Annotated in this window: 109 protein-coding genes and 3 pseudogenes (1 of these 112 running past the window's edge); 74 read left to right on the top strand and 38 right to left on the bottom strand. The window is 63.6% G+C overall.

Annotated features, from left to right (window positions below):
* The 4 genes from fusA to AWB83_RS22245 form a co-directional block, all read right to left on the bottom strand.
* Positions 1-1,727, bottom strand: the 5' portion of a protein-coding gene (fusA, locus tag AWB83_RS22260) for an elongation factor G (protein WP_087047782.1). The gene continues 379 nt to the left of window position 1, outside the view; only the first 1,727 of its 2,106 coding nucleotides appear in the window; the start codon lies at positions 1,725-1,727; the stop codon falls past the left edge of the window.
* Positions 1,728-1,953: 226 nt separating this feature from the next.
* On the bottom strand, positions 1,954-2,496 hold the full coding sequence (locus AWB83_RS22255) for a DUF192 domain-containing protein (RefSeq protein WP_087047826.1): 543 nt from the start codon (positions 2,494-2,496) through the stop codon (positions 1,954-1,956).
* Positions 2,497-2,685: 189 nt separating this feature from the next.
* Positions 2,686-2,895 (bottom strand): hypothetical protein, encoded by a 210-nt coding sequence (locus AWB83_RS22250; RefSeq protein ID WP_087047781.1) that lies wholly within the window; start codon positions 2,893-2,895, stop codon positions 2,686-2,688.
* Positions 2,896-3,277: 382 nt separating this feature from the next.
* The gene (locus tag AWB83_RS22245) at positions 3,278-3,853 is read right to left on the bottom strand and encodes a pseudouridine synthase (RefSeq protein WP_087047780.1); all 576 of its coding nucleotides are present in this window, start codon (positions 3,851-3,853) and stop codon (positions 3,278-3,280) included.
* Positions 3,854-4,067: 214 nt separating this feature from the next.
* On the opposite strand from AWB83_RS22245, the gene icd reads away from it, so the two are divergent.
* Positions 4,068-5,324, top strand: a complete 1,257-nt coding sequence (icd, locus tag AWB83_RS22240; protein WP_087047779.1) for an NADP-dependent isocitrate dehydrogenase — start codon at positions 4,068-4,070, stop codon at positions 5,322-5,324.
* Positions 5,325-5,489: 165 nt separating this feature from the next.
* On the opposite strand, the gene cspD is transcribed toward icd, so the two are convergent.
* Complete coding sequence (cspD, locus tag AWB83_RS22235; protein WP_008351201.1) at positions 5,490-5,696, bottom strand: cold shock domain-containing protein CspD; 207 nt, start codon at positions 5,694-5,696, stop codon at positions 5,490-5,492.
* Between the two features lie 522 nt (positions 5,697-6,218).
* Between cspD and clpS the strand changes: the two genes are divergently transcribed.
* Positions 6,219-6,533, top strand: coding sequence for an ATP-dependent Clp protease adapter ClpS (gene clpS / locus AWB83_RS22230; RefSeq protein WP_040051721.1), 315 nt, complete (start codon positions 6,219-6,221; stop codon positions 6,531-6,533).
* A complete protein-coding gene (gene clpA, locus AWB83_RS22225; RefSeq protein ID WP_087047778.1) occupies positions 6,530-8,833 on the top strand; it encodes an ATP-dependent Clp protease ATP-binding subunit ClpA in 2,304 nt (767 codons plus the stop codon). The genes clpS and clpA overlap by 4 nt, the downstream gene beginning before the upstream one ends.
* A 73-nt stretch (positions 8,834-8,906) precedes the next feature.
* On the opposite strand, the gene dut is transcribed toward clpA, so the two are convergent.
* The 6 genes from dut to AWB83_RS22195 form a co-directional block, all read right to left on the bottom strand.
* Positions 8,907-9,353 (bottom strand): dUTP diphosphatase, encoded by a 447-nt coding sequence (gene dut / locus AWB83_RS22220; protein ID WP_087047777.1) that lies wholly within the window; start codon positions 9,351-9,353, stop codon positions 8,907-8,909.
* A gap of 11 nt (positions 9,354-9,364) precedes the next feature.
* Positions 9,365-10,366 carry an LLM class flavin-dependent oxidoreductase gene (locus tag AWB83_RS22215; RefSeq protein WP_087047776.1) on the bottom strand — a complete coding sequence of 334 codons (1,002 nt, stop codon included), beginning with the start codon at positions 10,364-10,366 and terminating at the stop codon, positions 9,365-9,367.
* A complete protein-coding gene (gene coaBC / locus AWB83_RS22210) occupies positions 10,363-11,583 on the bottom strand; it encodes a bifunctional phosphopantothenoylcysteine decarboxylase/phosphopantothenate--cysteine ligase CoaBC (RefSeq protein WP_087047775.1) in 1,221 nt (406 codons plus the stop codon). Before coaBC ends, AWB83_RS22215 begins: the two co-directional genes overlap by 4 nt.
* A 57-nt stretch (positions 11,584-11,640) precedes the next feature.
* Positions 11,641-12,144: a signal peptidase II gene (gene lspA, locus AWB83_RS22205; protein ID WP_087047774.1), complete on the bottom strand. Its 504-nt coding sequence runs from the start codon at positions 12,142-12,144 to the stop codon at positions 11,641-11,643.
* Positions 12,144-14,975, bottom strand: coding sequence for an isoleucine--tRNA ligase (ileS, locus tag AWB83_RS22200; protein WP_087047773.1), 2,832 nt, complete (start codon positions 14,973-14,975; stop codon positions 12,144-12,146). Before ileS ends, lspA begins: the two co-directional genes overlap by 1 nt.
* Before the next feature lie 91 nt (positions 14,976-15,066).
* The gene (locus AWB83_RS22195) at positions 15,067-16,062 is read right to left on the bottom strand and encodes a bifunctional riboflavin kinase/FAD synthetase (RefSeq protein ID WP_087047772.1); all 996 of its coding nucleotides are present in this window, start codon (positions 16,060-16,062) and stop codon (positions 15,067-15,069) included.
* Between the two features lie 161 nt (positions 16,063-16,223).
* Between AWB83_RS22195 and purN the strand changes: the two genes are divergently transcribed.
* The 6 genes from purN (at position 16,224) to nadC (ending at position 23,117) form a co-directional block, all read left to right on the top strand.
* On the top strand, positions 16,224-16,874 hold the full coding sequence (gene purN, locus AWB83_RS22185; RefSeq protein ID WP_087047771.1) for a phosphoribosylglycinamide formyltransferase: 651 nt from the start codon (positions 16,224-16,226) through the stop codon (positions 16,872-16,874).
* A complete protein-coding gene (locus tag AWB83_RS22180) occupies positions 16,871-18,169 on the top strand; it encodes an RsmB/NOP family class I SAM-dependent RNA methyltransferase (RefSeq protein WP_087047770.1) in 1,299 nt (432 codons plus the stop codon). Before purN ends, AWB83_RS22180 begins: the two co-directional genes overlap by 4 nt.
* Before the next feature lie 12 nt (positions 18,170-18,181).
* Positions 18,182-19,546: a mechanosensitive ion channel family protein gene (locus tag AWB83_RS22175; RefSeq protein WP_087047769.1), complete on the top strand. Its 1,365-nt coding sequence runs from the start codon at positions 18,182-18,184 to the stop codon at positions 19,544-19,546.
* 243 nt (positions 19,547-19,789) lie between these two features.
* Complete coding sequence (locus AWB83_RS22170) at positions 19,790-20,986, top strand: DesA family fatty acid desaturase (RefSeq protein WP_087047768.1); 1,197 nt, start codon at positions 19,790-19,792, stop codon at positions 20,984-20,986.
* Positions 20,987-21,105: 119 nt separating this feature from the next.
* Positions 21,106-22,233, top strand: coding sequence for a quinolinate synthase NadA (gene nadA, locus AWB83_RS22165; RefSeq protein WP_087047767.1), 1,128 nt, complete (start codon positions 21,106-21,108; stop codon positions 22,231-22,233).
* Entirely contained in the window at positions 22,230-23,117 is an 888-nt protein-coding gene (nadC, locus tag AWB83_RS22160; protein ID WP_374729128.1) for a carboxylating nicotinate-nucleotide diphosphorylase, read from the top strand. The genes nadA and nadC overlap by 4 nt, the downstream gene beginning before the upstream one ends.
* A 3-nt stretch (positions 23,118-23,120) precedes the next feature.
* Here nadC and nadB read toward each other — a convergent pair whose 3' ends face one another.
* The 4 genes from nadB to radC form a co-directional block, all read right to left on the bottom strand.
* Positions 23,121-24,719 (bottom strand): L-aspartate oxidase, encoded by a 1,599-nt coding sequence (gene nadB / locus AWB83_RS22155; RefSeq protein WP_087047765.1) that lies wholly within the window; start codon positions 24,717-24,719, stop codon positions 23,121-23,123.
* A gap of 198 nt (positions 24,720-24,917) precedes the next feature.
* On the bottom strand, positions 24,918-25,085 hold the full coding sequence (gene rpmG / locus AWB83_RS22150; protein ID WP_006478046.1) for a 50S ribosomal protein L33: 168 nt from the start codon (positions 25,083-25,085) through the stop codon (positions 24,918-24,920).
* A gap of 11 nt (positions 25,086-25,096) precedes the next feature.
* Positions 25,097-25,330, bottom strand: a complete 234-nt coding sequence (gene rpmB, locus AWB83_RS22145) for a 50S ribosomal protein L28 (protein ID WP_008351171.1) — start codon at positions 25,328-25,330, stop codon at positions 25,097-25,099.
* A 261-nt stretch (positions 25,331-25,591) separates the two neighbouring features.
* A complete protein-coding gene (radC, locus tag AWB83_RS22140) occupies positions 25,592-26,356 on the bottom strand; it encodes a RadC family protein (RefSeq protein ID WP_374729127.1) in 765 nt (254 codons plus the stop codon).
* Between the two features lie 186 nt (positions 26,357-26,542).
* Here radC and AWB83_RS22135 point away from each other — a divergent pair, with 186 nt between their 5' ends.
* The 7 genes from AWB83_RS22135 to AWB83_RS22105 all read left to right on the top strand — a co-directional run bounded on the left by AWB83_RS22135 (position 26,543) and on the right by AWB83_RS22105 (position 33,505).
* On the top strand, positions 26,543-26,998 hold the full coding sequence (locus AWB83_RS22135) for an FKBP-type peptidyl-prolyl cis-trans isomerase (RefSeq protein WP_087047763.1): 456 nt from the start codon (positions 26,543-26,545) through the stop codon (positions 26,996-26,998).
* Between the two features lie 2 nt (positions 26,999-27,000).
* Positions 27,001-27,969, top strand: coding sequence for a 4-hydroxy-3-methylbut-2-enyl diphosphate reductase (gene ispH, locus AWB83_RS22130; RefSeq protein ID WP_087047762.1), 969 nt, complete (start codon positions 27,001-27,003; stop codon positions 27,967-27,969).
* Between the two features lie 431 nt (positions 27,970-28,400).
* Positions 28,401-29,621, top strand: coding sequence for a branched-chain amino acid ABC transporter substrate-binding protein (locus AWB83_RS22125; RefSeq protein ID WP_087047761.1), 1,221 nt, complete (start codon positions 28,401-28,403; stop codon positions 29,619-29,621).
* A gap of 223 nt (positions 29,622-29,844) precedes the next feature.
* A complete protein-coding gene (locus tag AWB83_RS22120) occupies positions 29,845-30,795 on the top strand; it encodes a branched-chain amino acid ABC transporter permease (RefSeq protein WP_087047760.1) in 951 nt (316 codons plus the stop codon).
* Between the two features lie 22 nt (positions 30,796-30,817).
* A complete protein-coding gene (locus AWB83_RS22115; RefSeq protein WP_087047759.1) occupies positions 30,818-31,987 on the top strand; it encodes an ABC transporter permease subunit in 1,170 nt (389 codons plus the stop codon).
* 18 nt (positions 31,988-32,005) lie between these two features.
* Entirely contained in the window at positions 32,006-32,782 is a 777-nt protein-coding gene (locus AWB83_RS22110) for an ABC transporter ATP-binding protein (protein ID WP_087047758.1), read from the top strand.
* On the top strand, positions 32,783-33,505 hold the full coding sequence (locus tag AWB83_RS22105; RefSeq protein WP_167389145.1) for an ABC transporter ATP-binding protein: 723 nt from the start codon (positions 32,783-32,785) through the stop codon (positions 33,503-33,505).
* Between the two features lie 71 nt (positions 33,506-33,576).
* On the opposite strand, the gene AWB83_RS22100 is transcribed toward AWB83_RS22105, so the two are convergent.
* The 3 genes from AWB83_RS22100 to AWB83_RS22090 all read right to left on the bottom strand — a co-directional run bounded on the left by AWB83_RS22100 (position 33,577) and on the right by AWB83_RS22090 (position 36,487).
* Complete coding sequence (locus tag AWB83_RS22100) at positions 33,577-33,999, bottom strand: GNAT family acetyltransferase (protein WP_087047757.1); 423 nt, start codon at positions 33,997-33,999, stop codon at positions 33,577-33,579.
* On the bottom strand, positions 33,996-35,180 hold the full coding sequence (locus tag AWB83_RS22095; protein ID WP_087047756.1) for an acetylornithine transaminase: 1,185 nt from the start codon (positions 35,178-35,180) through the stop codon (positions 33,996-33,998). The genes AWB83_RS22100 and AWB83_RS22095 overlap by 4 nt, the downstream gene beginning before the upstream one ends.
* A 275-nt stretch (positions 35,181-35,455) precedes the next feature.
* Positions 35,456-36,487 (bottom strand): CDP-6-deoxy-delta-3,4-glucoseen reductase, encoded by a 1,032-nt coding sequence (locus AWB83_RS22090; protein WP_087047755.1) that lies wholly within the window; start codon positions 36,485-36,487, stop codon positions 35,456-35,458.
* 87 nt (positions 36,488-36,574) lie between these two features.
* On the opposite strand from AWB83_RS22090, the gene AWB83_RS22085 reads away from it, so the two are divergent.
* Positions 36,575-37,594 carry an NAD-dependent epimerase/dehydratase family protein gene (locus AWB83_RS22085; RefSeq protein ID WP_087047754.1) on the top strand — a complete coding sequence of 340 codons (1,020 nt, stop codon included), beginning with the start codon at positions 36,575-36,577 and terminating at the stop codon, positions 37,592-37,594.
* Here AWB83_RS22085 and AWB83_RS36835 read toward each other — a convergent pair.
* From AWB83_RS36835 to AWB83_RS22070, 4 genes are all read right to left on the bottom strand, one after another.
* Complete coding sequence (locus AWB83_RS36835; protein ID WP_167389144.1) at positions 37,591-37,767, bottom strand: hypothetical protein; 177 nt, start codon at positions 37,765-37,767, stop codon at positions 37,591-37,593. The genes AWB83_RS22085 and AWB83_RS36835 overlap by 4 nt on opposite strands.
* 224 nt (positions 37,768-37,991) lie before the next feature.
* Positions 37,992-38,714, bottom strand: a complete 723-nt coding sequence (locus tag AWB83_RS22080) for a pseudouridine synthase (RefSeq protein WP_087047753.1) — start codon at positions 38,712-38,714, stop codon at positions 37,992-37,994.
* Positions 38,715-38,883: 169 nt separating this feature from the next.
* Positions 38,884-39,978 (bottom strand): TIGR03118 family protein, encoded by a 1,095-nt coding sequence (locus AWB83_RS22075; RefSeq protein ID WP_087047752.1) that lies wholly within the window; start codon positions 39,976-39,978, stop codon positions 38,884-38,886.
* Positions 39,979-40,097: 119 nt separating this feature from the next.
* The gene (locus tag AWB83_RS22070; protein WP_087047751.1) at positions 40,098-41,996 is read right to left on the bottom strand and encodes a hypothetical protein; all 1,899 of its coding nucleotides are present in this window, start codon (positions 41,994-41,996) and stop codon (positions 40,098-40,100) included.
* A 342-nt stretch (positions 41,997-42,338) separates the two neighbouring features.
* On the opposite strand from AWB83_RS22070, the gene AWB83_RS22065 reads away from it, so the two are divergent.
* The 5 genes from AWB83_RS22065 (at position 42,339) to AWB83_RS22045 (ending at position 47,264) form a co-directional block, all read left to right on the top strand.
* Positions 42,339-42,746 carry a hypothetical protein gene (locus AWB83_RS22065; protein WP_087047750.1) on the top strand — a complete coding sequence of 136 codons (408 nt, stop codon included), beginning with the start codon at positions 42,339-42,341 and terminating at the stop codon, positions 42,744-42,746.
* 439 nt (positions 42,747-43,185) lie between these two features.
* Positions 43,186-44,532: a tyrosine-type recombinase/integrase gene (locus AWB83_RS22060; RefSeq protein ID WP_087047749.1), complete on the top strand. Its 1,347-nt coding sequence runs from the start codon at positions 43,186-43,188 to the stop codon at positions 44,530-44,532.
* The gene (locus AWB83_RS22055) at positions 44,529-45,866 is read left to right on the top strand and encodes a PDDEXK nuclease domain-containing protein (protein WP_087047748.1); all 1,338 of its coding nucleotides are present in this window, start codon (positions 44,529-44,531) and stop codon (positions 45,864-45,866) included. The genes AWB83_RS22060 and AWB83_RS22055 overlap by 4 nt, the downstream gene beginning before the upstream one ends.
* A complete protein-coding gene (locus AWB83_RS22050) occupies positions 45,863-46,681 on the top strand; it encodes a TIGR02391 family protein (RefSeq protein WP_087047747.1) in 819 nt (272 codons plus the stop codon). Before AWB83_RS22055 ends, AWB83_RS22050 begins: the two co-directional genes overlap by 4 nt.
* A 16-nt stretch (positions 46,682-46,697) precedes the next feature.
* Entirely contained in the window at positions 46,698-47,264 is a 567-nt protein-coding gene (locus tag AWB83_RS22045) for a hypothetical protein (protein ID WP_208636795.1), read from the top strand.
* A gap of 122 nt (positions 47,265-47,386) precedes the next feature.
* Here the strand turns inward: AWB83_RS22045 and AWB83_RS22040 are convergent, their stop codons facing one another.
* The 5 genes from AWB83_RS22040 to AWB83_RS22020 all read right to left on the bottom strand — a co-directional run bounded on the left by AWB83_RS22040 (position 47,387) and on the right by AWB83_RS22020 (position 53,466).
* Entirely contained in the window at positions 47,387-49,351 is a 1,965-nt protein-coding gene (locus tag AWB83_RS22040) for a DUF3732 domain-containing protein (RefSeq protein WP_087047745.1), read from the bottom strand.
* Entirely contained in the window at positions 49,348-49,836 is a 489-nt protein-coding gene (locus AWB83_RS22035; protein ID WP_087047744.1) for a three component ABC system middle component, read from the bottom strand. The genes AWB83_RS22040 and AWB83_RS22035 overlap by 4 nt, the downstream gene beginning before the upstream one ends.
* Positions 49,833-51,056, bottom strand: a complete 1,224-nt coding sequence (locus tag AWB83_RS22030; RefSeq protein WP_087047743.1) for an ABC-three component system protein — start codon at positions 51,054-51,056, stop codon at positions 49,833-49,835. The genes AWB83_RS22035 and AWB83_RS22030 overlap by 4 nt, the downstream gene beginning before the upstream one ends.
* Positions 51,057-51,148: 92 nt before the next feature.
* Complete coding sequence (locus tag AWB83_RS22025) at positions 51,149-52,207, bottom strand: hypothetical protein (RefSeq protein WP_087047742.1); 1,059 nt, start codon at positions 52,205-52,207, stop codon at positions 51,149-51,151.
* On the bottom strand, positions 52,204-53,466 hold the full coding sequence (locus AWB83_RS22020) for a hypothetical protein (protein ID WP_087047824.1): 1,263 nt from the start codon (positions 53,464-53,466) through the stop codon (positions 52,204-52,206). Before AWB83_RS22020 ends, AWB83_RS22025 begins: the two co-directional genes overlap by 4 nt.
* A 662-nt stretch (positions 53,467-54,128) precedes the next feature.
* Between AWB83_RS22020 and AWB83_RS22015 the strand changes: the two genes are divergently transcribed.
* The 3 genes and pseudogenes from AWB83_RS22015 (at position 54,129) to AWB83_RS22005 (ending at position 58,182) form a co-directional block, all read left to right on the top strand.
* Positions 54,129-54,953: a DUF932 domain-containing protein gene (locus AWB83_RS22015; RefSeq protein WP_087047741.1), complete on the top strand. Its 825-nt coding sequence runs from the start codon at positions 54,129-54,131 to the stop codon at positions 54,951-54,953.
* 80 nt (positions 54,954-55,033) lie between these two features.
* A pseudogene (locus AWB83_RS22010) lies at positions 55,034-57,095 on the top strand (ParB N-terminal domain-containing protein).
* A 769-nt stretch (positions 57,096-57,864) separates the two neighbouring features.
* Entirely contained in the window at positions 57,865-58,182 is a 318-nt protein-coding gene (locus AWB83_RS22005) for a DUF736 domain-containing protein (protein ID WP_087047740.1), read from the top strand.
* 65 nt (positions 58,183-58,247) lie between these two features.
* On the opposite strand, the gene AWB83_RS22000 is transcribed toward AWB83_RS22005, so the two are convergent.
* Positions 58,248-58,538: a helix-turn-helix domain-containing protein gene (locus AWB83_RS22000; RefSeq protein WP_087047739.1), complete on the bottom strand. Its 291-nt coding sequence runs from the start codon at positions 58,536-58,538 to the stop codon at positions 58,248-58,250.
* A 296-nt stretch (positions 58,539-58,834) separates the two neighbouring features.
* Between AWB83_RS22000 and AWB83_RS21995 the strand changes: the two genes are divergently transcribed.
* The 24 genes from AWB83_RS21995 to AWB83_RS21870 all read left to right on the top strand — a co-directional run bounded on the left by AWB83_RS21995 (position 58,835) and on the right by AWB83_RS21870 (position 80,024).
* Positions 58,835-59,185, top strand: coding sequence for a DUF2958 domain-containing protein (locus AWB83_RS21995; protein WP_087047823.1), 351 nt, complete (start codon positions 58,835-58,837; stop codon positions 59,183-59,185).
* 320 nt (positions 59,186-59,505) lie between these two features.
* Positions 59,506-60,261 carry a DUF7011 domain-containing protein gene (locus AWB83_RS21990; RefSeq protein ID WP_087047738.1) on the top strand — a complete coding sequence of 252 codons (756 nt, stop codon included), beginning with the start codon at positions 59,506-59,508 and terminating at the stop codon, positions 60,259-60,261.
* 125 nt (positions 60,262-60,386) lie between these two features.
* Positions 60,387-60,668 carry a helix-turn-helix transcriptional regulator gene (locus tag AWB83_RS21985; protein WP_087047737.1) on the top strand — a complete coding sequence of 94 codons (282 nt, stop codon included), beginning with the start codon at positions 60,387-60,389 and terminating at the stop codon, positions 60,666-60,668.
* Between the two features lie 26 nt (positions 60,669-60,694).
* On the top strand, positions 60,695-61,531 hold the full coding sequence (locus AWB83_RS21980; RefSeq protein WP_374729129.1) for a replication initiator protein A: 837 nt from the start codon (positions 60,695-60,697) through the stop codon (positions 61,529-61,531).
* 253 nt (positions 61,532-61,784) lie between these two features.
* Positions 61,785-62,423: a ParA family partition ATPase gene (parA, locus tag AWB83_RS21970; RefSeq protein WP_087047734.1), complete on the top strand. Its 639-nt coding sequence runs from the start codon at positions 61,785-61,787 to the stop codon at positions 62,421-62,423.
* A complete protein-coding gene (locus AWB83_RS21965; protein ID WP_096059383.1) occupies positions 62,420-62,671 on the top strand; it encodes a chromosome partitioning protein ParB in 252 nt (83 codons plus the stop codon). The genes parA and AWB83_RS21965 overlap by 4 nt, the downstream gene beginning before the upstream one ends.
* The gene (locus tag AWB83_RS21960) at positions 62,668-63,201 is read left to right on the top strand and encodes a DUF2840 domain-containing protein (protein ID WP_087047732.1); all 534 of its coding nucleotides are present in this window, start codon (positions 62,668-62,670) and stop codon (positions 63,199-63,201) included. Before AWB83_RS21965 ends, AWB83_RS21960 begins: the two co-directional genes overlap by 4 nt.
* Positions 63,198-63,785 carry a S26 family signal peptidase gene (locus AWB83_RS21955; protein WP_087047731.1) on the top strand — a complete coding sequence of 196 codons (588 nt, stop codon included), beginning with the start codon at positions 63,198-63,200 and terminating at the stop codon, positions 63,783-63,785. Before AWB83_RS21960 ends, AWB83_RS21955 begins: the two co-directional genes overlap by 4 nt.
* Positions 63,786-64,233: 448 nt before the next feature.
* Entirely contained in the window at positions 64,234-66,186 is a 1,953-nt protein-coding gene (locus AWB83_RS21945; protein WP_087047729.1) for a relaxase/mobilization nuclease and DUF3363 domain-containing protein, read from the top strand.
* 187 nt (positions 66,187-66,373) lie between these two features.
* Complete coding sequence (locus tag AWB83_RS21940) at positions 66,374-67,300, top strand: LysR family transcriptional regulator (RefSeq protein WP_087047822.1); 927 nt, start codon at positions 66,374-66,376, stop codon at positions 67,298-67,300.
* On the top strand, positions 67,297-67,545 hold the full coding sequence (locus AWB83_RS21935; RefSeq protein ID WP_087047728.1) for an EexN family lipoprotein: 249 nt from the start codon (positions 67,297-67,299) through the stop codon (positions 67,543-67,545). The genes AWB83_RS21940 and AWB83_RS21935 overlap by 4 nt, the downstream gene beginning before the upstream one ends.
* Positions 67,546-67,766: 221 nt before the next feature.
* Positions 67,767-69,767 carry a conjugal transfer protein TraG gene (locus tag AWB83_RS21930; RefSeq protein WP_087047727.1) on the top strand — a complete coding sequence of 667 codons (2,001 nt, stop codon included), beginning with the start codon at positions 67,767-67,769 and terminating at the stop codon, positions 69,765-69,767.
* Positions 69,764-70,222: a ribbon-helix-helix protein, CopG family gene (locus AWB83_RS21925; RefSeq protein WP_087047726.1), complete on the top strand. Its 459-nt coding sequence runs from the start codon at positions 69,764-69,766 to the stop codon at positions 70,220-70,222. The genes AWB83_RS21930 and AWB83_RS21925 overlap by 4 nt, the downstream gene beginning before the upstream one ends.
* Entirely contained in the window at positions 70,219-71,235 is a 1,017-nt protein-coding gene (trbB, locus tag AWB83_RS21920; RefSeq protein ID WP_087047725.1) for a P-type conjugative transfer ATPase TrbB, read from the top strand. The genes AWB83_RS21925 and trbB overlap by 4 nt, the downstream gene beginning before the upstream one ends.
* Complete coding sequence (locus tag AWB83_RS21915) at positions 71,232-71,612, top strand: TrbC/VirB2 family type IV secretion system protein (RefSeq protein WP_087047724.1); 381 nt, start codon at positions 71,232-71,234, stop codon at positions 71,610-71,612. Before trbB ends, AWB83_RS21915 begins: the two co-directional genes overlap by 4 nt.
* Positions 71,609-71,878: a VirB3 family type IV secretion system protein gene (locus tag AWB83_RS21910; RefSeq protein ID WP_087047723.1), complete on the top strand. Its 270-nt coding sequence runs from the start codon at positions 71,609-71,611 to the stop codon at positions 71,876-71,878. Before AWB83_RS21915 ends, AWB83_RS21910 begins: the two co-directional genes overlap by 4 nt.
* A 10-nt stretch (positions 71,879-71,888) precedes the next feature.
* Positions 71,889-74,339 (top strand): conjugal transfer protein TrbE, encoded by a 2,451-nt coding sequence (gene trbE / locus AWB83_RS21905; RefSeq protein ID WP_087047722.1) that lies wholly within the window; start codon positions 71,889-71,891, stop codon positions 74,337-74,339.
* Positions 74,336-75,064, top strand: a complete 729-nt coding sequence (gene trbJ, locus AWB83_RS21900; protein ID WP_087047721.1) for a P-type conjugative transfer protein TrbJ — start codon at positions 74,336-74,338, stop codon at positions 75,062-75,064. Before trbE ends, trbJ begins: the two co-directional genes overlap by 4 nt.
* Positions 75,065-75,075: 11 nt before the next feature.
* Positions 75,076-75,402, top strand: coding sequence for a hypothetical protein (locus tag AWB83_RS21895; RefSeq protein ID WP_087047720.1), 327 nt, complete (start codon positions 75,076-75,078; stop codon positions 75,400-75,402).
* Positions 75,399-76,751, top strand: a complete 1,353-nt coding sequence (gene trbL / locus AWB83_RS21890; RefSeq protein ID WP_087047719.1) for a P-type conjugative transfer protein TrbL — start codon at positions 75,399-75,401, stop codon at positions 76,749-76,751. Before AWB83_RS21895 ends, trbL begins: the two co-directional genes overlap by 4 nt.
* A 12-nt stretch (positions 76,752-76,763) precedes the next feature.
* Positions 76,764-77,468, top strand: coding sequence for a conjugal transfer protein TrbF (gene trbF / locus AWB83_RS21885; RefSeq protein WP_087047718.1), 705 nt, complete (start codon positions 76,764-76,766; stop codon positions 77,466-77,468).
* Positions 77,465-78,454 carry a P-type conjugative transfer protein TrbG gene (gene trbG / locus AWB83_RS21880; RefSeq protein ID WP_087047717.1) on the top strand — a complete coding sequence of 330 codons (990 nt, stop codon included), beginning with the start codon at positions 77,465-77,467 and terminating at the stop codon, positions 78,452-78,454. The genes trbF and trbG overlap by 4 nt, the downstream gene beginning before the upstream one ends.
* Before the next feature lie 2 nt (positions 78,455-78,456).
* Positions 78,457-79,779, top strand: coding sequence for a TraB/TrbI/VirB10 family type IV secretion system protein (locus AWB83_RS21875; RefSeq protein ID WP_087047716.1), 1,323 nt, complete (start codon positions 78,457-78,459; stop codon positions 79,777-79,779).
* Complete coding sequence (locus tag AWB83_RS21870) at positions 79,776-80,024, top strand: DUF2274 domain-containing protein (protein WP_087047715.1); 249 nt, start codon at positions 79,776-79,778, stop codon at positions 80,022-80,024. Before AWB83_RS21875 ends, AWB83_RS21870 begins: the two co-directional genes overlap by 4 nt.
* A gap of 305 nt (positions 80,025-80,329) precedes the next feature.
* On the opposite strand, the gene AWB83_RS36995 is transcribed toward AWB83_RS21870, so the two are convergent.
* Together AWB83_RS36995 and AWB83_RS36185 are read right to left on the bottom strand one after the other, a co-directional pair.
* Positions 80,330-81,145, bottom strand: coding sequence for a hypothetical protein (locus AWB83_RS36995; RefSeq protein WP_208636793.1), 816 nt, complete (start codon positions 81,143-81,145; stop codon positions 80,330-80,332).
* Positions 81,146-81,404: 259 nt separating this feature from the next.
* Complete coding sequence (locus AWB83_RS36185) at positions 81,405-81,929, bottom strand: hypothetical protein (protein WP_143750089.1); 525 nt, start codon at positions 81,927-81,929, stop codon at positions 81,405-81,407.
* A 272-nt stretch (positions 81,930-82,201) separates the two neighbouring features.
* Between AWB83_RS36185 and AWB83_RS21855 the strand changes: the two genes are divergently transcribed.
* The 15 genes and pseudogenes from AWB83_RS21855 to AWB83_RS21780 all read left to right on the top strand — a co-directional run bounded on the left by AWB83_RS21855 (position 82,202) and on the right by AWB83_RS21780 (position 91,651).
* Entirely contained in the window at positions 82,202-82,975 is a 774-nt protein-coding gene (locus AWB83_RS21855; RefSeq protein WP_244197844.1) for a gamma-glutamylcyclotransferase, read from the top strand.
* Positions 82,976-83,044: 69 nt separating this feature from the next.
* Positions 83,045-83,212 (top strand): annotated as a pseudogene (locus tag AWB83_RS21850) (DUF2274 domain-containing protein); the annotation flags it as partial.
* Between the two features lie 111 nt (positions 83,213-83,323).
* The gene (locus AWB83_RS21845; protein WP_087047712.1) at positions 83,324-83,791 is read left to right on the top strand and encodes an ester cyclase; all 468 of its coding nucleotides are present in this window, start codon (positions 83,324-83,326) and stop codon (positions 83,789-83,791) included.
* A 226-nt stretch (positions 83,792-84,017) separates the two neighbouring features.
* Complete coding sequence (locus AWB83_RS21840) at positions 84,018-84,491, top strand: FAD synthase family protein (protein WP_087047711.1); 474 nt, start codon at positions 84,018-84,020, stop codon at positions 84,489-84,491.
* An 80-nt stretch (positions 84,492-84,571) separates the two neighbouring features.
* A complete protein-coding gene (locus AWB83_RS36990; protein ID WP_208636792.1) occupies positions 84,572-85,144 on the top strand; it encodes a hypothetical protein in 573 nt (190 codons plus the stop codon).
* A gap of 101 nt (positions 85,145-85,245) precedes the next feature.
* Positions 85,246-85,806 carry a methylated-DNA--[protein]-cysteine S-methyltransferase gene (locus AWB83_RS21830; RefSeq protein ID WP_087047710.1) on the top strand — a complete coding sequence of 187 codons (561 nt, stop codon included), beginning with the start codon at positions 85,246-85,248 and terminating at the stop codon, positions 85,804-85,806.
* Positions 85,807-85,832: 26 nt separating this feature from the next.
* Positions 85,833-86,525: a 2OG-Fe(II) oxygenase gene (locus AWB83_RS21825; protein WP_087047709.1), complete on the top strand. Its 693-nt coding sequence runs from the start codon at positions 85,833-85,835 to the stop codon at positions 86,523-86,525.
* Positions 86,522-87,172, top strand: a complete 651-nt coding sequence (gene alkB, locus AWB83_RS21820; RefSeq protein ID WP_167389142.1) for a DNA oxidative demethylase AlkB — start codon at positions 86,522-86,524, stop codon at positions 87,170-87,172. The genes AWB83_RS21825 and alkB overlap by 4 nt, the downstream gene beginning before the upstream one ends.
* 81 nt (positions 87,173-87,253) lie before the next feature.
* Positions 87,254-87,445: a hypothetical protein gene (locus tag AWB83_RS21815; RefSeq protein ID WP_087047707.1), complete on the top strand. Its 192-nt coding sequence runs from the start codon at positions 87,254-87,256 to the stop codon at positions 87,443-87,445.
* 53 nt (positions 87,446-87,498) lie between these two features.
* Entirely contained in the window at positions 87,499-88,050 is a 552-nt protein-coding gene (locus AWB83_RS21810) for a methylated-DNA--[protein]-cysteine S-methyltransferase (RefSeq protein ID WP_087047706.1), read from the top strand.
* A gap of 2 nt (positions 88,051-88,052) precedes the next feature.
* Positions 88,053-88,697 carry a DNA-3-methyladenine glycosylase family protein gene (locus tag AWB83_RS21805; protein WP_244197842.1) on the top strand — a complete coding sequence of 215 codons (645 nt, stop codon included), beginning with the start codon at positions 88,053-88,055 and terminating at the stop codon, positions 88,695-88,697.
* Positions 88,698-88,781: 84 nt separating this feature from the next.
* A pseudogene (ada, locus tag AWB83_RS21795) lies at positions 88,782-89,845 on the top strand (bifunctional DNA-binding transcriptional regulator/O6-methylguanine-DNA methyltransferase Ada).
* 14 nt (positions 89,846-89,859) lie between these two features.
* The gene (locus AWB83_RS21790; protein ID WP_087047820.1) at positions 89,860-90,567 is read left to right on the top strand and encodes a 2OG-Fe(II) oxygenase; all 708 of its coding nucleotides are present in this window, start codon (positions 89,860-89,862) and stop codon (positions 90,565-90,567) included.
* 20 nt (positions 90,568-90,587) lie between these two features.
* Complete coding sequence (locus AWB83_RS21785) at positions 90,588-90,896, top strand: metal-binding protein (protein ID WP_087047704.1); 309 nt, start codon at positions 90,588-90,590, stop codon at positions 90,894-90,896.
* Positions 90,893-91,651, top strand: coding sequence for a 2OG-Fe(II) oxygenase (locus tag AWB83_RS21780; protein ID WP_087047703.1), 759 nt, complete (start codon positions 90,893-90,895; stop codon positions 91,649-91,651). The genes AWB83_RS21785 and AWB83_RS21780 overlap by 4 nt, the downstream gene beginning before the upstream one ends.
* 1,046 nt (positions 91,652-92,697) lie before the next feature.
* On the opposite strand, the gene AWB83_RS21770 is transcribed toward AWB83_RS21780, so the two are convergent.
* Complete coding sequence (locus AWB83_RS21770) at positions 92,698-93,858, bottom strand: ABC transporter substrate-binding protein (protein ID WP_087047701.1); 1,161 nt, start codon at positions 93,856-93,858, stop codon at positions 92,698-92,700.
* Between the two features lie 67 nt (positions 93,859-93,925).
* Positions 93,926-94,867 carry a CysB family HTH-type transcriptional regulator gene (locus AWB83_RS21765; RefSeq protein ID WP_087047700.1) on the bottom strand — a complete coding sequence of 314 codons (942 nt, stop codon included), beginning with the start codon at positions 94,865-94,867 and terminating at the stop codon, positions 93,926-93,928.
* A 226-nt stretch (positions 94,868-95,093) separates the two neighbouring features.
* On the opposite strand from AWB83_RS21765, the gene AWB83_RS21760 reads away from it, so the two are divergent.
* From AWB83_RS21760 to cobA, 6 genes are all read left to right on the top strand, one after another.
* The gene (locus tag AWB83_RS21760; RefSeq protein WP_087047699.1) at positions 95,094-96,770 is read left to right on the top strand and encodes a nitrite/sulfite reductase; all 1,677 of its coding nucleotides are present in this window, start codon (positions 95,094-95,096) and stop codon (positions 96,768-96,770) included.
* 10 nt (positions 96,771-96,780) lie between these two features.
* The gene (locus tag AWB83_RS21755) at positions 96,781-97,320 is read left to right on the top strand and encodes a DUF934 domain-containing protein (RefSeq protein WP_087047698.1); all 540 of its coding nucleotides are present in this window, start codon (positions 96,781-96,783) and stop codon (positions 97,318-97,320) included.
* Positions 97,321-97,333: 13 nt separating this feature from the next.
* On the top strand, positions 97,334-98,056 hold the full coding sequence (locus AWB83_RS21750) for a phosphoadenylyl-sulfate reductase (protein ID WP_087047697.1): 723 nt from the start codon (positions 97,334-97,336) through the stop codon (positions 98,054-98,056).
* 80 nt (positions 98,057-98,136) lie between these two features.
* Complete coding sequence (gene cysD / locus AWB83_RS21745) at positions 98,137-99,099, top strand: sulfate adenylyltransferase subunit CysD (protein WP_087047696.1); 963 nt, start codon at positions 98,137-98,139, stop codon at positions 99,097-99,099.
* 25 nt (positions 99,100-99,124) lie between these two features.
* Positions 99,125-100,438: a sulfate adenylyltransferase subunit 1 gene (locus AWB83_RS21740; protein ID WP_087047695.1), complete on the top strand. Its 1,314-nt coding sequence runs from the start codon at positions 99,125-99,127 to the stop codon at positions 100,436-100,438.
* A 34-nt stretch (positions 100,439-100,472) separates the two neighbouring features.
* Positions 100,473-101,228 carry a uroporphyrinogen-III C-methyltransferase gene (gene cobA / locus AWB83_RS21735; RefSeq protein WP_087047694.1) on the top strand — a complete coding sequence of 252 codons (756 nt, stop codon included), beginning with the start codon at positions 100,473-100,475 and terminating at the stop codon, positions 101,226-101,228.
* 68 nt (positions 101,229-101,296) lie between these two features.
* Here cobA and AWB83_RS21730 read toward each other — a convergent pair whose 3' ends face one another.
* From AWB83_RS21730 to lptF, 5 genes are all read right to left on the bottom strand, one after another.
* Positions 101,297-101,719 carry a type II toxin-antitoxin system VapC family toxin gene (locus AWB83_RS21730; RefSeq protein ID WP_279629094.1) on the bottom strand — a complete coding sequence of 141 codons (423 nt, stop codon included), beginning with the start codon at positions 101,717-101,719 and terminating at the stop codon, positions 101,297-101,299.
* A complete protein-coding gene (locus AWB83_RS21725) occupies positions 101,719-101,964 on the bottom strand; it encodes an AbrB/MazE/SpoVT family DNA-binding domain-containing protein (RefSeq protein WP_087047693.1) in 246 nt (81 codons plus the stop codon). The genes AWB83_RS21730 and AWB83_RS21725 overlap by 1 nt, the downstream gene beginning before the upstream one ends.
* An 87-nt stretch (positions 101,965-102,051) precedes the next feature.
* Positions 102,052-102,423 (bottom strand): sirohydrochlorin chelatase, encoded by a 372-nt coding sequence (locus AWB83_RS21720; protein WP_087047692.1) that lies wholly within the window; start codon positions 102,421-102,423, stop codon positions 102,052-102,054.
* A gap of 21 nt (positions 102,424-102,444) precedes the next feature.
* The gene (lptG, locus tag AWB83_RS21715; RefSeq protein ID WP_087047691.1) at positions 102,445-103,593 is read right to left on the bottom strand and encodes an LPS export ABC transporter permease LptG; all 1,149 of its coding nucleotides are present in this window, start codon (positions 103,591-103,593) and stop codon (positions 102,445-102,447) included.
* 4 nt (positions 103,594-103,597) lie between these two features.
* Positions 103,598-104,695: an LPS export ABC transporter permease LptF gene (lptF, locus tag AWB83_RS21710; RefSeq protein ID WP_087047690.1), complete on the bottom strand. Its 1,098-nt coding sequence runs from the start codon at positions 104,693-104,695 to the stop codon at positions 103,598-103,600.
* 192 nt (positions 104,696-104,887) lie between these two features.
* Between lptF and AWB83_RS21705 the strand changes: the two genes are divergently transcribed.
* From AWB83_RS21705 to AWB83_RS21695, 3 genes are all read left to right on the top strand, one after another.
* Positions 104,888-106,411 (top strand): leucyl aminopeptidase, encoded by a 1,524-nt coding sequence (locus AWB83_RS21705; RefSeq protein ID WP_087047689.1) that lies wholly within the window; start codon positions 104,888-104,890, stop codon positions 106,409-106,411.
* 7 nt (positions 106,412-106,418) lie between these two features.
* Positions 106,419-106,835, top strand: a complete 417-nt coding sequence (locus tag AWB83_RS21700) for a DNA polymerase III subunit chi (RefSeq protein WP_087047688.1) — start codon at positions 106,419-106,421, stop codon at positions 106,833-106,835.
* A gap of 128 nt (positions 106,836-106,963) precedes the next feature.
* Positions 106,964-107,305, top strand: coding sequence for a DUF2486 family protein (locus AWB83_RS21695; protein WP_087047687.1), 342 nt, complete (start codon positions 106,964-106,966; stop codon positions 107,303-107,305).
* A 7-nt stretch (positions 107,306-107,312) separates the two neighbouring features.
* Here AWB83_RS21695 and AWB83_RS21690 read toward each other — a convergent pair whose 3' ends face one another.
* Positions 107,313-107,636 carry a c-type cytochrome gene (locus tag AWB83_RS21690; RefSeq protein WP_087047818.1) on the bottom strand — a complete coding sequence of 108 codons (324 nt, stop codon included), beginning with the start codon at positions 107,634-107,636 and terminating at the stop codon, positions 107,313-107,315.
* A gap of 292 nt (positions 107,637-107,928) precedes the next feature.
* On the opposite strand from AWB83_RS21690, the gene AWB83_RS21685 reads away from it, so the two are divergent.
* Positions 107,929-113,010, top strand: a complete 5,082-nt coding sequence (locus AWB83_RS21685) for an autotransporter outer membrane beta-barrel domain-containing protein (protein ID WP_244197840.1) — start codon at positions 107,929-107,931, stop codon at positions 113,008-113,010.
* The last annotated feature ends 38 nt before the right edge of the window (positions 113,011-113,048 follow it).

Here is a 113,048-nt window from a genome sequence, read left to right as displayed (position 1 = left end):
CCGAAGGTCAGCGTCACCTTCACGTCGACCACCGGATAGCCCGCGAGCACGCCGGCCTTCAGCGTTTCCTGAATTCCCTTGTCGACGGCCGGGATGAATTCGCGCGGAATCACGCCGCCCTTGATCTGGTCGACGAACTCGTAGCCCTTGCCCGGATCGGGTTCCAGCGAGATCACCGCGTGGCCGTACTGGCCGCGTCCGCCCGACTGCTTGACGAACTTGCCTTCGACATCCGTGACCTTGTTGCGCACGGTCTCGCGATAGGCGACCTGCGGCTTGCCGACCGTCGCGTCGACGCCGAACTCGCGCTTCATCCGGTCGACGAGAATTTCGAGATGCAGCTCGCCCATGCCGGAGATGATGGTCTGGCCGGATTCCTCGTCGGTCGCGACGCGGAACGACGGATCTTCCTGCGCGAGACGGTTGAGCGCGATGCCCATCTTCTCCTGGTCGGCCTTGGTCTTCGGCTCGACGGCCTGCGAGATCACCGGATCAGGAAAGATCATCCGCTCGAGGATGATGATGTGATTCGGATCGCACAGCGTGTCGCCGGTCGTCGCTTCCTTGAGACCCACGGCCGCCGCGATGTCGCCCGCGCGCACTTCCTTGATTTCCTTGCGCTCGTTGGCGTGCATCTGCAGGATCCGGCCGAGGCGCTCCTTCTTTTCCTTCACCGGGTTGTAGACCGTATCGCCCGAATTGACCACGCCCGAATACGTGCGGAAGAAGATCAGCTGGCCGACGAACGGGTCGGTCATGATCTTGAAGGCGAGCGCGGAGAACGGCTCGTCGTCGCTCGGATGGCGTTCCGCTTCCTCGTCGTCCTCCGTGTGGCCGAGAATCGCGGGAACATCGACGGGCGAGGGGAGGTAGTCGATCACCGCGTCCAGCATCGCCTGCACGCCCTTGTTCTTGAACGCGCTGCCGCAGAGCATCGGCACGATCTCGTTGGCGATGGTGCGCTTGCGCAGCGCGCTCTTGATCTCTTCCTCGGTCAGGCTCTCGTGGTCTTCCAGGTACTTTTCGAGCAGCTCCTCGCTCGCTTCCGCTGCGGCCTCGACCATCTTTCCGCGCCACTCGTGCGCGAGTTCCTTGAGGTTGTCGGGAATCTCCTCGTAGGTGAACTTGATGCCCTGGCTTTCGTCGTCCCAGACGATCGCCTTCATCTTCACGAGATCGACGACGCCCTGGAAGTGCTCTTCCGCGCCGATGGGAATCTGGATCGGCACCGCGACGCCCTTCAGACGCTCGCCGATCTGCCGCTGCACGCGGAAGAAGTCCGCGCCGACGCGGTCCATCTTGTTGACGAACGCAATGCGCGGCACCTTGTACTTGTTCGCCTGGCGCCAGACGGTTTCGGACTGCGGCTGCACGCCGCCCACCGAGTCATAGACCATGCATGCGCCGTCGAGCACGCGCATCGAGCGTTCGACTTCGATGGTGAAGTCGACGTGCCCCGGCGTGTCGATGATGTTGATGCGATGCTCCGGATAATTGCCGGCCATGCCTTTCCAGAAGGCCGTCGTGGCCGCGGACGTGATCGTGATGCCGCGCTCCTGCTCCTGCTCCATCCAGTCCATCGTGGCCGCGCCGTCGTGAACCTCGCCGATCTTGTGCGTCACGCCGGTGTAAAAAAGGATGCGCTCGGTAGTCGTGGTCTTGCCGGCATCGATGTGAGCGCTGATCCCGATGTTCCGATAGCGCTCGATGGGAGTCTTGCGGGGCACGTGAACCTCCTGTTGATATGTCGACCCGTGGTCTGCCAGGCGGCGACCATCGGCGCGGCGAGCGGCTCGCCGGCGTCGCGCCGAATCTTTTTAGGATAGCGCGTCGGCAGGCTCTTTGCAGGAATCCTGCCAGCCCGCTGGAAGGCGCTCGGCGCGCGGCGCGGGCGAAAAAAAACCGGCGCGGCCGCCGGTTTTCCTCATCGAAGCGCGCGGCTCGCGGAAGCCCTCACTGTTGTGCCCGCGGCAGGCCCTTGAGCTGCATCCCGGGCTTGATGCCCTTCGCCGCGAACCAGCCCTTGCTCATTTCGAGCGCGTACACGCCATTGTTGCGCGGGCAGTGATTGTTCTCGGTTTCGGCCTGCATCTCGTCGATGTCGGTGATCGTGCCGTCCGCGCGGATGAATGCGATCGACAGGGGGATCAGCGTGTTCTTCATCCAGAAGCAATGCACGGCGTTCTCGTTGAACACGAAGAGCATGCCTTCGTTGGCTCCAAGCTGCGTGCGATACATGAGACCCTGCTCGCGGTCGGCATCGGTCGCGGCGACGGCGGCGTCGATCACGTACATGCCCGCCGTGAGCTTCGCGCGCGGAAAGTCGGACGGCTGCTTGGCGCCCGGCGGCATGGTCTGCGCCTGCGCGAGCGGGAGTGCCGCGAACGGCAGCGTCGATGCGATCACGCACGCGCGGACGACGGCGGCGAAGCGCGAACGCCTGAGCGAAACGCCCGACCCGAATGTAGACACCAAGGCACGCAACAACAGACTCACGACGATGCTCCTCCAGGACGATGGTTGCGCCGGAACACCGGCGGCCCCGCGCATGTTACTCGATGCGCAGATTCAAGACAAAGGCGCAAGACAAAAGGGCAGACGCCTTGCGGCCGTCTGCCCTTCAACGCCGTAAAGACGGCGGTAACGCTCGTTCTTGACTTCGCTATACCGCGTCTTACAACGAACTTACTGAGCTGCCGAAGCGGCTTCCGGTGCCGAAGCAGCGGCTGCCTTCTTGTGCGACTTCTTCGACGACTTGTGCGACTTCTTGTGAGCCGACTTGTGAGCCGACGAAGCAGCAGCTGCCGGAGCAGCAGCAGCCGGTGCCGAAGCTTCTTGTGCGAAAGCGGCGGTTGCGAACAGGCCAGCGACGAGAGCAGCAATCAGTTTGTTCATCTGTGAATCCTCAGCTTGAGTTAATTAACCAAACGACCCGGTCATTGAGTCATCTCGGTAAACGAGCCACCTACCTTTCGGTTGACAGTCATATCGATAAATTGAATTCGATTCGACCGTGAACGTTGAACCTTTCAAACTCCCTGGAGCACACAGGTTGTTGTAATCGGCTATTCGCTCATGCCGGATAGCTTTGCGCGGCATCTGAGGCCCTTAACGCATCGTGCGAGGAGTCGGTTGACGCGGATTTATCGAGAATTGCGCAGCAGCCCAAAAAAATTTGTCAAAGCGTGAAAGGCGCTAACCGATCTTCATGACACGGCGTTTAAGCGCGATGACCCAATGGCAAAGGCCGCCTATTTTCGAGATAGTTGAATGCAATTCAACCAATGCGTTGCCACGGCGCGCGCGGAGGCACTTCGATGGACTCGCCGGGCGCGAGTCCGAGCGCGAAGAGGTCGAGCGCGCCGACGGCCACGCGCACGAGCCTCAACGTCGGATAACCGACGGCCGCCGTCATGCGCCTGACTTGCCGGTTCTTGCCTTCCGTGATGGCGAGCTCGATCCACGTCGTCGGAATCGCGGCGCGATAGCGGACCGGTGGATTGCGCGGCCAGAGCGCGTCGATGTTCTCGTCCGCGACGAACGCCGCGCGACATGGGCGCGTCACATAGTCGCCGAGATCGACGCCTCGCTCGAGACGCGCGAGCGCGGCGTCGTCGGGCGCGCCCTCGACTTGCGCCCAATAGCGCTTGACGAGCTTGTGACGCGGCTCGGCGATGCGGGCCTGAAGCGCGCCGTCATCGGTGAGCAGCAGCAGACCTTCGCTATCGGCATCGAGCCTGCCCGCGGGATACACGCCCGGCGTCTTCACCCAGTCGCCGAGCGACGCGCGCGTTTCATGCGCGGAGAATTGGCAGATGGTGCCGAACGGCTTGTTCAGGGCGATGAGTGACATCGAAAACGGGAAAGTGTGAAGGCGCGTGGCGTGATCGAATCCGGCATCTTAATGCATGAGCATGAGGCATCTTGCGCCGCGCGCCCGCGCGCCAGCATGGTTAGAATGATGTTCTGGCTATCCTCGCGTGCGGCGACGCCCGCGTTTGCCGCATCGCGTTGCGCGCTCTGTCCAGTTTGCTTCCATTCAAGTCCGGCCTCATTTGGAGTCGACCATGCCGTATCAGCACATCAAGGTTCCGGCGGACGGTGACAAGATCACCGCCAACGCGGATTTCTCGCTCAACGTTTCCGATCAGCCGATCATCCCGTACATCGAGGGCGACGGCACGGGCGTCGACATCACGCCGGTGATGATCAAGGTCGTCGATGCGGCGGTGGAAAAGGCCTACGGCGGCAAGCGCAAGATTCAGTGGATGGAAATCTACGCGGGCGAGAAGGCGACCAAGGTCTACGGTCCGGACGTGTGGCTGCCGGACGAGACGCTCGACGTGGTGAAGGACTACCTCGTGTCGATCAAGGGGCCGCTCACGACGCCGGTCGGCGGCGGCATTCGGTCGCTGAACGTGGCGCTCCGCCAGCAACTCGATCTGTATGTATGCCTGCGCCCGGTGCGCTACTTCAAGGGGGTGCCGTCGCCGGTGCGCGAGCCCGAGAAAATCGACATGGTGATCTTCCGCGAGAACTCGGAGGACATCTACGCGGGCGTCGAATGGCCGGCGGAATCGCCCGAGGCGAAGAAGATCATCAAATTCCTGCGCGAAGAGATGGGCGTGAAGAAGATCCGCTTCCCGGATTCATCGGGAATCGGCATCAAGCCCGTGTCGCGCGAAGGCACGGAGCGGCTCGTGCGCAAGGCGATCCAGTATGCGATCGACAACGACCGCCGCTCCGTCACGCTCGTGCACAAGGGCAACATCATGAAGTTCACCGAGGGCGCGTTCCGTGACTACGGCTACGCGCTCGCGCAGAAGGAATTCAACGCGGAGCTAATCGACGGCGGCCCGTGGATGAAGGTCAAGAATCCGAAGTCGGGCAGCGACATTGTCGTCAAGGACGTGATCGCCGATGCGTTCCTCCAGCAGATCCTGCTGCGCCCGGCCGAATACGACGTGATCGCCACGCTCAATCTGAACGGTGATTACATCTCGGACGCGCTCGCGGCGCAGGTGGGCGGCATCGGCATCGCGCCGGGCGCCAACATGTCGGATTCGGTCGCGATGTTCGAGGCGACGCACGGCACGGCGCCGAAGTACGCTGGCAAGGATTACGTGAATCCGGGGTCGGAAATTCTCTCCGCCGAAATGATGCTGCGCCACCTTGGCTGGTTCGAGGCGGCGGACCGGATCATCTCGTCGATGGAGCAGTCGATTCTGTCCAAGCGCGTCACGTACGATTTCGCACGACTGATGGAAGGCGCGACCCAGGTTTCATGCTCCGGATTCGGTGAGGTGATGATCGAGCATATGTGAGGACTCACCTCAGTTCGGCATGGTAAATAAAAACCCCGGAAGGCCTACGCTTTCCGGGGTTTTTATCGTGCGCCGCTGCATCATATATGTGCAAAGGCGAAACGGCGGGCGCAAAAAAACCCGACGCGAAGGCCGGGTTTCACGAGGCTAAGTTCGATCGAACGGTCAGGCAGCGTCCTGGATGTTCGAAGCTTGCTTGCCCTTCGGTCCTTGGACGATCTCGAAGCTGACCTTCTGGCCTTCTTTGAGCGTCTTGAAACCGTTCATTTGAATCGCCGAGAAATGTGCAAACAGATCCTCGCCGCCTTCATCGGGCGTGATGAATCCGTAGCCTTTCGCGTCGTTGAACCATTTGACCGTACCAGTAGACATTCGTACTTCCCCTCTAACTCTCGTCCAACCCAGAGCACGCTCGAAAAGATCGACGGCCACCCCACAAGTGAACCCGTCCCCTCCTCACTAGCTCACCTCGGCCATTTTTCGTCCGTGGAATGGCCCCCGGAAAAAAGTGCCAGTTTGATTGTTAAATCTCTTAAATCGAGTGTCAAGGAATTTTTGGGATAGCCGTTAAGCTCGTTGCAAAGACCGCATTTGTAGGGTAATTCCTGCTTTGCGTGTGCGGCGCCGTCCAAGCAAGTCATCTTGAAAAGTCGCATAATCGACTCACTTGTGTGATATCGCCGGCACCCGGCGTCTGGTGGTCGGTTTGTTTTTTTTGAAGCTGTGCGATACTGGGTTCGACGAGGTGCAAGCGGGCCGCGCCGAGCCGTTGGGCCGCGGCAGGATTCGATGGATCGTACTGGGCGAGCGCGCTTTTTCAGCGTTTCATTCCGGCCGTGCGGCCGGTGCTGGAGCGGCGATTGCGAGGACGTCCTTGTTGTTTAGAATGGGTGTATGGCGATCAATCCCAACAAGCAGGATGGCACGGTACTGGAGCGGCAGGAGCAGAAGCTCAAGAAGCCGTCGATGTACAAGGTGGTGCTGCTGAATGACGACTTCACGCCGATGGAATTCGTCGTGATGATCGTGCAGGAATACTTCAATAAGGATCGTGAGACTGCGACGCAGATCATGCTGAAGGTTCATCGCGAAGGCAGGGGAGTTTGTGGGGTCTACACGCGAGATATTGCGTCGACCAAAGTTGAGCAAGTCGTTAGCCATGCACGGCAAGCGGGGCACCCGCTGCAGTGCGTGATGGAGGAAGCATGATTGCCCAGGAACTGGAAGTCAGTCTGCACATGGCGTTTATGGAAGCACGTCAGGCGCGGCATGAGTTCATAACGGTCGAGCACCTTCTGCTCGCCCTGTTGGACAATCCGACCGCGGCTGAAGTGTTGCGCGCCTGCGCAGCCAACATTGAAGATTTGCGTCAGAACCTGCGCAATTTCATTCACGACAACACGCCGACCGTGCCGGGCACGGACGACGTCGATACACAGCCGACGCTGGGTTTCCAACGCGTGATCCAGCGCGCGATCATGCATGTGCAATCGACCTCGAACGGCAAGAAGGAAGTGACCGGCGCGAACGTGCTGGTGGCGATCTTCGGCGAGAAGGACTCGCACGCGGTGTACTACCTGCAGCAGCAGGGCGTGACGCGTCTGGACGTCGTGAATTTCATTTCGCATGGCATCGCCAAGACGAACAGTGGCGATGCGGCCAAGGCCAATAGCGAAACGAATCCGGAATCGGAAGACGCCTCCGCGCAGAAGGAAACGCCGCTTGCACAATTTACCCAGAACCTGAACCAGCTCGCCAAGGACGGCAAGATCGATCCGCTGATCGGCCGCGAGGTGGAAGTCGAGCGCGTCGTGCAGGTGCTGTGCCGCCGCCGCAAGAACAATCCGCTGCTCGTCGGCGAAGCCGGCGTGGGCAAGACCGCGATCGCCGAAGGCCTCGCGTGGCGCATCACGCGCGGTGAAGTGCCGGACATCCTGGCCGACGCGCAGGTGTACTCGCTCGACATGGGCGCGCTGCTCGCGGGCACGAAGTATCGCGGCGATTTCGAGCAGCGTCTCAAGACGGTGCTCAAGGAACTGAAGGAGCGTCCGCACGCCATTCTGTTCATCGACGAGATTCACACGCTGATCGGCGCGGGCGCCGCGTCGGGCGGCACGCTCGACGCATCGAACCTGCTCAAGCCCGCGTTGTCGTCGGGGCAGCTGAAGTGCATCGGCGCGACGACATTTACCGAGTATCGCGGCATCTTCGAGAAAGACGCGGCCTTGTCGCGGCGCTTCCAGAAGATCGACGTCACCGAGCCGTCCGTCGAGCAGACGGTCGCGATCCTGCGCGGTCTCAAGACGCGCTTCGAAGAGCATCACGGCGTGAAGTATTCGTCGGGTGCGCTGTCGGCGGCGGCCGAACTGTCGGCGCGCTTCATCACCGACCGTCATCTGCCGGACAAGGCGATCGACGTGATCGACGAAGCGGGCGCGGCGCAACGCATCCTGCCGAAGTCGAAGCAGAAGAAGACCATCGGCAAGAGCGAGATCGAGGAGATCATCTCGAAGATCGCGCGCGTGCCCCCGCAGAGCGTGTCGCAGGACGACCGCAGCAAGCTCCAGACGCTCGACCGCGATCTGAAGGCCGTCGTGTTCGGTCAGGATCCGGCGATCGACGCGCTGTCGGCATCGATCAAGATGGCGCGCGCGGGTCTCGGCAAGACGGACAAGCCGATCGGCGCGTTCCTATTCTCCGGCCCGACCGGCGTCGGCAAGACCGAAGTCGCGAAGCAGTTGGCGTTCACGCTCGGCATCGAACTGCTGCGCTTCGACATGTCGGAATACATGGAGCGCCATGCGGTGAGCCGTCTGATCGGCGCGCCGCCGGGCTATGTCGGGTTCGACCAGGGCGGCTTGCTGACCGAGGCCGTCACGAAGAAGCCGCACTGCGTGCTGCTGCTCGACGAAATCGAGAAGGCGCACCCGGACATCTACAACGTGCTGCTGCAGGTGATGGACCACGGCACGCTGACGGACAACAACGGCCGCAAGGCGGATTTCCGCAACGTCATCATCATCATGACGACGAACGCGGGCGCCGAGGCGATGGGCAAGGCAGTGATCGGCTTCACGTCGCGCCGCGAGTCGGGCGACGAAATGGCCGACATCAAGCGCATGTTCACGCCTGAGTTCCGCAACCGTCTGGATGCGATCATCAGCTTCCGCTCGCTGGACGAGGAAATCATCCTGCGCGTGGTCGACAAGTTCCTCATGCAGCTGGAAGATCAACTGCACGAGAAGAAGGTCGATGCGATCTTCACCGATGCGCTGCGCAAGCACTTGGCGAAGCACGGTTTCGATCCGCTGATGGGCGCGCGTCCGATGCAGCGTCTGATCCAGGACACGATCCGTCGTGCGCTGGCCGACGAGCTACTGTTCGGCAAGCTGGTCAACGGTGGCCGTGTGACCGTAGACGCCGATGCGGACGACAAGGTGCAGATCACCTTCGACGAGAATTCGACTCCGCCGCGCAATCCGAATCCGGAAGCAATCGAGGTCGACTGATTTTTCGAGCCTCAAAAGCAAAACGGCGCGATATCGATCGCGCCGTTTTTTTTCGCCCGCGTGGCAACGGGACTCAGTGCTTGCCCGTGCTGCCGAACCCGCCCGCGCCGCGCTCGCTCGCTTCGAAGTCGTCGACGATATTGAACTCGGCCTGCACGACCGGCACGATCACCATCTGCGCGAGACGCTCCATCGGATTGAGCGTGAAGGCCGTGTCGCCGCGATTCCACGTCGAGACCATCAGCTGGCCCTGGTAATCCGAATCGATCAGGCCGACGAGATTGCCGAGCACGATGCCGTGCTTGTGGCCAAGGCCCGAGCGCGGGAGGATCAGCGCGGCATAGCCTGGATCGGCGAGATGAATGGCGAGGCCGGTCGGCACGAGCACCGTTTGATGCGGCTCGATGACGAGCGGCTCATCCAGGCAGGCGCGCAGGTCGAGGCCCGCGCTGCCGGGCGTGGCGTAGGCGGGTATGAAGTCGCGCATGCGCGCGTCGAGGATCTTGACGTCGAGTTTCATGAAATCAGGCTTCAGCGGCCGAGCTCGAATGCTTCGGCCAGGAGTTGATAGGACCGCGTGCGCGCGGCGTAGCTGCCGGCGACCGTCAGCACGATCAGTTCGTCGGCGTTGAATCGTTCCTGGAGCGCGTGCAGCTTCTCGGTGACGCGTTCCGGCGTGCCGATGATGCTGCGCGCCTTCTCGTGCCCGATCACCGCGAGTTCGCGCTCGCCGTATTGCTGCGCGGCGCCTTGTGCGATCGACGGAATCGGCTGGTTGAGGCCGTAGGCCATCTGCACGCGGCGCAAGTCGACGGCTTTTTCGAGCGCTTGCGCTTCTTCATCCGTGTCGGCGCAGATGACGAACACCGCCGCCGCGAGATATGGGTTCGCTTCGTGACCCGCGACGAATCGCTCGCGATACGCCTCCGCCACGCGATGCCCGTATTGCGCGTTGATGAAATGCGCGAACGCAAAGCGGATGCCGAGTTGCGCGGCGAGCAGGCCGCCGAAATCGCTGGAGCCGAGCATCCACAGTTCGGGGCGCGTGTCGATCTGCGGCTGCAGCAGCACCCCTTTGGCGAGCGAATCGTCGGGGATCTCGCCGTCGAAGAGCGCGATGAGCTCCGCGACCTGCTGCGGGAAGATGTCGCCGCGATTGTACGAACCTGCCGCGACCGCCTGCGCCGTGCGCATGTCGCCGCCGGGCGCGCGTCCGACGCCCAGATCGACGCGGTTCGGAAACAGCGCTTCGAGCATCAGGAACTGCTCGGCGACCTTGAACGCGCTGTAGTACGGCAGCATCACGCCGCCGGAGCCGATGCGAATGCGCTTCGTGAGACTGCCGATGCGCGCGAGCATCACTTCCGGACACGGATTCGACACGCCGTACAGCCCGTGATGCTCGGCGCACCAGTAGCGCGTGTAGTCGAGATCGTCGGCGAGTTGCGCGAGATCGAGCGTCGCGGCGATCGCGTCGGCGGCCGTGTGACCCTGGATGACGGGCGTCTGGTCGAGAACGGAGAGCCGGGTCATGAGAGCAGCGGGCCACCGGTCTTCGGCGCGCGCTTCGCGATTTCGGCGATCAGCGTGCGGGCGAGCTGCTGCTTGTCGGCGCGCGGCAGCGGCGTCGTGCCGCTTTCTTCGAACAGCACGACTTCGTTGTCGTCGCGGCCGAACGTGAGCGGGCCGAGATTGCCGATGAGAAGCGGCACGTTCTTGCGCTTGCGCTTCTCTTCGCCGTGCACGTCGAGATCGCCGCTTTCGGCCGCGAACCCGACGCAGAAGGGCGGATTCGGCAGCTTGGCCACCGTGGCGAGAATGTCCGGGTTTTCGACGAAGCTGAACGTGGGCAGCGCGCCGCCGCTCACCTTCTTGATCTTCTGCTCGCTGACGTGATCGACGCGCCAGTCGGCGACCGCCGCCACCGCGATGAAGATGTCCGCATCGGGCGTCCCCTGCATGACCGCGTCGTGCATCTGCTGTGCGGTCTGCACGTCTTCGCGAAAGACGCCCCACGGCGTCGGCAACGAGACGGGGCCCGCGACGAGATGCACGTCCGCGCCAGCCTGTGCCGCCGCGCGCGCGAGTGCGAAACCCATCTTGCCCGACGAGCGGTTGGTGATGCCGCGCACCGGATCGAGCGGCTCGAAGGTCGGACCCGCCGTGATCAGCACGCGCTGGCCGCGCAAAATCTTCGGCTGGAAGAAGGCGCAGATCGCCTCGAAGGCCGCTTCCGGCTCGATCATGCGCCCGTCGCCGACTTCGCCGCATGCCTGCGATCCCGAATCCGGCCCGAGCACTTCGACGCCGTCCGCGCGAATCTGCGCGACGTTGCGCTGGGTCGCCGGGTTCTGCCACATCTGGCGATTCATCGCGGGCACGACGAGCAGCGGACAATCGCGCGCGATGCAGAGCGTCGAGAGCAGGTCGTCGCACGTGCCGTGCGCGAGCTTGGCGAGGAAGTCGGTGGAGGCGGGCGCGATGACGATCGCATCGGCTTCGCGCGAGAGGTCGATGTGCGGCATGTTGTTCGGCATGCGCGCATCCCATTGCGACGTGTAGACGGGGCGGCCCGAGAGCGCCTGCATCGTGACGGGCGTGATGAACTGCGTGGCCGCTTCGGTCATCACGATCTGCACGGTTGCGCCGGCCTTGATCAGAAGACGCGTGAGCTCGGCGATCTTGTAGCAGGCGATGCCGCCCGTCAGCCCCAAAACCAGGTGCTTGCCTGCGAGTTCCGAAGATTCCAACTTGCCTCCGTCCGGAGTGTGATGCGCGGCTTCGTGAATGAAGCCGCGCCGGGAACGTCACCGCGAACCGCGCACGCGCCGCAATTCGTCGAACACCAGCAGCACCGCGCCGACGGTGATCGCGCTATCGGCGAGATTGAACGCCGGCCAATGCCACGCGTTCACGTGAAAGTCCAGGAAGTCGATGACGTGTCCATACGCGAGCCGGTCGATCACATTGCCGATCGCGCCGCCCATGATGAGCGCGAGCGCCGTGCAGAACAGCCGTTGCGCCGAATGCTTCTTGAGCAGATAGCAGATCACCACTGCCGCGACGACGCCCAGCGCCGTGAACGCCCAGCGCTGCCAGCCGCCTGCCGCGGCAAGGAAGCTGAACGCCGCGCCGCGGTTGTAGACGAGCAGCAGGTTGAAGAAGGGCGTGAGCACGTGCGGCTCGCCGTAGGCGAATACCTTCTGCACCGCGATCTTCGTCAACTGGTCGAACAGGATCACGATCAGCGCGACGCCGAGCCACGGCGCGAGCGATCCACTCGAAGTTTGTTTCGCCATCGTCCTTGCCATTATGCTGCGCCTCGCGTTTCACCGGCGCCGAACAGGTTGGAGAAGCAGCGGCCGCACAGACCCGGATGATCCGCGTGCGAGCCGACGTCGGCGCAGTAGTGCCAGCAGCGCTCGCACTTCATGTAGCCGGATGCCGTGACGTCGACGCCTTCTTCCGCCTCGCTCGCCACTTTCTCGACCTTCGCGGATGACGTGATCAGCACGAAGCGCAACGCATCGCCGAGGCTCGACAACGCGTCGTAACGCGCGCCGCTCGCGCGAACCACCACTTCGGCTTGCAGCGACGAGCCGATCTGGTTCGCCGTGCGCGCTTCTTCCAGAGCCTTCGTGACGTCGCCGCGCGCGTTGCGGATCAAAGTCCACTTGTCGAGCAACTCGCCGCCGTTTGCGATCTCCGGATACGTCGCGAAGACTTCCGTGAAGATCGTGTCCTGACCGGGCTTGAGCACCTTGTAGGCTTCTTCCGCCGTGAACGACAGATACGGCGCGACGAGACGCAGCAGGCCGTGCGCGATATGGAACAGCGCGGTCTGTGCGCTGCGGCGTTCGCGCGAATCGGCCTTGGTCGTGTAGAGACGGTCCTTCAGCACGTCGAGATAGAAGCCGCCGAGGTCTTCCGAGCAGAATGTCGCGATCTTCGCGACGACCGGATGGAACTCGTACTTGTGGTAGTGCGCGAGCGCATCGTCCTGCAGATTGCGCGTGAGCGCGACGGCGTAGCGATCGATCTCGAGCCAGTCTTCAACCGGCAGCGCATTCTTCTGGAAGTCGAAGTCCGACAGGTTGGCGAGCAGGAAGCGCAGCGTATTGCGGATCCGGCGATACGTCTCCGTCACGCGCTTGAGAATTTCTTCCGAGATGGCGAGCTCGCCGGAATAATCGGTCGACGCGATCCACAAGCGGATGATTTCCGCGCCGAGCCGGTTCGACACCTCATGCGGATCGATGCCGTTGCCGAGCGACTTCGACATCTTGCGGCCTTCGCCATCAACGGTGAAGCCGTGCGTGAGCAGCGCGTCGTAGGGCGGACGGCCGTCGAGCATCGAAGCCGTGAGCAGCGACGAATGGAACCAGCCGCGATGCTGGTCCGAGCCTTCGAGATACAGATCGGCCGGGAACTGCAGCGAATCCTTGTGCGAGCCGCGCAGCACGTGCCAGTGCGTCGTGCCGGAGTCGAACCAGACGTCGAGCGTGTCGCGGTTCTTTTCGTACATGTTGGCGTCGTCGCCGATCAGCTCGCGCGGATCGAGCGATTGCCACGTCTCGATGCCGCCTTTCTCGACGCGCTGCGCCACTTCCTCCAGCAGCTCCAGCGTGCGCGGATGCAGCTCGCCGGTTTCCTTGTGCACGAAAAACGCCATCGGCACGCCCCACTGGCGCTGACGCGAGAGCGTCCAGTCCGGGCGATTCGCGATCATGCTGTAAAGACGCTGCTTGCCCCACGACGGATAGAACGCCGTGTTCTCGACGCCTTCGAGCGCGATCTCGCGCAGCGTGCGGCCGCCGTCCGCAGGCTGAACGTCCATGCCCGCGAACCATTGCGACGTCGCGCGATAGATGATCGGCGTCTTGTGGCGCCAGCAGTGCATGTAGCTGTGCGTGTACTTTTCGCTCTTCAGGAGCGAGCCTGTGCCCTCGAGCGCCTCGACGATCTGCGGATTCGCCTTCCAGATCGAGAGCCCGCCGAAGAGCGGCAGCGATTCGATGTAACGGCCGTCGCCCATCACCGGATTGATGATGTCCGAATCCACCATGCCGTGCGCCTTGCACGACACGAAGTCTTCCACGCCGTATGCCGGCGACGAGTGCACGATGCCCGTGCCGCTCTCGGTCGTCACATAGTCGCCGAGATAGACGGGTGCCGTGCGCTTGTAGCCCGGGTGCGCCGCGGCCAGCGGATGATGGAAGCGCAGGTTGGCGAGCTTCTCGCCGGTCGCGGTCGCGATGACTTCGCCTGGGAGGCCGTAGCTCTGCAGGCACGCCTCGACGCGCTCCTGCGCGAGGATCAGCAAACCGCGCGTCGTATCGACGAGCGCGTAGACGATCTCCGGATGCACGTTCAGCGCCTGGTTGGCGGGAATGGTCCAGGGCGTCGTGGTCCAGATGACGATGCCGCCTTCCGTCCTCGGCAGCGCGTGCAGGCCGAACGCCTGCGCGGTCTTCTCCGGCTCGGCGAAGCCGAACATCACGTCGATGGTCGGGTCGGTCTTGTCCTTGTACTCGACTTCCGCTTCCGCGAGCGCCGAGCCGCAGTCGAAGCACCAGTTCACCGGCTTGAGGCCGCGGAACACGAAGCCCTTCTCCATGATCTTCGCCAGCGCGCGGATTTCGCCCGCCTCGTTGGCGAAGTTCATCGTCTTGTACGGGTTGTCCCAGTCGCCGAGCACGCCGAGACGCCGGAAACCGGCCTTCTGTTTCTCGATCTGCTCGCCGGCATACGCGCGCGCCTTCTGCATCACTTCCGCGGCGGGCAGCGACTTGCCGAACTGCTTTTCGATCTGGATCTCGATCGGCATGCCGTGGCAGTCCCAGCCCGGCACGTACACGGCGTCGAAGCCCGCGAGATTGCGCGCCTTGACGATCATGTCCTTCAGGATCTTGTTGACGGCGTGACCGAGGTGGATGTCGCCGTTCGCGTACGGCGGGCCGTCGTGCAGGATGAATTTCTTGCGGCCTTTCGATGCGGCGCGGATCTTCTCGTAGACCTTGTTGTCCTGCCATTCCTTGACCCACGCGGGCTCGCGCTTGGGCAAGTCGCCGCGCATCGGGAAGGGCGTGTCGAGCAGGTTGACGGGATATTTCGAGGAGGCTTTCTCTTTCTTGTCGCTCATGGGTGACTCAGTGAATTCGGTGAGACGGCGCTTGGCTTGGCGCGCGGTGATTCGAGGGCGGGGCAGCGGGCGATGCAGATGCACCGCGCGCTCACCTAATTCGATCGGTAGCCGAAATGGCGAAGCCCGTGGCGCGGCTGCCGGCGTTGCTCGCGGGCGGCAGGCCGAAATACGCGCGTGCGTTGTCGACGTCCTTCGCGATGGCGGCAGTCAGCGTTTCGAGGTCGACGAATTTCTCCTCGTCGCGCAGCTTCTTCAGGAATTCGACGCGCACGAGCTTGCCGTAGGCGTCGCCATGCCAGTCGAGCACGAAGACCTCGAGCAGCACGCGGCCGGAATCGTCGACGGTCGGGCGCAGCCCAACGCTCGCGACGGCGGGCAGCGGCTCGTCCGCGAGACCGTGCACGCGCACGACGAAGATGCCCGCGAGCGCCGGCCGCTTGTGCGCGATCGGCAGATTCAATGTGGGAAAGCCCAGATCACGGCCGAGCTTCGCGCCGTGCACGACGTGCCCGCTGATGATGTACGGCCGTCCGAGCGCGACTTGCGCGGCTTCGAGGTCGCCCGCGACGAGCGACGCCCGCACCGACGACGACGAAATGCGCGCGCCGTTTGGATGCGCGACGGTCGCCATCTGCTCGACTTCGAAGCCGTATTGCTCGCCCGCCGCCTTGAGCGATTCGAAATCGCCCGCGCGCTTGGCGCCGTAGCGGAAGTCGTCGCCGATCATGACCCAGCGCGCGTGCAGCCCGTTCACGATGATGTTCTTCACGAACGTGTCCGGCGACTGGCTCGCGAACGTCTGGTTGAAATGCTCGACCACCACGCGGTCGACGCCGTTCGTGCGCAGCGCTTCGAGCTTGTCGCGCAGCATCGCGATGCGCGGCGGCGCGCCGGCCGGATTGAAGAACTCGCGCGGATGCGGCTCGAAGGTCATCACGCAGACCGGCAGGCCGCGCGCGTCCGCGGCTGCCCGCACGTGCGCGAGCAGCGCCTGGTGGCCGCGATGGACACCGTCGAAGTTGCCGATGGTCAGTGCGCAGGGCGCCCGGCTTTCGGCATTGGGGAGGCCGCGAAAGACTCTCACAATAGGCGTTGGTCGGTGGGAGAGGGCTGATGCTGCAAAGCGTTAGATTATAAACGCTCGCACGGATCGACGGGCGCGCGCGGCCGGGCGACGTCCGCCGTGACGCCCGACTGATCCCTTTTGGCACGATTTTCGCACTCGCCGAATGATAAAATCCGCGGATGAAAAAAATCGTCATTCTGATCTCCGGACGCGGGAGCAACATGGAGGCCGTCGTGCGCGCGTGCGCGCGCGACGGCTGGCCAGCCCGAGTCCGGGCCGTCATTGCAAACCGGCCGGATGCCGCCGGGCTTGGCTTCGCGGCCGCGAACGGCATCGAAACCGTGGTGGTGGATCATCGCCGGTTCGAGAGCCGCGAGTCGTTCGACGCGGCGCTCGCGAGCGAAATCGACCGCTTCTCGCCCGATCTCGTCGTACTGGCGGGCTTCATGCGCGTGTTGACCGACGCCTTCGTCGGGAAATACGCGGGGCGCATGCTCAACGTCCATCCGTCGCTCCTGCCGTGTTTTCCGGGCCTGCGCACGCATCAGCAGGCGCTCGACGCCGGCGTGCGCGTGCACGGCGCGAGCGTGCATTTCGTCACGCCGACGCTCGATCACGGGCCGATCGTCGTGCAGGGCGCGGTACCGGTCATCGCCGGCGACGATGCCGCCGCGCTCGCCGCGCGCGTGCTGAAGGTCGAGCACGTCATTTATCCGCGCGCGGTGCGCTGGTTCGTGGAAGGGCGTCTTTCTATCGAGGGCGAACGCGTCGCTCTCACGCCGTCTGAGCCGCAATGGCTCTTTGCCGACATTGCCGGGGAGGGCGCATGAGGCTGCATGGATTTCTGATCGGACAGACCGAAACGCTGCTCGCTGACGTGCTGCGCTTCTCCGGCCCCGCGGATGCCGCGACGAGCCGCTTCTTCCGCGCGCATCCGAAGCTCGGCCACGGCGAGCGCGGCGTGATCGCGGAAGCGGTGTTCGCCGTGCTGCGCCGGAAAATGGAGTTTTCGCACCTTGCGGAGAGCGGCAGCGGCAGCCAGGCGCGGCGTCTGGCGCTGCTCGGACTGATGCAGACCGCGGGTCTGAGCGCCTTGAAGCCCTTCGTTTCGGCTGATGAGCATCAATGGCTTGCGCAGGTTTCGAAAATCGATCCCGCGAGCCTGCCGGTGCGCGTGCGCACGAACCTGCCGCAATGGATCTACGACGCACTCGGCAAGCGCTTCGCGCCCGAGGAGCTCGCGCAGCTCGCCGCCGCGCTGAACTACCCGGCCCCGCTCGATCTGCGCTCGAATCCGCTGAAGGCGAGCCGCGAGGTCGTACTGAAGGCGCTGACCGACGCCGGCATCGACGCGGGCGAGATGCCTTACGCGCCGTTCGGCGTCCGCGTCGACGGCAAGCCCGCGCTGACGCGCCTCGCTCCGTTCCAGGAAGGCTGGATCGAAGTGCAGGACGAAGGCAGCCAGTTGCTCTGCTCGCTGATGGCGCCGCGCCGCGGCGAGATGATCGTCGACTTTTGCGCCGGCGCGGGCGGCAAGACACTCGCCCTCGGCGCGATGATGCGCTCGACCGGCCGTCTCTACGCGTTCGACGTGTCCGACCGGCGTCTCGCGAAGCTGAAGCCGCGGCTCGCGAGAAGCGGCCTGTCGAACGTGAATCCGGTGCTGATCGACAGCGAGCACGACGCCAAGATCAAGCGTCTCGCGGGCAAGATCGACCGCGTGCTCGTCGATGCGCCGTGCTCCGGCCTCGGCACGCTGCGCCGCAATCCGGATCTCAAGTGGCGTCAGTCGCCCGCGACGGTCGCGGAACTGACGCCCAAGCAACTGTCGATCCTCACGAGCGCGGCGCGGCTGGTGAAGACCGGCGGGCGGCTCGTCTACGCGACGTGCTCCATGCTCGAAGCGGAAAACGAAGGCGTCGTCACGCAGTTCCTGGAGACGCATCCGAACTTCCGCGTCGTGCCCGCGCGCGACGTGCTGGCGGAACAGCGCATCGACCTGGACACGGGCGAGTATCTGTCGCTGTGGCCGCACAAGCACGGCACCGACGGCTTCTTCGCGGCGGTGCTCGAGCGCGTGCCCGAGGCTTCGAAAGCGCCGAAGCCGGCCGACGAAACCGCGTAAGCCAGCGCGAGCATGCAGAACCGCTTCCTGAGCGAACTCTCCGCGCGGCTCTTCCGCGACTTCGGCGAGCCGGAAGTGATCTGGCAGGTCGCGGTGCTGCTCGGCCTGCTCACGGTGGCCTGGTGGTGCGCGCGCCTGCTGCGCAAGAGGCTCGATGCGCGCCGCCAGTCGCGCTTCGAAGCGGTGCGCTTCGGCGCGGAAAGTCTCAACAAGGCGCTCTTTCCGCTGCTCGGCACCGTGTTCGTGTCGATCGCGCAGGTGGTGCTCGCGCCGTTCATCCACACCGCGTTCCTGCGCCTCGCGCTCGTGCCGCTGTGCGGCATCACGGTCATCTACACGATGTTCTACGTCGCGCGGCGCGTGTTCAGCCGCGGCGAGGCGGAGCACGAGGCGAACGCGCTGCTTTATCTCTTCGAGAAGCTGGTGACGGTGATCGTCTGGATCGCCATGGTGCTCACGGTCATGGGCATCCAGGACGACGTCGTGCACTGGATGGCGAGCGTGCGCTTCAACTTCGCCAACGCGCACATGACGCTGCTCTCGCTCGCCTCGGGCGTGCTGTGGGTGTGCATCACGCTGATCGTCGCGATGTGGGCGGGCGCGCTGCTCGACGACCGCCTGACGCGCGCCCGCTCGCTGGACGCGAATCTCAAGGTCGTGCTCGCGCGCGTCGGGCGCGCGTCGATGATTCTTGCCGCGCTTCTGGTGAGCCTGTCGATCGTCGGCATCGACATCACGGTGCTCGGCGTGTTCGGCGGCGCGCTCGGCGTTGGGCTCGGTTTCGGCTTGCAGAAGATCGCGAGCAACTATGTGTCGGGCTTCATCATCCTGCTGGACCGTTCCTTGCGGCTAGGAGACATGATCAGCGTGAGCGGCAGCCAGGGCACCGTCACGCAGATCCGCACGCGCTACACCGTCGTGCGCGGACTCGACGGCATCGAAACACTGATTCCGAACGAGAAGCTGATCACCGATGTGGTGCAGAACCATTCGTCATACCTGACGCGCGGCAACGCGAAGATCGCGGTGCAGGTGAGCTACCGCTGCGACATCGAGCGCGCGATGCAACTGCTCGTCGACGCGACGCAGGGCATCGAGCGCGTGTTGCAGGACCCCGCGCCCGCCGCGCTGCTTGCCAGTTTTGGCGCGGACGGCATCAATCTGGAGTTGAGCTTCTGGATCGACGAGGCCGCGAAGGGCACGGGCGGCGTACGGTCGCAGGTGAACCGCGCGGTCTGGCGGTTATTCTCCGAGAACGGTATCGAAATCCCGTACGCCCAGCGCGAGATCAGAATTATCGATGGCGTAACGCGCGCGGGCGGCGATTCGGCATCAAATGCCGAAAATCGCGCAGAAGGCGCCGCGCCGGCAGCCTGAAGGCTGGCTGGCCGACAGGCTCCATCTTACGATTTGGGTCGGAATCAACACCAATTCGGGGCGTGAGTTTTTTCTCGTTTTGGTAAGAATCAAAAAATTTCACCTTTAGGACAAAGACTTGGAACGCATGCAGTAGAATGCGATCGAACCTGCGCACGTTCCTTTCACGTGCCCAACAGGCTGCCTGAAGTCAGTTTGACCGGCCATTTTTTCCGAATTTCACAGCTACATAGGTAACCCGCCTTGCTGAATTCTTCCCTCGAATTTCTCGCCAACGGATTGCTGGACTTTTCCTGGTGGCAGATTCTGCTGTTCACGCTCGCGATGACGCACGTCACCATCGCCGGCGTCACGATTTACCTGCACCGGTGCCAAGCGCACCGCGCGCTGGACCTGCATCCGGTCGCAAGTCACTTCTTCCGTTTCTGGCTCTGGATGACCACCGGCATGCTGACGGGCCAGTGGGCGGCGATCCACCGCAAGCACCACGCCAAGTGCGAGACCGAAGAAGATCCGCACAGCCCGCAGACGCGCGGCATCTGGAAGGTGCTGCTCGAAGGCGCCGAACTCTATCGCGCCGAAGCGAAGAACGAAGAAACGATGCGCAAGTTCAGCCACGGCACGCCAAACGACTGGATCGAGCGCAATGTCTACACGCGTTATCCGATCCTCGGCATCAGCGTGATGATGGTGATCGACGTCGCGCTGTTCGGCATCGTCGGTCTGTCGGTGTGGGCCGTGCAGATGATCTGGATTCCGTTCTGGGCGGCGGGCGTCGTCAACGGCCTCGCGCATTTCTGGGGTTATCGCAACTTCAACTCGTCGGATGCGTCCACGAACATCTTCCCGCTCGGCATCCTGATCGGCGGCGAGGAACTGCACAACAACCATCACACGTTCGCGACTTCCGCGAAGCTGTCGAGCAAGTGGTACGAGTTCGACATCGGCTGGATGTACATCCGGATCATGTCGGCGTTCCGTCTCGCGAAGGTGAAGAAGGTCGCGCCGACGCCGAAGCTCGCCGCAAGCAAGGCGGTCGTCGATCAGGACACGCTGCAGGCGGTGTTGTCCAACCGCTACGAAGTGATGGCGCGCTACGGCAAGGCGCTCAAGCGCGCCTACGCGCAGGAGCTGGCGAAGCTGAAGGAAGCCGGCGCGCGCGAGAAGTATCAGCTGATGCGCGGCGCGCGCAAGTGGTTCCACAAGGAAGAGGACGGCCTGAACGAGCCGCAGCTCAAGCAACTGCCGGAACTGACCTCCGACAACCAGCGGCTGCGCACCTTCATCGAACTGCGCAAGGATCTCTCGGCGATCTGGGACCGCTCCAATGCGTCGCGCGAGCAACTGGTCACGCAATTGCAGGACTGGTGCCGTCGGGCGGAGGAAAGCGGCATCAAGGCTCTGCAGGATTTCGCGTTGCGCCTGCGCCGCTACGCCTGACGCGCGATATCCGTTAAAATTTAAGAACGTCACAAGACCCCGCTCTGGCGGGGTCTTTGTTTTTGGCGGCCGATTTTTCGCGTTTGTTTTGGCTGAAGCTGGCAGCAGGGGACAGAAACATGGAAGCGATCAGGAGCGTCGAGTACGACCGGCCGCAAGGCCTGACGTGTGGAGTGGGCGAGGCATGGGCACGGGTGCCGGAGGCGCCGTCGCCGGAAGAGAAGCGCGAGTTGAAGGAGCGCATTCGGGCGCTGCTGCGGCGGGAGGAGGCGGTGCTGGTCGCTCATTATTATGTTGACGCCGAACTCCAGGAGCTCGCCGATGAAACCGGCGGCTGCGTCGCCGATTCGCTGGAAATGGCGCGCTTCGGGCGCGACCACGCCGCGAAGACGCTGGTCGTGGCCGGCGTGCGCTTCATGGGTGAGACGGCCAAGATCCTGAGCCCGGACAAGCGCGTGCTGATGCCCGATCTCGACGCGACCTGTTCGCTCGACCTGGGCTGCCCCGCCGACGAGTTTTCTGCGTTCTGCGACGCGCATCCGGACCGCACGGTCGTGGTCTACGCGAACACCAGCGCGGCTGTGAAGGCGCGCGCGGACTGGATGGTCACTTCGTCGATCGGACTGGAGATCGTCGCCGACCTGCACGCGCGCGGCGAGAAGATTCTCTGGGCGCCTGACCGGCATCTGGGCGGCTACATCCAGAAGAAGACCGGCGCGGACATGCTGCTCTGGCAAGGTTCATGTCTCGTCCACGACGAATTCAAGGGAATCGAACTGGACCTGTTGCGCAACGAATACCCCGACGCGAAGATCCTCGTGCATCCCGAATCGCCGGAGGCGGTCGTCGCGCTCGCGGATGTCGTCGGCTCGACCACCCAATTGATCGACGCCGCCGTGCGCATGGACGCGAAGCGCTTCATCGTCGCGACGGACCTCGGCATCCTGCACAAGATGCGTCTGGCCGCGCCCGGCAAGACCTTCATCGAAGCGCCGACCGCCGGCAACAGCGCCACCTGCAAGAGCTGCGCGCATTGCCCGTGGATGGCGATGAACGGTCTCGCGAATCTCGCCGCGGTGCTCGAACGCGGCCACAACGAGATTCACGTCGATCCGGCCATCGGCGTGCGTGCGCGCGTGCCGATCGACCGCATGCTCGACTTCGCCGCGCGTCACAAGAAGCGCGTTCAGGCGAGTGGCGATCTTGCCAAGGATGCGTCGTTGTTCACGAACGTGGGGGCGGCATGATGGCGGCTTCTGCGTTCCATGCGCCGATCTTCGAGGAAGTCCGCGCTCAATACGGCGAGGTGTTCGACGCGGCGCTCGCGCGCAATGTCGTCGATGCGCTCGATGAAGACGTCGGCACGGGCGACCAGACCGGCCGTCTCGTGCCGGCCGACGCGCGGCGCACGGCGCGCATCATCGTGCGCGAGGATGCCGTGCTGTGCGGCGTGCCCTGGTTCAACGAGGTGATGCGCCGCGTCGATCCGTCGATCGAGATCGAATGGCAATACCGCGAAGGGGAGCGCATGGCGGCGAAGTCCGCAGTCGTGCTGCTGCACGGCCCTGCGCGCTCGCTGCTGACGGCGGAACGCAACGGCCTGAACTTCCTGCAATTGCTCTCGGGCATTGCGAGCGCGACGCGCCGCTACGTGGATGCCATCGAAGGCACGCGGGCGCGCATCCTCGATACGCGCAAGACGCTGCCGGGCCTGCGGCTCGCGCAGAAGTACGCAGTGCGCGTGGGCGGCGGCGCGAACCAGCGGCTCGCGCTCTACGACGGCATTCTGATCAAGGAGAATCACATCGCGGCGGCGGGCAGCGTGGGCGCGGCGATGGACGCGGCGCTCGCGCTGAACGCGGGCGTGCCGATCCAGATCGAAGTGGAAACGCTGGAGCAGCTCGAAACGGCGCTGGCGCATCGCGCGGAATCGATCCTGCTCGACAACTTCACGCTCGACATGATGCGCGACGCCGTGCGCATCACCGCCGGGCGCGCGCTGCTGGAAGTCTCCGGCGGCGTGAACTTCGACACGGTGCGTGCCATTGCCGAAACGGGCGTGGACCGCATCTCGATCGGCGCGCTCACGAAGGACGTGCGCGCGACCGACTTTTCGATGCGCCTGATCTGAAGGCTAAACCGCGCGCCGCCGCACCGCCGGCGGCATCAGCACGGTCGGCAACGCCTTCGGCAAGGTCTCGGGCCAGTCGCGGCTGTAGTGCAGGCCGCGGCTCTCGCGCCGCGAGCACGCGCTCTCCACGATCAGCGACGCCACATCGACGAGATTGCGCAGTTCCAGCAGATCGCGGCTCACCTTGAAGTTCGCGTAGTACTCGTGGATCTCGTCGCGCAGCAGCGCGAGCCGATGCTGCGCGCGCGCCAGGCGCTTGTCGGTGCGCACGATGCCGACGTAATTCCACATCAGGCGCCGGAGCTCGTCCCAGTTGTGAGCGACGACCACTTCCTCGTCCGGATCGGACACGCGGCTCTCGTCCCAGCTCGGCAACGGTGCATGACAGCCGGCGGAGAAGCCCTCCGCCTCGATCGCATGCGCCGCCGCGCGGCCGATCACGAGGCATTCGAGCAGCGAATTGCTTGCGAGCCGGTTCGCGCCGTGCAAGCCCGTGTACGACGTCTCGCCGACCGCGTACAGCCCCGGCCGATCCGTGCGCCCCGCGAGATCGGTGACGACGCCGCCGCACGTGTAATGCGCGGCGGGCACGACCGGAATCGGCTCTTTCGCGATATCGATGCCGAACTCGCGGCAGCGCGCGAGGATCGTCGGGAAATGCTCTTCGAGAAACGCGCGCGGCTGATGGCTGATGTCGAGATACACGCAATCGATGCCGCGCTTCTTGATCTCGAAGTCGATCGCCCGCGCGACGATATCGCGCGGCGCGAGCTCGGCGCGCTCGTCGTGCGCGGGCATGAAGCGCGTGCCGTCCGGCAGGCGCAGGATGCCGCCTTCGCCCCGCACCGCTTCGGAGATGAGGAAAGATTTCGCGTAAGGGTGAAAGAGGCAGGTCGGATGGAACTGGATGAATTCCATGTTCGCGACGCGGCAGCCCGCGCGCCACGCCATCGCGATGCCGTCGCCAGTCGCGGTGTCGGGATTCGTCGTGTAGAGATAGACCTTGCCCGCGCCGCCCGTCGCGAGCACGGTGTGCGGCGCCTGAATGGTCACCGTGCGCCCGGAGTTGACGTCCAGCGCGTAAAGTCCGTGGCAGCGATGGCCCGGCAGTCCGAGACGGTCGGACGTGATCAGGTCGATCGCGTAGTGATCTTCGAGAACGGTGATGTTCGGATGCCTGCGCACGCGCTCGCTGAGCGTCGTGACGACCGCGTGGCCGGTGGCGTCGGCGGCGTGGATGATGCGGCGATGACTGTGGCCGCCTTCGCGCGTCAGATGAAAGCCCAGCTCGGCGGAGACATCGCGCGTGAAGGGCACGCCTTCGTCGATGAGCCATTCGATCGCGGCCCGTCCGTTTTCGACGATGAAACGTGTCGCCGCTTCGTCGCACAGGCCACCGCCCGCGACGAGCGTATCGCCGACGTGATTGTCTATGCTGTCCGACGAGTCCAGCACGGCCGCGATGCCGCCCTGCGCCCAATCGCTCGCGCCGACGCTCGCCGCGCGCTTGGCGAGGATCGCGACGCGCCGCGTTTCCGCCAGATTCAGCGCGACGCTCAAGCCCGCGAGCCCGCTTCCTACGATTGCCACATCGAAATTCATGCTGCCGCTTCTCCGTCCGTGTTCTCGTCGATAGCCGGCAAGCATAACTCGCGAGAACCATGAGGGACAGCGAAAACCCCCGTACGGTCGTGTGAAAAGCGTGTGAAAAGCGTGTGAAAAAGCGGCGCAAAAAACAAAAAGCCCCGCGAATTGCGGGGCTTTCTGCTGTCTTCATTCTCAGGCTCTCAACATCAAGATTTACTTGATCTTGGTTTCCTTGTACTCAACGTGCTTGCGGACGACGGGATCGAACTTCTTGATCGCCATCTTTTCCGGCATGTTGCGCTTGTTCTTGGTCGTCGTGTAGAAGTGACCCGTGCCTGCGGTCGATTCCAGCTTGATCTTGTCGCGTGCGCCCTTGGCCATGTGCGTGCTCCTTAGATTTCACCGCGTGCGCGCAGGTCTGCGAGCACGGCGTCGATACCGTTCTTGTCGATCAGGCGCAGACCGGCGTTCGAAACGCGCAGACGCACCCAGCGGTTTTCGCTTTCAACGAAGAAACGGCGATTCTGCAGGTTCGGCAGGAAACGGCGCTTGGTCTTGTTGTTTGCGTGGGAAACGTTGTTGCCCGACATCGGGCCTTTCCCAGTTACTTGGCATACGCGTGCCATGAGGACACTCCTAATACACGTTAAGTCTGAGTCGGACGCTCGCATGAAAGCACTCGCTTTCATTTCGATGCCTCTTATCGCCCGATTTGCCGATCGGGGACTTGGCAGCACGGTTATGCCAATGAGGGCTGCGCCCAGCGCACCGTTTCCGGTTCACCTTACTCAGAGCAGGCTGGTTGAGAAAAGCAAACGCGGATTGTAGCAGGAAAAACGCTGCAATATCAAACCTTTTTGAGATGCGTCGCCGTGTTCGCGCAGCCATCAGAGCCAGCCGTGGCGCGCGAACGAGAAAATTTCATTCGCCGCCACGACGATGTGATCGAGCAGCCGCACGTCGATCAGCGTGAGCGCGTCCTGCAGCGTCTTGGTGAGGCGCCGGTCGTTGGTGCTCGGCGCGACGCCGCCGGACGGGTGATTATGCGCGACGATGAGCCCCGCCGCATTGAGCGTGAGCGCGCGCCGCACGATTTCGCGCGGATAGACCGCCACGCGCGTGAGCGAGCCGCGCGCCGACTCCTCGGCGTGGAGCAGTTGATGACGCGCGTCCAGATAAAGGCAGACGAAGACCTCGTAGGGCCGCGTGCCGATCAGGAGCCGCAGATAATCCTCGACGGCCCCCGGCGCGTTCAGCAGTTCGCGATCGCGCGCTTTTTCCACGAGCGCACGCCGGCACAGTTCGGAGACGGCGAGCAGGGTGGCGGCGCGGGCCGGCCCGATGCCGCGTTCCTCGCGCAGCTCGGCGGCGGATGCATCCAGCACGCCGCGCAGCGAGCCGAAGCGCCGCAGAAGCTGACGCGCGACGTCGACCGCGGTGGCGCCCGAGACGCCGGTGCGCAGGAACAACGCGAACAATTCCGCATCCGACAGGGACGCCGGGCCCGTATCCAGCAGTCGCTCGCGCGGTCGGTCGGCGCGCGCCCATTGGCGGATGGGCATGACCGGCGCGATCGCGGACCGGTCCGCTTCGGACGAGGCAGGCGGCTTCACGAGCCGCAGATCGGCGCTCATCGCGGGCCGCCGGGACATCTTGTCGCGCGGGACAGCGCACGCAGGACGCAGCCACGTGACGCGTCCGGACACAACTCTGTCTTACAATAGCGGTTTTGGCGCCCGGTTCGCACCGGCGCCGCACGGTTCGCCGCCTCGCGCCGAAGAGCCGCCACGCGCGGGGTCCGCGCCCCGCATCCGACTGTACGGCCACATCCAATACTCATGAGCATCATCGATATCTCCGAGGTGAAACCCGGTTCGCACGTCACGCTTCATTACCGGCTTGCACTTGCCGATGGTGCGGACATCGTCAACACGTTCACCGACAAGCCCGCCACGCTCCTGCTCGGCGCAGGCCAGCTCGCGGAACCGTTGGAAGAGATTCTGCTGGGCCTGAAGGTCGGCCACCATTCCACCTTTCAGCTAACGCCCGAGCAGGCGTTCGGGCCGCGCAATCCGGAGCTCGTCCAGTGGGTGTCGCTCGCGACGCTGCGCGAGAACAGCATGATCGGCGAGAATTTTTCGCCGGGCGACCTCGTCGAATTCAACGCGCCGAACGGCGGGCGCTACGCGGGCGTGCTGAAGGAAGTCGGCGAGACGGCGGCGCTGTTCGATTTCAATCACCCGCTGGCCGGCCAGGCGCTCGTCTTCGAAGTGAAAATCATCGGAATTCTGTAGCCATGAGCCTGACTGAAAGCCTCAACGAAGTTCAGACCGACGTCGAAATCCTGCTTGCGCAGCCGCGCGGGTTCTGCGCGGGCGTCGATCGCGCGATCGAAATCGTCGAGCGCGCGATCAAGCTCTTCGGCGCGCCCATCTACGTGCGTCACGAGATCGTCCATAACGCGTATGTCGTCGAGGATCTGCGCAAAAAAGGCGCGATCTTCATCGAGGACCTGGCCGACGTGCCCGAAGGCAGCACGCTGATCTTCAGCGCGCACGGCGTCTCGAAGGCGGTGCGCGGCGAAGCCGAGGCGCGCGGCCTGCGCGTGTTCGACGCGACGTGCCCGCTCGTGACCAAGGTGCACATGGAAGTCGCGAAGATGCGCCAGGAGGGCTTCGACATCGTGATGATCGGCCACAAGGGCCACCCCGAGGTCGAAGGCACGATGGGCCAGTCGGGCGAGTGCATGCATCTCGTCGAGGATATCGAGGACGTGCTGAAGCTCGACCTCCCCGATCCGCAGCGCATCGCGTACGTCACGCAGACGACGCTCTCGGTCGACGACGCCTCGGCGATCATCGACGCGCTGAAGACCAAGTATCCCGACATCAGGGAGCCGAAGAAGCAGGACATCTGCTACGCGACGCAGAACCGCCAGGACGCCGTGAAATTCCTCGCGCCGCAGTGCGATGTCGTGATCGTCGTCGGCAGCCCGAACAGCTCCAATTCGAGCCGTCTGCGCGAAGTGGCCGAGAAGCGCGGCATTCCCGCCTATATGGTGGATTCGCCGACGCAGATCGATCCGAAATGGGTCGAGGGCAAGAAGCGCATCGGCGTGACCGCGGGCGCCTCGGCGCCGGAAGTGCTGGCGCAGGCGGTCATCGCGCGGTTGCGCGAGCTCGGCGTGCGCAGCGTGCGGTCGCTGGAAGGCATCGAGGAAACCATCGCGTTTCCGCTGCCGCGCGGGTTGTCGCTGCCGCAGTGAGTCAGGCAAAGCGTCAAAAAAAGCGCCTCCGGGCGCTTTTTTTTTTTCGCCCGTGCGCCGGATCTCGCGGCGCGCACGGAACCCTCGCAGCCGATACGAAACCAAGCGTGAGCACCGTATTGGCGCGCGCTTCGAAATCGACATTTTCTTCTAAATGACTTCAGGGTTTCCCCGTAGATCCGATAAGCAAACGTAACCGCCAGAACCCGGCCGATTGAACCTGTTGCCGTTATGGTGCAACTACTGCACAAAAGCGGATCGCAACCCGGTTGCGCTTTGCGCTGAAAATTGCCGAAAAAATGCGGTTGCAATGCTGGAAAACCCCGCCACGCAAGAATATTGCTCGTCTCATATTTAGCGTTACAATGCGCGCGTCTTGAGGCCAGAAGGGTTCACGACGACAGTTTTTAGAGGCGCAGGAGACCTTATTGATGCGATTCAAGTTTGCTCACGCCGTGTCCATCGCGGCTGCGGTTGCAATGGCAACCGCATGCGGCAAGAAGGACGAGGGCGGGGCGGGCACGGCAGCGTCGGCGGCGAGCTCCGCGGCGGCGCCGGCTGCGTCCGCGCCCGCTCCGGCGAGTGCGGCGACTGTCGTGAAGATCGGTCATGCCGCGCCTCTGACGGGGCTGCAGGCGCATCTCGGCAAGGATAACGAGAACGGCGCGCGTCTCGCGCTGGAAGAGATCAGCGCGCAGGGACTGACGATCGACGGGCGTTCCATCCGCCTCGAGCTCGACAGCCAGGACGATGCGGCCGATCCGCGCACGGGAGAAGAGGCCGCGCAGCGTCTCGTCGACGACCACGTGGTCGCGGTGATCGGCCATATGAACTCGGGCGTGTCGATTCCGGCCTCGAAGATCTATAGCGATGCGGGCATCGCGCAGATTTCGCCATCGACGACGAACCCGGAATACACGAAGCAAGGTTACAAGACGACGTTTCGCGTCGTGGCGACCGACGCGCTGCAGGGCCCCGTGCTGGCCGGCTATGCGATGAAGACGCTGCACGCGAAGAAGGTGGTCGTGGTGGACGACGCGACCGCCTACGGCCGGGGACTGGCCGACGAATTCGCGAAGACCGTGCAGGCCGGCGGCGTGAAGATCGCCGCGCGCGAGCAGACCACCGAAAAGACCCGCAATTTCAAGGCGATCCTGACCAAGATCAAGCGCATCCAGCCGGACGTCGTGATGTACGGCGGCATGGACGTGACGGGCGGTCCGTTCGCGAAGGAAGCGGCGGCGCTCGGCATCAAGGCGAAGATTCTGGCGGGCGACGGCGTCTGCACCGATAAGGTGGCCGAGCTCGCGGGCGACGCCGTGCAGAACCTCGTCTGTTCGGAAGCGGGACTCGCGCTCTCGAAGATGGACAAGGGAGCGGACTTCGCGCAGAAGTATGAAGCCCGCTTTCACACCCCGGTGCAGATTTACGCGCCGTTCACGTATGACGCGATGTACGTGATCGTCGACGCAATGAAGCGCGCCAATTCCATCGAAGCGCCCAAGGTGCTCGCTGCGATCGCCACGACGGACTACAACGGTCTGACGGGGCATATCGCATTCGACGACAAGGGCGATCTGAAGGCGGGGACGATTACGCTTTACGACTTCAAGGACAAGAAGAAGGACGTACTCGACGTCGTCAAGCAGTAGCAGCGGGCGTTTGCAGTTCCGGCGGCGCTTCACCGACAGCGCCGTTTTCGCATCCGTTTGGGGACGGCTGCAGCCTTATCCGGCCGCGGCCGGACCACCGAACGACCAACCTTTACCGGTTTTTTCAAAAGTACGCGCAGTGCCGCTTCAGATTTCGCTTCACACCGGTTTATCGGCCGGTGATAAAGGCGTAACCGAATCGCACGGGGCTAAGGAGCTTTAAATGGATATTTTCATCCAGCAGATCCTCAACGGTCTGGTGCTTGGCAGCGTCTACGCCATCATCGCACTAGGCTACACGATGGTGTACGGCATTCTGGGCATCATCAACTTCGCGCACGGCGACGTGCTGATGGTCGGCGCGATGGTTGCCTTGTCAGCCATCGGCGTCATGCAGAACCACTTCCCCGCGCTGCCCGGTCCGATCATGCTGACGATCGCGCTCATCATCGCCGCGTGCATCTGCGCCGTCGTCGGGTACACGATCGAGAGAGTCGCGTATCGGCCGCTGCGCCGCGCGCCGCGCCTCGCTCCGCTGATCACCGCGATCGGCGTGTCGATTCTCCTGCAGACCATCGCGATGATGATCTGGGGCCGCAACCCGCTGGCGTTCCCGCAGCTCCTGCCGACCGATCCGATCAACGTCATCGCCGCCGACGAAACCCGTCCGGGCGCGGTGATCTCGATGACCGAAATCGTCATCATCGTGGTCGCGTTCCTCGTGATGGGCGGACTGCTGCTGCTGGTGCACAAGACCAAGCTCGGCCGCGCGATGCGCGCGATCGCCGAGAACCCGGGCGTCGCCTCGCTGATGGGCGTGAACCCGAACTTCGTGATTTCCGCGACCTTCATGATCGGCTCGGCGCTTGCTGCGCTGGCGGGCGTCATGATCGCGTCGGAATACGGCAACGCGCACTTCTACATGGGCTTCATTCCAGGCCTCAAGGCGTTCACGGCGGCGGTGCTGGGCGGTATCGGCAACCTCGGCGGCGCGATGGTCGGCGGCGTGCTGCTCGGTCTGATCGAGCAGCTGGGGGCGGGCTACATCGGCAATCTGACGGGCGGCGTCTTCGGCAGTAACTACCAGGACGTGTTCGCCTTCATCGTGCTGATCATCGTGCTCGTGTTCCGTCCGTCGGGTCTGCTCGGCGAACGTGTCGCGGACCGCGCTTAAAGACCGTGTGAGGATCTCAAAAATGACTTCGATTCAACCGATTGAGCCGTCCACCACGCTCATCCCCGAAAAAAACATGGCGAAGACGCTCGTCGTCGGCATTCTCACCGCCGTGTTCGTCATTGCCGCGCCGATGGTCATCGGCGCCGCGGGCGGCAACTACTGGGTCCGCGTGCTCGACTTCGCGATGCTTTACGTGATGCTCGCGCTGGGCCTGAACGTCGTGGTCGGCTTCGCCGGCCTGCTCGACCTGGGCTATATCGCGTTCTATGCGGTCGGCGCCTATACCGCCGCGCTGCTCTCGTCGCCGCAGCTGACGACGCAGTTCGAATGGATTGCGCACCTCGCGCCCGGCGGCCTGCACGTGCCGTTCTTCATCATCGTGCCGATCGCGATGGCGGTTGCCGCGACCTTCGGCGTGCTGCTCGGCGCACCGACGCTGCGTCTGCGCGGCGACTATCTCGCGATCGTGACCCTGGGCTTCGGGGAAATCGTCCGGATCTTCATGAACAACCTCGATCGTCCGGTGAACATCACCAACGGTCCGAAGGGGATCACGGGCATCGATCCGGTGACGGTGGCAGGCTTCAACCTGTCGCAGACGCACGAGCTCTTCGGCTTCAAATTTCCGTCTGTGTACATGTATTACTACCTGTTCGTGCTGTGCGCGCTCTTCGTGATCTGGGTGTGTACGCGCCTGCAGCACTCGCGCATCGGCCGCGCATGGGCCGCGATCCGCGAGGACGAAATCGCCGCGAAGGCGATGGGCATCAACACCCGTAACGTGAAGCTGCTCGCGTTCGCGATGGGCGCGTCGTTCGGCGGCCTGTCCGGTGCGATGTTCGGCGCGTTCCAGGGCTTCGTGTCGCCGGAATCGTTCACGTTCTGGGAATCGATCGTCGTGCTGGCGTGTGTGGTGCTGGGCGGCATGGGCCATATTCCGGGCGTGATTCTCGGCGCGGTGCTGCTCGCCGTGTTCCCCGAGTTTCTGCGCTCGACGATGGGCCCGCTGCAGAACGCCATCTTCGGCCATCAGATCGTGGATACCGAAGTCATCCGCCAGCTGCTGTACGGCCTGGCGATGGTGCTGATCATGCTGTATCGCTCGGAAGGCCTGTGGCCCGCCCCGAAACACGAAGACAAGATCGCGAAGATCGCGAAGCGCAACGGCAAGAAGCCGGCGCGTGCTTGAAGAGCGGAGATTCAGAACATGAGCGAAAAGCAAACGCGACTTTCCGTCAAGGGCGTCAACAAGCGCTTCGGCGGCCTGCAGGCGCTGTCGGACGTCGGCCTCGAAATCAAGGAAGGCGAGATCTACGGCCTGATCGGCCCGAACGGCGCCGGCAAGACGACGTTCTTCAACGTGATCACCGGCCTCTACACGCCGGATTCGGGCGAGTTCAGGCTCGACAACCAGGCGTACACGCCGACCGCCGTGTATCAGGTGGCGAAGGCGGGCATTGCGCGCACGTTCCAGAACATTCGTCTGTTCGGCGGCATGACTGCGCTCGAGAACGTGATGGTCGGCCGTCACGTGCGCACGAAGCACGGTCTGCTGGGCGCGGTGTTCCAGACGCCGGCGGAACGGCGTGAAGAGCGCGAGATCAAGGAACGCGCGCTCGAACTGCTCGAGTACGTCGGCGTGCTGCAATACGCGGACTACACGTCGCGCAATCTGTCGTACGGTCACCAGCGCCGTCTGGAAATCGCCCGCGCGCTCGCGACCGATCCGAAGCTGCTCGCGCTCGATGAACCCGCCGCCGGCATGAACGCGACGGAGAAGGTCGAACTCACGCGCCTGCTCGACAAGATCCGCTCGGACGGCAAGACGATTCTGTTGATCGAACACGACGTGAAACTCGTGATGGGATTGTGCAACCGCATGACGGTGCTCGATTACGGCAAGGTGATCGCCGAGGGTCTGCCGCAGGACGTGCAGAAAAACCCGAAGGTGATCGAGGCATATCTGGGTGCGGGGGTGCACTAAATGGCGACCACGAATGCAATGTTGAAGGTCAAGGGTCTGCAGGTGAATTACGGCGGCATCCAGGCAGTGAAGGGTGTCGATCTGGAAGTAGGTCAAGGCGAACTGGTCACGCTGATCGGCGCGAACGGCGCGGGCAAGACCACGACGATGAAGGCCATCACCGGTCTCAAGCCGTTTTCGGGCGGCGATATCCAGTACATGGGCCAGTCGATCAAGGGCGTGCCGACGCACGAGCTGCTCAAGCGCGGCCTGGCGATGGTGCCGGAAGGCCGCGGCATCTTCGCGCGCATGTCGATTCTCGAGAACATGCAGATGGGCGCGTATCTGCGCAACGATGCCGCTGAAATCCAGAAGGACACCGAGCGCATGTTCGGCTTCTTCCCGCGTCTGAAAGAGCGCGCTTCACAGTATGCGGGCACGCTCTCGGGCGGCGAGCAGCAGATGCTCGCGATGGCGCGCGCGCTGCTCTCGCGTCCGAAGCTGCTGTTGCTCGACGAGCCGTCGATGGGTCTCTCGCCGATCATGGTCGAGAAGATCTTCGAAGTGGTGCGCGAGATTTCGTCGGAAGGGCTGACGGTGCTGCTGGTGGAGCAGAACGCGCGTCTCGCGTTGCAGGCGGCCAATCGCGGCTACGTGATGGATTCGGGCATGGTCACCATGTCCGGCGACGCGAAGGTCATGCTCGACGACCCGAAGGTTCGCGCGGCTTATCTGGGCGAATGATTTCGCTTGCCGTTCGAAGAAGCCGACTGCCGCAGCAAGCCGACTGCGGCAGCAGTCGGCTTTTTTATTGTTCAGAGCCGCTTGCCGAGGCTCACGACTTCATCCATGCGATAGCCGAGCTTTTCGTAGAAACCGCGAAGCTCGGTCTTGACCGCGAGGATTTGCAGATTCACCTTCGGACATCCGAGCCGCGTCAGGGCAGCTTCGGCGTGCCGCATCAGCGCGCTGCCATAGCCGCGTCCGCGCAGCGAAGGCGTCACGGCGAGCGAATACACCCAGCCGCGATGCCCGTCATATCCGCACATCACGGTGCCGATCACTTCGTCACCGAGCGTGCCGATGAAAAACAACTCCGGCTGCGTCTTCATCTTGTTGGCGATCGACAGCGCCGGATCGCGCTGCGGCCGCGATGCGTCCGCGTACTCCGGAAACACATCGCGCCACAGGGCGATCACCGCATCGTGATCGCCTGCATCGAACGTACGGATGATCACAGCGAATCGAGCACCGAGCGCAGCATCTTCATCATCAGGTCGATCTCGTCGCGGGTCACGTTGAGTGCGGGCATGAAGCGCAGCAGGTTCGGGCGCGCCGCATTGACCAGAAGGCCGTCCGGCTGCATCAGGCGCGCCTTCTCGACGATCTGCGGACCCTTGTCGCTGTCGAGCAGCAACGCGCGCAGCAGGCCTTCGCCGCGCTCGCCCTGGAAGCCGCGCTCCGCCGACAGCTTGAGCAACTCCTGCTTCAGATACTCGCCGTTCGCGCGCACGCCTTCGAGGAAGCCCGGCGCCGTCAGCTGCGAAATCACCGAATAGCCGACCGCCGTCATCAGCGGATTGCCGTTGTACGTGCCGCCCTGATCGCCCGCGTCGAAGCACGCGACCTCCGCCTTCGAGAGCAGCGCCGCGAGCGGCACGCCGCCGCCGATGCCCTTGCCGAGCGTCATGATGTCCGGCTCGATGCCCGAGAGCTCATAGGCGAAGAGCGTTCCCGCGCGGCCGCAGCCGCTCTGCACTTCATCGACGATCAAAAGCAGGTTGTGCTTCTTCGTGAGCTCGCGCAACTGCTGCATGAACTCGCGCGTCGCGGGGATCACGCCGCCTTCGCCCTGGATCGGCTCGAGCATCACGCCGACGGTCTTCTCGTTGATGAGCTTCTCGACCGACGCGATGTCGTTCAGATCGGCCTTCGGGAAGCCCGGCACCTGCGGCGCGTAGATCGTGTCCCAGCCGGCCTTGCCGCTCGCGGACATCGTCGCGAGCGTGCGGCCGTGGAAGCTGTGATCGAAGGTGATGATCTCGTACGCGCCGTTCCTGAACTTCCTGCCCCACTTGCGCGCGAGCTTGATCGCGCCTTCGTTCGCTTCCGCGCCGCTGTTGGCGAAGAACACCTTGTCGAAGCAGCTGTTCGCGGTGAGAAGGCCGGCGAGCTGCGCCATCGGCGCGTTGTAGAACGCCGGCGAGGGGTTGATCAGCGTGCGCGCCTGCTTGTTGAGCGCTTCGATCATGCCGTCGTTGCAGTGGCCGAGCGAGTTGACGGCCCAGCCCTGGATGAAGTCGAGGTAGCGCTTGCCCGTGTTGTCGTAGAGCCACGAACCCTTGCCGTGCGTGAACACGATGTCGGGGCGGTTCGTGATGTACATCAGCGAATCAACGGGGTACTCATTGAAATTCATGACAGCGGGCTCCACGAAGGCTAGTGCAGGAGAAAGGGAAAACGGCGCGGAAAAAACAAAAGCCACGGAATTCCGTGGCTTCATTTCGTACGCTCCGAGCAAACCGAACCGAAGGCGCAAATGCGTGACGAGCCAGCGGCATCCCTAGGGAAGCGGCAAGCGGCGACGTCGAAGTGCATTCAGGATTTTGATCATTCGCGAAGGATACGTTATGACGTTCCTGCCTGTAAACCGTGCACGCGGATTTTTTGTCCGCGTGCAGGTTACGAGCGACATCAGACCGGATGCGCGAGATCCGCCGCGCTCGTGAACGAATCCGCGTAGAACTCGTCCTCCGGCAGGCGATGATGCTGCGTGAAATCGCGCTGCGCGGATTCCACCATGACCGGCGCGCCGCATGCGTACACCTGAAAGCCGCTCAAGTCTGGCAGATCTTCGATGACAGCGCGATGAACGAAGCCCGTGCGGCCGGTCCAGTCGTCGGTGGCGTCGGGTTCGGAGAGCACCGGCACGAACCTGAAGTTCGGCACTTCCTTCGCCCATTGCTCGGCGAGCTCCATCATGTACAGGTCTTTCTTGCGGCGGCCGCCCCAGTAGAGCGTCATCGGGCGGTTCAGGTTCTTGAACACCGCATGCTCGATGATCGCCTTGATCGGCGCGAAACCCGTGCCCGATGCGAGCAGCACGATGGGCTTTTCCGACTCGTCGCGCAGGAAGAACGTGCCGAGCGGGCCTTCGAAGCGCAGGATGTCGCGCTCCTTCATCGTGCCGAACACGTGATCCGTGAACGTGCCACCCGGCATGTGGCGGATGTGCAGCTCGAGCGGGCCTTCGTGATGCGGCGGGCTCGCCATCGAATAGCTGCGGCGCTTGCCGTCCTTCAGGATGAACTCGATGTACTGTCCCGCGAGATATTGCAGGCGCTCGTTGGCGGGCAACTGCAGCTTCAGTTCGATGACGTCGTCGGCACGGCGCTCCAGCGCATTTACGCGGCACGGCAGCTTCTTCACCTGCACGTCGCCGACGCCCGCGACCTCGCGCACGTCGATTTCCAGATCCGTCTGCGCGGTCGCGCAGCAGAAGAGGGCCATGCCGCGCGTCTTTTCGTCGTTCGACAAAGCCGACGACGAATGCGGCGCCTGCTCGACTTCACCGCTCACGACCGCGCCCTTGCAGGAACCGCACGCGCCGTTCTTGCAGCCGTACGGCAGGCCGATGCCCTGTCGCAGCGCCGCGGTCAGCACCGGTTCGTCGGGTTCTACTTGAAACTGCCGGCCGCTTTGCCGGAGCGTTACGTTGAAAGCCATAGATCGATTTCTGCGATGTGTGGAGTTGTCTCGTGTTGTCTCTTGCGACGCCGCACGCCGGTTTCAGGCGCCGGATAGAATGCCCGGATGATCGCCACTCGAAGCCTTCGCCGCGCGCGCGTCCTGATCGTCGGATGCGGCGATGTCGGCATGCGCGCGCTGCCGCTCTTCCAGGCGCGTACTGCCGCGCCTCGCGTCATCGCGCTCACGCATCATCCGGAGCGCGCGGGCGAATTGCGTGCGGCCGGCGCGACGCCCATTCCCGGCGATCTCGATTTGCGCCGCAGCCTGAGAAGGCTCGCGGGCATCGCGCGCAGCGTGCTGCATCTCGCGCCTCCGCAGCGCGACGGCGATACCGACCGCCGCACGCGCGCGCTGATCGCCGCATTGCGCCGCTCGCGCCGCTCGGCGGCGCGCGGCGCGCAAAGCCGTTGGCGGCGTCCGGATCGGTCCGGCAAAACGTCTTTCATTGTACCCGACGCCCCCGGCGCGGCGACGAAGCGCCGAGGGCCTTCCGGCTCGCCCTTGCGCTTCGTCTATGCGAGCACGACGGGCGTCTACGGCGACTGCGGCGGCGCGTGGATCGACGAGACGCGGCCCGCCCGCCCGGAAAACGAGCGCGCGCGGCGGCGTGTATCGGCGGAGAGGCAATTGCGCGCGGCGGGGCGGCAGAGCGGCTGGCGCGTGTCGATCGTGCGCATTCCCGGGATTTACGCGGACAATCGCCTGCCGATCGCGCGCATCGAAAAGGGCACGCCCGCGCTCGTCGAAAAGGACGACGTCTACACGAACCACATCCACGCGGACGATCTCGCGGCAATCCTCGTGCGCGCGCTTGCGCGCGGACGGCCGCAGCGCGTGTTCAACGCCTCCGACGACACGGATTTGCGCATGGCGGATTACTTCGACCGCGTAGCCGATGCGTACGGCCTGGCGCGCGTGCCGCGCATTTCGCGGCAGGAGGCGCAAACGCGTCTCGAGCCGATCACGCTTTCGTTTATGCGCGAATCGCGACGGCTTGCCAACGCGCGCCTGAAGCGCGAGCTGCGCTACGTGCTGCGACATCCGACCGTCGGCGATTTCCTGCGCATGAGCGCGCGGCGCTAGATCAGCGCCGGGATCGTCTCCAGAAGGACGAAGCACATCAGCGCGCCGATCAATGCGCCGATGAGGTTCGCCGAATACTTGTGGCGCATGCGCATGACGACTGCCAGTGCCCCGATGAGGACAGCGCTCAGAGCGACGAACGCGATCAGCGCGACGGTCATGTGGGAGACCATGATGCCCTCCTGCTTTTTTGATAGTCATTTTGGTATCCGTAAGCTCAGTATATGAGTGCGGATCGAGGAAGGCATGCTGCGCCGCAGCGCAGGGATTTAAGGGCTTACACCAATTTGCATGGTCAATGCGCATCGATTAACACGTCCGCAGGCCGGGTGCGCCGCGCCGCCGGCATCGCGTCGACGAACTCGCGGTAGCAGCAGCGCGGCCGCTTCTCCGCGAATCACGGCGTCTTGCCCGGCTCCCCGCGCAGCGCGGCCAGATCGGACTCGTCGAGCCAGCGCCAAGCGCCTTGCGCGAGCGACTCCGGCAAGGCGTAGCCGCCGACGCGTTCGCGATGCAGTTTTTCCACCCGATTGCCCGAGGCCGCGACCATGCGCTTCACCTGACGGTACTTGCCCTCGAGCACGGTGAGCTCGAGGAGCCGCTCGTCGCGCCGCGCGGCCGCGAGCGCGGCGCTCGGCTTCGTTTCGCCGTGCAGCAGCACGCCTTCGCGCAGCTTGGTGAGTTGCTCGTCGTCGAGCGGATGGCGCACGGTCGCCAGATAGACTTTCGGCACCTTGCGCCTGGGCGAGGTGAACGCGTGGACGAACGCGCCGTCGTCGGAGAGCAGGAGCAGGCCGGTCGTGTCCTGATCGAGACGGCCGACGGCCTGCATGCCGCGCTCGGCGAACTGCGGCGGCAGCAGATGGAAGATGCTCAGATGATGCTGTGGATCGCGCGAGCACTCATAGCCCGCGGGCTTGTTGAGCGCGACGTAAGCCTTCTCGCGATACGTCCAGAGATGATCGTCGACTTCGAATTCGAGCTCGGGCATGACCGGGAAATCGTCGCGCGGATCGTCGCGCACGACGCCTGCGATGCGCACGCGGCCTTCGGCTATGATCCCGCGGCACTGGCGGCGCGACCCGAAGCCTTGGGAGAAGAGGAGGGTTTCGAGGTCCATCGGATGAGCGAAGTTGAAGCGCGCATTCTAGCAAGCCGCGCTTTCAGCCAGCGCCTGTCGAGCCGCCTCGCATCAGCAGAAAAAGAGCGCCGTCCGGGTAAAGGACGGCGCGCAAGGTGGCGATGCGCATTCGGAATGCGTCATCGCCCAGGGGAGAACGCTGGCCGCGTCATTGCATGTCGATGCGGCCGTACACGCCGTCGGCTTCGGAGTTCGGCCCGGCGGCGAAGAAGAGCGTGTTGGACGGCTGCGCGTTCAGGTCGTTGCCGAACGCGATGCCCCACAGGCCGTGCTGCACGAGCGGCGTGCCGTCCGTGCTCATGAGCTGGCCGACGACCGCGCCGCTGTTCGGATCGTAGGCGTTGATCGTGCCGTCGCCGAAATTGCCGACGAGGATATCGTTGCTGAACGTGCCGAAGTTGCCCGGCGCCTGCGCCACGCCCCACGGCGCGTTGAGCGGGCCGTTCGGTGCGAAGCGCTGCATGAGATTGCCGTCGATGTCGAACACGTCGACGAAACCCTGGCCCGCGCCGGGCACGTCGTCCTCGGCGTCGCTGTCCTGCTTCGCGTACGTGACGTAGATCTTCGCGCCGATCGTCTGGATGCCGAACGGCGCGAAGCCCGCGGGAATCCGCGAATCCGAGAAGCCGCCGGGCACGGCGATCTTCGTGAAGGTGCCGTCGAAGACGTCGATCTTGTCGTTGTGGAAGTCGGTTGCGTAGAGGCGGTGGCCGCCCGATGCGGTGGTCGCGATCGCGAGGCCCTTGTAGATGGCGCCCGACGCGCTCGAATCGACGACCGTGAACGCGTGCGTCATGTCGACTGCGGGCGCCCACGCGCTGAGCGAGCCGCCTTCGCCCGCGAAGACGAACGCCGCGACGCCGGACTTGCCGCCGCGCGTGAGCATGAGATCCGGTCCCTTGTTGAAGACGATGCCGGTCGGGTTGGCGGGGCCGTTCGCCGTCGGCGGAATCGATACGACGAGCGACTGGACGACGCCGTTGCCGTCGTAGAGCGTGGCCCTCTGCGTGCCGTTATTGGCGACCCAGACGAAGCCGGTGGGGTTGAATGCGATGCCCCAGCCGTTCTTGAGATTCGGGTCGGTGTGCGGCGCGGCGATCGCGCCGTCGGATACGACGACCGACAGCCTGAAGCGCGTCGCCGCCGTCATGTGGTTGTCCGAACCGCCGCACGAGGCGAGGCCGGTCAATGCCGCGAGCGCCGCGGCACAGGCAATGAAGCGGCTCCACAATCCGTTTTGCATGATGGTGACTCCCCGGCGCGGCGCGCCGTCAGTTCGTCACCTCTAAACGAATGAGTGCGCAGGCTTATTCCGCTGGCGATCGTTGCAGTCGTGGCGGTGGTCGCTTCCTCCGATGAAGGTCAATGGGCATCGCCCCGTCCCTTCGATACGGTTGGCACGCCCCAGCCGAAGAGCGTGAAGCGCGGTTGCTCGTCATGATCGCCTTGCGCCGCGCCGTGTCTTCCGCTCGCGCTCCAGCGGCCGTCGAAGGTCATCGCGGGAACGGCGGGCCGCGGAATCGCGCTGGCTTGCCGGAAGTACTCGGTGTTGGTCTCGTTCTGCACGGCGAGCGCGTGACGCAGCGTCGTCTGCGCCTGTGCGTTGCGCGGGTCGAGCGCCACCGCACGGCGCGCGCTGCGCAGTGCGCAGGTCGGCTCCTTGTTGGCGGCGCACGAGCGGGCATTCGCGATGGCGCTGTCGCGTGCGCGTTCCTGGCGGGACAAATCGGCCGCAAGCTGCTGGATTTCCGGACTGCGCGGCTGGCTCGCATAGAGGCCGCGCATGTGACGGCGCGCGGACGTGAGGTCGCGATTGGCGAGCGCCTGCTGGACTGCGGCGATGTTGCGCGCGACCGAAGGCGAGGGCGGTTCCTGCACCGGCTGGATCGGCGGCGCGGTGGTTTTTTCGATCGATGCGATCGTCGGCGCGGCGTTCGGCTTGTCTCTGGTGGCGGCGCGTTGAGGCGCAGCGGCGGGTGTGTTCGATGCGATTGCGCCCGGCGCGGCGCGCGTCGGCTCGGCCGGCCGCGTCGCCGGTTTCGCGACGGTGGGCGCGGGTGGCGTCGCCGCCGCGAGCGTCGTCACGCGAGGAGCGGATGGGGTTGCGCTGACGCTGGGCGCCGTCGGCTTGATGGCGCTGGCGGCGGCCAAGGTCGGGTTCTCTCGCGATTCGGGCTTCTGTGCCGGCGCGGCGCCGGTCGCGGCTGGCGTCGCCGGGGCCTTGATCGAAGGCGCAGCGGGCGTGACCGAGCCACCCGTCGATGCGACAGCGCCGGTTGCGACGCCTGGCGCGACGGGCCTCGTCGAAGCCGACGCGACCGACGCGACCGACGCGACCGACGCGACCGACGCGACCGACGCGGCCGGCGGCGCGATGATGCGCGAAGCCGGACTCGCCGCGATCGTCGTGGCCGGAGCCGCGTGCATCGGCGGTTTCGCCGGGGCAGTCGCAGCGAGGGTGCTCGCCGGCGTCGTCGAAGTCGATACGGGGCTGCTTGCCGCGGCCATGCGAGGCGGCGTAGAGGCAGCCTGCTCCGCACGCGGTGCAGGCGACGCCGTCTCGTTTGCCGGGCGCGACGCGACTGGAATGCCGGAGGCTGCGGGTCTGGCGGCGATCGCGGCTTGCGCGGTGGCGTTCTTCGCGCCGGCAGCCTGAGCGAGCGCCTGCGGTGCTTCAGGCTTCTGCTCTTCTTGCGGACGGCTCGCCTTCGCCATTTCCGACGACGCGGGCGCGGCCGCCTGCGTGCTCGTCGAATCCGCCGTGGAGCGCGTCGGCGCGGCGTGCCTGGCGTTCCTGGCATCGCCTGGATCGGACGCGCCGTCGTGGATCGCGCCTGCCGCGCTGATGGTCGGGCGTGCCTTCGCCGCATCGGCATCGTCATCGGAATGAACATACCAATACCCGCCTGCCGCGAGCCCCGCGACCACGCCGCCGACCAGCATCGCGATCCCCGTGCGCGCGGGCTTGCGCGGCGGCGGTTGCGGTTCGTCGCCCGGTTCGGCGAGGCTCGGATACGACGTCACCATCTTGCGGCGCACGACGCGCTTGAGCCAGCCGGTGTCGCGCAGGTCCACGATGTCGAGTTGCTCGGACGCGGGCGCCGCCGCCGCGCTCGCTGCAACTTCGGCTGCCGAGGTGAAGATCGCCCCCTGGCGATCGGCTCCGCAGAATGGGCAGGTCGCTTCCTCGGCCCGGGACAGGGTGTTGCAGCGGTGGCAAATCACGGAGTCGAGCGACAGCGAGTATTCGGTTCGATTCATGTCGCACCCATCTTCGAGTTATGGCTCGACGCGTCGCGCGAGCGAGTCACGACATCGGGAAGTCCTAAGCAACCCGAAATGCGGGTGCCGCGCGGGCGAGCATCCTCGCGATGCTCCGCGCGCCGGGGTCCTGAATGCCGATCGGAGGCCCATTCTTGCGGAGCGCGTCGAAACGCGTCTACGCGATTGCGCACATTCGCGAAATGAACGGGTTAGGGGAAACGCCTAAGTGGCGGCGCTATGCGAGTGCGAGCGGGGGCACCGTTTGGCCATCCGGACGACTTCCCGTGATGGGCCGCGCGGGGCGAAATTGGATGTCTTCGAGTACGACAGAGTTTGACGATGAGATCCAGCTTCGAAACAACGACACGACATGTGGTCCTCTGGCTGCCCGTTTTCCTGGGCGTGATCGAATACATCCTGCGCGTGGGTTTCAGGCAGCCGGGTAAAGAGGAGTTCTTCCCGATCTCGCTTGTGGCCTCGGGCATCTCGCTGAATGTAGCCGTGACCGCGTTTCCAGGTGAAATCGGTGCGGATTGCAGGAGGCGATTCGAACAGGCGATATTTATCGCGAATCTGGGAATTTTCGCCTCGCTTGGCGGCGTGATCCTATGGATATACTTGCTCGTCGCCGCGTTCAACGAAGAGGTCAAAGGCATCCTGCCCTTGCATCCTCTGCTTGAATCTTTGGTGTACTACTTATGTTCGGTTTTCCTGACCGTGCGCAGAGCCAAGGTGGCCAAATGTTGAACTTCGTTGTGGGATTTTTCAGAGATTACTGGCTGGTTGTGCTGATGTGTGCCGTCGGGCACTTCAGCATACCCCGTCTGGTCGACTGGCTGGATCGACGGGACGCTGCGCAAGTGCATCGTGGCGGAGGGGAGCCGTAGGAGCGTTGCGCTTTCGCCCGCCCAAACGCAAAAAGCCGCTCCCGAAGGAGCGGCTTTTCGAAGAATCCGTGGTGCCCAGGGCCGGAATCGAACCGGCACGCCTTGCGGCGGGGGATTTTGAGTCCGGCAGCCTCCTATAGCATCGGGCTACGCTGGAACCCGCTAAGCCTTGCTGGGCTTGGTTTTCCAAGAGGTTAGTACCGTCTAACCTTACGCCTAGACCAGACTGATTGCGGCACACTTTCCGATGCCGTGGCTCCTGGCTGGTTCCTGCGTTCGATCCCGAACTAGGAGGCGTCATGGCCAAGATCAAGCTCACAAAATCCGCTGTCGATGCGGCCGAAGTCACCGGCAAAGATTACGAATTGCGGGACACCATTGTCCCCGGATTTCTCTGCAAAGTCACCGCCCGCGGGCGCAAGGTCTTCATGCTCCAGTACCGCACGAACTGGGGCGAGCGGCGCAAGCCGAAAATCGGCCAGTTTGGCGAGTTGACCATCGAGCAGGCTCGCTCGATCGCGCAGGACTGGCTGGCTGATGTGCGGAAAGGCAACGATCCGAGTGCCGCGAAACTGGCTGCGCGTCTGTCGCCTACCGTCAAAGAGTTGTGTGCCCAGTTCATGGAGGAATACTCCAGACCTCGCAACAAGCCGAGCACCGTTGATACCTATCAAGACCAGATTGACCGTTTCATCGTGCCGATGCTGGGCCGGCTCAAAGTGCCTGACGTAACCCGGCAACATATAACGACTCTGATGCGCGATCTGGCGAGAATCCCGGTCACGGCCAATCGGGTTCTGTCCTGCATCCGCAAGATGCTCAACATGGCCGAGGTGTGGGGCTACCGGCCCGATGGCTCCAATCCCTGTCGGCATGTGCCGAAATACCCCGAGAATGGTGAAACGCGATATATCGTAAACGACGAACTGGTGCGTCTCTATGCCTATCTTGACCGCGCGGATGCCGAAGGGCTGGAACATCCGACGTTGACGCTTGCGGTTCGCCTGCAATTCGAGTTTTCTGCGCGCATGTCGGAAATCCGATTGCTCGAATGGTCCTGGATTGATTTTGAGAACCGCCGCATCGCCTGGCCTGATAGCAAGACCGGCGATATTTCCAAGCCGATGAGCGAGGTGGCTTACCAATTGTTGTCCAACGCCTACCGCATCGACGATTCGCCATATGTGTGTCCGGCCATCTTCGACAGCTCGATTCCGCTGCCCGAAAGCACCTATTACAATGGCTGGAAGCGAGTCTTGAAACGTGCAAATGTGATTCATGTCGGTACGCACGGGATCCGTCATCGCGCTGCGACCGACATTGCCAACTCCGGAATTCCGGTCAAGGTCGGTATGGCACTTACGGCACACAAAACCGTGTCCATGTTCATGCGGTACGTGCATGCCGAGGATGATCCGATCCGCGCGGCTGCTGAGAAGGTGGCCAACCTGCGGCGGGATACGATCGACAGCCGCGCGCCGATGGTGCCGGTTGCGTCGCCGGCGGCGAATACTGGCGGCACGGACTGCAACAAGACGCTCACGAGCCGAGGGAACTACCGCCCGTATCGGCACCGCAAGGAAAACAGCCGCGCCGTTCCGCCGGGAAGCAAGCGGGACCTGATTTCAGAGGAGGAAGCGGCATGAGCCCCCCGTCGTCCAAGCCACCGTCCCGTCGCGCCAAGGTCGCCAACCCTGCCGCGGAGATCGACGCGCAGAGCTATTCTGCCTTTGTCGGCGACCTCAAGCGGAAGATCGCTGAGGCGCGTCACCGTGCGAGCCTGTCGGTCAATCGCGAGCTGATCCTGCTCTATTGGAGTATCGGCCGCGACATTCTGGCCCGGCAGGAGCACGAAGGTTGGGGGACCAAGGTCATTGACCGGTTGGCGGACGATCTCCGCCGAGCCTTCCCCGAAATGACCGGGCTTTCAGCTCGAAACCTCAAATATATGCGTGCTTTTGCCGAGGCGTGGCCCGACGCCGAAATTGTGCAACGGGTCGTTGCACAATTGCCCTGGGGGCATAACGTCAGCTTGCTCGATATGATCAAGGTGTCCGAAGAGCGCGCCTGGTACGCTCGCCAGACGATCGAGCATGGCTGGAGTCGTGCTGTCCTCGTCCACCAGATCGAAAGCCAGTTGTTCGCCCGTCAGGGGAGCGCGCTGACCAACTTCTCGCGAACCTTGCCCGCTGAGCAGTCCGAGCTTGCGCAGCAGCTCCTCAAAGACCCTTATACCTTCGATTTCCTCGCGCTTGGCCCCGACATGCTGGAGCGTGACCTAGAGCGCGGCCTTATCGAGCATCTGCGCTCGCTCATTCTCGAACTCGGCAAGGGCTTCGCGTTCGTCGGCAGCCAGTACCATCTCGAAGTCGGTGGTCAGGACTACTACCTCGATCTTCTTTTCTATCACCTGCGGTTGCGCTGCTTCGTCGTGATCGAGTTGAAGATCGAAGACTTCAAGCCCGAGTTTGCGGGCAAGATGAACTTCTACCTCTCCGCCGTCGATGACCAGCTTCGACATAAGGACGATCAGCCGACCATCGGCATCATCTTGTGCAAGGGCCGTAATGAGGTGATCGTCGAATATGCCTTGCGCGACTCCAGTAAGCCGATGGGCGTCACCCAATATCGACTCTCGCCGGCGCTGCCGCCGCAGTTTCAACAGGCGCTACCAACTGCCGAGGAGTTTGCGCGCGAGTTCCCGCTGATGTCTGTCATCAAGTTGCGAATCGAGATCGAGCGAGCCCTACGGGACATCCTATCTGGCAATGGCGTTGCTCTGAAGGTACCGGTCGGCATTGGGAATATGCTGCGTGAAATGAATCAACGTGGTCTCGCGCCAGCCAGCACGGAACGATTTCTGGAATCCCTACGGGTCCTCAATGAGGCCGCGCATGGCGTCGATGTAGACCCGATGGGGGCGGAGTTGGCTGTGGAAATCGGCACGGCATTTCTGGCGGAACTTAGAGGCATGCGGTGACGACGCAAATTGCCCCCTTTGACTCCCAGCATCTTCAAGCCGCCTGCCAGGTGTTGGCCGACACAGTGCATGGACTTACGGGCACGCAAATCGAGCGCTTGCTTCAGGAGATCAATGTCGCCGACGTGTCCCCGGGCATCACCAAATGGAAGCGCTTATTCAACGCCTTAGCGGCGGCACAGAACCAGCACCAGGTGGGAAACCACCTCATCATGTTTATCAATCGAGCGATGAATCCTGTGAGCTATGCCCGTGATACGGGGACGTTCGCCTGGCGGCGCGATGAACTCAATGTCGTGCTGGCCTTCTCGGGCTTCTACGTGCGCGAGGATGGCAAGGTTGGCCATGCCGACAAGGCAACGACATTGGATGCGGCCCGCGCGCGTGCCGGACGACTCAAGGCTGCCTTGGAAAGCCGGACCGTGCATGAGGAAGTGTTGAGCTACTGCCGTGCCGAATTGCTCGACGAAAACTACTTCCACGCGGTCTTCGAGGCGACAAAAGGTGTCGCTGAGCGGATTCGTACGCTGTCAGGTCTGAACGGCGATGGCGCCGACCTCGTGAACAAGGCATTTGCTGGTCAGCAGCCCGTCTTGGTGTTAGGGCCGCTCATCACGGAATCCGAGAAAAGCGAACAGAAAGGCTTTGCGAATCTCCTGATCGGTCTGTTCGGTGCCGTGCGCAATCCGTTGGCCCATGCGCCCAAGATGAACTGGCCCATGTCCGAGCAAGATGCGCTCGACATTCTGACGTTGGTGTCACTGATTCATCGCAAGCTTGATCGCGCACAGAAAGTGGCCGTCTCATCACCGTAATGAGGAAATCCCATCCGTGGGCCTGTCACATATTGATTTGCCGCCGCGGCTAGAACCGCTCCTGATGCCGTGGCCAGTTCAAGGGAACCCGGGTGGCTTCATTCAATTCGACCACCCTGATCAATGGCGCGCCTTCATCGCTAAACTCGACATGGATGCTCGCATCCCAGATGTTGTGCGACTGAAATACGCCCGCGCGCAGAAGCTCTATCTGCTTGGTTGGATAGACGCCGATCTAATCAAGGCCGGTGAACTGGTCGCTTTGACCACGCTGGAACTCGCGCTAATGGACCGCTATGGGACCAAACTTAAAACACGTGAGCGGACGTTCGCCGCAGTGCTCAGGCATCTGGTGGAAGTCGACGGTCTGACCGACGCGCAGATACCGATGGTCGCACGCTGTGGCGGTAGCGCCATCGGCCAACTAGTCGGCACGCATAGACCGACCTTGGCACAACGCCGAAATGCGATGGCCCACGGCGATCCATTCGATGGGTTTCCGGTCGGCGGCCTTCTGGAATTGGTGCGCGATTTGATCACGTTTGCCTTTCGCAACTTCAGCGCGGAACACCGCCAGGAGTGATCGACCAGGACGCCTAGTTGAACGCTTGCCTACGCTGCGCGGCGGGCATCGTACCCGGTGCCCACGTTTTATGGGGCACCCCGTCATGGACGGCTCAGCGAGCTTCACGCAATGACAAGTTCTCATATCGGGCTGCTTGATCGTTCGGGCCAGTCTTCCGGCACCAGTGCCGGCGGCTTGGTCCATGGTTGTTCCACCAATGCGTCCTGGAACCACTGTTCGCGAAGATTGGCGTGCTCCGTGACGATCAATTGGAAACCAGGCGCGTCTTCCTGTGTGAACTTGAGCAATAACTCGAACAATCGCCGAACCGCCTTGATGTCGGCATCGGCCTCTTCCGTCTTTGTGACTGAGCCATCAGCGTCCTTGTAGACCTGCTCGGACGGGAAATAGACTTGTGTTGGCTGGTCAATCAGCAGGAATCGCGGGATTGGGCGGTTGTTCTTGACGGCAAACAGATGCAGTGCGAGCAACGCCGATAGATGGTAGGCCAGATGGTTTTCGCCGCCCCCCGTTCGGCTCATGGGAACCGGACGTTCGGGACGGTCGAAGACGATCGTGATGTTGGCCAAGTCGAATCGTGCTGGATATGCACCAAACTCGGCTTCAAATTTCCGGATGTATTGCGATACCTGTGTCGAGATGATGTTCAGTATCGAGTTCAGCCGCTCGTTGCTGTCGTCCGCGCCGATCCGACTCTCCAGATCCTCGACCTTCAGCTTCAGACGACGGTGTTCCCTCTCAAGTCTTGCGAGTTCTTCGTTCGGAGCGAGGTTTTCCAGGAACAGGCTGATGCGGCCGACGACACGTGCGGCAGCATTGTTGCGTGTGCCCATCTGCGCGATTGCTTCATTGGCCGCCATCGCTGCGGCAATCTCGGTTTCCTTGTCCTTGATGGCGCCCGCAATCTGCTGTGTCTTTTCATTCAGATCGGACAGGTAGGCATCCAGCTTGGGACGCTGACCGATGGCAATGCGCAATTCGGTGTCAAGCGATTGCAGCTCATTGAGAAGGACTGTAGCGAGAGGGGATTCCAACGCCAGGTTCGACTCGCTGAATGGCCACTGCCATTCGCCGGTATCCGGATTCTTCGGTAGCGCCTTAATTGAAGCGAGCCGATCCAACTGTTCTGTGGCCTCGCTCTGGTAGCCGCCGGCGCGTTTGGAAAATTGACGAGCGGCGTCGATTCTTGCCTGTACTTCCCGCCGATCCTTGCGCAATTGGCCCATTTCTTCCTCAAGGCGAGAAATCCTGCTCCCGTCGTCTTCGGGAATCTTCTCTGGTTTCCAAGAAAGGGCAGATCGCAAGGCTTCGATGATTCCGTCGCCCGTCGTGCCGAGGTCCGCGCCGCCGACCACGCCAACAACCTTGGCCTCAGAGTACAGGCCAATCGCTTTCTCGTGAGACGTGTCGATGGCATCCCGTGCTTGCTCAAGCAATTTCGCATTGAGCCGGAGATCTCGCTGCGCCGCGCGCAGCTTGGATTCGAGGTCGTAGCGATCATGGGAGGAGACCCCGAGCAGGATCGGTAAGGTGTCACGGATCGCTTGAGGCTGAAACTGCTCGTTCTGGCGGTAGAGGAGCTGGTCTTTGTTTGCGACCAGCCCCTGTTTCTGAAATAGGTAATAAAACGTGTGCTTGACGTTGGCGTCGTAGCTGTCCCTGCTGTGCTCCACAGCGACGTCGGTGCGGTTCTCGGGAATCCCGAGCAAGCGAGAAAGTAAAGTGACAACGGCATCGTCGTCTGAGTTGACTGCCAATTCGTCGAACGTGGGGGCCTTCAGTTCTGCTCCCCGACGCAACATCGCCGTGCTGCAGCTCGCACCACCCTCGGGCGGCGTGGGCTTGGCGATCAACACCTGTTCGTGATCGAATTGATAGATGACTGCAAACCAGGCAACCTTGTCGCGAATAATGCCTTCCGGGACATTAAACGACGATCGCCCCATGCAGTATTCGACGATTTCGGAGAGCGCGGACTTGCCGGTGGAAGAACGTCCGGTGATGACGTTGAGGCCGTCCACGTGGAACTGCAGATCCCGGCGCTGCCCATCGTGGCTGTAGATATGGATGGATTTAATCTTCATGGACGAATCCCGAAGGTCGTATATATAGTCACTCGGTCTGCGATACGGGCGAACTCTTTCCCGACGATGCGTGCAACTCGCTGGCAGGATTTGGTTTCGTCAGTTCCGGTTACCGATTTTCGAACCTTGTCGGGAACTGTCTGGAGGCGTCCCTCTGGCGCAACGGAGATGCAGCCCTTCTCCATCAATAGGCCGAAGCCTTCAAACGCATAAGGCAGCATGGCTGTGACCCTTTCGGCGAAGCCTACCTGCACCTGGGGATTCTTTTCGGTAGCCTTTAGGAGATAGCTTCGGGAATGGTTGGCGATCACTTCGCGCGAGTCCTTGTGCAGGCACAGCGGCAGGATGAGCAAGGAAAGCGAGAACGGGATGCCTCTGTCGTCTTCTTCTTCATATCCCTGTATGGCGCGGAACAGAACCAGGCCACAGAAAGCAGGGTTGAACAGGTTCCGTATTTCTATGGGGCGATGGTCCCAACGTTTCACTTGGTGACCTCCAGCAACTGACCAAGATGGTCAAGGAATCGGGGATGCCAATAGACCCTAGGTGCAGGTGCGGCATCGGCCAGAATGTGAAAAGAGCCGCGTGTGACGTAGGGCTCCGTCACGCGCGCGCGGATACGCAATGATTCATAGTTCCCGGTCTGTTGGTCCGCCCATGTGTAAAGCTCTCTGCCGGCTCGCAGCAGCACATCCTCAGCGCTGTTCTCATCGAGTTCCTCAAAGACAACGTCTTTGTACCGGCTCCACTCGTCAACGAGACGGTCTTCATAGTCCTCAATCTCCCCAGAAACCAGCAGGTTTTCGCGCGCCCACTCCGATCGCTGTTCAAATGCTCTGTAGTAGTCCAAAATCGCGTTGCGAATGCGGTTGGAAGAAACTCCGATCTTCCTGAGCTGCGCCACGAAGGTTCGAGGGTCGTTCTCCGTGTCGATCTCGCCAGTGGGCTCCTTTCCGCGAAACGTGATGGGAAGATTGTCCAACTTGTATTCCTCGGACAGCGCGGAAAGCTTGTCCGACACCTCGTATCCGAAAATCCCTTCGTCTCTGCTGCGAATCAGCTGCTTGATAACAGCATCGTTCCACCATCCCTCCAGTCGCTCAAACACGGCATTTCTGTGTTCACGCCGGACACTTCGCATGTGCATGTCTTTGATGGTGTCCGGGATATCCTGGATTCGGGGACTACCATCAAAAATCAGAATGCGTGTCAGGAAATCCTCTTTCTCGGTGCCAGTGAGTTCGTTAAACGCTTGAGCGATTTCCCCGATGAGATCCGATTTCGATCTGCGCAGCGCTTCTTCGGCCTGTTCGGCTAAGGTTGTCGCTTCGTCGTCAGTGCCAACTCGAACAGGCAAGAACCTCTTCAGGAACGAGGACTCCGAAACCGTGCCGGTTGTGAATAGAAAGAAGCGTAGGTTCGATGCGCTGCGGCCATCGCGTTTATATCGAGCCAACCAGATGCGGACGGATTTCCAGAAGTCGGTCGACAGATCGGTTAGGCGGTCGCCGACGGCTTTGTGCTTTAACGATGCGAGCGACTTGCTTCCGTCACTGTCCACGAAATCTAGGTCGTCATCCTTCTCCAGGAAGACTGCCGTGTCTTCTGGCAATTGCAATAACTGAAGCAGCGCAAGGCGTGCTTGGTAGATATACCCCAGTCCCTGTTCACCAGCCGAGAACTTGTCCGTGGTTGCCGCAGCCATACCCAAGTCCCTTTTTGCAATGTTGTAGGAAGGCAGGCTTCCCGAGTGGCCTCTCGCGGGAAAAGCGCGGCAACCGCGGCGCCCCCGATCGATTACTTCGCTTCTATTGCCTCTGAAAACAGCACTCGGTCGATACCCCAGTAGTCAAGCAAACAGAAGAGCATGCTACGAAGCTCAACGCTTGCCGCGCCATGAAAGGTAAATTCCCGCGACATAGCCATCTGCTCGAACTCTTTGGCAACGGCAAACAGGGTTCTGGCTACCTCATTCTTTGAGAAAAACTCGCCCAAGATAGCAGTGTTCAACTGAGCCAACTGTTTTTCGACGCTTAGCCTTACTTGCCGGGAGATCGCAGGGCCGTCACTTGCATGTTGTTCGACCAGCCCCATGGCGACATTTAAGACTTTCTTTAGACCTGCGCTGCCTCTGGCGCCATAAGTGAAGCCATCTTTGATGAGTACGTTTCGCTCGGACTGTTCGTGGAATGAGAGTTCCTTCATGCAGTAGTCGATCGCGATGGCAATAAACGAGCACACCAAGTACAGACAACGTAGCGCCGTCTCGCGTTGGTTGCCTTTGACAATGGACTGTTCGGCGAAGAACTTACCCTGGCCAAGCCATTCATTGCAGCTATCAAAAGAGAGCGACTTTGCAAGAAGGCTCTTCGAAAGCGCTATTCGTCCCCTCCAGTCGCCGTCCAGCTTGCTCAGCGAGTAGTCGTTGATCTTTGCGAAAAACTCCTCATCCCCAAGTCGAGTTTCGTTAGGATCATCCGAATTGGCAAGTTTGCCCAGGAAAGTTCCATCCAGAACAAGTACGCCAAGTTCACGTCCGAAATCTTTGACCTCTTGACGCTTCTCCGTCGTGGCCACAATCGCATTCGTCGCTTTCGTTGCGATACGCAGGCCCTGTACCCAGAAAATGCGCTCTATGGCCTGCGGCGTTTTTTTGTTTTTCGCGTCCACCAAAGTGACTTCGCGTGATACGGACGAAGTCCGGCTGTAAAGCCATAGGTCAATATCCGTCACGTCAAAGCCTTCATACACAAACGGAACGCCACGGACTACGTAGTAACCAGCTTTGAGAAAATAGCTGCGCAACAACTCTTCCATCAAGGGGCCTTTGGGCAAGCTGCTTTGGCTCTTGCTCACAGTCCACCTCCGGTTCGCAGGATGGACAGCATATCGTTTGTTGCCTTCGGGCTCATCTTGGTTTGCGTTCTCCGTACCTTCTCGCGATTGTGCTCGGGGCCATTGAACGTGGTAACGGCCGCGGTTGGCAACGCGTTGAGGGAGTGCTCGCTGACATCGCCCTGCCGAATCGCCTGAAGGGCAAGTTCGCCCACTTCCGTTTTCAGCAGGCGGAGCATAGGGCCCGTGCGCCCCTTCTTGGTTCCCTGCTTCACTTCGACCACACCTTTCAGTTCAAGCACCTTATAGTCTTCCGCAATCGCTCGCACCGGTCCCACGCTCTCACCGCGCACGAGTGCACTCAACAGAGCATCGACCATTTGAATCTGTCCGCGAACGTAGTTGCTCTTGGTCATGCCGTAGGTGACCGAGCTCACGAAGGCTTTGGCGAGATCGAAGGCGTCATCGACCATCGAGTTGCTATATTTGGAGAACGCGGACGGCAACGTGAGGAAGCCGACATCCTCGGTGGAGTTGCTAACCACGCTGATGTCGAACAGTCCGATGGCAGTCACCTTCTGAAAGAGTGCGTCACCCAGGAACTGTTTTGCATAATCGGCAGTGACGCATGCCCGCTTACGTAGCATCTCGGTAAGTTCATTGAGCCTGGTTTGCTCCGCTGGTTTAAGCGAATCGAGAACGGCCTTGATTTTCTGGGTGGTATCCCGGCGGAACAGATTGCCGTTGAATAGCAATGTATCGTTGCTGCTAAGTTTTTCGGTATCGACAAAGCCGATTTGCTCTGCATCAGACAGCAATTGGCTAAGGTTCGCCGAAGCAAGCTTATACGTGTCAGCTAGCTCTTGAGTCACTTCGTTAGCAAGCACGGGGGCGATAGAGGCACGCTCCGCGAGCGTGATCGAAGCAACTTCATTCGAGTTGGGCGAGAGGGCATCGAAAATATCGGAGGTGCGCTCCAGCGCAGTAGCCGTTGTGACGCCAAGCACGGCGATCCCGCCGGAGGATTTGTCAACGAGCTTCTGCTGCTCCAAAACCTCGACGAGCTTCGGCAGTTCAAACGTCGTGTTGATGTTTGCGGCTTGCGCCAATACGATCAACCTGTCGTTGTTGACAGTGATTAGCTTATTGGCAGATATCGCCGAAAGCAGTATCCCGGCTTTTCCCGCTAGATAGGTCTTCTCGTAGCCGACCTGATTGGTTACGCCTTGAAGCTTGTTGGTATGGTGGATCAGCCACGATCCCTTGGTCTTTTTGTCCATTTTCCCCGTTCCGTCCATCAGCGGTTTTTTCGAGTACCCCTCGATCTTCAATCTGGCAACGAGATCGTGTGCATCACATAGGTGTCGTGGGTGGAGAATACCTATATGCCAAACAGCTAAAAGCTACCGAATCGGTTCATCCCCTCTATGTAAATTGTGCCACGAAATATCCGTGTCCTCGTGGTTTTGATCTGGCGTCCCTGGCTGAGCCGGGTCGCGCTGTCGTGCTTCGCAACGAACCTCGCTGCGCGAGTTTCGTCCCCTTCGGCCTTCCATCGCTGACGCCTACGGCCCGGATTCTCCGATCCGGGCCTGCGCGCTTCGCTTGCTTGCGGTCGGCGCATCGAAGCGGCCGTTGCCTGCCCAGCCATCTTCCCTGATTTCATCCCCTTGTCCGCGACTGTAGCCCACGGCCGTATGCCGTCAAGGCGCGCCGGGCCGTGTCCTCGGCTGCGCCTGCGGGCCGCACCAACCCTGCGCTTTTCACCTTGACGGCTCCCGTCCGCGCGCTCCTGACCGTCGCGGGCGATGAACTCAGGAAAGACGGTGGCGACGAGGCTAACCGGGTTCTTCGTGCCGACCGCACCGGAAGTCCAAGGCGGGCTCCGAATCTTGGAATCCGGTTGCGGTGAGTAGCCAACCCTTTTGTCAGGAGAAGTGCCATGCAACTCGCATCCCGTTTCGCTTCCCGTTCCCCAGTGCTGCGCTCTGATTATCCGCTGTCGGATGACCAAATCCGTGCCGTGGCACCGTCCATCTTCGCGGATGCCCCGCACGAAAGCCGCTCGGAACGCTACAGCTATATCCCGACCGCCACCGTGTTGCAGGAACTGCGCGGCGAAGGCTTCGAGCCTTTCATGGTGTGCCAAACGCGCGTGCGCCACGACGACCGCCGCGAGTACACCAAGCACATGATCCGGCTGCGCCACGCCAGCCAGATCAACGGCCGCGAAGCCAACGAAATCATCCTGCTGAACTCGCACGATGGCACGAGCAGCTATCAGATGTTGGCCGGCATGTTCCGCTTCGTGTGCCAGAACGGCCTTGTTTGTGGCGACACGGTGGCGGACGTGCGCGTACCTCACAAGGGCGACGTAGCCGGGCAGGTGATCGAAGGCGCTTACGAAGTCCTGCACGGTTTCGAGCGGGCGCAGGCATCCCGCGATGCCATGCAGGCCATCGCGCTGGACGCCGGGGAATCGGAAGTGTTCGCCCGCGCCGCGCTGGCGTTGAAGTACGACGAGGCCACGCCCGCGCCCATCACGGAATCGCAAATCCTGATGCCACGCCGTCACGACGACAGCCGCCGCGACTTGTGGAGCGTGTTCAACCGCACGCAAGAAAACCTTATCAAAGGTGGCCTGTCCGCCCGCGCCGCGAACGGTCGCCGCCAGACCACGCGCCCGGTGCAGGGCATCGACAACGGCATCCGCCTCAACCGCGCCTTGTGGCTGCTGGCCGATGGCCTGCGCCAGTTGAAAGCCTGAATCCCCACGCGGCAGGGGCAGGCAGCAGCCCTTGCCGCGTTTCTCGCTGCTGCATCCCTCAACTGATTGGAGTCGTCACCATGAACGCCGTTACCAAAACCGAAATCATCGCCCTCGAAACCGCCGCACCGCTGGAAGTGGCCGACCCGACCAAAAACCTGATCTTGGTTCCGCTGTCGCAATTGCTGCCGCGCCGTTCCAAGCGCAATGTGCGCACGACCCCGCGCCAGTCCATCCCAGAACTGGCCGCGAGCATTGCCCGCGAGCATTGCCCGCGTCGGCCTGCTGCAAAACCTTATTGTCATCCTCGCCGCCGATGGCGAGCAGTACGAAGTCGTCGCGGGCGACCGCCGCCTGACCGCGTTGAAGTTGTTGGCGAAGAAGAAGCGCATTGCCGCCGATTTTGAGGTGCCGTGCCTGTGGGTGGCCGATGCTTCCGCCCGTACCGTCAGCCTTGCCGAGAACGTGCAACGCGAGGCCATGCACCCCGCCGACCAGTTCACGGCCTTCGCCGCGCTGGTCAAGGAAGGCCGTCCCATCGAGGACATTGCCGCCGACTTCGGCGTGTCCCCGCTGGTAGTGCAGCGCCGCTTGAAACTCGCCAACGTCTCGCCGCGCCTGATAGCCGACTACCGCGCCGGGGTCGTGACGTTGGAACAGTTGATGGCCCTCACCATCACCGATGACCACGCCGCGCAGGAGGCCGCGTTCTACGGTGCGCCGGAATGGCAGCGCAGCCCGTCCGCGCTGCGCGACCGCCTGACCGAGCGCGAAATCGACGCCACGCATCCGCTGGTGTGCTTCGTCGGGCTGGATGCCTATACGGTGGCAGGTGGCGGCATCCGCCGCGACCTGTTCGCCGAAGGCGATGCCGGAACCTACCTGACCGATGTCGCGCTGCTGGAAACGCTGGTGCGCGGCAAGCTGGACGCGCTGGCCGAAGAAGTACGCGCCGAGGGTTGGGCGTGGGTCGAAGCCGTGCCGCACATGAGCCACGCCGACGGCCAGACGTTCCAGAACGCCCCACGCCAGCGCCGCGAGCCGACCGCCCGCGAAGCCCGCCGCATCGCTTCGCTGCAAACCCGACTTGACAAGATCGACGCCGAACTGGAAGAAGCCTACGACGCCGAGGACGAGGACAAGGTCGCCACGCTGGAAGAACGGCGCGAGCAGGTGGATGGGGAACTGCAAGCCATTGAAGATGCCTTGCAGGACTATGCCCCGGACGTGCGCGCCGTGGCCGGTGCTATCGTCACGCTCGACCGCGAAGGCGAAGCCGTGATTCATCGCGGCCTGCTGCGCGAGGCCGAGGCGAAGGCGCTGCGCACGCTGGAAAAGCTGCGGCAGGGCTTCACCACAGGCGAAGGCGCGAACGACGACGAAGGCAACGACACCGACGAAGCGCCCAAGGCCGCGAGCCTGTCCGACCGGCTGGCGCAGCGGTTGAGCGCGCACCGTACCGCCGCGCTGCAAATCGAAGTCGCACGGCATCCGCACGTCGCGCTGACTGCGCTGGTGCATGGCATGGTGCGGGCTGCCTTGCAGGATGGATACCACCGCGATGGCTTGCCGCTTGGCGTGAGTCTGGACGTGCAAGACCGGCTGGAAAGCATGGCCCCAGACGTGCCGGAATCGCCCGCCGCCGTGGCGCTTCGTGAATTGCAGCAGATCGCAGGCGAAGCGTTGCCGCAGGACATCGCGGAACTGTTCGCCGTGTTGTTGGCGAAGTCGCAAGACGAACTGGTGCGGTTGCTGGCCGTGTGCGTGGCGTCCACGGTGGACGTGGTGACACCTCGCGCTGCGCAACGCCAACCCGGCGCGGAACTGGCGCAGGCCGTGGGGCTGGACATGGCCGCATGGTGGAAGCCGACCGCCGAGGGCTATTTCCGCCACATTGCCAAGGCCGCGATTCTGGAAGCCGTGGGGCAGTTCGCCCCCGCGCACGTCACCCGTCTGTCGAAGTTGAAGAAGGGCGACATTGCCAGCGAAGCCGAACGGCTGGCCGAGGGCACCGGCTGGATGCCTGCCGTGTTCCAGACCGAACATCACACGGAGCCGGAAGGCGTGCCGGAAGCGGCGGACGAAGCTGCTGCATCGGAAGATGCCGCCGCCGAGGTGGAAGTGCACGTACTGGCCGCATGAGGGAGTCCCTAGCCCCGGCGCACTGCGCCGGGGTTTCCTTTCATCCAGAACCGGGTGCGGCAGGTCTGCCGCGCCCGGTTTCAACGTCCACGGCAAAAACTGCCCCGTCGCCGCCTTCGGCCAGGCGGTGACGGGGCGAGCGCGCAATGACCTTGCGCGCGGTACGGCAGTCGGTGCCCGCCGCTGGCGCGGGCAAGGTTTCGATGGCGCCCCGCCGTCATGGGCAGGGCGTGGGGCTACGCCCCGGCTTGCTGCGACAAGTTGTGCAAAAGCGTGCCGTCCTCGACGCTGGCGTTTCGCCGCCTTTACGTCACGAAGGACGGTTCACGGACACACTCGCCCGGCCTTGCTTTATGGAGCTTCCACACCATGCCTCGCGCACGGGGCCGCAGGTTGCGGCAGGGCATTCTCGCTGTCGCCCTTGCCGTTGCGATTGGCCTTGCCCGCGTCAGGGTACAAGCCGATGAAGCCGTCATGCGGAGATGCCGAATCGGCCCTGTCGCCTTTCGGGAGCGGTCGGCCTGTACGTCCTTGGTCTGTTGTGAATCCTGGCGAGAGCGCGGCTGCGCCTTGGGCTTCATGGCCGCAACCTTTCAGCGCAAACAATTTCCCCGCCGCTGCGCGGCTTCCTCGCGGGACAAATTGTTTTCGCTTCCAGGTGCTCCACGGTGTTGCGCCCGCTGCGCGGTGCGGCCAGCCCATCCCCCGCCGGCCGGATCACAACAAGGACGCACTGGCGCGACCTTGGTTCACCGAAAGGAGAAACATCATGGCTAACATCGGCACCTTCACCGCAGAGAAAGACGGCTTCACCGGCACGCTGCGCACCCTGACGCTCAACGTCAAGGTCAAGCTGGTTCCCAACGACAAGGGCGACAGCGAGAATGCCCCCGACTTCCGCGTGCAGGTGGCGAGCCACGACATCGGCGCGGCGTGGAAGAAAGTCAGCAAGGCCGAACGGCCCTATGTGTCCGTGACCCTCGACGATCCTTCGTTCCCGGCGACGATCTATGCCCGCCTGATCGAGAGTGAGGACGGCACGCACGACCTGATCTGGTCGCGCAGCAAGCCACAGCAGGCGGACTAACCGCCGCCACTGCGCCCCGCCCATGGCGGCGGGGCGTCGTGCTGCCAGAGACAGCACAGCAACAGCTACGCGCCGGACGCCGCAAGCTGGCTTTCCGTCGCGCTCATTAGTGCAGCCGTGCTGCACTCCAACGCACTGGCGATCTTGAAGATGATCGCCAACGTGGGCATGTGCTCGCCGCGCTCGATCTTTCCCAAGTGGGAACGCTCGATCCCGGCCTGATTCGCCAGCAGTTCCTGGGCGATACCGCGCTCCGTCCGCAATGCACGCACCGCTGCGCCGAACGCCTGGGCCAGTTCGGCATCGAAGGTGGTAGCGCCGGCCGGTCGGCCGGGCTGGACGGGACGCTTCTGCATGGACAGAAGCGTCCGGTCGCGGGACAATTAAAACCACGTTATCTTTAACTCATTGGCGGCAATTTAGCTTGCTGCCGTGTTACTGAAATCCGCTTTGGCGGATTTCGACAAAACCGGAGAGCCGCTTTCGTGTCTTTCCTGATATGCACCATTGCGCATCGGCGTTTCCGAGCATGGCCGGATTCATCGGTTTGCGCTTTCGTGCTTTCCCACGAAGGCACGCATCCGCTTCGCCGGCTTCGTGCTTCGGTGGCAAAACGGCTCCGTGTATTACTGGATATGTGGGAATGACCGTTATGACCCAGCCGCTCGTTACGGACGAACAACGCGCGCAACTGCTCGCCGTCGGCGAAGCACGCGCTACCGGCCAACCCATCGACCCGATGCCGGTGGTACGGCTGTTCACGCCGGATGCGCACGCGACCTGGCTACTGGCCGCACTTGATCCCACTGACGGCAATACAGCCTGGGGGTTGATCGACCTTGGCATCGGTATCCCCGCGCTGGGCGTGGTGAAACTCTCAGATTTGGCCGCGATCGTCGGGCCGCTCGGACGGCCCGTCCTGCGCGACCTGTATTTCCATCCAGTACGGCCGCTGTCCGGGTATGTGCGGCTGGCACAGCTCGACGGTTCGATCCCCGACTGACCGCGCCTTGCTTCCTTGCTTTCTTGGTCTGGTTCGATACCCAGCGTGTATGAAACACCACGCTTGCGTGGCGCAGTGGTCTGCCTGACCAAAAAAGTAACGATGCGGGACGCGGTTTGCGGCAGGGTGTTCCGTGCTGCACGCGATTCGCGCATGCAGCATCGTCACGATTCGGACTGCACGTGCAAGATGCCGGAGCCTATCGGACTGGAAACCGCTGGTTACTTTACCCGTGCCTGATGACGCCTTGAAGTGATGCCGTAGTCCCTGCACAGCGACGACCGTGGCGATGTTCCTGCTCAATGAGGGGAGCGTGCATCATGGCCGATCGAAGCGCCGAACCCTGGTATCCCACTGCCGCGTATCTCTACGTGCTGCACCTCGACGGCCCCGCGCTGGCCTGGGAGTACCTGCGCAGGAACCCCGACTATCGGCGCGGCTGGCTGCGCCATCGTCGCCGACCTGAAGCGGCGCACGCGTGGGGGCTGCGCCTGCTCGAAGACCCGGCGCGGGATGCGCGCGACGCGCATCCGGCTTGGTTTCCCGATCACGACAACGTGCTCCAGCTCTACCCGGATGCCGACCCGCCGCCGGGTGCCGTCGTCTTCGCGTTCTGGCACATCCCCGGCCACAAATGCCTGATCCACGACGGCAAGCGCCTCGTGCTGCTGGCCCGCTGGCCCGGCGGCTGCCTGCGGCTGGCGCTGGCACCGGGCCTCGCGGACGGCATGGCCTACGTCCATGTCCTGCGCGCCTGCGCCTCGGCCGGCACGCTCCAGCGCGTGCTGGCGGCCTCGCTGGAACAAAGGGCCGCCATCGGCGAGACCGCGCCTGCGGCGCTGGCCCGCAGCCGCCCCACGCCTGCCGCGCTACTGGAACTGCACACCCTGCAGGCGCTCGACGCGGCCCTGGCCGGTGCGTCCTTGCGCGAAACGGCGGCGGGACTCTTCGGTGCCGATAGGGTCGCCGAAAGCTGGCACGCCGACGGTGGCCTGCGCTCGCGCGTGCGCCGCCTGGTACGCCGGGGCCAGACGCTGATGCACGGCGGCTATCGCCGCTTGGCACAGCTCGACTGATCGGGGGAGGGTCGTTTTGCCTGCGCTGCAAAACGACCCTCTTCGCAACGCGCCGCTTTTCCGAGACTGCCTCCATCCGGTCGCGTTGTGTGGCCGCGCGTTCCTGACCGATGGAGGTTCACCCGATGCGTCCCGCTCCCTTGCGGCCTGCTGCCGCTGCTGTCGCTACGACACCGCAACCCCAACGCTACCTCACCAACGACGAAGCCGCCGACTACCTGCGGCTGTCGCCGCGCACGCTCGAAAAGCAGCGCGTGATCGGCAACGGGCCAAAGTTCCGCAAGTTCGGCCGGCGCGTCATGTACGCCGTGGCTGACCTCGATGCCTGGGCCGACCAGCGCAGCTACGAAACCACGTCCGATCCCGAGTATGCCGAGCATCACTCGGCCGACAACCGTGTGCGCTGATCGGTGGCTCGCCGGTGGCCATCGCCATGCCCAGCCCATCGCGGGAGCGGGAACAGCTCGACCTGTTCCGCGCCTTGCCGGGCGATGGCATGGTGCCGCGCGACAGCCAGGACTTGATGGCCTTTCCGTTTTTCTCGCTGGCGAAGTCGCGGCGCACGGCGCCGATCGACTTCCGCAGTGGGAACGTCACGATCCGCGTGGAAGGCACGCAGGAGCACGGCATCGCCACGATCTGGGATGCGGACATCCTGATCTGGGCGGCCAGCCAGATCGTGGAAGCGCGCGACGCGGGCCTGCGCCCGTCGCGTCTGATGCATGCCACGCCCTACGAAATCCTGCGCTTCATCGGGCGCGGGGTGTCACTGCGCGACTACCAGCGTTTGAAAGCCGCGCTCGACCGGCTGCAATCGACCACGGTGGCGACGTCCATCCGCGAGACGACCGGGCGGCGCCTGCATCGCTTCTCGTGGATCAACGAGTGGAAGGAGCTGGCCGACGCCTGCGGCACGCCGCTGGGCATCGAACTGATCCTGCCGGACTGGTTCTATGCCGGCGTGCTCGACGCCGCCCTGGTGCTGACCATCGACCCGGCGTACTTCCGGCTGACTGGCGGCATCGAACGGTGGCTGTACCGCCTAGTGCGCAAGCACGGCGGCAGGCAGCCACACGGCTGGCAGTTCGACTTCCGGCACCTGCACCGCAAGTCGGGCAGCACGGCGAAGCCCTACGACTTCGCCTGCGATCTGCGCGCGCTGGTCGCGCGGCAGTCGCTGCCCGGTTATGTGCTCGGTATCGAGCGGATGCCGGAGTCCGGCGTGGAACTGCTGACCTTCCGGCCCGTGCCACTCACGGCACGGGGATAACTCGGGGACAACGTGTGGACGGGCTCGTGCTATCAGGCGTGCCGGGACTCGTGCTATCAGGCGTGTCCCTATCGTGCTATCAGGCGTGCGAATTCGCCCGAAAGCCAATAACGGCGCGGGTTTCAGCGCCCTCTAACTTATCTAACTTAAAACCTCTAACTGGTAGTAGAAGCGCCGCGCCTCGGTGGACAACCGCCAGACGGCACCACGCGCAACCGCGAAAGCCCGGCTTTCCCACACGGAGGGCCGCGCCATGATCGTTGCGCTGCTTAACCAGAAAGGCGGCGTCGGCAAGACCACGCTCGCCACGCACGTCGCAGGTGAACTGGCGATGCGCGGGCAATCGGTCATCCTGCTCGATGCCGATCCGCAAGGCTCGGCACTGGACTGGACGCAGCGGCGCGCCCAGCAGGGCTTGCCGCGCCTGTTCAGCGCCGTGGGCCTGGCCCGCGAAACGCTGCATCAGGAAGCGCCGGAACTGGCGCGCCGTGCCGATCACGTCGTCATCGACGGGCCGCCTCGTATCGCCGCCTTGGTGCGCTCCGCGCTGCTGGCGGCCGAGCGCGTGCTGATCCCGGTGCAGCCCAGTCCCTATGACTTGTGGGCCTCTGCCGAGATGGTCGCGCTGATCCGCGAGGCGCAGGTATTCCGGCCAGCGTTGCGCGCGGCCTTTGTCATTAACCGGCGCGTCAGTACCACGATCATCGGTCGTGAAGCACGCGGCGCGCTGGCCGAACAGCCGATGCCGGCGCTGCGCTCGGAAGTGCATCAACGCATCGTGTTCGCCGACAGCGTGGCCGCTGGCCGGCTCGCCCGCGAGACAGCGCCCGATAGCGCCGCAGCGCGCGAGATCGCGGCGCTGACCGACGAGCTGCTGCGGTGGCCAGCATGACGACCGCGCGCGGCAAACGCATCGGCATCGGTGCGCGCCCGCCGGCCAACCCCCACGCCGAGGCGTGGGTTCGCCAGGGCGACGCCGAGACCTTGCACAAAGGCGACCTCTACACCGCACGCCTGACGCTCGACATCACGCCCGCGATGCGCGCCCGCATCAAGGTGGCGGCGTTCACGCAAGGCGTGACCGTCGCCGAACTGCTGCGCGCGCTGCTCGAACGTGAGTTTCCGGAGACGACTCCATGAACGCATCCATTTCGGCGGCCACGGCTGCGCTGCCATCACCATGCTCGACATGCGCCGGTCAGGACGCTAGCGCGTCACTGACTCGCGTATCCCTCGCCTACGTTGAGCAACGCATCGACCTCTATCTGCGCTTCGGCGAGCCGGCGCGCACCGTCCGGCTCGACCGCTGGCGGCGCGTCGCGGTGTTCCTGCCGGGCGCCGTGTTCTGCCGCATCCGCTGGCACGCCAACGACTACGGCACGGTGCGCTGGCAGCTCATGGTGATGCAGGCGTGCACGCCGCTGGAGGCGGCGCAGTGCATCACCGGCGTGCTGCCCGGCGCGCGCCTGTTGCTGCACGCCGAGGGCGAACCCGCCGTGCGCGCCGTGCTGCAGCAGATCGACGCCATCGAGGCGCTGGGCATCGCGCCGGCTGCCGTATCGCTCGCGTACTGGCGCACGCTCGCCAACCGGCTCGCCGCACGCCTGCCGTTGCCGGCGTACACCGCCGAGCGACATGCAGCCTGGCTCGCCGGGAGGGCGCTGTCATGACGAGCGTTTCCACTTCCGCCGCCTCGCCGTGTCCTCGCTCGCACTGGCGCGCTCGCCTCGTACTGGCGAGCCTGTCCGCCTGCGGCCTCGCTGCGCTGGCCTGGGCATCCTTTGTATCGCCACTGCCGCGTGTGATCTACAACCCGACCGACAGCGTGCCGGTCGGCTGGTATCGCATCGATCCGTTCGATTGGCTGGCCGATCCGCTGCGCAACCCCGTGCACGTGGACGGCATCGTGCTGGCCCACCTGCCGGCGCAGGCCGCGTTACTGGCTGCGCAGCGCGATTACCTGCCGTTGGGTATTCCGTTGCTCAAGCGAGTGGGCGCCATCGCGCCGCAGCAGGTGTGCGTCGTCGGCCGCAGCGTGCGCATCGACGGCGTGCCGGTAGCCGCCACGCTGCCCGCCGATCATCTGGGCCGGCCGCTGCCTGCTTGGCAGCAGTGCCGGCGGCTGCGGCCGGGCGAGCTGTTCCTGTTGAGCACCGTCAATCCGGCGTCGTTCGACAGCCGGTATTTCGGGCCGGTGGCTGCCTCCGCCGTGATTGGCGTGGCGCATCCGCTCTGGCTGGAGGCACGCCCATGATGGCCGCCGACTCGCTGCATATCGTTGTGCATTCTGTCGTGCCATCAGGCGTGTCGTTTCGTTGCGCATCGCCGTGTCGTCGTGCTTGCCGTACAAGCGCATTCGCGCTGCACGTCGCGCAACCTTCGGCGTCGCTTTCCCACGTGCAGGCGTCTTGCCGCGAACGCGCCCGGCCTGCGGCCGTGGATGCGTTCGCCGGCGCGCTGGCTGCATGCAGTGCAGCGCCGCCGGGCCGCCGACGCCTGGAGCGACAGCGACAGGCAAAGGCGGAAGGCAAGATAAAAGGTCGCGGCACATCGCCGCTTGAAAACCCTGTCTGCACGTGGGGGCGGCGCGGCACGCGCCAAGGGCTAGCAGCGTGCCGTGAAGGTGCGCAATGTCGCGCCGGCATTGGCGAACGCGCGTGCTTCGCGCGCCGGACTGCGACGGCCTTGGATGGGGCCACGCCATGAGCCAGCGTGACGACGACCGTTTCCGCGTTCGACCTGGTGCGCCCAAGCAGCGCGGCGATGCCTTCGTCAACAAGGTGCTGCGGCAGACCAACAAGGCCGGCGCCAAGCTCGGCAAGGCGGCAGGTAAGGTCGGCCAGCGACCCGGTTCCCGACTGGGCCGTGGCCACGTCGCCGCACGCTTCGCGGGCCGAGGACTTGGCGCCAATGCCCGGCGCGTCACGATCAAGGTAAGGCTGGTCAATCTGGCGCAGACCGGGCCGCGCTCGACCGCCGCGCACCTGCGCTACATCGAGCGCGAAGGCGTCGATCGCCAGGGTGGGCCAGGGCACGCTTATGGGCCAATGAACGATGCTGCAGACCTCGAAGCGTTCAAGGAGCGCAGCACCGACGACCGGCATCAGTTCCGCTTCATCGTCTCGCCGGAGGACGCCGAACAACTCGACGACATGCGCACCTACACCCGGCACCTGATGGCGCGCATGGAGGCCGACTTGGGCACCCGACTGGAATGGGTGGCCGTCGATCACTGGAACACTGACAACCCGCACACGCACGTCGTCCTTCGTGGCAAGGACGACACCGGCAAAGACCTCATCATCTCCCGCGACTACATCGCCGAGGGAATACGTCGGCGGGCGGCAGAGCTGGCGACCGAGTGGCTGGGGCCGCGCACCGAGCTGGAGATCAAGCGCACCATGCTGCGCGAGGTCGATCAAGAGCGGTGGACGGGATTGGATCGCGTCCTGCAGCGCGAGGCCGGCGACGATGGCTTGGTGCGAACCGAACGCTTTGCCGAACCCAAACTGCAACGCCAGCGGCAGATGCTGATCGGCCGCCTGCAACGCTTACAGCGCATGGGTTTGGCGAACGAGCAGCAACCGCATGTGTGGGCCGTTCAAGCCGAAGCCGAACCGACCCTGCGCGCAATGGGCGAGCGTGGCGACATCATCCGTACCATGCAGCGCGCCATGAGCGACCGACAGCGCGAGCTGTCCGTGTTCGAGCCAAGCAAAGAGGGCCGCCCCCTTATTGGTCGCGTGATCGGCAAGGGGCTGGTCGACGAGCTGTACGACAAGGGCTACCTGATCGTCGATGGCACCGACGGCAAGGCGCATTACATTGCGCTGCCGCCACGGGTGGAACTGGAGCAGTACCCGACCGGCGCTGTAGTGGAAGTGAAAAGCTCGGCTGACGCGCGCACTGCTGACCGCAACGTCGCCGCTCTGGTGGTCGATGGCATCTACCGCACCGACCACCATTTTGCCGTCGCCAAAGGCCAGGCCACGCCCGACCGCGACCCGGGCGAGGTGGTCGCCACGCACGTGCGCCGACTCGAAGCCCTGCGTCGCGCCGGCATCGTGGAACGCACCGCCGAAGGCGTTTGGCGCGTCCCCGACGATCTGGTCGAACGCGGCCGCCGGTACGACGCGCAACGCATGGGCGGCGGTGTAGCAGTGGAGCTGAAATCGCACATGCCGATCGAACGGCAGACCCGTGTGATTGGCGCCACCTGGCTCGACCAGCAGTTGATCGGCCGCGGTACGGGGCTCGGCGACCTTGGGTTCAGTGGCGAGATCAAGGAAGCGTTACGGGATCGCGCCGACTTCCTGGTCGAGCAGGGGCTAGCCGAGCAGCGAGGGAAACGGATGATCCTCGCGCGCAATCTGCTGGCAACGCTGCGCGGGCGTGAATTGGAGAAAGCCGCGCGGGATATTGCCGCCGAGACTGGGCTGGAGCATCGACCTACTACCGATGGGCAACGCGTGGTGGGCATTTACCGGCGCAGCGTCATGCTCGCCAGCGGTCGCTATGCTGTGCTGGATGACGGCATGGGCTTTTCGCTGCTGCCGTGGAAGCCGGTCATCGAACAACGGCTGGGGCAGCAGCTAGCTGCGACGGTGCACGGCACCGGGGTGTCGTGGCAGGTCAGCCGACAACTCGGACGCTGAGCCGGATGGCTCACTTGAAATAAGTTGATCGAATTCGACCGCAAGAAGCGGAGATTCATATAGAGCACTCCTCGGTAGATTTCGGCGAGGACACCCGTTCTTGCGTTGGTGCCTGGCAATTCTTTCTATGCGTCCTAGTGACGGCAAGGGGAACAAGTTGCGGGGCCTTGTGCTTGAGGTAGAGGGTATGGAATTACGCCATTTACGATGTTTTATGGCTGTCGCCGAAGAGTTGCATTTCGCGCGTGCGGCCGAGCGATTGCATATCGAGCAACCGCCGATGTCGCGCGCCATCAAGGAACTGGAAGAAGAACTGGGTGTGCTGCTATTTGTACGTACCTCACGCAACACCCGGCTGACCCGCGCAGGACGCATGTTCATGCAGCATGTATCGCGCGTCCTAACTGCCCTGCAGCAGGCCCGCGATAGCGTCAAGGCAGCGGCCAACGGTTTCCAGGGCCAGTTGCGCATTGCCTTGTCCGACGGCATCACGCCGTCGCGCTTTTCCGCCCTGTTGGCGCGATGCCGCCAGGACGAACCGGACATCGAAATCCGTCTGTCTGAAGTGCGTCTGTCGCAGCAGATCAAGGGACTGCTGGACGATACCTACGACCTGGGGTTCGCACGCGCGGATGAGGTTGGCGATGGCATCATCGCGGAGCCAGCCTGGAGCGATCCGCTGATGGTGGCGGTTCCCGATCGTCATCCGCTGCTGTCGTACAAACGTATCCCGCTGGAGGAAGTGCTGCGCTATCCGCTGGTGCTTGGCGATCCCCATGCGTGCGAAGGCTACGTGCGGCAGATTGATCGCCTGCTCCGACATGCCGACAGAGAGCCTTTGGTCGCCGAGCGCGTGGCCACCATCAATCTGATGATGGCGATGGTGGCAGCGGGCTGCGCCTTGGGCTTGGTAGGCGCTTCGCAGCTCAAAGCAAGCCGCGAATGCGGGGTGATCGCGCGTCCACTGGCCGGGCTTTCCCCCAAGCTGACGACCTATCTACTGCGTCCCGATAACGAACCAACGGAAATCCTGGCGCGCTTCATCGAGTGTGTCCATGCGGTCGAAGCGCTCGGTAGCGATCATCCCAATGTTCCGGAGGAGGCCGAGTCATGAAGAAGATCCTGCTGCTGATGCTTGTCGTGATGCTGACCGCCTGCGGCAAATCCGAGCCGGTTGAGACGGTGAATTCACTCGTAGCTAATCCCGCGCGGTTGAAGGAGTTGCGCGAGCAGTGCAAAACGGATCGCGCGAAGCTGGGAGATGAACTCTGCAACCGCGTGGCCGAGGCGACGAACCGGCAATTCTTCGGCAGCGGCAAAGCCCCTTACACCCCGCCGAAGGACTCACCGAAGTTCTGATCGTCCATTCTGCATCACAAATTTCCCGTTTTCCGCTTATCACGCCGTAACGCGCTACCGCTTGCGGCGTTTTTCATGCATTCGACCCTGCGCGAATCCATACTTTTTCCTCAATATTCCTTTCGATAAAGGTCTTTGACCGGCCCTTGACCTGACTCCGATCCTCCCGTCTTCGGCACGTGTGTGTGCCGCGATTCGCACAGGAGAAAGCGGAGGGCGATATGCAGAGTCAAGGTGTGCTGTTCGGGCAGATTGCCGTCGTTTTCGGCATCGTGATCGCCGGCGTGTGGAGTGCCACACAATGGACAGCCGCCGCTCTGGGCTATCAGCTACGCCTTGGCCCGCCCTGGTTCGACTTCTTCAATACGCCGGTCTATCACCCTTGGCGTCTCTTCGAGTGGTGGTTTCTCTACGACGGCTATGCGCCCCACCTCTTCGACAAGGGCGGCGCCATCGCTGGCGGCAGTGGCCTGGTGGCGGTATTGGTCGCCATCGCCATGTCGGTCTGGCGCTCGCGCCAATCGAAGCACGTCACGACCTACGGTTCGGCGCGCTGGGCCAACGCCGCCGACATTCGCAAGGCCGGCCTCGACCAACCGGCCGGCGTGTTTCTCGGTCTGCATGCGCGACAGTACCTGCGCCATGAAGGCCCGGAACACGTCCTCACTTTTGCGCCCACGCGCTCCGGCAAGGGCGTGGGCCTGGTCATTCCGACGCTCCTGAGCTGGCCCGCATCCGCAGTCATCCACGACATCAAGGGCGAGAACTGGAGCATCACCGCGGGCTGGCGCTCGCGCTTCTCGCACTGCCTGCTGTTCAACCCGACCGATGCGAAGTCGGCCGCGTATAACCCGCTGGTGGAAGTGCGGCGTGGCGCGCATGAAGTGCGCGACGTGCAGAACATCGCCGACATCCTGGTCGATCCCGAAGGCGCGTTGGAGCGGCGCAACCACTGGGAGAAGACATCGCACGCGCTGCTGGTCGGCGCCATCCTGCACGTGCTCTACGCGGGCGAGGACAAGACGCTGCGCGGCGTCGCCAATTTCCTCTCCGATCCCGCGTGCCCGTTCGAGCTGACACTGCACTGGATGATGACGACGCGGCACCTGGGCGATGCCCCGCATTCCGTCGTTGCCTCCGCTGCGCGAGAAGTGCTCAACAAGAGCGACAACGAACGCTCGGGCGTGCTGTCCACGGCCATGTCGTTTCTCGGTCTGTACCGTGATCCCACGGTGGCCGAAGTCACCTCGCGCTGCGACTGGCGCATCGCGGATCTCATTTCCGCCGATCACCCGGTTTCGCTGTACCTCGTCGTGCCACCGTCCGACATCAGCCGCACCAAGCCGCTGGTACGCCTGATCCTCAACCAGATCGGCCGGCGCCTGACCGAATCGCTCGACGGCAGCGACGGCATCGCGCGCCGTCACAAGCTGCTCCTGATGCTCGATGAGTTCCCGGCTCTCGGCCGGCTCGATTTTTTCGAGACGGCGCTCGCGTTCATGGCCGGCTACGGCATCCGCAGCTTCCTCATTGCGCAGTCGCTCAACCAGATCGACAAAGCCTACGGCCAGAACCACTCGATCCTCGACAACTGCCATGTGCGTGTGACGTTCGCCACCAACGACGAACGCACCGCCAAGCGCATTTCCGAAACGCTGGGCACCGCGACCGAACTGCGCGCGCAGCGCAACTACGCCGGTCATCGGCTTTCCCCCTGGCTCGGGCACCTCATGGTGTCGCGCCAGGAAACGGCACGCCCACTGCTCACGCCCGGCGAAGTGATGCAGCTTCCGCCCGACGAAGCCGTGGTGATGGTGTCCAGCGTGGCGCCGATCAAGGCGAAGAAGCTGCGCTACTACACCGACGCCAACTTCAAGCGGCGCGTGCTGCCGCCGCCCGCGCTTGCAGCCGGCCCCTACGCCGATGCGCCACCGCTACGCCCCGACGACTGGAGCGCGCTGGCGATTCCCGCCGTACCGGCCGCGCCCGCTACCGAAGCCACCGAGGATTTCGCAGGCAGCGCCGATGACGGCGGCCCGCGCCGGCAACCGGAGCTATCTGAAGTCGCCGAATACCACCCGGAACCGACGCCGACCGCCAACGACCTGGCGCTGCTCGATGACGACGACCTGCCGCTGCCGCTTCCTCGCCAGCTCGACCCGGCCTTGCAACGCACGGCCCGGCTGGCCTCCCTCGATCCCGACGACGGACTCCAGCTATGAGCCAGTACCGACTCAATCTGTTCATTGCCCCCGAACACGCCAGACGGCTCGACGAACTGGCCGCGAAGAAAGGCGTGTCGAAGTCGTCCATCGTCGCGGCGGCGCTGGCGTCGTGGCTCTCGCCCGACGCGGGCGACCAGCGCGAGGCCGCCATCGCCAAACGGCTGGATCGGCTCTCGCGCCAGTTCGAGAAGCTGGAGCGCGACCAGAACATCGAGATCGAGACGCTGGCGCTGTTCGTCCGCTACTTCCTGACGGTCAGCGTGCCGGTCCCCGAAGCCCATCAGGACGCGGCCCGCGCGCAGGGAAAGGCGCGTTTCGAGCAGTTCGTCGAACAGCTCGGCCGCCACCTCATGCGCGGTCGCAGCCTGGTGCGTGACGTGGTGGAGGAATTGAATCCCGATGCCGCGGCGCTCGACGACGCGGCATCGCTGACTGGAGAGCACGCCTCATGAGCGCGCTACCGCAGTCTTTCGCCACCACCTCGCTCGACCGGCGCATCCGCATGCTACGCACGGCGATGGGGCCGCTGATCGCCGCCGCTCTCGAAGACCCGGACGTGGTGGAAATCATGCTCAACCCGGATCACACGCTCTGGGTCGATCGTCTGTCTTCAGGCCGCGCGCCGCTCGGCGCGGAACTGTCCGAGGAGGATGGCGAACGCATCATCCGCCTCGTCGCGGCGCACGTCGGCGCGGAAGTGCATCGCGGTCAACCACTCTTGACCGCCGAGCTGCCGGAAACCGGCGAGCGGTTTGAAGGCATCTTGCCACCGGCAGCTCCCGGCCCGGCCTTCGCGCTGCGAAAACGCGCCGTCGGCGTCATCCCGCTGGGGCGCTACGTCGCCGACGGCATGATGACCGCCACGCAGGCCGAGTTCCTGCGCAGCGCGGTACGCGAGCGGCAGAACATCCTGATCGCCGGTGGTACCAGTACCGGCAAGACGACGCTCGCTAATGCGCTGCTCGCCGAAATCGCGGCCACCGGCGACCGCGTGCTGGTGCTCGAAGACACCGTGGAACTGCAATGCGCCGCGCGTGACCACGTGCCGCTGCGCACGCGCGCGGGCGTCGTGACCATGACCGAGCTGGTGCGCGCCACGATGCGCCTGCGCCCCGACCGCGTGATCGTCGGCGAGGTCCGCGGCGGCGAAGCGCTCGATCTCATCAAGGTGTGGGGCACCGGCCATCCGGGCGGCATCGCCACGATCCACGCCGGCTCCGCCGTGGGCGCGTTGCTGCGCCTGGAGCAACTGATTCTCGAAGTCGCCGTGAATCCGCCGCGCGCACTGATCGCCGAGGCGGTCAATGTCGTGATCCACATCGCTGGTCGCGGCCGTCGGCGCCGTATCGAAAGCATCGCTCGCGTCGTCGGCTTCGACGGCATCGGCTACCGCCTCGCGGATGCGCTCTCGCCAGCATCCGCCATCGCTTCCCCGTCCCCCGAACCTCCTGGAGAACTGCCATGACGCAGAGTGCTACTGCTTTCCGTTTTTCCGTAAATCCGGTTCCGTGCCTGTTGCGTCTGCGGCGCTTGGCCGCTCCGGCGCGTCACGGCCTGCTGTCGGCCGCCGCGATGCTGCTGATGGCCGGCACCGCGAAGGCGAGCGGTTCCAACATGCCGTGGGAATCGCCGCTGCAATCCATTCTGGAGTCCATCCAGGGACCGGTCGCGCGCATCGTCGCCGTCATCATCATCATCGCCACGGGGCTGGCGCTCGCGTTCGGCGACACGTCGGGCGGCTTTCGCAAGCTGATCCAGATCGTCTTTGGTCTGTCCATCGCGTTCGCCGCGTCCTCGTTCTTCCTGTCGTTCTTCAGCTTCTCGGGCGGGGCCGTCGTATGAACATGGCTAACACGCTACCGGGCTTCGAGGTGCCGCTGCACCGCTCGCTGACCGAGCCGATTCTGCTGGGAGGCGCGCCGCGCACCGTGGCGATCGCCAACGGCACGCTGGCCGCCGCCGTGGGCCTGGGTATGCAGCTCTGGCTGCCCGGCCTCGCGCTCTGGATCGTCGGTCATTCGCTGGCGGTGTGGGGCGCACGCGTCGATCCGCAGTTTATGCAGGTGTTCGCCAAGCACCTGCGGCACAAGCCGCTCCTGGACGTGTGAGGGACGGCCCATGCTGAACCTTGCCGAATATCGCCAGCGTCCGGCGCTGCTCGCCGACTGGCTTCCGTGGGCGGGCCTCGTCGCGCCCGGCGTCGTGCTCAACAAGGACGGCAGTTTCCAGCGCACGGCGCGCTTTCGCGGGCCAGACCTGGACAGCGCCACGCAAGGCGAGCTGATCGCCACGTCCGCGCGCCTGAACAACGCGCTGCGTAGGCTCGGCGCGGGCTGGGCGTTCTTCATCGAGGCCGAACGCCGACCCGCCGCGCACTATCCGCCATCGGATTTCCCCGAGCCGCTGTCGTGGCTTGTGGACGAGGAACGGCGCGCGACCTTCGAGGAATCGGGCAATCACTTCGAGAGCGGCTATCACGTCACGTTCGCCTACCTGCCGCCCGAGGAATCCCGCGCCCGCGCGGCGAAGCTGCTCTACGAGAACACCGCGACGCGAGGCGTGGACTGGCGCGAACGGCTCGCCGCCTTCGTCGCCGAAACCGACCGGGTGTTCGACCTGCTCGACGGTGTGATGCCGGAAATCGCCTGGCTCGACGACAGCGACACGCTCACGTACCTGCACGCCACCATCTCGACGCGGCGCTATCGCGTCGGTATGCCCGAGGTGCCGTTCCATCTCGACGCGCTGCTCGCCGACTCGCCGCTCATCGGTGGTCTCGCGCCGATGCTGGGCGACCAGCATCTTCGCGTCGTCACAGTTCGGGGCTTTCCGACCTCGACCTGGCCGGGGATTCTGGACGACCTCAACCGGCTGGGCTTTGCCTATCGCTGGAGCACACGCTTTCTCTGCATGGACAAGGCCGAGGCCGAGAAGGAACTCGGCCGCCTGCGCCGGCAGTGGTTCGCCAAGCGCAAGAACGTCATCGCACTGCTGCGTGAAACCATCTTCCAGCAGGAGTCGCCGCTGGTCGATACGGACGCGAGCAACAAGGCGACCGATGCGGATGCTGCGATGCAGGAGTTGGGCAGCGATCAGGTGGCCTATGGCTACGTCACGGCCACTGTGACGGTGTTCGATGCCAATGCGGACGTGGCCGACGAAAAGCTGCGCCAGGTGGAACGCGCCATCCAGGGCCGGGGCTTCGTCACCATCCCCGAAACGCTCAATGCCGTGGAGGCGTGGCTGTCGTCGGTGCCGGGCAACGCCTATGCGAACGTGCGCCTGCCGATCATCTCGACGCTGAACCTCGCGCACCTGATGCCGGTGTCGGCGGTGTGGGCGGGGCCGGAGAAGAACGCGCACCTGGACGGGCCGCCGCTGATCGTTACCCGTACCGAGGGCGCGACGCCGTTCCGGCTTGTGACGCACATCGGCGACGTGGGCCATACCCTCGTCGTCGGGCCGACCGGCATGGGCAAGTCGGTGCTGCTCGCCACCCTGGCGATGCAGTTCCGTCGCTATCCCGGTTCGCGCATCTTCGCGTTTGACATGGGCCGCTCGATGCGGGCGACGGCGCTGGGCTTGGGCGGCGAATACTACGACCTCGGCGCCGATGGCGCGATTGCGTTCCAGCCACTCGCGCGCATCGATCAGGACAGCTATCGCACCTGGGCTGCCGAATGGGTCGAAGGTCGTCTGGCGCATGAAGGCGTCGCTATCGGCCCGGACGAGAAGGTGGCCATCTGGTCGGCGCTCGGCAGTCTCGCCGGCGCGCCGGTCGAACAGCGCACGCTTACCGGCTTGGCGGTGCTGCTGCAATCGAACGCGCTGCGCCAGGCGCTCGCACCCTACGTGTTGGGCGGCGCGCACGGCAAGCTGCTCGATGCCGATCACGACCGGCTCGGTACGGCCGACGTGCAGTGCTTCGAGATGGAAGAACTGATGCACAGCAAGGCAGCGGTGCTGGCCGTGCTGGGGTATCTCTTCGCGCGTTTTGACGAGCGTTTCGATGGCGCGCCGACGCTGCTTATCCTCGACGAGTCCTGGCTGTTCCTCGATGCCCCGGTGTTCGCCGCGCGCATCCGGCAGTGGCTCAAGACACTGCGCAAGAAGAACGTCAGCGTCATCTTCGCCACGCAATCGCTCGCCGACATCAAGGATTCGAGCATCGCGCCCGCGATCATCGAGAGCTGCGCCAGCCGCATCTTCCTGCCCAACCCGCAGGCCACCGAACCGCAGATTCGCACGATCTACGAAGGCTTCGGCTTGAACAGCCGACAGATCGAGATCGTCGCCACCGCGCAACCGAAGCGCGACTACTACTACCAGTCCCGCGCCGGCAACCGCCTGTTCGACCTTGACCTGGGGCCGGTCACGCTCGCTTTCGCGGGCGCGTCCACACCGCAAGACCAGCGCGACATCGACCGCGTGCTGGCGCGAGCCGGCACACCCGGTTTCGCAGGCGCGTGGCTACGCCATCGCAGCCTCGATTGGGCGGCCGACCTGCTGCCATCCGCGCCTTCGGCTCCGTCCTTCCTCGCTTCCCCGCCACTGGAGACCTCGCCATGAAGATTCGTCTTCTCGCTCTCGCTGTTGCTGCGCTCGTCGGCGTCATGCCTGCTGCGCAGGCGCAATGGGCCGTCATCGACGCGACCAACCTCGTGCAGAACACGATGACTGCCGCGCGCACGCTGGAACAGATCAACAACCAGATCCGGCAACTCCAGAACCAGGCGCAGTCGCTGATGAATCAGGCGCGCAACCTGGCGAGCCTGCCGTTCAACGTGGTCGGCCAGTTGCGCTCGAACCTGGCGAATACCCAGCAGCTCATCACGCAGGCACAGGGACTGGCGTTCCAGGTGCAGAACATGAACCAGCAGTTCGCGCAGTTGTACCCGCAGCAATACGCCGCGACCGTCAGCGGCAACCAGATGTACCAGGATGCGCACCAGCGCTGGCAGAACACGCTCAATGGTTTGCAGACCGCGATGCAGATGCAGGCGCAGGTGTCGCAGAACATCAACGTTGACGCGGGCACCATGTCCGACCTCGTGGGCCAAAGCCAGTCGGCCACCGGCGCCTTGCAGGCCATGCAGGCGACCAACCAGCTTCTGGCCCTGCAGGCGAAGCAGACCAGCGAGTCGCAACAGCTCCAGCTCACGCAGGGTCGCGCGGCGGCGCTGGAATTGGCACGGCAAGCCGCCGCGGTCGAACAGGGTCGCGTCATCACGCAGCGCTTCCTCGGCACCGGCACGCCGTACACGCCGCAGACCGTGAACTTCTACGGCAACTGAGGGAGGCGGCCATGACGCGCACGCCTGTCCTTTTTGCTGCGCACTTCGCTGTCGCCTGCCTGCTGGCCGGTTGCGACCGGCCGCAGACGCTATCGGTCGATGCGATCGCCGTCGATCCGACCTTGCTGCATCGGCTGCTCGCGCAGTGCCGACATGGCCAATACAACGCCACGTTCTGCGCCCGCGTCGATCAGGCCGATTTGCAGCGCTTTATGTCGGGCAAATCTGGGCCGAACGAATACCGCACGCTTTCCGAATTGCCTGCGGACATCCCGCCCAGCTTCGACGGCCCGAGCCCCAGCACTGATTCCAGTGTTTCCACGGAGATGCGGCCATGAACGACGTTTCCATCATCGACCACTTCCTCAACGTCTTCTCGACCTACATCGATTCCGGCTTTGGGCTGCTGCATGGCGAGGTGGCGTTTCTGACCGCAACGCTGGTGGCGATCGACATGACGCTCGCCGGCCTCACCTGGGCGCTGGGACACGCCGCCGGCCAGGGCGAAGACGTGATGGCCAAGCTCATCCGCAAGGTGCTCTACGTCGGCGCCTTCGCCTACATCATCGGCAACTTCAACTGGCTGGCGAGCATCGTGTTCCGCTCGTTCGCGGGCCTGGGCCTGACGGCCACCGGCTCGACCCTGAGCATGGAGACGTTCCTGCAACCGGGTCACATCGCCAAGACCGGCATCGACGCCGGCATGCCAATCCTCGAACAGATCAGCCAGATGGCTGGGTTCCCCGAGGTGTTCGTCAACATCACGCCCATCGTCGTGATGTTCCTCGCCTGGTTCACGGTCATCGTCTGCTTCTTCGTGCTGGCGGTGCAGCTCTTCGTCACATTGATCGAGTTCAAGCTGACCACGCTCGCCGGCTTCGTGCTGGTGCCGTTCGCGCTCTGGAACAAGACCGCGTTTCTCGCTGAAAAGGTGCTCGGCAATGTGGTGTCCACGGGCATCAAGGTGCTGGTGCTCGCAGTCATCGTCGGCATCGGCACGGGCCTCTTTGCCCAGTTCCCGACCACGCCTGCCGAGCCGTCCATCGACCATGCGCTGGTCGTGATGCTGGCCTCGCTCTCCATGCTCGCGCTGGGCATCTTCGGGCCGGGCATTGCAACGGGCCTGGTGTCCGGTGCGCCGCAGCTCGGCGCGGGCGCGATGGCCGGGGCGACCGTAGGTGCAGCCGGTGCTGCGATCGGTGTGGCTGCAGCGGCTACCGGCGTCGGTGCCGCTGTCGCGGCCGGGGCACGCATGGCGCCGGCCGCGGCGAGCGCCATCGGCAGTGGCGCGCGGGCTGCCAGCTCGACAGCCGGCAGTGCGCGTTCGGCCTACCAGGCCGGTTCCGCCGCCTCTGGCGGTGGACTCAAGGGCGCGGCGGCGGGCGTGGGTAACGTCGCCAAGACCGGCGCCCAGGCCGCTGGGCAAAAGGTTGCTTCCGGCGCGCGGGCGTTCGGTGAGCGTGCCGCTTCGGCCTTCCGTGGTGAAAGCCGCGCCGGAGCCGATACCAGCGCCCCGGAAGGCGGCGCATCGGGTGCCACGTCCGATGCCAAACAACCCGCCTGGGCCAAGCGTCTGCATCGACGCCAGCAGATCAGCCATGCCGCCACGACGGCCACGCACACGCTGCGCGGTGGTGACGGTGGCGGCTCCGCGCAAGGCCCGAGCCTCCGTGATTCCGATTCGTAAGGAGAACGACTTATGCGATTCAAGCGACCCCAGGTGCGCTACGCCAGTACGCCGCAGCCTGCCACCCCTTATCAGTCTGCGGCGCAGCTATGGGACGAGCGCATCGGCTCGGCCCGCGTGCAGGCGAAGAACTGGCGATGGATGGCGTTCGGCTGTCTGGTACTCGCGGTGCTGATGGCCGCCGGCCTCGTCTGGCGTTCCGCGCAATCCATCGTCACGCCCTATGTGATCGAAGTCGATCACGCCGGACAGGTGCGGACGGTTGGCGAAGCCACCACGCCTTACCGGCCGACGGATGCGCAGATCGCCTACCACCTGGCGCAGTTCATCACGCTGGTTCGTTCGCTGTCCATCGATCCGGTCGTGGTGCGGCAGAACTGGCTCGACGCCTACGACTACACCACCGATCGGGGCGCCGCCGTGCTCAACGACTACGCGCGCACGAACGATCCGTTCGCGCGCGTGGGCAAGGAGTCGGTGACGGTGCAGATCACCAGCGTCACGCGCGCGAGCGACACGTCATTCAACGTGCGCTGGATCGAACAGCACTTCGTCAATGACGCGCCTGCCAGCACCCAGCGCTGGAACGCCGTGATTTCCATTGTTTTGCAAACCCCGCGCACCGAACAGCGCCTGCGCAAGAACCCGCTGGGCATCTACGTCAACGGCCTGTCGTGGAGCCGCGAACTGGATGTGTCCGAAGGAGCCAAGTCATGAAACCGTCTTTCCACATTTACGCCATCGTGCTGATGCTCGCTGCCCTGACGGGCTGCGCCACGCAGGGCAAGCCGCCGCCGCGCATTTCGCTCGACGAGCCGATTGCCGCGCAGCCGCTGCCCGATTCGCCCAAGCCCGTCGAAGTGGTGGAGGTGCCGAAGGTGCTTCCGATGCCGGGGCAGATGAAGCCGCTGCCCGACGCTACCGATGGCAAACCCATGCACGAGCCTGCCGACGAAACCGTGCGCGTCACGCGCGCCAACGCCGAGGCACGCATGGAGCCCACACGCGAGGGCTACGTCAATGCGATCCAGGTCTGGCCGTTCACCGACGGCGCGCTGTATCAGGTCTATGCCGCACCCGGTCGCGTGACGGTCATTTCCTTGCAGCCGGGTGAGGAGCTGGTCACGGTCGCCGCGGGCGACACGGTGCGCTGGATCGTGGGCGACACGTCCAGCGGCACCGGCGATGCGTTGCGTGTCAACGTGCTGGTCAAGCCCATCCGCTCGGGCTTGAAAACCAATCTGGTCATCACGACCAGCCGCAGAACCTACCTGCTGGAGCTGACTTCGACCGAGAAGGCATGGATGGCGTCGGTGTCCTGGGAGTACCCGAAAGACCAGATGCTCGCCTTGCAGCGCCAGGACCAGGCCGCGCAGGCGACCGCGCCCATCGATACTGGCCTCTCGCTAGACAAGATCCACTTCCGTTACGCGATCAGTGGCAGCAATCCGCCGTGGAAGCCGCTACGTGCCTTCGACGATGGCGAGAAGGTCTATATCCAGTTTCCCGCTGGCATCGCTCGGGGCGAGCTGCCGCCGCTCTTTGTGATCGGCCCGCAGGGCGACGGCCAACTGGTGAACTACCGTTTCCGTTCACCGTACTACATCGTGGACCGCCTGTTCGGCGCGGCCGAATTGCGGCTCGGCGGCGACAAGGGCGACGTGGTGCGTATCGAGCGCACCGACGGCACGCGGAGGAACTGATCATGAGCCAGGACGACACCCCAGACGCGCCTCTGTCCAACACCGCCAACGCCGCCCTGAAAGTCGCGCCAGAGAGCATGACGCTGCGCTCGCAGCCACGCCCGGTGACGCGGCTGAACCGGCGCACGCTGGCGTTCCTGACCGGCGGCCTGGGCGTGGCCGTGATCGGGGCCACCTTCTGGTCGTTGCAGCCCCATCGGCACGCCGGCAACAACGTGCCGACCGAGCTTTATAACGTCGATCGTGTAACGCGCTCCGAAGAACTCGACCAGCTTCCGAAGGACTATTCCGGCTTGCCGCCCAAGCCGGCGGCCAGTGTGCCGACGCTGGGGCCGCCGCTGCCGGGCGACCTGGGGCCCGCCATCGTGCAGTCGCAGCAACCACCGCCATTGCCCAACACGTCGCCCGGACAAGACCCGGAAGCGGCTGAGCGCGACGCGCTGCGCAAGGAGGCCGAGGCCGCCGCCGGGTCGTCAGTGTTCTTCCGTACCAGCAATCAGACGGGTGGCCAGCAGGTCGCGGCGGCGCCTGCTGCATCGGCGGCCACTCCGCCGGCGAGTAGTCTGGCTGCATTCGATCCGCAGGCTGCCGGCCCGGCCTCGACGGCGGCGCAGCCCAACGATCCGACGGCGGTGCAGAACCGGCAGAGCCAGAAGGAAGCGTTCATGGCCAAGGGTGGCGATAACACTACGAGCAACACTGGCACCTTGCAAACACCGGCCTCGCCGTACACCGTGATGGCCGGCACCGTCATTCCGGCCGCACTGGTGACGGGCATCAATTCCGATCTGCCGGGGTCGATCATTGCCGAGGTGACGCAGCCTGTCTATGACACCGCGACCGGGCGTTACCTGCTCATTCCGCAAGGCTCGCGGCTGATCGGACGCTACGACAGCCAGGTGGCGTTTGGACAGCGGCGCATGCTGCTGGTCTGGCTGCGTCTCGTGTTGCCCGATGCCTCGTCAATCGCGCTCGACAAGCTACCCGGCATCGACCCGGCCGGCTACGCGGGCCTCGAAGATGGCGTGGACTGGCACTGGGGCCGAATCCTGGCCGGCGCGGCTTTGTCCACGCTCCTGGGCGTCAGCTCCGAGATGGCGATGTCGAATCAGGGCAACCTCAACAACGGCAACACTGTCCTTGCGTTCCGCGACAGCGCGCAGGACACAGCCAATCAGGTCGGCCAGGAAATCACGCGCCGCAACCTGAGTGTCCAGCCGACACTGACGGCGCGGCCGGGCCTGCCGGTGGAAGTGATGGTGAACAAGGATATGGTGCTGCGGCCATACCAGCCGCTGGTCTTCCAGCGGGGGAGTTCACGATGAGTACGACTCACAAACTGCGGCTGGGGCCGCTGCCCAGGATCGAGAACATCAAGCTGACATTCGCATGTCCAGCCAGCCTGAAGACCGACCTTGACCGCTACGCCGCGCTGCACACGCAGACCTACGGCGAGGCGGTCGATGCGGCGGCGCTGATTCCGCACATGTTGGAAGCGTTCATGGCAAGGGACAGAGGTTTTCACCGGAAGGGCCGTACCGCTACTACAGCCACTAAAGCATCGAATTGAATTGAGCAGCAAGAATCGCACGGACGGATTTGCTGCAGCAATGGGTAAGTCCAATGTCGAAGCCTGCGCATACCTGACCACCTTGCCCCCGCGTACAGTACTGGTGGAGCGGTTGCAGCAGGCCACCCAGCGGTCACAGTTTCAGATCGAGCAGCGTAAGACGTGCGACACCCTGTCATAACGAGGGCATTTGGGCGTGCCGGCGTGCGGCGCGGTCAGGACCTCGGGGGTGCCCCGTGCTTCATGTCGAATCACGGCCTTCGGCTTCGATTCTTCACGCGTTTCCGCGTGCCTGACGTCGCCTCTCAACGAGATGGGCAATCCTGCGAGCGAATCGCTGGCTCCACGTCGAATCCGGTGGCCGTTCTGATAGTGAGCACGAAGATCGGGGTGGCATGCGACTGCTTGAGCAAAGCGAACCCAATCTCAGCATATGGACTGGTGGCGGAGAGGTCGCTATTTGCAGCCTGAAAGACAAAACACATCAGAAACTCGCAGTCGTGATGCTGGGCCTCGACACCGAAATCGATCACGATGAGGCTCCAATCTCCATCATCCCTGGTTAGGGTCTTCAGGAGCTGGCGGGCGCGTGTCTCAATATAGGCACGGCTCTGTACGATCGATGTGGCCTTCGCAATGCCTAATGCACTGGGCCTGCCGCGAACATCGGCGACGACAACTTCCGTGAGATCAGCGAGCACTGCCACCCATTCGTCGCGTGGATCGGCACCGAGTCTGTTAGCGCGCGAAAACTCACCGAGTATTGCCGATTCCGGCCCATTGGGCTGCTCCGCGGTCGATATGGATTGCACGCCTGATTCAGGGGGCTGCGGCAGCCGCGACATCTGCACGAAAGGATCTTCCAATCGCGGACAATGCTCGACGGCTTCGAGCGTCGCGCGCCGAATGCGATCGGTGGCTAGCTCGAGATTCTCGGCAGCCGCTGCGGCTATTCTGGCCGCGCGTGCCACTTGGGCACTTCGGGCCAAGAGCGCATCGACATCTATCCGGTAGTGCTGTCCAAATTGCAGATGTTTCTGCATGAGCCGAGCAGACTGGTCTTGAATCCAAGCCTCACCGAGGTCTGCGTAAGCGTCGGACTGGATTCCATTGATTGGCATGATGGGCTCCTTGCGTGAGGCCGCACCGGGCGAAATGCCTGACTCGTAGAAGAGAGACATGCGGCATGTCGCTCGAAACAAACAGTAGGCTTCCCGACTCGATAGCGCTCTCCGTTTCTTGCGCTTGAATATACGGCGTGTCTCTCAGCGCGCCGCATGCATGCCTCACACTTCTTGATCACCAAATACAGGCGCGGGCTGCGCTAGCCTCGGGCCGCTTCGCCCCGCCTTATTCTTTCGAGCAGTTCACACGACTCAGTTACGCGGAGCCGCCGGGCTCGGATGCCATGAAGCCAGCCACGTCGAAGCCTGCTTTCAATGCCCCACAAAGGTACATCGCGATATAGGTGGGCAGCACTTCCGTCCGGCGAACGCTATTTGCGAACGTGCAATCTATGCGGCAACTGTCGCCCTGATCGACGACTGCAAACGACGCCACGGAGAATCTTTCCTTTGCGGTCAGATAGTCTTGCTCGGTTAGATCCGGCTTTTCGCTGTTCATGGTGCGAACTGGATGTCGCTTTGGGAGCCGGGCAGAAAATCCTGAATCTTCCGATTCGCGTTGCAGGTCTGATCCATAGTAGTGAATGCCGCTGTACAACTCGATGCACTGATAGAGCGACGAAAACCAGTTCGCCTGCCAATACGAGAGGCGGGATGTCCCGTCATACATGGCGTACTTGATGCATGCGCTCTCGACGGAGCCGGACACGCAAGTGAAGGCTGCCTTGAAACTGCTTACAAGATTCTTCTCATCGCTCGCCCTACGTTTATCGACACGCATCCTGCGCCACCAGATCAGAGAGGAAAATTAACCATTCTGTTGAACGATGGTGCGAAAGGCACTCCGTTTCTTGCGGTCGGAGTCTTGCGAAGTCATGCATTCCTTCGGCCGATCAGAGCGAGCGCCAAGTCTATGTCCCATTCCATCACGGGCAAGCATTGAGGTAGGCAACGCAGCCTCGATGGAGCATTCGCATTCCTTCGCAAGAATCGGAGTTGCGCGAAGAGCCCTCGTCGGCAAAGTGGCGCCACGCGCAGGCCAGATGAACGCGCATGGCCACGAATATCCACGAGGAAACTATGATTGTGAGCGGTGTTCCACAGCGAGAACTGGCGCATAGCGAAGAACCAAACCCATCGCCACTGCTGACGCGAAAACTACTCGAAGAAGGCAGTATCGATGCACTTGTTGCCATCGATTCGCCCGGTATGAGGATGCTCACAGAGGCCGACCGCTTGGCATCGCTGCGCGAGACATTGTCACTACGGCCGCTTGGAGATGTATGGATCTTCGGGTATGGCTCGTTGATTTGGAATGCGGCGATCGACGCCGTGGAAAGGCGTGTCGCCAGAATCGACGGTTGGCACCGGTCGTTCTGCCTTTCGATCACCGCACTTCGTGCGACAGTCGATCGCCCTGGGTTGATGCTCGCGCTGGACCGTGGTGGCTCGTGTCATGGAGCGGCCTACAGGCTTGCGGACGACGATGTCGAACGCGAACTGCAATTGCTATGGCGAAGAGAGATGATATGCGGGGCCTACATGCCTCGATGGGTTGATCTGAAGGGCATCGACGGGGAGTTCCTTGGCTCCGCGATTACCTTCACTATCGATACAACCGTTCCGCAGTATGCGGGTGACCTCGACCAAGATGCCGTTGTGCACAGATTGGCCACTGCATCCGGTGGGTTGGGAAGCTCCCGCGACTATCTGTTCCGTACGTGCGAAGGCTTGCGCGCCAATGGACTCCGCGACGAGGAGCTGGAGTATCTGGCCTCTCTCGTGCAGATCGCTCACGAAGACGACGGTCTCCTGTCACTGGCTTAGACAGTAGTCGGCCATATGCCGACGATCTGCGATGAGTGCGCCCGTGATCCCGATAGATGTCGATAACGGGTGAAGGCCGACCTCGACCGCTACGCCGCGCTGCACACGCAGACCTATGGCGAGGCGGTCGATGCGGCGGTGCTGATTCCGCAAATGCTGGGAGCGTTCATGGCGAGGGACAGAGGTTTTCACCGGAAGGGCCGTGTCGTCACTACTGCTGCTAAAGCATCGAATTGATTTGAGCAGCAAGAATCGGAGTGTTGGACGACGCGCAGATGCCTATTCTGGTGCTCAGGTCATCGAGTGGTTTCGATGACCCTTCCGAAATTAACTGTGAGGACGTTTCCAATGAGCAAAGAAGAGGATAACAAGGCCGTCGTCGGCCGCTGGTTCACGGAGTTCTGGGGCAAGAACGTCAATCTCGCAGTCATCGACGAGATCGCCGCTCCGAACATGCTGCTCAAGTATTCGCTGCACGAACCCCGGCGCGGTCGCGAGGACATCAAGGCCTTCATGACCGACTTCCGTGCCGCGTTCCCCGATCTCAACTTCTGGGGCACGGCTGATCTGATCGCCGAAGGCGACTACGTCGTTGGTCACTGGGAGGGGGGCGGCACCCACACGGGTCCGGCTCACGATGACTTCCTGATCGGCGGTCTGCCTGCTGCAACTGGCCGCACGATGCATTTCACCGGTACTACGGTGCTGAAGGTGATCGACGGCAAGATCGTGGAAGAAATCGGCCTGGACGACGGTGTGACTGCACTGACCCAACTCGGCCTGATCAAGGCGACCGCCGTCAACGGCGACGCCTGATTCCCCGGCAACGGGAGAAGTCGCGCCACGCTTTATTAGCGTGGCGTGATCTCCTGAATCAATGAAGAGGGCCCGCATTTTTGATGCGGGCCCTCTTCGCTCCGAATCTCATATCTACGTAGCGTCATCTCAGAATTTCTGAGCAGGAAACGGAGCGTATTCGGTCGAATAAGGCAGTAGATTTTTAGATAGTGGTATCGATCATCTTTGAGAGGACATCACTGCCATGATTCGAATCGGCTATGCACCCGGTGCCTATGATCTTTTTCACATCGGACACCTCAATCTTCTGCGACAAGCCAAAGCGCATTGCGACTTCCTCATTGCCGGCGTCGTGGCCGACGAAGTTTTGATTCAGTCCAAGGGAGTGAAGCCAGTGATCCCGCTTGCTGAGCGATTGGAAATCGTTAGCAATGTGCGCTATGTCGATGCGGCTAGCCCTGCGTTCACCAACGACAAAGTGGAAATCTGGAAAGACCTTCGGTTCAACGTTCTGTTCAAAGGGGACGATTGGCAGGGAACCGAAAAGGGCAATCAGCTCGAACGGAACTTCGCCCGCCTTGGTGTCGAGATCGTCTACTTTCCATACGGAAAGATCACGTCGAGCAGCGCGCTTCGCCAGACGCTGAAGAACATCGACGACCTCGCCAGCCGAGTGCGCCGAAATCAGATGATGACGGATGCTGCCTTTGCCAATTGACGGTCGCGGTATCGAGAACACGCCAGTCATTCTCGACTGCCGTTCTCGTTGTTTCTTCGCGTTTTCGATGGACATCTACGATGAATGAAGTTCCATGTGCAGAACCTCTTGCACGGTCGCTGTCCACATGGGTGGCGGCAATCCAACTGAGCTTGCTTCCGCAGGAGTCCGCCGCATTGAGACTCGACAACATGAAGCTCGAATATCTCGTGCTAGCTCTTCTTGATATAGACGGATGTGAGGCAGCGCAGATGGACGTGCTGTCGGGTTCTGAAGCGCCGTTCAACCGATGCCCGGAGAACTTCTACGACACGTTGCAACAGGCTATACGGCAACTTCGATTGTTCAAGCTATTCGCCCGAACTCACGACGGGGAATATCACCGGAGCGTTTGTCCCGCCGCTTACAACGAACGTACTGGCGAGCACCATCCAGAAGAAATGGCACGCTGGCGTGCCGACTTTCGCGCCATGCGTCCTGAGCAGCAGATGATGGCCGCGACCATTGTTTGGCTTTATCGGTCGGGCTCCGACTCCATCTGGCTGCGCCGCGTCCCTTGTACCTGGAGGGCATCTGAGGCCTTGCACTATATGCACGACGCAGGTTGTCTTGCGTTGTGGCTCCGGCTCGTCGCCAGTTACCCCGGCTGGTGAGTCGTGTTCCAAAAACAGAATTCAACCGCAAAGACCGGAGTTTCAGAGGCTGGGCAGATTCCTACACTGACATCACCCTTCAACCAAGTGAGCGATGTGCCATGACAACCCGTTCTTTTTCCGCATTCAAATACAACTTCCGTATCCCGGGAAGCCGGGTGGAAGGCCCCATTCGATTCGCCGTCGGCCAGACGATGCTGGGCATGGTCCTCGTCGGACGAAGCCAGCGTGGCATCTGCGCCATCTTCCTGGACAAAGATGCACAAGCCTTGAAAGGGCAACTCGCCGAGGCATTCCCGAATATTGAGCTGCAAGCCGGCCAGCCAGAGCTTGCGCGCGAACTCAACCAGGTCATTGCCTTTATCGACAAAGACCAGTCTGAGGGCGTGGTCGATCTCGACATCGGCGGGACTGCGTTCCAGCAGGAGGTCTGGCAAGCATTGTGCGGCATCCCGTCTGGCCAGACGCGAAGCTACAGCGAGGTGGCTCAGGATCTCGGCGTGCCGGAAGCAGTTCGAGCCGTGGCGGGCGCTTGCGCCGCCAACGTGTTGGCCATCGCGATTCCCTGCCATCGCGTGGTGCGTAGCGATGGCTCGGTGTCCGGCTATCGCTGGGGTGTCGAGCGCAAGCGCGCTCTGTTGGCTGAGGAGCGTGCGCAATGAGGATCAAGGCAGGGCGCGAGAGCGTCATGGCGCCCTTGACTTACGACTGGGTAGGCATGGAGAGTTCACTTGATGCCTATGGTAATGCCGTGCTGCCTGGACTTCTGGCCACAGAGCAATGCGATGCGTTAGCCGCGCTCTATTCTAGGGACGAAGGCTATCGGACTCGGATCGTCATGGCGCGCCACGGATTCGGGCGCGGCGAATACAAGTATTTCGCGTACCCATTGCCGCCACTGCTCGACTGGCTGCGTCATGCGCTGTACCCCCGGCTTGTGCCGATCGCCAATCGCTGGAACCGCCAATTGGGAAGCGACACGCAGTATCCGGGCGAGTTGGATGTGTTTCTTGATCGGTGTCACCAGGCCGGCCAGAGCCGGCCGACGCCGCTGATTCTCGAATATGGTGAAGGCGACTACAACTGTCTGCATCAGGACCTCTACGGCGAACACGTTTTCCCGTTGCAGGTGGCCCTCCTGTTGTCTGAGCCTGGCAGGGATTTCGCCGGTGGGGAGTTCGTCATGACGGAGCTTTCAAGCAACAGGCAGCGAGCCGATGTCGTCGCGCTGCGCCAGGGCGACGCGGTGGTATTCACCGTCAATCAGCGGCCTTCGACAGGGCAGCGCGGCATCCGAAGAGTGGCGATGCGACATGGCGTCAGCCGCATTCTTAGTGGAAGGCGTCATACCGTCGGCCTTATCTTTCACGATTCGAGGTGAGCATGGAATCGTTTGATCTTTTCGAGACAGGCGGGCAACGCCTGCGCCTGGGTTCAGGTGCCTTTGTGCTGCGTGGATTCGCGCTGTCGTTTGTGCGTGAGCTGATGCCCGCCATTGCGGATATCGAGGCGATGTCGCCGTTTCGGAACATGGTGACGCCCGGTGGATTCACCATGTCGGTCGCGCTGACGAACTGCGGAGCGTTGGGATGGACAACGGACCGGCGCGGCTATCGGTACACATCCATTGACCCCGACACCGGCGAGCCTTGGCCGGTCATGCCCCAAGTCTTTGCACGATTGGCGAGCGAGGCGGCGACGGCTGCGGGGTTCGACGGCTTCGAACCCGATGCCTGTCTGGTCAATCGATATTCGCCAGGCGCGCGACTTTCGCTGCATCAGGACAAGAACGAGCGGGACTATGCGGCGCCCATCGTCTCGGTCTCTTTGGGTATGAAAGCCACATTCCTTTTTGGCGGTCATGAGCGCTCCGATCCGACGGCCAAAGTGCCTCTGTATCACGGTGACGTGATGGTATGGGGCGGCGTTGATCGCCTGCGCTATCACGGTGTGATGCCGCTCAAGGAAGAGACACATCCCCTGCTGGGAAACCAGCGCATCAATTTCACGTTCCGTAAGGCGAGTTGAACTTCGGAATTCAAGAGCAAGGGACGGAGTTTTTTCCTGCGATGACGCAACTAAAGTAATCGCAGTTGCCAGGGTTTCCCCATGAACACGATATCCATAGAACTGACGAACGACCAGTCCGAAGCACGCCACCAGGTTGAGGCTTATTGCCAGTCACTGGTGGATATCGGTGCGGCGCAATGGAGGGTCAACGACGCCGGCGCTAGTGAGCTGCATATGGAGAGTGGCGAGGCCTACCTGTTTGGCGAATGGGGCGTTACGCGGCTGAAGTGAAAGGATGGGCAACCTCAGGCGGGGCGTCCGATTCACTCGACAAGGAGTACATCATGCAAATGTTTATGAGCAATCTGGCGTCGCCGTTGGGCGATATGCTGCTCGTCACCGATTCGCAGCAAATCGTGCGTGCGCTCGATTTTGCAGACCATAAGGCGCGCCTGAATCGCGGCTTGCGCGAACACTATGGCAGCGTTGAGCTGGCTGAAGTCCCGGCCCCTTCCGAGATCGCCCAGGCCATCGCCCGCTACTTCTCGGGTGAGCTGGGGGCATTGGACATTCTGCGCACAGAGACTGCTGGTTCGGAGCTACAGCGCCGAGTCTGGGCCGCGCTGCGCCATATTCCGGCGGGCACAACCACGACCTACGGCAAGCTCGCCAAGGAACTCGGCTTCGACGATCCGCGCGCGGCTATCGACATCGGTGCGGCCAATGGCGCCAATCCGATCGCCATCATCGTGCCGTGCCATCGAGTCATCGCCAGCAATGGCGATCTCAAGGGCTACGCATGGGGCCTGCACCGCAAGCGTTGGCTGCTGGAGCACGAAAAAGCAATCGCGCCGCAGCACGTCGAACCACAGACAGCCATGCTGCCGGGGATTTGATCTTGACCGATACCATTGCAGCCGACCTGTCGCCACGCGCCTACCGTCAAGCTGCTCAGTTTCTGTCCGGTCAGGATGCGGACTGGGCCAGCCATATCGCCACCGTCGGCCCATGTCGGCATGAGCCCAAACCCGCCCGCGAGCCCTACGAGGCCTTGGTGCGCGCGATTGCCTACCAGCAACTGCACGCCAAGGCCGGGGATGCAATTCTTGGGCGATTGCTGGCGCTCTATCCGGGCACGTCCTTCCCATCGCCCGAGCAGTTGCTGGCCACCGATCCCGAATTGCAGCGCGCGTGCGGCTTCTCGGCCACCAAGCTGGCCACGATACGCGGCATCGCCCAGGCCGCCGTGGACGACATCGTGCCCAATCTCGACGAAGCACGACGTCTATCCGACGCCGCGCTGATCGAGCGCCTGATCTCCCTGCGTGGCGTGGGGCGCTGGACCGTCGAGATGTTCCTGATCTACTCGCTGGAACGTTCCGACATCCTGCCGGTGGATGACTTCGGCGTGCGCGAGGGATACCGGCGTCTGAAGGGGCTGGAGAAGGCGCCTACACCGCGCCAGATGCGCGAGATTGGGGAAGTCTGGAGCCCGTGGCGAACGGTGGCCGCCTGGTATCTGTGGCGTCTGCCCAGTCGTTGAACATCGACCGCAAGAATCGGAGTGCTTGCGAATGAAGTCCTGCCTATTCTGACCCTGTGATTGATGATTCCCAGGACTGTCACCATGAATACGACTACTGTCTACGAAACCGAGGATGCCCGCTGGGTGGCGGTGCAGGCTCGGGATGCCGCAGCCGACGGCCATTTCGTCTACGCCGTGCGCACCACGGGTGTGTATTGCCAGCCAAGCTCCACGGCGCGGCTACCCAAGCGCCAGAATGTGGAGTTCTTCGACTCGGCCGAAGCCGCCGTAGCGGCGGGCTACCGACCTAGCCGCCGTGCGCGCGGTGATCAGACGAGCGCGGCGGTGGAGCGCGCCGCGCTCGTGGCGCGCGCCTGCCGCCTGATCGAAGAGTCGGAAACGCCGCCCCAGCTCGACGACCTGGCTGCCGAAATCGGCATGAGTCCGTTCCACTTCCATCGCCTGTTCAAGGCCGAAACCGGACTGACGCCCAAGGCCTACAGCTCGGCCTACCGCGCCCGTAAGTTGCGCGAGGAACTGAGCGCCCCCAACGCCTCAGTCACCCATGCGATTTACGGAGCCGGCTTCAACTCCAACAGCCGGTTCTACGAAGCCTCCGACCAATTGCTGGGCATGCGCGCTCGGGACTACCGGGCGGGCGGAGCTGGGGCGGTCATCCGCTTTGCAGTGGGGCAGTGCACGCTTGGCGCCATTCTGGTGGCCCAGAGCCAGCGTGGTATCTGCGCCATTCTGTTGGGCGACGACCCTGACTTGCTGGTGCGCGATCTGCAGGACCAGTTTCCCAAGGCCCAGCTCATCGGCGGCGACGATGGTTCGAACAGTTGGTCGCCCAGGTTGTGGGCTTCGTCGAAGCACCGTCGATTGGCTTGCATCTGCCGTTGGACGTTCAGGGCACGGCCTTTCAGGAACGAGTTTGGCGGGTGCTGCGCGAGATTCCGCCGGGCACGACCGTGAGCTACGCGGAAATCGCTGAACGCATCGGGTCGCCCAAGGCTGTGCGCGCCGTAGCGCAGGCCTGTGGAGCGAACCACCTGGCCGTGGCCATTCCCTGCCATCGCGTCGTGCGGCGCGATGGCGATATCTCGGGCTACCGCTGGGGCGTGGATCGCAAGCGTGAACTGCTGCGACGCGAAGCCAAGATTTGATGGAGAGACTTCTAGTGACCTCACCTGACACGAGCATTGCCCGCCTGGATTGGGCAGGCATTGCCGCTCAACTCGACCAGGAAGGCTATGTCGTTCTGCCCGGCCTTTTGGGCGAGGATGCGGCGCGCAGTCTGGCGCGCCAGACCCAAACCATGAGCGCCGCGCAGCGCGTGCCGTTGGCATCAAGCGATTTGGGGCGCGGCGAACTGTTCTATTTCGGTGCCGACTTGCCGGCGCCGCTGGAAGATTGGCGCACGACGTTCTATCGCCATTTGGCTGTCATCGCCAACCGCTGGAGTGAAATCCTGGGTATCGGTAGTCGCTATCCAACGGAGTTGGAAGACTTCCTCCGGCGCAACAAACAAGCTGGTCAGGTGCAGCCGCAATCACACTTGAGCCGCCTTGGCGTCGAGGATCATGTGGCGCTTCACCAGCGCAACGACGATGAGCAGGTGTTCCCCTTGCAGGTGATCGCATTGCTGTCAGAGCCGGGCACGGACTTTATGGGCGGTGAATTCGTGATGACGGAGCAGCGTCCGCGCATGCAGTCACGTCCTATGGTGCTACCGCTCAAGCTCGGCGATGCGGCCATCATCACGACATCGGAACGCCCATTCAAGGGGACGAAGGGCCATTACCGGGTCAACCTGAAGCACGCCATCAGCCGTGTTCGTCGTGGCCAACGCATCGGCATGGAACTGACGTTTCACGATGCCCGGTAATGCGAGGGAGTACAAGAACAATGCCTACTCTGGACAAAACATTCACTTTGATCGGGAAGGATGGCAAGCCATATGCCAGCCCAGTCCCCGGCATATTTGGCGGGCACCGCGGCGGCAAGCTCTACGGCTGTCTTGATTGCCGCGCTGCGTTGCAGGCGATTGCACGTGGCGGTTACGTGAAGCATCGCGTCTTCTTTCTGGACGAGACCACGGCCATCGCTGCCGGCTATCGGCCGTGCGCCGTCTGTCTGCCTAATGAGTACGCAGTGTGGAAGAAAAAACAGCCCATCAAAACTCCTAACTTTGCCAAAAAGGAGCTTCGTTCATGAGCTTGTTTCAGTCCATGTCTGTCTGCGCAGACATCATTGCTGCGCACGATGCACTGGAGGACGCTATAGCGGCGGTGGATTGGGCCGCAGCGGAAACCGCCTTGGGGCTCGACGGTTACACCGTACTTTCCTCGTTGCTGACGCCCGAGCAGTGCGACGAAGTCTCCGGCTATTTCTTCCAGGACGCACGTTTTCGCAGTCGCATCGTGATGGAGCGCTACGCCTTCGGTCGAGGCGAATACAAGTATTTCAGCTACCCGCTGCCGGATGTGGTCGGTCGGCTGCGGCAGTCGCTCTATCCCTATCTGGCACCCATCGCCAACCGTTGGCACAGCGCGATGCGCATCGACCAGCGCTTTCCCTCGACCCATGCCGAATTTCGGGAGATTTGCCATCGGGCCGGCCAGCAACGGCCGACGCCGCTGCTGTTGCGCTACCAGGCTAACGACTATTGCTGCCTCCATCAGGACCTGTACGGCGAACACGTCTTCCCGTTCCAGGCCATATTCCTGCTCAACGCACCGGGCCGGGATTTCACGGGTGGCGAACTGCTGCTGACAGAGAGCAATCCGAAGAAGCCTGGCCGAGCGGATGTGGTGCCACTACGCCAAGGTGACGCCGTCATCCTCGCCGTCAACCATCGCCCCGTGCGGTCCGCGCGTGGCTTCTACCGCGCGAATCTGCGCCACGGGGTCAGCCGGCTGTATTGGGGGCAGCGGCATACGTTGGGCATCATCTTCCATGATGCCAAGTGATAGAGATGTGGACGGTCAGCGCCCTTGACCGTCAAGTAGGATCAGAATAGTTGATGGAGAGACGTCGCATGACCGCTTCCGCGCTCCCCAACTTACTATCCCTGCGCGCCTATGTGGCGCCTGGTTTCGGCAGGACGAGGCCGTGATCGTCCAGTCGAGCAGCTGCAACCAAGGCATCTCCAGCCTCATGGAGCGCCCCCATAGAGCCGATGCCATCCACGTCCGAATACTTGGCAGTGGCCCAAGATCTCCGTAGAGAAGCTAAAGCTGGGTTTTCTTCCGTGATGAGAACAGAAGTCATATGCGTGGAGCTGCATCGGCCTGCTATGAATGAAAAAGCCGCCCCTGCATGAGCAGGGGCGGCTTTTGAATTGGTGCCCGAGGCCGGAATCGAACCGGCACGCCTTGCGGCGGGGGATTTTCTTCCCACTTCGGCTTTCGCCGCCGACCTGCACAGGGCAGGGCGTTCGTGGTCTGGAGCACGCCTTCACCATAGCGCTGCGTGTTACCGCTTTGCCTTAGGTGCCCGCCGTCTGCTCTCTACACCTTCCCTTGGATCTTTCGATCCGAGGGCTTGGCTCGGCATTAGCTCGGACTGAGTCGTCCAGGGCCTTCACCGAGTTTGACGGGCTTCACCTCAAGAATTTCTTCGAGAGGGCTCAAATTTGGTCTGAGTCCCCTGCGTCTACCAATTTCACCACTCGGGCGTGACGCGATATTACAGCACTACCTACTACTACCCACTGGGAGCCAGTACGCGCCGTACCGACTCCTAGTTGGCTCCTAGCTCGAAAAGCTGACTTTTCGCTCAGGAGCCGAAACTTCCTGAAAACCCTTGTGGGGCATGGCTCTGCGGACGATGAACCCAAACTAACCATAGGTACAAGTACCTATTTTTGAGTCCCCTGCGTCTACCAATTTCACCACCTGGGCCTGCGTCGGCTCGCGGCGCAAAAAAGCGGCGACGGGCCAATCGAGTCGGCGATTATGACCGAAAACGCCGCCGCGGGCAAGCGGCAACGGCGGCGTTTTCGGTCTCCCGGACGCTACTGCGCGAGGTAGACGAACGCGCCGTTCCTGATTACGCCCATCACGCTCGCGCGCTGATCCAGCCCGACGTGATCCGTCGCGCTCGTAGTCACGACGCCGTTCGGCACCACGAGCTCGTGCGCATGCTCGAGCTCCGAGCGCAGCGCTACGCGAAATTCCTTCGTCCCCGGCTTGCCGGCCTTCAGCGCGCGCGCCACGGCGTCCTGCAGGCGCGGGTACACGCCCGCCGCATCGCCCGCGAACTGCGTGACCGAACCCTTGCCGTACTTCTCCTCGTAAGCGTTCACGAACGCGAGCGCGGCCTTCTTCGACGGATGATCGGCCGGCAGCGTCCGCGCGACGACCACCGGCTGCGTCGGGAACAGCGTGCCTTCGACATCCTTGCCGCCCAGCTTGATGAATTCCGGCGTCGCGATGCCGTGCGTCTGGTAGATCGCGCCCTTGTAGCCGCGCTCGACGAGCGTGCGCTGCGGCAGCACGGTCGGCGTGCCCGCGCCCGCGATCAGGACCGCGTCCGGCCTGGCGGCCATCAGCTTGAGGATCTGGCCGGTGACGCTCGCATCGGTCCGATTGAAACGCTCGCTCGCGACGATCCTGATATGCCGAAGATCGGCGAACTTGGTGAACTCGTTGAGCCAGCTATCGCCGTAACTGTCGGCGAAACCGATGAATCCGACCGTCTTCACGCCGTGATTCGCCATGTAGCGCGTCATCACGTCGGCCATCGCGCGGTCGGTCTGGGCCATCTTGAACGCCCACACCTTCTTGCCTTCCTGCGGCTCCACGACGGATGCCGAGCCGATCAGCGTGATCATCGGCGTCTCGTATTCGGCGACCGGGTCGAGCGCCGCGAGCGCCGCGGGCGTGATGTTCGGCCCGACGATCACGTCGACGTGGTCCTCGGTGATGAGCTTGCGGATGTTGCGCACCGCCGCGCCCGGGTCCGAGCCATCGTCGAGGATGATGTACTCCGCGTTCTGCCCGGCGATGGTCTTCGGCCACATCAGCATCGCGTTCTTGCTGGTGATGCCGATCGCGGCGGCGGGGCCGGTGCTCGACAGATCGATGCCTACTTTCAGTTGCGCGTGTGCGGCGGCGGTCAATACGGCGAGAGCAGCGCCGGCGATCAGCCGGCGCGCGAACTTCGACAACGTCATTGGAAAGGTCTCCAAGGGGAAGGCAATCATTTTTCTGGCGGCGCGCGGCAGCCGCTTTATATAGCAGTCAAAGCTCGTAGCTCTCGTGCTCGCCCGACAGCGCCTGCTCGATCAGCTTGCGATTCAGCGACGGCGACAGCAACTCGACGAGCGTATACACATAGCTGCGCAGATACGCGCCCTGTTTCAGCGCGAGCCGCGTGACGTTCGTGCCGAACAGATGGCCGACGGGCATGGCGCGCAGATGGCGGTCGCGCTCCGGATTGAACGCGATGTCCGCCATGATGCCGACGCCGAGTCCCAGCTCGACGTAGGTCTTGATCACGTCCGCGTCGATGGCTTCGAGCACGATGTCCGGGGTCAGATTGCGCAGCCCGAACGCCTGATTGATCTTCGTGCGCCCGGCGAACGACGCCTCGTACGTGATGATCGGGTATTGCGCGAGATCGTCGAGCGTGAGGATCTTGCGCTCGAGCAGCGGATGATCCGGCAGCATGACCGCGAGGTGCTGCCACTGGAAGCAGGGCAGCGACACCAGTTCCTTATAGTTGGCGATGGCCTCGGTCGCGATGGCGATATCCGCCTGATCGTGGATCACCATCTCGGCGACCTGCGTCGGGCTGCCTTGCAGAATCGAAAGGTGCACCTTCGGAAAGCGCTTCTTGAATTCCGCGATGGCCGACGGCAGCGAGTAGCGCGCCTGCGTGTGCGTGGCGGCGATCACGAGATTTCCCTGATCCTGCGCCGCGTAATCCTTACCGACTCGCTTCAGGCTCTCGACTTCCTGCAATATTTTCTCGACCGACGCGAGGATGATCCTTCCCGGCTCGGTGAGCGATCTCACGCGTTTCCCGTGGCGCGTGAAGATTTCGACGCCCAGTTCGTCCTCCAGCTCGATGATCGCCTTGGAGACGCCCGGCTGCGACGTATAGAGCGCCTTGGCGGCTTCCGTCAGGTTGAAGTTCTGCCGGACGGCCTCGCGCACGAAGCGGAACTGATGCAGATTCATTTATAACCCAGCCGCATATCAAAGTAATTTTTCAGTCGTTTGCAATATATAGCAGGTTCTTTACTATCAGTCCAATTTTTCCAATATCCATATCTGTTTTCGTCATTTGCTAATGAGCGTTCCGTCTGAACGGCGCTCGCGACGGGCACTCAATGGATATTCGATGGATGAGACGCGCTGCGTAACCTAGGACGCCGCGCTTTTTACAAGAACTTGGGGCCCCCGAATGTACCAATACGATCAGATCGACCAACGCATCGTCGACGAACGTGTCGCGCAGTACGCCGACCAGGTCCGCCGACGTCTGTCGGGCGAATTGAGCGAAGAGGAATTCCGTCCGCTGCGTCTGCAGAACGGCCTGTACATGCAGCGTCACGCGTACATGCACCGCATCGCGATTCCTTACGGCAACCTGCGCAGCGATCAACTGCGCATGCTGGCCACCATCGCGCGCGAGCACGACCGCGGCTACGGTCACTTCTCGACGCGCACGAACATCCAGTTCAACTGGGTCGAGCTCGAGGAGACGCCGGAAATCCTGCGCAAGCTCGCCTCGGTGCAGATGCACGCCATTCAGACCTCGGGCAACTGCATCCGCAACATCACGGCGGACCAGTTCGCGGGCGTTGCGTCCGATGAAGTCGTCGATCCGCGTCCCTGGGCGGAAATCATGCGCCAGTGGTCGACGTTCCATCCGGAATTCGCATGGCTGCCGCGCAAGTTCAAGATCGCGGTGAACGGCTCCGCGGAAGACCGCGCGGCCGTGCAGATCCACGATCTGGGCGTCTATCTGAAGAAGAACGCGCAAGGCGAAGTCATCATGGATATCCTCGCGGGCGGCGGTCTCGGCCGCACGCCGATCGTCGGCGCGATCATCAAGCGGGATCTGCCGTGGCAGCACCTGCTCACGTACTGCGAAGCCGTGCTGCGCGTGTACAACCGCTACGGCCGCCGCGACAACATGTACAAGGCGCGCATCAAGATTCTCGTGAAGGCGCTCTCGCCCGAGAAGTTCTCGAAGCAGGTCGAGGAAGAGTGGCAGCATCTGAAGGACGGCCCGTCGACGATCACGCAGGAAGAAGTCGATCGCGTGTCGAAGTTCTTCGCGCCGCCCGCCTACGAAAAGCTCGCGGACACCGACGCGTCGTATGAAAAGCATCTGATCGAAAGCAAGCCGTTCGCACGCTGGGTCGAGCGCAACGTGCGCCCGCACAAGGTGCGGGGCTACGCATCGGTGACGCTGTCGCTCAAGCCGCGCGACATCGCACCGGGCGACGCCACCGACAAGCAGATGGACGACGTCGCCGATCTCGCCGACGAATTCTCCTTCGGCGAAGTCCGCGTGTCGCACGAGCAGAACCTGATTCTCGCGAACGTGAAAAAGCGCGACCTGTACACCGTCTGGGAGCGCGCGAAGGCGCTCGGCTTCGCGACGGCGAACATCGGCCTCCTGACGGACATCATCTCGTGCCCGGGCGGCGACTTCTGCTCGCTCGCGAATGCGAAGTCGATTCCGATCGCGCTCGCCATCCAGGAACGTTTCAACGATCTCGACTATGTGCACGACCTGGGCGACCTGTCGCTGAACATCTCGGGGTGCATCAACGCGTGCGGTCACCATCACGTCGGCAACATCGGCATTCTCGGCGTCGACAAGGACGGCTCGGAGTGGTACCAGGTGACGCTCGGCGGCGAGCAGAGCTCGGGCGCGACCGGTGCGCATCTGGGCAAGGTGATCGGCCCGTCGTTCTCGGCCGAAGAGATGCCCGACGTGATCTCGCAGGTGATCGATACCTTCGTCGACAACCGCGGCGAAGGCGAGCGCTTCATCGAGACGTTCAACCGCATCGGCATGGCGCCGTTCAAGGAGCGCGTGTACGCATCGCGCCAGGCTCACGCTTAAGGATCTTCAAATGACGTTGATTATCAAGAACCGCGCGGTTGTCGAAGACGATTTCACCGTGGTGCGTGCAGCCGAAGACGGCGCACTGCCCGCGATCGACGCGCTTCCCGCAGGCAAGATCATCGTTCCGTTCGCGCTGTGGAAGGAGCACCAGTCGGCGATCGTCGCATCGCGCGCGAAGGACGAAATCGGCGTATGGCTCGCGCCCGACGACGAGCCCGCCGACCTCGCGTCGGATTTCGACAAGATTGCGCTGGTCGCGGTGGATTTTCCGGTGTTCCGCGATGGTCGCGGCTTCTCCATCGGCCGTTTGCTGCGCGAGCGTCATCATTGGACGGGCGAGCTTCGCGCGATCGGCGACGTGCTGCGCGACCAGGTGCTGTTCCATTCGCGCTGCGGCTTCGATGCGTTCGCCGTGCGCGCGGACAAGGACATCAACGACGCGCTGAACGCGTTCAACGAATTCACCGAGCTTTATCAGGGCGCGACCGACAACCCCGAACCGCTGTTCCGCCGCCGCGCGGCGCTCATCGCAGCGCTCGGCGCCTAAGGGAAAAAGCAGAATGACCCCCGAATTGCAAGCCAAGGTTGAACGCCTGGATGCGCTGCTCGATTCGATCGCGGCGCGTCACGAGCGTGTCAAGCTAGCCAGCAGCCTCGCCGCCGAAGACATGGTGCTCACGCACGCCATTCTGTCGCGCGGTGTGAAGATCGGCATCTTCTCGTTGAACACAGGCCGCCTGCATGCCGAAACGCTCGGCATGCTCGATACCGTGAAGGAACGCTACGGCTACGAGATCGAGCAGTTCCATCCGCAGCAGGATGCCGTCGATGCCTACGTGCGCGATCACGGCCTGAACGCGTTCTACGAAAGCATCGACTTGCGCAAGAGTTGCTGCCATATCCGCAAGGTCGAGCCGCTCAACCGCGCGCTTTCGGATGTATCCGCGTGGGTGACGGGCCAGCGCCGCGAGCAATCGGTGACGCGCGCGGAACTGCATGAGGAAGAGCACGACGCGCCGCGCAACATCGCGAAGTTCAATCCGCTCGCGGACTGGACGGAAAGCGATGTCTGGGACTACCTCAAGGCCCTCGACGTGCCCGTGAATCCGCTGCATGCGCGCGGCTATCCGAGCATCGGCTGCGAGCCCTGCACGCGCGCCGTGCGCCCCGGCGAGGACAGCCGGGCGGGCCGCTGGTGGTGGGAATCGCGCGATACGAAGGAATGCGGCCTGCACATCACGAACATCAGGGTCGTCGAAAAAGCTCCGAGCTCGGCGATCTGAAGGCGCGAAGACGCCGGATCAAAACTCTGTCACTGAACGCGGCTTTCGAAGAAAGACCGCCAAGAAAAGGATCGACGAACATGAGCACGACGCTCGACTCTACCGTCACCGCACCGGTCGTCAACAAGGCGACCCGGATGGATCACCTGGATTGGCTCGAAGCCGAGTCGATCCACATCATTCGCGAACTCGCCGCGGAATGCAGCAAACCCGCGCTGCTGTTCTCGGGCGGCAAGGATTCGGTGGTCGTGCTGCATCTCGCGCTGAAGGCCTTCGGTCTCGGCGCGGGCCGCAAGACGGTGCTGCCGTTCCCGCTCGTGCATATCGACACGGGCCACAACTTCCAGGAAGTGATCGACTTCCGCGACGCCCGAGCGGCGGAAATCGGCGCGGAACTGGTCGTCGGCCACGTCGAGGATTCGATCAGGAAGGGCACCGTGCGCCTGCGTCGCGAGACGGACTCGCGCAATGCCGCGCAAGCGGTGACGCTGCTCGAAACGATCGAGGAATACGGCTACACGGCGATGATCGGCGGCGCGCGCCGCGACGAAGAGAAGGCCCGCGCGAAGGAGCGCATCTTCTCGTTCCGCGACGAATTCGGCCAGTGGGATCCGAAGGCGCAGCGCCCCGAACTGTGGAGCATCTACAACGCGCGCCTGCATGCGGGCGAGCACCTGCGCGTGTTCCCGATCTCGAACTGGACCGAGCTCGACGTGTGGCAATACATCGCGCGCGAGAAGCTTGAACTGCCTTCGATCTACTACGCGCACGACCGCGAGATCGTGCGCCGCAACGGCCTGCTCGTGCCGGTGACGCCGCTCACGCCGGTGCACGAAGGCGAGACTTCCGAGATCGCGCAGGTCCGCTTCCGCACGGTCGGCGATATCAGCTGCACGTGCCCGGTGGCGAGCGATGCGGACGATGTCGAGAAGATCATCGCGGAAACGGCCGTGACGGAAATCACGGAACGCGGCGCCACGCGCATGGACGACCAGGCGTCCGAAGCGGCGATGGAGCAGCGCAAGAAGCAAGGTTATTTCTAAGCAACGCCTACGGAATCTACGAATCATGAGCATCTATCAAGCTGAAGACCTGGGCGTGTTGCGCTTCATCACGGCGGGCAGCGTCGACGACGGCAAGAGCACGCTGATCGGCCGCCTGCTGTACGACAGCAAGGCCGTGCTGTCGGATCAGTTGTCCGCCATTTCGCGGGCGAAGAACAAGCGCACGGTCGGCGATGAAATCGATCTGTCGCTGCTGACGGACGGTCTCGAGGCCGAGCGCGAGCAGGGCATCACCATCGACGTCGCGTACCGCTATTTCGCGACCGCGAAGCGCAAGTTCATCATCGCCGATACGCCGGGCCATGAGCAGTACACGCGCAACATGGTGACGGGCGCATCGACCGCGCACGCGGCGATCATTCTCGTCGACGCGACGCGCGTCACGTTCGAGAACGGCGTCGCGCAGCTGCTGCCGCAGACGAAGCGCCACAGTGCGATCGTCAAGCTGCTCGGCCTGCAGCACGTGATCGTCGCGATCAACAAGATGGATCTGGTCGACTACAGCGAAGCGCGCTTCAACGAGATTCGCGACGCCTACGTCGAGCTCGCGCGCCAGCTCGGTCTCTCCGACGTGCGCTTCGTGCCGGTGTCGGCGCTCAAGGGTGACAACATCGTGAGCGCGAGCGAGCGCATGCCGTGGTACGGCGGCGAGCCGCTGCTCGATCTGCTCGAGTTGCTGCCGGTCGCGCAGCCGAACGATCAGGCGCTGCGTTTCCCGGTGCAGTGGGTCGCGCGTCAGGACGGCTCACAGGCCGACGATTTCCGCGGCTACATGGGCCGTGTGGAAGCGGGCGAAGTGCGCGTCGGCGACTCGATCGTCGTGCTGCCGGCCAATCGCGAGGCGACGGTCGCCGAGATCATCGCGCCGGTGCCGGGCGGCGTGGCGCCGGTGGACCGCGCGTTCGCGGGCCAGACGGTGACCATCCGCCTCACGGAAGACGTCGACGTGTCGCGTGGCGACACCTTCGTCCCGGCGGCGCAGAAGGTCGAGCCCGCGAAGAAGCTCGAAGCCGACCTCTGCTGGTTCGACGAAGAGCCGCTTTCGCCGCAGCGCAAGTATCTGCTGAAGCAGACGACGAACACGGTGTTCGCGCGCATCGGCGCGGTGAAGCAGGTGCTGGACGTCCATACGCTCTCGCATTCGGTGGACCGCAGCACGCTCGCGATGAACGACATCGGCCGCGTGGCGCTCACGCTGCAGAAACCGCTCGTCGCGGACGAGTACGATACGCATCAGGGCACCGGCGCGTTCGTGCTGATCGACGAGGCGACGCATCACACGGTCGCGGCCGGCATGATTCGTGCAATTTCTGCATGAGCGTGCTGAACGCGTGAGTTCGACGATGAAAGCTATGGGTAAGGTTTATCTGATCGGAGCGGGGCCGGGCGCGGCGGATCTCATCACCGTGCGCGGCATGCGCCTGCTCGAACAGGCGGACGTGGTGCTGCACGACGCGCTCGTCGAGCCGGCGATGCTCGAGTACGCGCCGGATGCGAAGAAGATCGCCGTCGGCAAGCGTTGTGGACAACGTTCGACGGCCCAGCACTTCATCAACAAGCAGATCGTCGATGCGGCGCGGGAGCATCGTCTCGTCGTGCGTCTGAAGGGCGGCGATCCGATGCTCTTCGGCCGCGCCGACGAGGAAATGCGCGCGCTGGAAGCGGCGGGCATCGAGTATGAAGTGGTGCCGGGCATCACGGCGGCGCTGGCGAGCGCGGCGGCGCTCAAGCGTTCGCTGACCTTGCGCGGCGTGTCGCGCAGCGTCGCGCTGGCGACGCATTCTCGCGCGGCCGATAGCGATGAAATCCGCGAGCAGGCGAAGGCCGATTCACTGGTGTTTTACATGGGCCGCGACAGCGCGCCGGCTATCGCGCAGCAACTGATCGACGCGGGGCGCCCGGGTTCGACGCCGGTCGCGATCGTCGAGGCGTGCAGCACGCCGCGCGAACGCGCGCTGACATTGACGCTCGCACGCATGGCGCTCGGCGAGGCGCAGGAATGGCTGGATCCGTCGCAGCCGAGCCTGCTGATGATCGGTGAGGCGTTCAGGGAAAGGGCCTCGGCCAAGCCGAGGGTGCATTTGAAGGGGATGCAGTTCGCGGCTTGATGGCGATGGAAACGGCAGAGATGGACGAAGCGCACCGGAAGCGGTGCGCTTTTTGTTTCGCCGCCGGGTCAGAAATCCACTGGCTTGATTTTCTTCTTCTTTGAGTTGTCCGCCAGAATTGCATCAAGCGTCGCGATCGTCTTCGCCTTGCAATCCAGCGCCGTGGCAAGATGAAGCGCGTCGCCGGCGCAGAGTCCGGTCGAGGCATCGAGCGCGAGAAGGGCTGCTCGATGGAATACCGGCGGTTCGATCGGTGTCAGTTGCAAATCGCTCGCACACAGTTGCTCGAAGCTTTGCCATGCAAACGCCGATTGCGCTTCGGTCAGTTGTCCGGTTCGCCGTTTGATGCCCAGCGCGCTGGCAAACTCCGTGACGCACCACGCCCCGCAAATCAGGTCGTCCTTGACGGACGCATACCAGTTCGAAACCGCGGCAGTCATTCGCTCTCTGACGCACAGCGCGACGAGCACGCTTGTATCGACGTACACCATCAGTAGCGTGCCCCGCGTCGAAGTTCGTCCATGACCGATTCGGTCATCGGCATCGCATCCCGCGTCCTGGCGAGTTGTTCCGCAAACGCTCGACGATCCCATTTGGCCGGGCGAAGGCAAATGCCGCCGTCCACGGTCAGGCTGGCCTGGACCTGATCTCCCTCGGACAGACCGGTGTGCCGAAGATAGTCGGCTGGAATGCGTACAGCGAGACTATTGCCCCATTTGGAAATGAGCAATCTCAACTGAACCTCTTTGGATATACGGAAACGTATATCCAGTATAGCTCGCGATTTCAGGCGTTGGACTTCGGCCGAACGGCTAACGGTGAGCTACTGGCCCGCCTGCCTCAAACAATATTCCGCCACCGCATCCAGCACCGCATCGTCCTCTCCGACCGCCGTCGCGCAGGAGATGGTCACATCCGGATGCGCCGAGCGGCACTTTTCGATGATCTCGGGCAGATCCCGCCGCACATGCCCGCCTTGCCCGAAGAACACGGGCACGACGGTGATCGCATCGCAGCCGTCGGCGGCCTGCCGAGCGACCGCGGCCGGCAGATCCGGTGTCATCAGTTCAAGAAACGCCAATGAAACCGGCTCCCCGCGCAGCGCACGCAGCTTCGCGGCAAGCCGCTCGAACGGCTCGGCCCAGCGCGGATCGCGTGCGCCATGTCCGAAGAGGATGATGCCGTGCTTGTTCATCGAGCGCTCCTCGAAGAAACCTCAGTGCCGCTCCACCCACTTCAGCCCGAGCAATCCGATTGCCAGATAGGCGAGGGCCGGCGCAGCGGCGGTGATCGGCGCGGGCCACGTGTTCAGATTGCCGATGTGCGAGAAGAGCGTGTTGAACAACTGGAAGCTCATCCCGATCATGATGCCGCCGAACACCTTCACGCCGACCACGCCCGCGCGCGTATGCAGATAAGCGAACGGAAGCGAAAGAATGAGCATCACGAATACCGCGAACGGATAGAGAATCTTGCGCCAGAACGCGATCTGATAACGCTGCGTGTCCTGATGATTCTCGGTCAGATGCTGGATGTAGCGGAACAGATTGAACATCGACATGCGATCCGGCGACACCAGCAGCACCGACAGAATCTGCGGCGTGAGCTCCGAGCGCAGCGAGTATTCGGGCAGCGTCGTCTGCGTCGCGCGATAGACCGGGTTCAGCGTATCGCCCGGATTCACGGCCTGCGGCGGCGCGTCGCTCAGTCGCGTGTCCGTGACGCCCGTGAGCTTCCAGTGGCCGGGCGGCTCGTACACGCCGCTCTTCGCGATGCGCACGTTCGTCAGGCGGAACTTCGAATCGAACTCGTAGATGCGCACGTTCGCGATCGTCGTGTCGGGGTTCAGCGTGCCCACGTTGACGAAGCGCGTCACCTGCTCGCCGTTTTCCTTGGCTGTCAGCGTGTCCTTCACCCACACGCCGGACTGGAAGTTCGATGACACCGACGACCCGAGCGCCTCCAGCCGCACGCGCTCGGACAACTGATCGGTGTAAGGCCCGACCACCTCGCCGATGATGTACGTGACGAGCACGATCGGAATGCCGATCTTCAGGAGCGAGCGCAGCGCGGCGCCGGTCGAAAGCCCGGACACGCGAAAGATCGTGAACTCCGAGGCCGCCGCCATCTGCGCGAAAACGTAAATGGCCGAAATCAGCGCGGCGACAGGGATGATCTCGTAGAAGCGCGACGGTGTCTGCAACGCGACGCGCAGCACCGCCAGCGTGAACTTGTAGTTGCCGTGCCCGACCGTGTTCAGCTCGTTGATCAGATCGAAGAAGAAGAACAGGCCCGAGAACGCGAACAGGATGAAGATGAACGCGAGATAGATCTGGCGCGCGAAGTATCGTTCGTAGATGCGCATCACGTCAGGCCCCCTTCGAACCCGTCAGCGACGAGAGCTTGAAGAGCGGGCGGTTGCGTATCCGCAGCCAGAAGATGAACGCGACGAGCGCCCCCACGACGATGTGCAGCCCGACGATGCCCACCCCGAACGAAAGCTTGCCCTGCTCGATCCACGACTGCACGACGTTCAGCAGGTTCGAGTAGGTGAGATAGATCAGCACGGCCATGACGAGATTGATGGTGCGGCTGCGGCGCGGATTCTGATACGAAAGCGGAATGGCGAGCAGCATCAGATTGATGGCGATGAGCGGCAGGCCCGCGCGCCAGGCGAATTCCGCGAGATTCTCGCTGGACGGATTGGCGAGCAGTTCCGGCGTGGAAATGCCGGTCGTCGTGGGCGTGTTGACGACCTGATGACTCAGTATCTTCACACCATAACGCTCGAACTCCATGATGCGGAAGTTGGGCTGCCCGGGCTCGCCGTCGTAGCGGCGGCCGCTGTCGAGCACGATGAAGCGGTCGCCGTCATCGCGCGTTTCGGTGTGGCCCGTCTGCGAGACGATCACGTTGACCTTGCCGCCTTCGGTGCTCGTGACGAACACGTTCTGGACCTTGCTCTGATCCGGCGACATCTTCTCGATGAAGAACACGCGATGGCTCGACGGCGATTCGCGGAACTGCCCCGGCGCGAGCAGCGACACTTCATCGCGCTGCTGAAAGCGCGTCTTGATGAGCTTGCTCTGCTGGTTCGACCAGGGCCAGCCGACGAACGCGAAGAACATGATGAGAATGATGATCGGCGTGGAGAACACGGCGATCGGCTTGATGAGCTGCGTCTGGCTCACGCCCGAGGCGAGCCACACGACCATCTCCGAGTCGCGATACCAGCGCGTGAGCACGAAGAGAATGGAGACGAACAGCGTCACGATCAGCATCACGGCGAGATAACCGATGACGGTGAGCCCGATCAGCACGACGACGTCTTTCGGGTCGACCTGACCCTGCGCCGCGAAGCCGACGATGCGGATCATCATCGTCGTGAGCATGATCGTGAGCAGCACCATGAACACGGCGCCGGCCGTGTACGCGAGTTCGCGCTGCAGGGAGCGTTCGAAGATCATTGAATTTTTGCTTGGAGCCGGCGGGGACGCGGAATCATGCACGCATCTCTGGCGAACGGGGTGGCCATGTGAGCAAACTCGTGCTCACCCTCCGCGCTCACCCTCGTTTCGCGCCTGTGACCGCCGCGGAAAAAATAGCGGATAATTGCGGCTTTCATCCTTCAGCCAAGATTTTATCCGAGGATAAGCGCGATGGACTTTAGCATAAAAGCCTGTGATTGGAGCAAAGGCGAGGCAAATGGTTTCCTTACCGGGAAGTCGGATGTCATCGTCCTCGGCATCTTCGAAGCGCAGACACTCACGGGCGCCGCGCGCGTCATGGACGTCGCCACCAAAGGCCTCATCTCGCGCGTCGTGAAGGCCGGCGACATGAGCGGCCGCGCGGGCACGACGCTGCTCGTGCCCGAAGTGACGGGCATCGGCGCGTCGCGCGTGCTGCTCGTAGGCTGCGGCAAGCAGGATGCCTTCAATCAGAAGGTGTATGGCGAAGCCGTGCGCGCCGCGTGGCGCGTGGTGCTCGGCTCGAAGATCGGCCAGGCGACCTTCACGCTCGCGCAACTGCCGATCCAGGAACGCACTGCCGACTGGGCCGTGCGCGCCGCAATCCTTGCGCTGCGCGAGCTGACCTACAAGTTCACGCAGATGAAGAGCAAGCCCGACAACGGCGCGCGCTCGCTCAAGAAGGTCGTGTTCAGCGTCGATTCCGCCGATGAGAAGGCCGCGAAGGTCGCGGTGAAGCAGGGCGTCGCGATCGCGAACGGCATGGACCTGACGCGTGATCTCGGCAACCTGCCGCCGAACGTCTGCACGCCGACCTATCTCGGCCAGACCGCGAAGAAGCTCGGCCGCGACTGGAAGCTGAAGGTCGAGGTGCTCGGCCAGAAGCAGATCGAGGCGCTCAACATGGGCTCGTTCCTGTCGGTGGCGAAGGGCTCGGTCGAGCCGCCGCAGTTCATCGTCATGCATTATCAGGGCGCGGGCGCGGCCGCCAAGGGCAAGAACGCGCCGATCGTGCTGGTCGGCAAGGGCATCACGTTCGATTCGGGCGGCATCTCGATCAAGCCGGGCGAGGCGATGGACGAGATGAAGTACGACATGTGCGGCGCGGGCTCGGTGTTCGGCACGATGCGCGCGGTCGCCGAGATGGGCCTCAAGCTCAACGTCATCGGCGTCATCCCGACCTGCGAGAACATGCCCGCGGGCAACGCGGTGAAGCCGGGCGACATCATCACGGCGATGAACGGCACGACCATCGAAGTGCTCAACACCGACGCGGAAGGCCGCCTGATCCTGTGCGACGCGCTCACCTACGCCGAGCGCTTCAAGCCCGCCGCCGTGGTCGATATCGCCACGCTCACGGGCGCGTGCATCATCGCGCTCGGCCATCACAACACGGGTCTCTTCTCGAAGGACGACGCGCTCGCGGGCGAGCTGCTCGACGCCTCGCGCGACGCGGTCGACCCGGCCTGGCGCCTGCCGCTCGACGAGGAGTATCAGGACCAGCTCAAGTCGAACTTCGCGGACGTCGCGAACATCGGCGGCCGTCCGGCGGGCAGCGTGACGGCGGCGTGCTTCCTCTCGCGCTTCGCGTCGAACTATCCGTGGGCGCACCTCGACATCGCGGGCACCGCGTGGAAGAGCGGCGCGACGAAGGGCGCGACGGGCCGTCCCGTGCCGCTGTTGTCGCAGTTCCTGATCGATCGCGCCGGCGCTTGAAGAAGGCATGACGCGCATCGACTTTCATACGAACGTCGGCGATCCGCTCGCGTACGCCTGTCGCCTCGCGCGCAAGGCGTACCTGAGCGGCAAGCCGGTCGTCGTGCTTGCCGAACCGAAGCGGCTCGCCGCGTTCGACGAGCAGTTGTGGACCTTTCAGCCGCTCGAGTTCGTGCCGCACTGCATGGCGAAGAGCCCGCTCGCGCAGGACACGCCCGTGGTGCTCACCTCGAATCTCGACGAAGCGCCGCATCATCAGGTGCTCGTCAATCTCGGCGCGCCGGTGCCGGCGCAGTTCGCGCGCTTCGAGCGGCTCGTGGAGATCGTCGGCAGCGACGGCGACGATCTCGCGGCGGGCCGCGAGCGCTATCGCTTCTATCGCGATCGCGGCTACACGATCGAAACGCACAATCAGGGCGGTTGAGCGAACAGAAGGCGCGGGCCCGCCGCGCTACGCTTTCACGGTGAGACACGAGACCCGCCAGGGATAGCCTTGCATGGGACCGCAAGGGCGCCGAAGCGCCAGCCACGGTCGACAGGAGACCAACCGACATGACGAAAAAGCCCGAATCCTTCGATCCGTCCATTCCAGTCCTGACCGATGTCGTCGTGCCCGGCAAGCCGGAATATGCGCGCGCGCCGTCCGCCGACGAGGCCGCGATCGAATACGATGCGGAGTTGATCGCCGAGCGGCTGCGCAGCCGCTTCACGGGATTTCTGACGGGCGATGGACGCCCGCTCATCGAGGAACGCTGCCGCGAGGTGCTGCGCGAGCATTCGGCGCAGCTCGTCTCCGCAATCACGCGCGAGGTCGCGACGGCGCTCGAAGGCAGGATGAGCGAATGGGTGCGCGAGGCGGTCGAGGAGGAATTGCGCCGCCAGCGCGGCGAGTAAGCACGGCTTATCGCAGCGACAGGATCCAGTCCGCGAGCGCGACGGCCTGATCGGACGAAATCTGCGTATTCGCGGGCATCGGCACGGGCCCCCACACGCCCACGCCGCCTTCGACGATCTTGCGCGCCAGTTGCGAGCGCGCACCGTCGACATGCGCATACCTGTGCGCGACGCTGTCGAACGACGGCCCCATGAACGTGCGCGACACCGAGTGGCAGCTCATGCAGTTGTGACTCTGCGCGAAGCCGAGCATCGACGCGTCCGATTGCGCGTGCGCGCTGCCGCAGCCTGCGGCCACCAGCCATGCCGCCGCCAGGTGTCGGCGCCTCATCCGTTTCGAGTCCATGCGTTCTCCCCGATGCATGACTGCATGCGCCCCGGCCTTCGGACGCGTGCCGCATTGTCGCGCTTTTTCGCGTGGCGCATCAATGCCGTTCACGACAACGCAAAGCATCATTGTCGCGTTCGCTGTCGGATGGCGAGCGGTGTTTACCTATACTCCCTTTGCCCGATAGAGCGCCCCGACTCCTGCCCGCGCGCATGAAATGAGTCGGACTCCGAACGCTTCAAAAAAAGCATGCGGCGCGCGAGTTTGCACGCCAGGCGAAACAATGCGGGGTGGCATGCCCAGACCACGATATCGCGAGCACGAAGAGCGGTCACTGGCCGTCGCATTACGTCCCTTGTCCGCGGCGGTTCTGCTCGCTTACACCCTGTCCGCGCACGCGCTGACGACGCTCGGCTCCAGCACGACCTCTCAGACTATCTCCACCGACACCGCGTACCTGATCGACGTGGGCACGGCCATCACGACATCGGCGGGCAACGCCATCAACGTCGAAGGCATCGCGCCCGCCGCGATGACCAACGCGGGCGCGATCGTCAGTTCTACCGATAACGTCGCCGCGGCGGTGCGCTTCGACATCGCCGGTTCGTTCGTCAACGAGGCGACGGGCGCGGTGCTCGGCCAGACGCACGGCGTGCTGTTCAACGACGGCGGCAGCGCCGATGACATCGTCAATCGCGGCGATATCAGCGCGCGCGTGAGTCATGCCATTTCGTATCAGGGCAGCTCGGGCGGCACTGTTGACAACTTCGGCACGCTCAACGCCAATCCGGCGGTGACCCCGAGCACGGACGGCATGTTCCTGGCGTCGTCGGGAAACGTGATCGTGAACAACCATGCGGGCGCCGTGATCCGCTCGGGTACCGGCGACGCATCGTATGGAATCGGCATACGGATAGATGCCGGCACGGCGGTCGTTCAGAACGACGGTCTGATCGAAGGCTTTCATGAAGGCATCGCCAGCAGGACGACACTGACCTCGGCCATCGTGAACAGCGAGACCGGCGTCATTCGCGGCAACCTCGCGGCCGGCGTGAGGCTCGGCCAGGGCAGCACGCTCGAGAATCACGGCGCGATCTCCAGCGTCTCCGACCCGGCCATCGTGCTGTTCGGCGCGAACAACGTCGTGACGCTGGGCACGGGTTCTTCGCTGAGCGGCGGCGCGAATGCCGCCGTGTCCAGTCTCGCGGCCGGCAACGCGATCGTCCTGACGGGAACGGGCACCGAGCCGGGCAATTTCGTCGCGGCGGCCGATTCCGGCTTCGCACGCTTGAGCGCGAGCGCGAACAGCCACTGGACGCTCAACGGCTTCGCGAGAATGGGCGGCACGTCGGCCGCGACCGTCGATGTCGCGGGCGCGCTCACCTTGGGCGGCACGGTGTTCAACGCGGGCGGCGGCGCGACCGTCGCACCGGCGGGCATGCTCACGCTCGGCACCGGCGGCGCGGGCGGCATGGTCACGGGCAATCTCGTCAATGACGGACTGCTGCGTTTCAATCGCAGCGACGAGTTCTCCTTCGATGGCCTGCTGAGCGGCAACGGCGCGCTGGTGCAGGCGGGCAGCGGCACGGCCGCGCTGACGGCCGCGGGGTCGTCGCAGGGCGCGGTCGGCGTCGATGCCGGGACGCTCGCGCTGCGCCAGCCGGGCGCGTTCAATGCGGCGAGCTACGCGACGCGCGCGGGCGCGAGCACCGCCATCGCGGCGGATGCGACGCTGAACGTGGCGACGGGCTTCCAGCAGGCGCCCGGCGCCGCGCTCATCGTGGCGCTGGGGCAGGCACAGCCGATCGTCACGGCCGCCACCGCGGGCCTGAACGGCGCGCTCCTCGTGAGCGGCTTCGGCGCCACCGCGCCCAGTACGGCGAGCGCACTCGCGAGCACGCGCTTCACGGTGATCCACACGACGGGCGGCATTGCGGGAGACTTCGCGAGCGTCGGCTTCGGCGGCGTCGCGAGCCCGGTGGATTATCTGACGCTCGACGGCGCGAAGTCGGTCGATGCGCGCGATTACACCGTCGGCTTCGGCCTGAGCTGGCTCGCGGGCGCAGCGCGAGGCAATGGCGTGTTCACCCTCGCCGGCGTGGCGGACGTCTTCAACGCCGATGTGCCGCTCGCCGATCAGGCAGGCCCCTTCGCGAGCGGCTGGGACGGCCGCACGCTGACCAAGAACGGCGCCGGCGCGCTCATCCTGTCGGCGGCGAGCGCCTACACCGGCGCCACCATCGTAAACGGCGGCGTGCTGCGCGCCGGCGTGGCGAACGCGCTGGTCAACAGCGCGAATGTCGACATCGCGAGCGGCGCGACGCTGGATGCCGGCGGCCTTTCGCAGCAGGTCAACAACCTGAGCGGCGTGGGGCGCGTGGCGCTGGGCGGCGCGACGCTCATCGCACAGAACACCACGGACACCGCGTTCAGCGGCGTGATCGACGGCGACGGGCGAGTTGTCAAGCGCGGCGGCGGGGCGCTCGCGTTCGGCGGCGTCAATCGCTACAGCGGCGGCACGAGCGTGGAGGCGGGCACGCTCGTCGCGCTGGGCGGCGCGGCGCTCGGCAGCGGCACGGTCGCCAACGGCGCGACGCTGCGGCTCGACTTCGCGAGCGACGGCGTCCTTGCGAATACGCTGTCCGGCGCGGGCGCGCTCGTCAAGAGCGGCAGCGGCGCGGCGACGCTCGTCGCGCCCGGATCGGCGCAAGGCAGCGTATCGGTCGATGCGGGCGCGCTGCGTTTCTTCCGCAACGGCGGGTTTTCGGTGAGCGGCGACTACGTCACGGCCGCGGGCGCCTCGACGTTCCTGTCGGGCCAGTCGCAACTGGCGGTCGGCAATCGCTTTGCGGTGGAGGGCACGCTCAACAGCGTCGTCGGCAGCGCGGAGCCAGCCGTCACGGCGGGCACGGCGATGATCGGGCCGGGTGCGGTCTTCAACGTCGCGGGCTACTCGGCGGCGGCGACGGCGAGCGCCAGCCAGCTCGCCGGCGGCGTCTTCACCGCGATTCACACGGCCGCGCCCGGCGCGCTTTCCGGCGCGTTCGGCACGGTTCGCATCGGCGGATCGTCGAGCGCGGCCGATTATCTGACGTTGACGAGCGCCTATACCCCGCAGAACTTCGACATCGGCCTCGGGCTGACGTGGTACGCGGCGCACGGCGCGTCGCCGCAGACGGCCAATGGCCTCTTTACGCTTCCCGCCGCCGCCGACCTCTTCGACATGGACGTAGTCCTCGCCGATCAGCCCGCAAACGCCGTCACCGGCTGGGACGGCAGGACGCTCACGAAAGCGGGCGCGGGCACGCTGCAGCTGTCGAAGGCGAACGCCTATACCGGCACTACCACGGTCACGGGCGGCACGCTCGCGGCGGGCGCGCCGAACGTGATCGCCGGCAGTTCGCAACTGACGCTGGGCACGGGCTCGACCTTCGATCTGCGCGGCTTCGACCAGCGCGTCAACGATCTGCAGGGGGCGGGCGGCATCGCGCTCGGCGGCGCGGCGCTGACGGTGAACAGCGCGGCGGATTCGCTGTTCGGCGGCGTGATCGGCGGCACGGGCGCGCTCACGAAAATCGGCGCGGGCACCCTGACGCTCACCGGCGACCACACGTTCGCGGGTCCGACGACCATCGCCGCCGGCGTGCTGCGCTTGGGCGCGGGCGGCGCGACGGGCAGCGTGGCGGGCGACATCGTCGATGATGGCGTGCTCGTCCTCGAGCGCGCCGACGACTACGTGTATCGCGGCAGCATCAGCGGCGCGGGCGATGTCGTGCAACAGGGCCGCGGCAACGTCACGCTGACGGGCGCGCACACCTACGCCGGCACGACCGCGGTGAACGCGGGCGCGCTGATCCTCGCCGATGGCGCATCGCTCGCGGGCACGCGGCAGGTGACGGTGGCGCAGGGCGCGACGCTCGGCGGCTACGGCACGGTCGGCGGCGCGGTCGTCAACAACGGCCTGCTCGCCGTTGCGGACGCCGCGCCGGGTTTCGCGGGCGGTCCGGCGGGGCAGTTTCGCGTCGGCGGCGCGTTCACCAACAACGGCGAGATCCGCATGCAGAGTCCCACGCCCGCGAGCACGCTGGTCGTCGGCGGCGACTACGCGAGCAACAACGGCCGGCTCGCGCTCTCCACGGTGCTGGCCGGCGACGGCTCGGCCACCGACCGCCTCGTCGTGCGCGGCGGCACGGCGGGCAGCACGCTCGTCACCGTCGAGAACGCCGGGGGCGGCGGGGCGCAAACGAACCAAGGCATCCGCATCGTGGAAGTCGACGGGCGCTCCGACGGCACCTTCACGCTCGACGGGCGCGTGGTCGCGGGTGCGTACGAATATCGCCTGCTGCAGGGCGGCGCGTCGACGCCCGGCGACGGCGACTGGTATCTGCGCTCGTCGTCGGATGCGCCGGGGCCCGCGCCGCGCCCCGAGCCGGGCGCCTATCTCGGCAACCGGCAGGCCGCGCAGGACATGTTCACGCTGACGCTGCACGACCGTGCGGGCTTCGCCGATCCGTTTGCCGATCCGCTCTCCGGCCAGCAGGGAAGCGGCGATTCGACGGCGTGGGCGCGCACGAAGGGCGCGCACACCGACAGCCAGGCGGCGGGCGGGCGCCTCGGCGAATCGACGGATGGCGCGCTCGTGCAGGCGGGCATCGACGTGCTGCAGCGCGTGTCGGACGGGCATCGCTGGCAGGCGGGCGTGATGGCGGGCTACGGCTCCGCGACGACCGATGCGAGCGCGCAGCGCGGCGGCTCGGGCGCGCGCGGCAGCACCAACGGCGCGAGCGCCGGAGTCTACGCGACCTGGCGCGGCGACGCCTGTTCGGCGGCTGGCCCGTATGTCGATACCTGGCTGCAATACGCCCACTTCGACAACACCGTCAAGGGCGACGGCCTCCCAGGCGAGAGCTACGCGAGCCGCGTCTGGGCGGGCTCGATCGAGGGCGGCTGGGCATTCGCGCTCGGCGCGACGGCCACGGGCTTCGTTCTGCTCGAACCGCAGGCGCAGGCCATCTACACGAACTATCACGCCGACGACCACACCGAAAGCAACGGCACCGTCGTTCACGCCGGCGACGGCGGCGGCTTCACGACGCGCATCGGCATGCGGCTCTTTCACGCGCCCGCGTCGCAGGCGTCGCCCGGATGGCTGCCGTTCCTCGAGCTGAACTGGTGGCACGACACGCGCATCGCGTCGGTCGCGTTCAATGACGTGACGGTCTCGCAGGACGGGCCGCGAAATCGCGTCGAGGTGAAGGTGGGCGCGCAAGGCCAGATCGGCCGGCAATGGCGCGTGTGGGGAAATCTGGGGTATCAGCAGGGCGGGGGCGGTTATCGCAGCTATCAGGGGCTTCTGGGCGCGCGATACCTCTGGTGACGCGATGCCGCACAGGAAAAACGGCGGGCGCGCGAACC

It is taken from the genome of Caballeronia ptereochthonis (assembly GCF_001545075.1).
Taxonomy (GTDB): domain Bacteria; phylum Pseudomonadota; class Gammaproteobacteria; order Burkholderiales; family Burkholderiaceae; genus Caballeronia; species Caballeronia ptereochthonis.
This window is presented reverse-complemented; position numbering and strand designations above follow the sequence as displayed.

Excerpts from the sequence above, each read along its gene's own strand:
- AWB83_RS22250 (WP_087047781.1), bottom strand. The coding sequence starts at position 2,895 with ATGAACAAACTGATTGCTGCTCTCGTCGCTGGCCTGTTCGCAACCGCC.
- AWB83_RS22245 (WP_087047780.1), bottom strand. The coding sequence starts at position 3,853 with ATGTCACTCATCGCCCTGAACAAGCCGTTCGGCACCATCTGCCAATTC.
- icd (WP_087047779.1), top strand. The coding sequence starts at position 4,068 with ATGCCGTATCAGCACATCAAGGTTCCGGCGGACGGTGACAAGATCACC.
- cspD (WP_008351201.1), bottom strand. The coding sequence starts at position 5,696 with ATGTCTACTGGTACGGTCAAATGGTTCAACGACGCGAAAGGCTACGGA.
- clpS (WP_040051721.1), top strand. The coding sequence starts at position 6,219 with ATGGCGATCAATCCCAACAAGCAGGATGGCACGGTACTGGAGCGGCAG.
- clpA (WP_087047778.1), top strand. The coding sequence starts at position 6,530 with ATGATTGCCCAGGAACTGGAAGTCAGTCTGCACATGGCGTTTATGGAA.
- dut (WP_087047777.1), bottom strand. The coding sequence starts at position 9,353 with ATGAAACTCGACGTCAAGATCCTCGACGCGCGCATGCGCGACTTCATA.
- AWB83_RS22215 (WP_087047776.1), bottom strand. The coding sequence starts at position 10,366 with ATGACCCGGCTCTCCGTTCTCGACCAGACGCCCGTCATCCAGGGTCAC.
- lspA (WP_087047774.1), bottom strand. The coding sequence starts at position 12,144 with ATGGCAAGGACGATGGCGAAACAAACTTCGAGTGGATCGCTCGCGCCG.
- ileS (WP_087047773.1), bottom strand. The coding sequence starts at position 14,975 with ATGAGCGACAAGAAAGAGAAAGCCTCCTCGAAATATCCCGTCAACCTG.
- purN (WP_087047771.1), top strand. The coding sequence starts at position 16,224 with ATGAAAAAAATCGTCATTCTGATCTCCGGACGCGGGAGCAACATGGAG.
- AWB83_RS22180 (WP_087047770.1), top strand. The coding sequence starts at position 16,871 with ATGAGGCTGCATGGATTTCTGATCGGACAGACCGAAACGCTGCTCGCT.
- AWB83_RS22175 (WP_087047769.1), top strand. The coding sequence starts at position 18,182 with ATGCAGAACCGCTTCCTGAGCGAACTCTCCGCGCGGCTCTTCCGCGAC.
- nadA (WP_087047767.1), top strand. The coding sequence starts at position 21,106 with ATGGAAGCGATCAGGAGCGTCGAGTACGACCGGCCGCAAGGCCTGACG.
- nadC (WP_374729128.1), top strand. The coding sequence starts at position 22,230 with ATGATGGCGGCTTCTGCGTTCCATGCGCCGATCTTCGAGGAAGTCCGC.
- nadB (WP_087047765.1), bottom strand. The coding sequence starts at position 24,719 with ATGAATTTCGATGTGGCAATCGTAGGAAGCGGGCTCGCGGGCTTGAGC.
- rpmG (WP_006478046.1), bottom strand. The coding sequence starts at position 25,085 with ATGGCCAAGGGCGCACGCGACAAGATCAAGCTGGAATCGACCGCAGGC.
- rpmB (WP_008351171.1), bottom strand. The coding sequence starts at position 25,330 with ATGGCACGCGTATGCCAAGTAACTGGGAAAGGCCCGATGTCGGGCAAC.
- radC (WP_374729127.1), bottom strand. The coding sequence starts at position 26,356 with ATGTCCCGGCGGCCCGCGATGAGCGCCGATCTGCGGCTCGTGAAGCCG.
- AWB83_RS22135 (WP_087047763.1), top strand. The coding sequence starts at position 26,543 with ATGAGCATCATCGATATCTCCGAGGTGAAACCCGGTTCGCACGTCACG.
- ispH (WP_087047762.1), top strand. The coding sequence starts at position 27,001 with ATGAGCCTGACTGAAAGCCTCAACGAAGTTCAGACCGACGTCGAAATC.
- AWB83_RS22125 (WP_087047761.1), top strand. The coding sequence starts at position 28,401 with ATGCGATTCAAGTTTGCTCACGCCGTGTCCATCGCGGCTGCGGTTGCA.
- AWB83_RS22120 (WP_087047760.1), top strand. The coding sequence starts at position 29,845 with ATGGATATTTTCATCCAGCAGATCCTCAACGGTCTGGTGCTTGGCAGC.
- AWB83_RS22115 (WP_087047759.1), top strand. The coding sequence starts at position 30,818 with ATGACTTCGATTCAACCGATTGAGCCGTCCACCACGCTCATCCCCGAA.
- AWB83_RS22110 (WP_087047758.1), top strand. The coding sequence starts at position 32,006 with ATGAGCGAAAAGCAAACGCGACTTTCCGTCAAGGGCGTCAACAAGCGC.
- AWB83_RS22105 (WP_167389145.1), top strand. The coding sequence starts at position 32,783 with ATGGCGACCACGAATGCAATGTTGAAGGTCAAGGGTCTGCAGGTGAAT.
- AWB83_RS22095 (WP_087047756.1), bottom strand. The coding sequence starts at position 35,180 with ATGAATTTCAATGAGTACCCCGTTGATTCGCTGATGTACATCACGAAC.
- AWB83_RS22090 (WP_087047755.1), bottom strand. The coding sequence starts at position 36,487 with ATGGCTTTCAACGTAACGCTCCGGCAAAGCGGCCGGCAGTTTCAAGTA.
- AWB83_RS22085 (WP_087047754.1), top strand. The coding sequence starts at position 36,575 with ATGATCGCCACTCGAAGCCTTCGCCGCGCGCGCGTCCTGATCGTCGGA.
- AWB83_RS36835 (WP_167389144.1), bottom strand. The coding sequence starts at position 37,767 with ATGGTCTCCCACATGACCGTCGCGCTGATCGCGTTCGTCGCTCTGAGC.
- AWB83_RS22080 (WP_087047753.1), bottom strand. The coding sequence starts at position 38,714 with ATGGACCTCGAAACCCTCCTCTTCTCCCAAGGCTTCGGGTCGCGCCGC.
- AWB83_RS22075 (WP_087047752.1), bottom strand. The coding sequence starts at position 39,978 with ATGCAAAACGGATTGTGGAGCCGCTTCATTGCCTGTGCCGCGGCGCTC.
- AWB83_RS22070 (WP_087047751.1), bottom strand. The coding sequence starts at position 41,996 with ATGAATCGAACCGAATACTCGCTGTCGCTCGACTCCGTGATTTGCCAC.
- AWB83_RS22065 (WP_087047750.1), top strand. The coding sequence starts at position 42,339 with ATGAGATCCAGCTTCGAAACAACGACACGACATGTGGTCCTCTGGCTG.
- AWB83_RS22060 (WP_087047749.1), top strand. The coding sequence starts at position 43,186 with ATGGCCAAGATCAAGCTCACAAAATCCGCTGTCGATGCGGCCGAAGTC.
- AWB83_RS22055 (WP_087047748.1), top strand. The coding sequence starts at position 44,529 with ATGAGCCCCCCGTCGTCCAAGCCACCGTCCCGTCGCGCCAAGGTCGCC.
- AWB83_RS22040 (WP_087047745.1), bottom strand. The coding sequence starts at position 49,351 with ATGAAGATTAAATCCATCCATATCTACAGCCACGATGGGCAGCGCCGG.
- AWB83_RS22030 (WP_087047743.1), bottom strand. The coding sequence starts at position 51,056 with ATGGCTGCGGCAACCACGGACAAGTTCTCGGCTGGTGAACAGGGACTG.
- AWB83_RS22020 (WP_087047824.1), bottom strand. The coding sequence starts at position 53,466 with ATGGACAAAAAGACCAAGGGATCGTGGCTGATCCACCATACCAACAAG.
- AWB83_RS22015 (WP_087047741.1), top strand. The coding sequence starts at position 54,129 with ATGCAACTCGCATCCCGTTTCGCTTCCCGTTCCCCAGTGCTGCGCTCT.
- AWB83_RS22005 (WP_087047740.1), top strand. The coding sequence starts at position 57,865 with ATGGCTAACATCGGCACCTTCACCGCAGAGAAAGACGGCTTCACCGGC.
- AWB83_RS22000 (WP_087047739.1), bottom strand. The coding sequence starts at position 58,538 with ATGCAGAAGCGTCCCGTCCAGCCCGGCCGACCGGCCGGCGCTACCACC.
- AWB83_RS21995 (WP_087047823.1), top strand. The coding sequence starts at position 58,835 with ATGACCCAGCCGCTCGTTACGGACGAACAACGCGCGCAACTGCTCGCC.
- AWB83_RS21990 (WP_087047738.1), top strand. The coding sequence starts at position 59,506 with ATGGCCGATCGAAGCGCCGAACCCTGGTATCCCACTGCCGCGTATCTC.
- AWB83_RS21985 (WP_087047737.1), top strand. The coding sequence starts at position 60,387 with ATGCGTCCCGCTCCCTTGCGGCCTGCTGCCGCTGCTGTCGCTACGACA.
- AWB83_RS21980 (WP_374729129.1), top strand. The coding sequence starts at position 60,695 with ATGCCCAGCCCATCGCGGGAGCGGGAACAGCTCGACCTGTTCCGCGCC.
- parA (WP_087047734.1), top strand. The coding sequence starts at position 61,785 with ATGATCGTTGCGCTGCTTAACCAGAAAGGCGGCGTCGGCAAGACCACG.
- AWB83_RS21965 (WP_096059383.1), top strand. The coding sequence starts at position 62,420 with ATGACGACCGCGCGCGGCAAACGCATCGGCATCGGTGCGCGCCCGCCG.
- AWB83_RS21960 (WP_087047732.1), top strand. The coding sequence starts at position 62,668 with ATGAACGCATCCATTTCGGCGGCCACGGCTGCGCTGCCATCACCATGC.
- AWB83_RS21955 (WP_087047731.1), top strand. The coding sequence starts at position 63,198 with ATGACGAGCGTTTCCACTTCCGCCGCCTCGCCGTGTCCTCGCTCGCAC.
- AWB83_RS21945 (WP_087047729.1), top strand. The coding sequence starts at position 64,234 with ATGAGCCAGCGTGACGACGACCGTTTCCGCGTTCGACCTGGTGCGCCC.
- AWB83_RS21940 (WP_087047822.1), top strand. The coding sequence starts at position 66,374 with ATGGAATTACGCCATTTACGATGTTTTATGGCTGTCGCCGAAGAGTTG.
- AWB83_RS21935 (WP_087047728.1), top strand. The coding sequence starts at position 67,297 with ATGAAGAAGATCCTGCTGCTGATGCTTGTCGTGATGCTGACCGCCTGC.
- AWB83_RS21930 (WP_087047727.1), top strand. The coding sequence starts at position 67,767 with ATGCAGAGTCAAGGTGTGCTGTTCGGGCAGATTGCCGTCGTTTTCGGC.
- AWB83_RS21925 (WP_087047726.1), top strand. The coding sequence starts at position 69,764 with ATGAGCCAGTACCGACTCAATCTGTTCATTGCCCCCGAACACGCCAGA.
- trbB (WP_087047725.1), top strand. The coding sequence starts at position 70,219 with ATGAGCGCGCTACCGCAGTCTTTCGCCACCACCTCGCTCGACCGGCGC.
- AWB83_RS21915 (WP_087047724.1), top strand. The coding sequence starts at position 71,232 with ATGACGCAGAGTGCTACTGCTTTCCGTTTTTCCGTAAATCCGGTTCCG.
- AWB83_RS21910 (WP_087047723.1), top strand. The coding sequence starts at position 71,609 with ATGAACATGGCTAACACGCTACCGGGCTTCGAGGTGCCGCTGCACCGC.
- trbE (WP_087047722.1), top strand. The coding sequence starts at position 71,889 with ATGCTGAACCTTGCCGAATATCGCCAGCGTCCGGCGCTGCTCGCCGAC.
- trbJ (WP_087047721.1), top strand. The coding sequence starts at position 74,336 with ATGAAGATTCGTCTTCTCGCTCTCGCTGTTGCTGCGCTCGTCGGCGTC.
- AWB83_RS21895 (WP_087047720.1), top strand. The coding sequence starts at position 75,076 with ATGACGCGCACGCCTGTCCTTTTTGCTGCGCACTTCGCTGTCGCCTGC.
- trbL (WP_087047719.1), top strand. The coding sequence starts at position 75,399 with ATGAACGACGTTTCCATCATCGACCACTTCCTCAACGTCTTCTCGACC.
- trbF (WP_087047718.1), top strand. The coding sequence starts at position 76,764 with ATGCGATTCAAGCGACCCCAGGTGCGCTACGCCAGTACGCCGCAGCCT.
- trbG (WP_087047717.1), top strand. The coding sequence starts at position 77,465 with ATGAAACCGTCTTTCCACATTTACGCCATCGTGCTGATGCTCGCTGCC.
- AWB83_RS21875 (WP_087047716.1), top strand. The coding sequence starts at position 78,457 with ATGAGCCAGGACGACACCCCAGACGCGCCTCTGTCCAACACCGCCAAC.
- AWB83_RS21870 (WP_087047715.1), top strand. The coding sequence starts at position 79,776 with ATGAGTACGACTCACAAACTGCGGCTGGGGCCGCTGCCCAGGATCGAG.
- AWB83_RS36995 (WP_208636793.1), bottom strand. The coding sequence starts at position 81,145 with ATGCCAATCAATGGAATCCAGTCCGACGCTTACGCAGACCTCGGTGAG.
- AWB83_RS36185 (WP_143750089.1), bottom strand. The coding sequence starts at position 81,929 with ATGCGTGTCGATAAACGTAGGGCGAGCGATGAGAAGAATCTTGTAAGC.
- AWB83_RS21855 (WP_244197844.1), top strand. The coding sequence starts at position 82,202 with ATGGCCACGAATATCCACGAGGAAACTATGATTGTGAGCGGTGTTCCA.
- AWB83_RS21845 (WP_087047712.1), top strand. The coding sequence starts at position 83,324 with ATGAGCAAAGAAGAGGATAACAAGGCCGTCGTCGGCCGCTGGTTCACG.
- AWB83_RS21840 (WP_087047711.1), top strand. The coding sequence starts at position 84,018 with ATGATTCGAATCGGCTATGCACCCGGTGCCTATGATCTTTTTCACATC.
- AWB83_RS36990 (WP_208636792.1), top strand. The coding sequence starts at position 84,572 with ATGAATGAAGTTCCATGTGCAGAACCTCTTGCACGGTCGCTGTCCACA.
- AWB83_RS21830 (WP_087047710.1), top strand. The coding sequence starts at position 85,246 with ATGACAACCCGTTCTTTTTCCGCATTCAAATACAACTTCCGTATCCCG.
- AWB83_RS21825 (WP_087047709.1), top strand. The coding sequence starts at position 85,833 with ATGGCGCCCTTGACTTACGACTGGGTAGGCATGGAGAGTTCACTTGAT.
- AWB83_RS21815 (WP_087047707.1), top strand. The coding sequence starts at position 87,254 with ATGAACACGATATCCATAGAACTGACGAACGACCAGTCCGAAGCACGC.
- AWB83_RS21810 (WP_087047706.1), top strand. The coding sequence starts at position 87,499 with ATGCAAATGTTTATGAGCAATCTGGCGTCGCCGTTGGGCGATATGCTG.
- AWB83_RS21785 (WP_087047704.1), top strand. The coding sequence starts at position 90,588 with ATGCCTACTCTGGACAAAACATTCACTTTGATCGGGAAGGATGGCAAG.
- AWB83_RS21780 (WP_087047703.1), top strand. The coding sequence starts at position 90,893 with ATGAGCTTGTTTCAGTCCATGTCTGTCTGCGCAGACATCATTGCTGCG.
- AWB83_RS21770 (WP_087047701.1), bottom strand. The coding sequence starts at position 93,858 with ATGACGTTGTCGAAGTTCGCGCGCCGGCTGATCGCCGGCGCTGCTCTC.
- AWB83_RS21765 (WP_087047700.1), bottom strand. The coding sequence starts at position 94,867 with ATGAATCTGCATCAGTTCCGCTTCGTGCGCGAGGCCGTCCGGCAGAAC.
- AWB83_RS21760 (WP_087047699.1), top strand. The coding sequence starts at position 95,094 with ATGTACCAATACGATCAGATCGACCAACGCATCGTCGACGAACGTGTC.
- AWB83_RS21755 (WP_087047698.1), top strand. The coding sequence starts at position 96,781 with ATGACGTTGATTATCAAGAACCGCGCGGTTGTCGAAGACGATTTCACC.
- AWB83_RS21750 (WP_087047697.1), top strand. The coding sequence starts at position 97,334 with ATGACCCCCGAATTGCAAGCCAAGGTTGAACGCCTGGATGCGCTGCTC.
- cysD (WP_087047696.1), top strand. The coding sequence starts at position 98,137 with ATGAGCACGACGCTCGACTCTACCGTCACCGCACCGGTCGTCAACAAG.
- AWB83_RS21740 (WP_087047695.1), top strand. The coding sequence starts at position 99,125 with ATGAGCATCTATCAAGCTGAAGACCTGGGCGTGTTGCGCTTCATCACG.
- cobA (WP_087047694.1), top strand. The coding sequence starts at position 100,473 with ATGGGTAAGGTTTATCTGATCGGAGCGGGGCCGGGCGCGGCGGATCTC.
- AWB83_RS21730 (WP_279629094.1), bottom strand. The coding sequence starts at position 101,719 with ATGGTGTACGTCGATACAAGCGTGCTCGTCGCGCTGTGCGTCAGAGAG.
- AWB83_RS21720 (WP_087047692.1), bottom strand. The coding sequence starts at position 102,423 with ATGAACAAGCACGGCATCATCCTCTTCGGACATGGCGCACGCGATCCG.
- lptG (WP_087047691.1), bottom strand. The coding sequence starts at position 103,593 with ATGCGCATCTACGAACGATACTTCGCGCGCCAGATCTATCTCGCGTTC.
- lptF (WP_087047690.1), bottom strand. The coding sequence starts at position 104,695 with ATGATCTTCGAACGCTCCCTGCAGCGCGAACTCGCGTACACGGCCGGC.
- AWB83_RS21705 (WP_087047689.1), top strand. The coding sequence starts at position 104,888 with ATGGACTTTAGCATAAAAGCCTGTGATTGGAGCAAAGGCGAGGCAAAT.
- AWB83_RS21700 (WP_087047688.1), top strand. The coding sequence starts at position 106,419 with ATGACGCGCATCGACTTTCATACGAACGTCGGCGATCCGCTCGCGTAC.
- AWB83_RS21695 (WP_087047687.1), top strand. The coding sequence starts at position 106,964 with ATGACGAAAAAGCCCGAATCCTTCGATCCGTCCATTCCAGTCCTGACC.
- AWB83_RS21690 (WP_087047818.1), bottom strand. The coding sequence starts at position 107,636 with ATGAGGCGCCGACACCTGGCGGCGGCATGGCTGGTGGCCGCAGGCTGC.
- AWB83_RS21685 (WP_244197840.1), top strand. The coding sequence starts at position 107,929 with ATGCCCAGACCACGATATCGCGAGCACGAAGAGCGGTCACTGGCCGTC.